The 97,287-nt window shown below is 57.4% G+C and carries 102 protein-coding genes, 4 tRNA genes and 3 pseudogenes; 55 read left to right on the forward strand and 54 right to left on the reverse strand.

What is annotated here, in order from left to right:
• Positions 1–221: 221 nt before the first annotated feature.
• The 10 genes from pheT to HY028_03175 all read left to right on the forward strand — a co-directional run bounded on the left by pheT (position 222) and on the right by HY028_03175 (position 8,580).
• Positions 222–2,600 carry a phenylalanine--tRNA ligase subunit beta gene (gene pheT / locus HY028_03130; protein MBI3343852.1) on the forward strand — a complete coding sequence of 793 codons (2,379 nt, stop codon included), beginning with the start codon at positions 222–224 and terminating at the stop codon, positions 2,598–2,600.
• A gap of 2 nt (positions 2,601–2,602) precedes the next feature.
• Complete coding sequence (locus tag HY028_03135; GenBank protein MBI3343853.1) at positions 2,603–2,908, forward strand: integration host factor subunit alpha; 306 nt, start codon at positions 2,603–2,605, stop codon at positions 2,906–2,908.
• Positions 2,883–3,248, forward strand: coding sequence for a MerR family transcriptional regulator (locus HY028_03140; GenBank protein MBI3343854.1), 366 nt, complete (start codon positions 2,883–2,885; stop codon positions 3,246–3,248). Before HY028_03135 ends, HY028_03140 begins: the two co-directional genes overlap by 26 nt.
• 308 nt (positions 3,249–3,556) lie before the next feature.
• Entirely contained in the window at positions 3,557–4,045 is a 489-nt protein-coding gene (msrB, locus tag HY028_03145) for a peptide-methionine (R)-S-oxide reductase MsrB (GenBank protein ID MBI3343855.1), read from the forward strand.
• Between the two features lie 24 nt (positions 4,046–4,069).
• The gene (gene msrA, locus HY028_03150; protein MBI3343856.1) at positions 4,070–4,708 is read left to right on the forward strand and encodes a peptide-methionine (S)-S-oxide reductase MsrA; all 639 of its coding nucleotides are present in this window, start codon (positions 4,070–4,072) and stop codon (positions 4,706–4,708) included.
• 172 nt (positions 4,709–4,880) lie between these two features.
• Positions 4,881–4,957, forward strand: a tRNA-Pro gene (locus HY028_03155).
• 597 nt (positions 4,958–5,554) lie between these two features.
• On the forward strand, positions 5,555–6,544 hold the full coding sequence (locus HY028_03160) for a class I SAM-dependent methyltransferase (protein ID MBI3343857.1): 990 nt from the start codon (positions 5,555–5,557) through the stop codon (positions 6,542–6,544).
• Positions 6,531–7,862, forward strand: coding sequence for an FAD-binding oxidoreductase (locus HY028_03165; protein ID MBI3343858.1), 1,332 nt, complete (start codon positions 6,531–6,533; stop codon positions 7,860–7,862). Before HY028_03160 ends, HY028_03165 begins: the two co-directional genes overlap by 14 nt.
• Before the next feature lie 103 nt (positions 7,863–7,965).
• Positions 7,966–8,202, forward strand: coding sequence for a hypothetical protein (locus tag HY028_03170; protein ID MBI3343859.1), 237 nt, complete (start codon positions 7,966–7,968; stop codon positions 8,200–8,202).
• 165 nt (positions 8,203–8,367) lie between these two features.
• Positions 8,368–8,580, forward strand: a complete 213-nt coding sequence (locus HY028_03175) for a type II toxin-antitoxin system HicB family antitoxin (GenBank protein ID MBI3343860.1) — start codon at positions 8,368–8,370, stop codon at positions 8,578–8,580.
• A gap of 299 nt (positions 8,581–8,879) precedes the next feature.
• Here the strand turns inward: HY028_03175 and tadA are convergent, their stop codons facing one another.
• From tadA to HY028_03230, 11 genes are all read right to left on the reverse strand, one after another.
• Complete coding sequence (gene tadA / locus HY028_03180; GenBank protein MBI3343861.1) at positions 8,880–9,344, reverse strand: tRNA adenosine(34) deaminase TadA; 465 nt, start codon at positions 9,342–9,344, stop codon at positions 8,880–8,882.
• Positions 9,345–9,458: 114 nt separating this feature from the next.
• Positions 9,459–12,137, reverse strand: a complete 2,679-nt coding sequence (locus tag HY028_03185) for a DEAD/DEAH box helicase family protein (GenBank protein ID MBI3343862.1) — start codon at positions 12,135–12,137, stop codon at positions 9,459–9,461.
• Positions 12,134–13,861, reverse strand: coding sequence for a site-specific DNA-methyltransferase (locus HY028_03190; protein ID MBI3343863.1), 1,728 nt, complete (start codon positions 13,859–13,861; stop codon positions 12,134–12,136). The genes HY028_03185 and HY028_03190 overlap by 4 nt, the downstream gene beginning before the upstream one ends.
• The gene (locus tag HY028_03195; GenBank protein MBI3343864.1) at positions 13,858–14,811 is read right to left on the reverse strand and encodes a DUF4868 domain-containing protein; all 954 of its coding nucleotides are present in this window, start codon (positions 14,809–14,811) and stop codon (positions 13,858–13,860) included. The genes HY028_03190 and HY028_03195 overlap by 4 nt, the downstream gene beginning before the upstream one ends.
• A 13-nt stretch (positions 14,812–14,824) precedes the next feature.
• On the reverse strand, positions 14,825–15,400 hold the full coding sequence (locus HY028_03200; protein MBI3343865.1) for a hypothetical protein: 576 nt from the start codon (positions 15,398–15,400) through the stop codon (positions 14,825–14,827).
• A gap of 67 nt (positions 15,401–15,467) precedes the next feature.
• A complete protein-coding gene (locus tag HY028_03205; protein ID MBI3343866.1) occupies positions 15,468–17,783 on the reverse strand; it encodes a S8 family peptidase in 2,316 nt (771 codons plus the stop codon).
• A 6-nt stretch (positions 17,784–17,789) separates the two neighbouring features.
• Positions 17,790–18,788, reverse strand: coding sequence for an ATP-binding protein (locus tag HY028_03210; GenBank protein MBI3343867.1), 999 nt, complete (start codon positions 18,786–18,788; stop codon positions 17,790–17,792).
• Positions 18,789–19,246: 458 nt separating this feature from the next.
• Positions 19,247–19,681 carry a putative toxin-antitoxin system toxin component, PIN family gene (locus HY028_03215; GenBank protein MBI3343868.1) on the reverse strand — a complete coding sequence of 145 codons (435 nt, stop codon included), beginning with the start codon at positions 19,679–19,681 and terminating at the stop codon, positions 19,247–19,249.
• Complete coding sequence (locus HY028_03220; GenBank protein ID MBI3343869.1) at positions 19,678–19,935, reverse strand: AbrB/MazE/SpoVT family DNA-binding domain-containing protein; 258 nt, start codon at positions 19,933–19,935, stop codon at positions 19,678–19,680. Before HY028_03220 ends, HY028_03215 begins: the two co-directional genes overlap by 4 nt.
• Positions 19,936–20,041: 106 nt before the next feature.
• Positions 20,042–20,962, reverse strand: a complete 921-nt coding sequence (locus HY028_03225; GenBank protein MBI3343870.1) for an OmpA family protein — start codon at positions 20,960–20,962, stop codon at positions 20,042–20,044.
• A gap of 73 nt (positions 20,963–21,035) precedes the next feature.
• Positions 21,036–21,836 (reverse strand): MotA/TolQ/ExbB proton channel family protein, encoded by an 801-nt coding sequence (locus HY028_03230; protein MBI3343871.1) that lies wholly within the window; start codon positions 21,834–21,836, stop codon positions 21,036–21,038.
• A gap of 851 nt (positions 21,837–22,687) precedes the next feature.
• On the opposite strand from HY028_03230, the gene HY028_03235 reads away from it, so the two are divergent.
• Both HY028_03235 and HY028_03240 read left to right on the forward strand, forming a co-directional pair.
• Positions 22,688–22,897: a hypothetical protein gene (locus HY028_03235; GenBank protein MBI3343872.1), complete on the forward strand. Its 210-nt coding sequence runs from the start codon at positions 22,688–22,690 to the stop codon at positions 22,895–22,897.
• Positions 22,898–22,910: 13 nt separating this feature from the next.
• The gene (locus tag HY028_03240) at positions 22,911–23,225 is read left to right on the forward strand and encodes an XRE family transcriptional regulator (GenBank protein ID MBI3343873.1); all 315 of its coding nucleotides are present in this window, start codon (positions 22,911–22,913) and stop codon (positions 23,223–23,225) included.
• 25 nt (positions 23,226–23,250) lie between these two features.
• Here HY028_03240 and HY028_03245 read toward each other — a convergent pair.
• Both HY028_03245 and HY028_03250 read right to left on the reverse strand, forming a co-directional pair.
• A pseudogene (locus HY028_03245) lies at positions 23,251–23,588 on the reverse strand (hypothetical protein).
• 121 nt (positions 23,589–23,709) lie between these two features.
• The gene (locus tag HY028_03250) at positions 23,710–24,342 is read right to left on the reverse strand and encodes a CGNR zinc finger domain-containing protein (protein MBI3343874.1); all 633 of its coding nucleotides are present in this window, start codon (positions 24,340–24,342) and stop codon (positions 23,710–23,712) included.
• 147 nt (positions 24,343–24,489) lie between these two features.
• Here HY028_03250 and HY028_03255 point away from each other — a divergent pair, with 147 nt between their 5' ends.
• The 6 genes from HY028_03255 to HY028_03280 all read left to right on the forward strand — a co-directional run bounded on the left by HY028_03255 (position 24,490) and on the right by HY028_03280 (position 29,027).
• Positions 24,490–25,392: an alpha/beta hydrolase gene (locus HY028_03255; GenBank protein ID MBI3343875.1), complete on the forward strand. Its 903-nt coding sequence runs from the start codon at positions 24,490–24,492 to the stop codon at positions 25,390–25,392.
• Positions 25,393–25,407: 15 nt separating this feature from the next.
• Positions 25,408–26,382, forward strand: coding sequence for a zinc-binding dehydrogenase (locus tag HY028_03260; GenBank protein ID MBI3343876.1), 975 nt, complete (start codon positions 25,408–25,410; stop codon positions 26,380–26,382).
• A 63-nt stretch (positions 26,383–26,445) separates the two neighbouring features.
• The gene (locus HY028_03265; protein ID MBI3343877.1) at positions 26,446–26,919 is read left to right on the forward strand and encodes a DUF4437 domain-containing protein; all 474 of its coding nucleotides are present in this window, start codon (positions 26,446–26,448) and stop codon (positions 26,917–26,919) included.
• A gap of 40 nt (positions 26,920–26,959) precedes the next feature.
• Complete coding sequence (locus tag HY028_03270) at positions 26,960–27,508, forward strand: AhpC/TSA family protein (protein ID MBI3343878.1); 549 nt, start codon at positions 26,960–26,962, stop codon at positions 27,506–27,508.
• A gap of 170 nt (positions 27,509–27,678) precedes the next feature.
• Positions 27,679–28,299, forward strand: coding sequence for an NAD(P)H-dependent oxidoreductase (locus tag HY028_03275; GenBank protein MBI3343879.1), 621 nt, complete (start codon positions 27,679–27,681; stop codon positions 28,297–28,299).
• A gap of 65 nt (positions 28,300–28,364) precedes the next feature.
• Positions 28,365–29,027: a hypothetical protein gene (locus HY028_03280; protein MBI3343880.1), complete on the forward strand. Its 663-nt coding sequence runs from the start codon at positions 28,365–28,367 to the stop codon at positions 29,025–29,027.
• A 19-nt stretch (positions 29,028–29,046) separates the two neighbouring features.
• Here the strand turns inward: HY028_03280 and HY028_03285 are convergent.
• The 3 genes and pseudogenes from HY028_03285 to guaB form a co-directional block, all read right to left on the reverse strand.
• Positions 29,047–29,578: pseudogene (locus HY028_03285) on the reverse strand (hypothetical protein).
• A gap of 669 nt (positions 29,579–30,247) precedes the next feature.
• The gene (gene guaA, locus HY028_03290) at positions 30,248–31,819 is read right to left on the reverse strand and encodes a glutamine-hydrolyzing GMP synthase (GenBank protein ID MBI3343881.1); all 1,572 of its coding nucleotides are present in this window, start codon (positions 31,817–31,819) and stop codon (positions 30,248–30,250) included.
• A gap of 105 nt (positions 31,820–31,924) precedes the next feature.
• Positions 31,925–33,388 (reverse strand): IMP dehydrogenase, encoded by a 1,464-nt coding sequence (gene guaB / locus HY028_03295; protein ID MBI3343882.1) that lies wholly within the window; start codon positions 33,386–33,388, stop codon positions 31,925–31,927.
• A 266-nt stretch (positions 33,389–33,654) separates the two neighbouring features.
• On the opposite strand from guaB, the gene HY028_03300 reads away from it, so the two are divergent.
• The 23 genes from HY028_03300 (at position 33,655) to HY028_03410 (ending at position 54,095) form a co-directional block, all read left to right on the forward strand.
• Positions 33,655–35,109: a sigma-54-dependent Fis family transcriptional regulator gene (locus HY028_03300; protein ID MBI3343883.1), complete on the forward strand. Its 1,455-nt coding sequence runs from the start codon at positions 33,655–33,657 to the stop codon at positions 35,107–35,109.
• 248 nt (positions 35,110–35,357) lie between these two features.
• A complete protein-coding gene (locus HY028_03305; GenBank protein MBI3343884.1) occupies positions 35,358–36,320 on the forward strand; it encodes a hydrogenase in 963 nt (320 codons plus the stop codon).
• 39 nt (positions 36,321–36,359) lie between these two features.
• On the forward strand, positions 36,360–37,955 hold the full coding sequence (locus tag HY028_03310; protein MBI3343885.1) for a nickel-dependent hydrogenase large subunit: 1,596 nt from the start codon (positions 36,360–36,362) through the stop codon (positions 37,953–37,955).
• 82 nt (positions 37,956–38,037) lie between these two features.
• Positions 38,038–38,352, forward strand: coding sequence for a hypothetical protein (locus HY028_03315; protein MBI3343886.1), 315 nt, complete (start codon positions 38,038–38,040; stop codon positions 38,350–38,352).
• A gap of 27 nt (positions 38,353–38,379) precedes the next feature.
• Positions 38,380–38,691, forward strand: a complete 312-nt coding sequence (locus tag HY028_03320) for a hypothetical protein (protein MBI3343887.1) — start codon at positions 38,380–38,382, stop codon at positions 38,689–38,691.
• Positions 38,692–38,695: 4 nt separating this feature from the next.
• A complete protein-coding gene (locus HY028_03325; GenBank protein MBI3343888.1) occupies positions 38,696–39,175 on the forward strand; it encodes a hydrogenase maturation protease in 480 nt (159 codons plus the stop codon).
• A gap of 6 nt (positions 39,176–39,181) precedes the next feature.
• Positions 39,182–39,514, forward strand: coding sequence for a hypothetical protein (locus HY028_03330; protein ID MBI3343889.1), 333 nt, complete (start codon positions 39,182–39,184; stop codon positions 39,512–39,514).
• A gap of 183 nt (positions 39,515–39,697) precedes the next feature.
• Entirely contained in the window at positions 39,698–40,705 is a 1,008-nt protein-coding gene (locus HY028_03335; GenBank protein MBI3343890.1) for a hypothetical protein, read from the forward strand.
• A 42-nt stretch (positions 40,706–40,747) separates the two neighbouring features.
• The gene (locus HY028_03340; GenBank protein ID MBI3343891.1) at positions 40,748–40,981 is read left to right on the forward strand and encodes a hypothetical protein; all 234 of its coding nucleotides are present in this window, start codon (positions 40,748–40,750) and stop codon (positions 40,979–40,981) included.
• Positions 40,982–40,994: 13 nt separating this feature from the next.
• Positions 40,995–41,219: a hypothetical protein gene (locus tag HY028_03345; GenBank protein ID MBI3343892.1), complete on the forward strand. Its 225-nt coding sequence runs from the start codon at positions 40,995–40,997 to the stop codon at positions 41,217–41,219.
• Positions 41,220–41,351: 132 nt separating this feature from the next.
• Positions 41,352–42,134 (forward strand): NifU family protein, encoded by a 783-nt coding sequence (locus HY028_03350; protein MBI3343893.1) that lies wholly within the window; start codon positions 41,352–41,354, stop codon positions 42,132–42,134.
• Positions 42,135–42,147: 13 nt separating this feature from the next.
• On the forward strand, positions 42,148–43,347 hold the full coding sequence (locus tag HY028_03355) for a hypothetical protein (GenBank protein MBI3343894.1): 1,200 nt from the start codon (positions 42,148–42,150) through the stop codon (positions 43,345–43,347).
• Positions 43,266–45,743 carry a carbamoyltransferase HypF gene (gene hypF / locus HY028_03360; GenBank protein MBI3343895.1) on the forward strand — a complete coding sequence of 826 codons (2,478 nt, stop codon included), beginning with the start codon at positions 43,266–43,268 and terminating at the stop codon, positions 45,741–45,743. The genes HY028_03355 and hypF overlap by 82 nt, the downstream gene beginning before the upstream one ends.
• Before the next feature lie 10 nt (positions 45,744–45,753).
• On the forward strand, positions 45,754–46,035 hold the full coding sequence (locus tag HY028_03365) for a HypC/HybG/HupF family hydrogenase formation chaperone (protein MBI3343896.1): 282 nt from the start codon (positions 45,754–45,756) through the stop codon (positions 46,033–46,035).
• 12 nt (positions 46,036–46,047) lie between these two features.
• The gene (locus tag HY028_03370) at positions 46,048–46,740 is read left to right on the forward strand and encodes an SIS domain-containing protein (protein MBI3343897.1); all 693 of its coding nucleotides are present in this window, start codon (positions 46,048–46,050) and stop codon (positions 46,738–46,740) included.
• Positions 46,737–47,888: a hydrogenase formation protein HypD gene (gene hypD / locus HY028_03375; GenBank protein ID MBI3343898.1), complete on the forward strand. Its 1,152-nt coding sequence runs from the start codon at positions 46,737–46,739 to the stop codon at positions 47,886–47,888. The genes HY028_03370 and hypD overlap by 4 nt, the downstream gene beginning before the upstream one ends.
• A 10-nt stretch (positions 47,889–47,898) precedes the next feature.
• Entirely contained in the window at positions 47,899–48,960 is a 1,062-nt protein-coding gene (hypE, locus tag HY028_03380) for a hydrogenase expression/formation protein HypE (GenBank protein ID MBI3343899.1), read from the forward strand.
• Positions 48,961–48,970: 10 nt separating this feature from the next.
• A complete protein-coding gene (hypA, locus tag HY028_03385; protein MBI3343900.1) occupies positions 48,971–49,300 on the forward strand; it encodes a hydrogenase maturation nickel metallochaperone HypA in 330 nt (109 codons plus the stop codon).
• A complete protein-coding gene (hypB, locus tag HY028_03390; protein ID MBI3343901.1) occupies positions 49,300–50,199 on the forward strand; it encodes a hydrogenase nickel incorporation protein HypB in 900 nt (299 codons plus the stop codon). The genes hypA and hypB overlap by 1 nt, the downstream gene beginning before the upstream one ends.
• Positions 50,196–50,912 carry an urease accessory protein gene (locus tag HY028_03395; protein MBI3343902.1) on the forward strand — a complete coding sequence of 239 codons (717 nt, stop codon included), beginning with the start codon at positions 50,196–50,198 and terminating at the stop codon, positions 50,910–50,912. The genes hypB and HY028_03395 overlap by 4 nt, the downstream gene beginning before the upstream one ends.
• Before the next feature lie 135 nt (positions 50,913–51,047).
• Positions 51,048–52,406, forward strand: a complete 1,359-nt coding sequence (locus tag HY028_03400; protein MBI3343903.1) for an exodeoxyribonuclease VII large subunit — start codon at positions 51,048–51,050, stop codon at positions 52,404–52,406.
• Positions 52,396–53,241, forward strand: coding sequence for a M23 family metallopeptidase (locus HY028_03405; GenBank protein ID MBI3343904.1), 846 nt, complete (start codon positions 52,396–52,398; stop codon positions 53,239–53,241). The genes HY028_03400 and HY028_03405 overlap by 11 nt, the downstream gene beginning before the upstream one ends.
• Positions 53,242–53,330: 89 nt before the next feature.
• Complete coding sequence (locus HY028_03410; GenBank protein MBI3343905.1) at positions 53,331–54,095, forward strand: VacJ family lipoprotein; 765 nt, start codon at positions 53,331–53,333, stop codon at positions 54,093–54,095.
• Between the two features lie 140 nt (positions 54,096–54,235).
• Here the strand turns inward: HY028_03410 and der are convergent, their stop codons facing one another.
• The gene (gene der, locus HY028_03415) at positions 54,236–55,627 is read right to left on the reverse strand and encodes a ribosome biogenesis GTPase Der (GenBank protein MBI3343906.1); all 1,392 of its coding nucleotides are present in this window, start codon (positions 55,625–55,627) and stop codon (positions 54,236–54,238) included.
• 105 nt (positions 55,628–55,732) lie between these two features.
• Here der and HY028_03420 point away from each other — a divergent pair, with 105 nt between their 5' ends.
• The gene (locus tag HY028_03420) at positions 55,733–56,065 is read left to right on the forward strand and encodes a hypothetical protein (protein MBI3343907.1); all 333 of its coding nucleotides are present in this window, start codon (positions 55,733–55,735) and stop codon (positions 56,063–56,065) included.
• A gap of 24 nt (positions 56,066–56,089) precedes the next feature.
• On the opposite strand, the gene HY028_03425 is transcribed toward HY028_03420, so the two are convergent.
• The 11 genes from HY028_03425 to HY028_03475 all read right to left on the reverse strand — a co-directional run bounded on the left by HY028_03425 (position 56,090) and on the right by HY028_03475 (position 64,826).
• A complete protein-coding gene (locus tag HY028_03425; GenBank protein MBI3343908.1) occupies positions 56,090–56,794 on the reverse strand; it encodes a DsbC family protein in 705 nt (234 codons plus the stop codon).
• A gap of 34 nt (positions 56,795–56,828) precedes the next feature.
• Positions 56,829–57,311, reverse strand: a complete 483-nt coding sequence (locus HY028_03430) for a YajQ family cyclic di-GMP-binding protein (GenBank protein ID MBI3343909.1) — start codon at positions 57,309–57,311, stop codon at positions 56,829–56,831.
• 117 nt (positions 57,312–57,428) lie between these two features.
• The gene (gene xerD, locus HY028_03435; protein ID MBI3343910.1) at positions 57,429–58,364 is read right to left on the reverse strand and encodes a site-specific tyrosine recombinase XerD; all 936 of its coding nucleotides are present in this window, start codon (positions 58,362–58,364) and stop codon (positions 57,429–57,431) included.
• Positions 58,348–58,794, reverse strand: a complete 447-nt coding sequence (locus tag HY028_03440) for a methylated-DNA--[protein]-cysteine S-methyltransferase (GenBank protein MBI3343911.1) — start codon at positions 58,792–58,794, stop codon at positions 58,348–58,350. Before HY028_03440 ends, xerD begins: the two co-directional genes overlap by 17 nt.
• Before the next feature lie 77 nt (positions 58,795–58,871).
• Positions 58,872–59,216, reverse strand: coding sequence for a 50S ribosomal protein L19 (gene rplS / locus HY028_03445; GenBank protein ID MBI3343912.1), 345 nt, complete (start codon positions 59,214–59,216; stop codon positions 58,872–58,874).
• The gene (gene trmD, locus HY028_03450) at positions 59,213–59,959 is read right to left on the reverse strand and encodes a tRNA (guanosine(37)-N1)-methyltransferase TrmD (protein ID MBI3343913.1); all 747 of its coding nucleotides are present in this window, start codon (positions 59,957–59,959) and stop codon (positions 59,213–59,215) included. The genes rplS and trmD overlap by 4 nt, the downstream gene beginning before the upstream one ends.
• 141 nt (positions 59,960–60,100) lie before the next feature.
• A complete protein-coding gene (gene rimM / locus HY028_03455) occupies positions 60,101–60,595 on the reverse strand; it encodes a ribosome maturation factor RimM (protein MBI3343914.1) in 495 nt (164 codons plus the stop codon).
• A 20-nt stretch (positions 60,596–60,615) separates the two neighbouring features.
• Complete coding sequence (gene rpsP / locus HY028_03460) at positions 60,616–60,858, reverse strand: 30S ribosomal protein S16 (GenBank protein ID MBI3343915.1); 243 nt, start codon at positions 60,856–60,858, stop codon at positions 60,616–60,618.
• A gap of 261 nt (positions 60,859–61,119) precedes the next feature.
• On the reverse strand, positions 61,120–62,472 hold the full coding sequence (gene ffh / locus HY028_03465; protein ID MBI3343916.1) for a signal recognition particle protein: 1,353 nt from the start codon (positions 62,470–62,472) through the stop codon (positions 61,120–61,122).
• A gap of 148 nt (positions 62,473–62,620) precedes the next feature.
• Positions 62,621–64,018: a HAMP domain-containing histidine kinase gene (locus HY028_03470; protein ID MBI3343917.1), complete on the reverse strand. Its 1,398-nt coding sequence runs from the start codon at positions 64,016–64,018 to the stop codon at positions 62,621–62,623.
• A 127-nt stretch (positions 64,019–64,145) separates the two neighbouring features.
• The gene (locus HY028_03475; GenBank protein ID MBI3343918.1) at positions 64,146–64,826 is read right to left on the reverse strand and encodes a response regulator transcription factor; all 681 of its coding nucleotides are present in this window, start codon (positions 64,824–64,826) and stop codon (positions 64,146–64,148) included.
• Between the two features lie 138 nt (positions 64,827–64,964).
• On the opposite strand from HY028_03475, the gene HY028_03480 reads away from it, so the two are divergent.
• The gene (locus HY028_03480) at positions 64,965–65,237 is read left to right on the forward strand and encodes a hypothetical protein (protein MBI3343919.1); all 273 of its coding nucleotides are present in this window, start codon (positions 64,965–64,967) and stop codon (positions 65,235–65,237) included.
• A gap of 70 nt (positions 65,238–65,307) precedes the next feature.
• The gene (locus HY028_03485; GenBank protein ID MBI3343920.1) at positions 65,308–65,919 is read left to right on the forward strand and encodes a cytochrome b/b6 domain-containing protein; all 612 of its coding nucleotides are present in this window, start codon (positions 65,308–65,310) and stop codon (positions 65,917–65,919) included.
• Positions 65,920–65,953: 34 nt separating this feature from the next.
• Here HY028_03485 and HY028_03490 read toward each other — a convergent pair whose 3' ends face one another.
• From HY028_03490 to HY028_03505, 4 genes are read right to left on the reverse strand one after another with little or no spacing between them, the layout of a single operon-like run.
• On the reverse strand, positions 65,954–66,316 hold the full coding sequence (locus HY028_03490) for a hypothetical protein (GenBank protein MBI3343921.1): 363 nt from the start codon (positions 66,314–66,316) through the stop codon (positions 65,954–65,956).
• Between the two features lie 52 nt (positions 66,317–66,368).
• Positions 66,369–67,655 (reverse strand): glutamate-1-semialdehyde 2,1-aminomutase, encoded by a 1,287-nt coding sequence (gene hemL, locus HY028_03495; GenBank protein ID MBI3343922.1) that lies wholly within the window; start codon positions 67,653–67,655, stop codon positions 66,369–66,371.
• A gap of 7 nt (positions 67,656–67,662) precedes the next feature.
• Positions 67,663–68,316 (reverse strand): thiamine phosphate synthase, encoded by a 654-nt coding sequence (locus tag HY028_03500; GenBank protein MBI3343923.1) that lies wholly within the window; start codon positions 68,314–68,316, stop codon positions 67,663–67,665.
• 7 nt (positions 68,317–68,323) lie between these two features.
• Entirely contained in the window at positions 68,324–69,139 is an 816-nt protein-coding gene (locus tag HY028_03505) for a hydroxymethylpyrimidine/phosphomethylpyrimidine kinase (GenBank protein MBI3343924.1), read from the reverse strand.
• A 104-nt stretch (positions 69,140–69,243) separates the two neighbouring features.
• On the opposite strand from HY028_03505, the gene HY028_03510 reads away from it, so the two are divergent.
• Positions 69,244–69,408 (forward strand): rubredoxin, encoded by a 165-nt coding sequence (locus HY028_03510; GenBank protein ID MBI3343925.1) that lies wholly within the window; start codon positions 69,244–69,246, stop codon positions 69,406–69,408.
• Here HY028_03510 and HY028_03515 read toward each other — a convergent pair.
• Positions 69,405–70,010: a DUF938 domain-containing protein gene (locus tag HY028_03515; GenBank protein ID MBI3343926.1), complete on the reverse strand. Its 606-nt coding sequence runs from the start codon at positions 70,008–70,010 to the stop codon at positions 69,405–69,407. The two genes, HY028_03510 and HY028_03515, sit on opposite strands and share 4 nt — an antisense overlap.
• A gap of 223 nt (positions 70,011–70,233) precedes the next feature.
• Between HY028_03515 and HY028_03520 the strand changes: the two genes are divergently transcribed.
• Together HY028_03520 and HY028_03525 are read left to right on the forward strand one after the other, a co-directional pair.
• Positions 70,234–71,523, forward strand: a complete 1,290-nt coding sequence (locus HY028_03520; protein MBI3343927.1) for an AAA family ATPase — start codon at positions 70,234–70,236, stop codon at positions 71,521–71,523.
• A gap of 30 nt (positions 71,524–71,553) precedes the next feature.
• A complete protein-coding gene (locus HY028_03525) occupies positions 71,554–71,820 on the forward strand; it encodes a HigA family addiction module antidote protein (protein MBI3343928.1) in 267 nt (88 codons plus the stop codon).
• A gap of 270 nt (positions 71,821–72,090) precedes the next feature.
• Here HY028_03525 and HY028_03530 read toward each other — a convergent pair.
• Positions 72,091–72,165: transfer RNA gene (locus HY028_03530), tRNA-Val, on the reverse strand.
• A gap of 103 nt (positions 72,166–72,268) precedes the next feature.
• Here HY028_03530 and gltX point away from each other — a divergent pair.
• The 3 genes from gltX to HY028_03545 all read left to right on the forward strand — a co-directional run bounded on the left by gltX (position 72,269) and on the right by HY028_03545 (position 74,072).
• On the forward strand, positions 72,269–73,675 hold the full coding sequence (gltX, locus tag HY028_03535) for a glutamate--tRNA ligase (protein MBI3343929.1): 1,407 nt from the start codon (positions 72,269–72,271) through the stop codon (positions 73,673–73,675).
• A 157-nt stretch (positions 73,676–73,832) separates the two neighbouring features.
• Positions 73,833–73,908 (forward strand) — tRNA-Ala (locus HY028_03540).
• A gap of 88 nt (positions 73,909–73,996) precedes the next feature.
• Positions 73,997–74,072 (forward strand) — tRNA-Glu (locus tag HY028_03545).
• A gap of 116 nt (positions 74,073–74,188) precedes the next feature.
• On the opposite strand, the gene HY028_03550 is transcribed toward HY028_03545, so the two are convergent.
• Positions 74,189–74,620, reverse strand: coding sequence for a C40 family peptidase (locus tag HY028_03550; GenBank protein ID MBI3343930.1), 432 nt, complete (start codon positions 74,618–74,620; stop codon positions 74,189–74,191).
• A gap of 392 nt (positions 74,621–75,012) precedes the next feature.
• On the opposite strand from HY028_03550, the gene mrcB reads away from it, so the two are divergent.
• The gene (gene mrcB / locus HY028_03555; GenBank protein MBI3343931.1) at positions 75,013–77,376 is read left to right on the forward strand and encodes a penicillin-binding protein 1B; all 2,364 of its coding nucleotides are present in this window, start codon (positions 75,013–75,015) and stop codon (positions 77,374–77,376) included.
• 2 nt (positions 77,377–77,378) lie between these two features.
• Positions 77,379–77,948 carry a tetratricopeptide repeat protein gene (locus tag HY028_03560; GenBank protein ID MBI3343932.1) on the forward strand — a complete coding sequence of 190 codons (570 nt, stop codon included), beginning with the start codon at positions 77,379–77,381 and terminating at the stop codon, positions 77,946–77,948.
• 78 nt (positions 77,949–78,026) lie between these two features.
• Here the strand turns inward: HY028_03560 and HY028_03565 are convergent, their stop codons facing one another.
• The 6 genes from HY028_03565 to HY028_03590 form a co-directional block, all read right to left on the reverse strand.
• Complete coding sequence (locus HY028_03565) at positions 78,027–78,452, reverse strand: Hsp20/alpha crystallin family protein (GenBank protein ID MBI3343933.1); 426 nt, start codon at positions 78,450–78,452, stop codon at positions 78,027–78,029.
• Positions 78,453–78,585: 133 nt separating this feature from the next.
• Positions 78,586–79,053 carry a DUF3106 domain-containing protein gene (locus HY028_03570; protein ID MBI3343934.1) on the reverse strand — a complete coding sequence of 156 codons (468 nt, stop codon included), beginning with the start codon at positions 79,051–79,053 and terminating at the stop codon, positions 78,586–78,588.
• Positions 79,040–79,393, reverse strand: coding sequence for a hypothetical protein (locus HY028_03575; GenBank protein ID MBI3343935.1), 354 nt, complete (start codon positions 79,391–79,393; stop codon positions 79,040–79,042). The genes HY028_03570 and HY028_03575 overlap by 14 nt, the downstream gene beginning before the upstream one ends.
• A complete protein-coding gene (locus tag HY028_03580; protein MBI3343936.1) occupies positions 79,390–79,938 on the reverse strand; it encodes an RNA polymerase sigma factor in 549 nt (182 codons plus the stop codon). Before HY028_03580 ends, HY028_03575 begins: the two co-directional genes overlap by 4 nt.
• Before the next feature lie 51 nt (positions 79,939–79,989).
• Positions 79,990–80,331, reverse strand: a complete 342-nt coding sequence (locus HY028_03585) for a hypothetical protein (GenBank protein ID MBI3343937.1) — start codon at positions 80,329–80,331, stop codon at positions 79,990–79,992.
• Positions 80,332–80,402: 71 nt separating this feature from the next.
• Positions 80,403–81,095, reverse strand: coding sequence for a 1-acyl-sn-glycerol-3-phosphate acyltransferase (locus tag HY028_03590; GenBank protein MBI3343938.1), 693 nt, complete (start codon positions 81,093–81,095; stop codon positions 80,403–80,405).
• A gap of 282 nt (positions 81,096–81,377) precedes the next feature.
• Between HY028_03590 and HY028_03595 the strand changes: the two genes are divergently transcribed.
• Positions 81,378–81,746 (forward strand): PilZ domain-containing protein, encoded by a 369-nt coding sequence (locus HY028_03595; protein ID MBI3343939.1) that lies wholly within the window; start codon positions 81,378–81,380, stop codon positions 81,744–81,746.
• A 132-nt stretch (positions 81,747–81,878) separates the two neighbouring features.
• Here HY028_03595 and radA read toward each other — a convergent pair whose 3' ends face one another.
• The 13 genes from radA to glgP form a co-directional block, all read right to left on the reverse strand.
• Positions 81,879–83,210, reverse strand: a complete 1,332-nt coding sequence (gene radA, locus HY028_03600) for a DNA repair protein RadA (protein ID MBI3343940.1) — start codon at positions 83,208–83,210, stop codon at positions 81,879–81,881.
• Positions 83,203–84,282: an alanine racemase gene (gene alr, locus HY028_03605; GenBank protein MBI3343941.1), complete on the reverse strand. Its 1,080-nt coding sequence runs from the start codon at positions 84,280–84,282 to the stop codon at positions 83,203–83,205. The genes radA and alr overlap by 8 nt, the downstream gene beginning before the upstream one ends.
• A 48-nt stretch (positions 84,283–84,330) precedes the next feature.
• Complete coding sequence (dnaB, locus tag HY028_03610) at positions 84,331–85,746, reverse strand: replicative DNA helicase (GenBank protein MBI3343942.1); 1,416 nt, start codon at positions 85,744–85,746, stop codon at positions 84,331–84,333.
• A 222-nt stretch (positions 85,747–85,968) separates the two neighbouring features.
• A complete protein-coding gene (rplI, locus tag HY028_03615; protein ID MBI3343943.1) occupies positions 85,969–86,421 on the reverse strand; it encodes a 50S ribosomal protein L9 in 453 nt (150 codons plus the stop codon).
• A gap of 19 nt (positions 86,422–86,440) precedes the next feature.
• Positions 86,441–86,671 carry a 30S ribosomal protein S18 gene (rpsR, locus tag HY028_03620; GenBank protein MBI3343944.1) on the reverse strand — a complete coding sequence of 77 codons (231 nt, stop codon included), beginning with the start codon at positions 86,669–86,671 and terminating at the stop codon, positions 86,441–86,443.
• 62 nt (positions 86,672–86,733) lie between these two features.
• A complete protein-coding gene (gene rpsF, locus HY028_03625; protein ID MBI3343945.1) occupies positions 86,734–87,171 on the reverse strand; it encodes a 30S ribosomal protein S6 in 438 nt (145 codons plus the stop codon).
• 175 nt (positions 87,172–87,346) lie between these two features.
• Positions 87,347–88,177, reverse strand: a complete 831-nt coding sequence (gene rlmB, locus HY028_03630) for a 23S rRNA (guanosine(2251)-2'-O)-methyltransferase RlmB (GenBank protein ID MBI3343946.1) — start codon at positions 88,175–88,177, stop codon at positions 87,347–87,349.
• Positions 88,161–88,616: a hypothetical protein gene (locus tag HY028_03635; protein ID MBI3343947.1), complete on the reverse strand. Its 456-nt coding sequence runs from the start codon at positions 88,614–88,616 to the stop codon at positions 88,161–88,163. Before HY028_03635 ends, rlmB begins: the two co-directional genes overlap by 17 nt.
• 87 nt (positions 88,617–88,703) lie before the next feature.
• A complete protein-coding gene (locus HY028_03640; GenBank protein MBI3343948.1) occupies positions 88,704–89,669 on the reverse strand; it encodes a GGDEF domain-containing protein in 966 nt (321 codons plus the stop codon).
• A 57-nt stretch (positions 89,670–89,726) separates the two neighbouring features.
• Positions 89,727–91,085, reverse strand: coding sequence for an MBL fold metallo-hydrolase (locus HY028_03645; protein ID MBI3343949.1), 1,359 nt, complete (start codon positions 91,083–91,085; stop codon positions 89,727–89,729).
• 44 nt (positions 91,086–91,129) lie between these two features.
• Positions 91,130–92,725 carry an AarF/ABC1/UbiB kinase family protein gene (locus tag HY028_03650; protein ID MBI3343950.1) on the reverse strand — a complete coding sequence of 532 codons (1,596 nt, stop codon included), beginning with the start codon at positions 92,723–92,725 and terminating at the stop codon, positions 91,130–91,132.
• Complete coding sequence (locus tag HY028_03655; protein MBI3343951.1) at positions 92,713–93,828, reverse strand: acetate/propionate family kinase; 1,116 nt, start codon at positions 93,826–93,828, stop codon at positions 92,713–92,715. Before HY028_03655 ends, HY028_03650 begins: the two co-directional genes overlap by 13 nt.
• A 3-nt stretch (positions 93,829–93,831) precedes the next feature.
• A complete protein-coding gene (gene glgP / locus HY028_03660) occupies positions 93,832–95,523 on the reverse strand; it encodes an alpha-glucan family phosphorylase (GenBank protein ID MBI3343952.1) in 1,692 nt (563 codons plus the stop codon).
• A gap of 183 nt (positions 95,524–95,706) precedes the next feature.
• Between glgP and HY028_03665 the strand changes: the two are divergent.
• Both HY028_03665 and HY028_03670 read left to right on the forward strand, forming a co-directional pair.
• Positions 95,707–96,813: pseudogene (locus HY028_03665) on the forward strand (efflux RND transporter periplasmic adaptor subunit).
• On the forward strand, positions 96,792–97,287 hold a 496-nt coding region (locus HY028_03670; protein ID MBI3343953.1), incomplete at its 3' end, for an ATP-binding cassette domain-containing protein. The pseudogene HY028_03665 and the gene HY028_03670, both read left to right, overlap by 22 nt.

Raw genomic sequence — 97,287 nt, forward strand, 5'->3', positions numbered from 1 at the left:
ACAACTAAGGGATCTCTGATTTATTCATACTGAACCGCCAAGACGCCAAGAACGCCAAGATTTTTCCTTACAATTCAAGCTCTTTTCTTGGCGGCCTTGGCACCTTGGCGGTTGGCGATATATTTTTCAGAGCTTCCCTAAATAAAAGGTTTACCACCCATGCCACCAGTATTTTTATCTTTTCCCTTGTATCTTTTCCCTTGTGTCTTGTATCTGTATTTATGAAAATAAGCGAACAATGGCTGCGTGAGCGGGTAAACCCTCCCCTCTCTACCACGGCACTGGCCGACATGCTGACCATGGCCGGGCTGGAGGTCGAGTCCGCCCAGCCTGTGGCGCAGTCCTTTGCGGGTGTAGTGGTCGGCGAAATCACAGGCATTAAACCGCATCCCGACGCAGACTCTCTGCACCTCTGCCAGGTTCAAATCGGCGATGTCACAGCGCTGAACATCGTATGCGGTGCGTCCAATGCGCGTGCCGGTATGCGCGTCCCTGCTGCGATGATCGGCGCAGAGCTGCCGGGCGGCAAGATTATAAAAGACACGACGATCCGAGGGGTAAAGTCCGAAGGCATGCTTTGTTCAGCGAGCGAGCTGGGTCTGGCGGAGAGTTCGGAGGGATTATTAGAACTTCCCGCGGATACCCGGCTGGGCGAGGACGTCTATCTTTACCTGAAACTCGATGACAGCGCGCTGGAGTTGGGCATCACCCCGAATCGGGGCGATTGTCTCAGCATCGCGGGGGTCGCACGCGAAGCAGCGGCCTTAAGCCGCTGCACGCTGCAAGAGCCCGTCATCAAACCCGTGATAGCCACACTCGACGAGCAGCGGGAGATCAAACTCGATGCGCCCGAAGATTGCCCCCGTTACGCCGGCCGTGTCATCCGCCGGATCAAGCCGAACACGCCGAGTCCGCTGTGGCTGCAAGAGCGCCTGCGCCGCAGCGGGGTGCGCAGCATCAGCCCGGTCGTGGATGTGACCAACTATGTCATGCTGGAACTCGGCCAGCCCATGCACGCCTTCGACCTCGCCAAGCTGGACGGCGGCATCTGTGTCCGGCGCGCGCGTACCGGTGAGACCCTTACCCTGCTCGACGGCCAGCAAGTCACTCTGGACGGACAAACCCTGGTCATCGCCGATCAGCGTCGGGTGCTGGCGATGGCGGGCATTATGGGCGGGCTGGACAGCGCCATCGGTGATCAAACCCAGGATCTGTTCCTGGAAAGCGCCTGGTTCGCACCTCACACCATCTCCAGCCGTGCCCGCGCTATGGGTCTCCACACCGAATCCTCGCACCGGTTCGAGCGGGGAGTGGACCCGCAGCTTCAGACTCGAGCCGTGGAGCGCGCCACCCAACTGCTGCTGGAGATCGTGGGCGGCGAGCCAGGTCCCGTTATTGAAGTGTGTCGGGAGAGCTATCTCCCCAAGCGTGGTCATATTCACCTGCGCGCTGAGCGTATCCGGCGCGTGCTCGGCCTCACGCCCGGCCCTGATGAAGTAGCCGACATACTCAACCGGCTGGCGATGACTGTCACTGCGCTTCCCGACGGCTGGCAGGTAACACCGCCCAGCTACCGTTTCGATATCGTCATTGAGGCCGATCTGATTGAGGAGGTTGCAAGGTTGTATGGCTACAGCCGGTTACCTTTCAGCATGCCGCAAGCGAGACTGGCGCTGGTCCCGCAGCCTGAAGCGGAGGTCGCCCCCAACCGGATGCGCCAACTTCTGGTGGACCGGGGTTACCAGGAAGTTGTAACGTACAGCTTTGTAGACCCCACCCTGCAACAGCTCATAAATCCAGGCCAATCGCCCATTACCCTGGCCAACCCTCTTTCGAGTGAGATGTCCGTGATGCGCACGACCCTCTGGACGGGACTGGTGCAGACCCTGCTTTACAATCAAAACCGCCAGCAACGGCGGCTGCGTATCTTCGAGTTAGGTCTTAACTTTTTAATAAAAGATGTTAATATTAAACAAGATATTTCCATTGGCGGGCTGGTCGCCGGAGAGCCCTACCCGGAACAATGGGGTCTCCCTACGCGGCCTTCAGACTTCTACGACATCAAGGCCGATGTGGAGGCGCTGTTGCACTTGGGTGGCGCAGAAGACGATTTTCGCTTCATCCCGGCGAAACACCCTGCCCTGCATCCCGGGCAGGCCGCCTGCATAAAGTGGGGTGATAAGATTATAGGCTGGGTTGGGGCGCTCCACCCAAGCTTAATGCGTAAGCTGGGCATAGACGGCAAAGTCTATGTATTCGAGCTTGCCTTGGAACAGATAAAGCATGGAAATATTGCTAAATTCAGTGAATTGTCGAGATTTCCTGCGATTAGACGTGATCTTGCAGTTGTTGTTGACGAGACCGTGTCCGCCGAACAAGTATGCACCTGTGTGAAAAATGCCGCCCCGGACTATACCCGGCAGGTGCAGTTGTTTGACGTGTATCGTGGGAAAGGCATTGATTCAGGAAGAAAAAGTCTTGCTTTGGGCTTGACCTTACAAGCGCCTTCGCGCACTCTTACGGATCAGGAAGTGGATGAAATCATGCAAGATATTGTAAAAAGACTTAATCATGAACTTAGCGGCACCTTGAGAAGCTAAAAATGGCCCTGACTAAAGCCGACATGGTGGAAAAACTGTTTGAAGAACTTGGTCTTAATAAAAGAGAGGCCAAGGACATCGTCGAGATGTTCTTTGAAGAGATACGAATTGCTTTAGAAAAAGGAGAGCACGTCAAGCTCTCCGGTTTTGGCAATTTCGCTCTGCGCAACAAGAGCACACGGCCAGGCCGCAACCCCAAGACGGGCGAGGAGATTCCCATTACTGTCCGCCGCGTTGTGACCTTTCGTTCCGGACAAAAACTAAAAGCGAGGATAGAAGCCTATGCTGGAAGCCAGCCAGAACAATGAATTACCCCCCATTCCCGCCAAGCGTTACTTCACCATCGGTGAGGTAAGCGATCTCTGCGTCGTAAAACCCCACGTTTTGCGTTACTGGGAACAGGAATTCCCGCAACTCAAGCCCGTCAAACGGCGCGGCAACCGGCGTTACTACCAGCGCCACGATGTCATCATGATCCGGCAGATCCGCACCCTGCTCTATAACGAAGGCTTTACCATCGGCGGCGCCCGCCAGCGGCTGACCGGCAACGAGCTCAGGGAAAAAGAGGAGCCTGACACGGGTGCTCACGAGCTGGTCCGTCAGCTACGCCGCGAACTCGAAGACCTGCTCACCCAGTTAAAGCGTTGAAAAAACGGTAAATAGATTTATCTGCACGTCAGCAGTTGCCCAGCTTATCAGTAACGATCTTGCGAGGGCAGTGACATAACCCCTTCAGCAGTTTGCGGAAAAACACGGGCGGCCCAAGCACCGTGTTTCCGTCCTGACTCGCTAGCACCGTGATGACAAAATCATGCGCTGCCCTCTCTCCGCCCCACCGAACACCGGTTTCTGAGACAACCGCATGTTAATGATATTTGATAATTTCGTGATAACCCGGTGAACTATCCACTCCATAATGGCATTCAAGGGGTAGGAAGACTGCGGAGGAATCATCAATGAACAAACGGAAATTTCTTACAGCGATCATTGCTCTCGCGAGCGTACCATTGGTCAGCAAGAAACTCTTAGGAGCCAGCATGGAGACACCAACCACGATTGAAAAGATTCACAAAACCGAGGCGGAGTGGAAGCAGTTACTGACACCGGCTCAGTTCAACATATTGCGCGAAGAAGGCACCGAGCGCCCCACTACGAGCCCCTTAAACGGCGAAAAAAGGCAAGGCGCCTATGTATGCGCCGGTTGCGACCTCCCCTTGTTCACCTCCGACATGAAATACGACAGCGGCACAGGTTGGCCGAGTTTTACCACAACCATCCAGGGGCATGTCGAGACCAGGACAGACTTCAAACTGATCTATCCTCGGACAGAATATCACTGTGCCCGCTGCGGTGGACACCAGGGACACGTATTCAACGACGGCCCGCCGCCTACCGGAAAACGCTACTGTAACAATGGCCTGGCATTGAAGTTTATCCCGGTATAGCCGGTTATCACACAAGGTGACGTTATGAAACTATATCCATTGTTGTTTTCCGTATTGACCGGCTTGCTATTCATAAGCCCGGTCCATGCCGAGCAGCCTATCTCAAACCAGACCGAGAGCCCTGATCAATATGGGAGGGCTACGTTTGCCGGAGGTTGTTTTTGGTGCATGGAACCCCCGTTCGACAAACTTGATGGTGTTATCTCTACCACTTCTGGTTATACCGGTGGGCACCAGAAAAATCCCACATACCAGGAAGTCTCCGCCGGAGGAACCGGTCATACGGAGTCGGTCCAAGTTGTTTATGACCCTAAACGTGTCAGCTATGAAGAATTGCTCAAGGTATTCTGGCGCAATATTGATCCAACAGTCCGCGACGCCCAGTTCTGTGACCACGGTCAGCAATACCGTACCGCCATTTTTTATCATGATGACAAGCAGCGAGAACTCGCAGAACGGTCCAAAGAAGCTCTGGATAAAACCAAGCCCTTCAAAGAACCTATTGTGACTGAAATCACGCCGGCGAATATTTTCTATCCGGCGGAGGACTACCACCAGGATTTTTACAAAAAGAACCCAGTACGCTACAAATTTTACCGATACAACTGCGGACGCGATCAACGCCTGGAGCAACTATGGGGAGACGCGCACCAACAAAAATAAGGGAAGGCCAGCAACCTGCTATTTTTTGCGATGGATGTCGCGCTTTCGGATATAATGGTCGGCGCAATAACCGTACCTGCGAGTGATCTCTGCCAGCGGTGCAGACGATCACGCTAGACAAAGCCGGTAATGTAGCCCAGCAGTCAGACATAAGTCATTGATTTTTGAGTATCGGGGCGTAGCGCAGCCTGGTAGCGCACCTGAATGGGGTTCAGGTGGTCGGAGGTTCAAATCCTCTCGCCCCGACCAACATCCCTGTTGGGGCAAGAGGATTCCCAGCCTAGCGCTCCAAGCGCTAGGCGTTCTCTGCTTCGCAGCTCACCCTCTCGCCCCGACCAACATCCTGTTAAGGAGAGGGGATTTCCAATCTAGCGCTCCAAGCTCCAGGCATTCGCTGCTTCGCATCTCACTCTCTCGCCTCGACCAGTACGGTTATAGTAACTTCATCTTTGCCGTCCCCAGCACAACTTCGGTTCCTTAAACTGGTTCCAGCAAGCACGTCTTGTGCTGTCGTTCGGCCCACCTTGTTATCCCCCTTCGTTTAATCTAAGCTGAAAGTGGTCGGTAGACCTTGCCAATCTCAAAGCACGACAGCTATCACAATTGAACTACTCCAAAAACATTCTGCTGTCGAGGGAACACCTCACCCGTGTGTGCTTCCGGGCCGTATTCGCCGACGGATCGAGTTACCAGAACTGCGCCGGCGCGCCGGAGACCACGATCATCTTCAAGAACAGGCGGGCGGAATGGATCGCCCTGCTCTTTGGTCATGTAGGCCTGCTGGAATCCTATTCCGCCCAAGGCATAGACGTCGAAGGCAGCCTGCAACTGGCGCTGCGCGCCGGAATGGATATGACGTTGGATCAGAAACCTAACCCGCTGGTCGCCATCCGCAATCGCTGGCATGAGTTTCGTTTCAGCAATAAGTCGCACGCACAGGCCAAGGCCAATGCCCGCTTTCACTATGGCCTGGGCACTGATTTTTACCGCGCCTGGCTCGATCTGCCGGCCATGATGTATACCTGCGCCTACTGGAAAGAAGGCACGCGCGATCTGGAAGAAGCGCAACGCAACAAGATGGATCACGTGTGCAGGAAGATCCGGCTCAAGCAGGGCGAAACCGTGGTGGACATCGGCTGCGGCTGGGGCGGCTTCATGTTTCATGCGTGGGAAAACCACGGCGCGCCCGTCACCGGCATCAACACCAGCACGGAGCAGGTCACCGCGCTGCGGGAGGAAATCGACCGGCGCGGCCTGCACGGGCCACTTGCCGTGCGCGAACAGGACTTCCGCGAGATACAAGGCCAGTTCGACAAGTGTGTTTCCATCGGGGTGCTGGAGCACGCGGGACGGGACCAGTTGCGCGAGGTGATCCGCGCCCATGCCGACTGCCTCAAACCCGGCGGGCTGGGCATGCTGCATTTCATCGGCCACGTAGGCCGCAGCGAGACCGAGTTCTACATCCGCAAGCACATCTTCCCCGGCGGCTGGATACCCAGCCTGGCCGACGCGATCTGCGCCATGGAAGACTGCGGCCTGGAAGTCCTGGACGTGGAAAATCTGCGCCGCCACTACGCGCTCACGCTCGATTGCTGGGCGGAGCGCTTCGACCGGAATTGGGAACACATCCATCAACTGAACCCGCAAAAATTCAACGAATATTTCCGCCGCAAGTGGCGCACCTACCTCTATGCCTGCGCGGAGATGTTCCGCTCCCCCAACACCCGCACGCATTTGTTCCAGATCACCTTCAGCAAGGGCAACGTCACGGACAATTACCCGATGAGCCGGGCCTTCTTATACGACGCCGGCGAGGACACTCATGCCGACCCATGAAGAAAAGAAGCAACGGCTCCTTGCCGAGCTGCGGGCCAGCGCAGGCATGGCTGTCGGCCTCGCCAAGAATACCTCCAACCTGTTCCGCGACCGCAATCACGCGCCCGGACGCAAACTCGATGTCAGGAATTTCAACAACGTGCTGCGGGTAGATACCGCCAACGGCTGGGTAGAGGCCGAGGGGATGACCCCCTACGAAAAGCTGGTGGACGCCATGCTGGCGCACGGCGTCATGCCTGCGGTGGTGCCCCAACTCAAATCCATTACCCTCGGCGGCGCGGCGGCGGGCGTCGGCATCGAGGCCTCCTCCTTCAAATACGGCCTGGTGCACGAAACGCTGCTGGAAATGGAAATCCTGCTGCCGGACGGCCGGATCGTACTGTGCACACCGGACAACGAACACAACGACCTGTTTTACGGTTTCCCGAATTCCTATGGCACACTGGGCTATGTGCTGAAGCTGAAGGCCAAGGCCATACCTGTGAAGAAGTTTGTCCAGCTTCAGCACATCCGCCACACCGATCCCGCAGAGTATTTCCGTGATCTGGAACAACACTGCAATCAAGACGCGGATTTTGTCGATGGCGTGGTCTTCGGGCGCAACGAGATGTATATCACGCTCGGACGATTTACCGATGACGCGCCCTTTGTGAGCGACTACACCTACAAAAATATCTACTACCGCTCGCTCCGGGAAAGAACGACGGACTTCCTCACCACGCACGATTACATCTGGCGCTGGGACACCGACTGGTTCTGGTGCTCCAGAAATTTTCTCGTCCAGAATCCCGTTGTCCGCCGCATCGTCGGCAAATCCTTCCTGAACTCCGTCACCTACAGCAAGATCATGCGCTGGAACAGCAAGTGGAAACTCACCAAGCGGCTGGATCAATTGATGGGAATGCACAGCGAATCCGTCATTCAGGACGTCGACATCCCCATCGCCAACGCGCCGCAATTCCTCGACTTCTTTCACCGCGAGATCGGTATCCTGCCGATCTGGATCTGCCCCATACATCCCTATCAGCCCAACGTACAGTTCGACCTGTTCCGCATGCCCAACACACTCTACGTGAATTTCGGCTTCTGGGATGTCGTCAAGGGCCGGGAGCAGCATCCCAAGGGCTACTACAACCGCAAGATCGAGCGCAAAGTCGCCGAACTGGACGGCATCAAATCGCTCTACTCAGACTCCTACTACGAGCCCGAGGAATTCTGGGAAATTTACAACAAGCCGGCATACACTCAGCTAAAACGCAAATATGACCCCCAAGGTGCCTTCAAGGATTTGTATGAAAAATGCGTATTGCGGCAGTGAGACAATGACCGCCAGCATTTGCTGTAATTTTGTGAAATGATTATGCTAGTAACAGCTAATTTTTGTTAGGCGTCTTCAACAAAACCTGTGGAGTAAATCGCTGATGACCGAGATTGCACATACCGGCACGCCGCTTCTCTATCTGGGCTTCAGCCTGCTCGTCATAGTTCTGCTGTTGGTCGATTTCTTTGCGTTGAAGATACAAGGAAACCACAAGGTCTCGGTCAGGGAAGCAGCCCGATGGTCGGTTGTCTTGTTCCTTGCGGCTATGGCCTTCGGGGGATGGCTATGGTGGCATCTGAACGGTCTCTACGGTACTGAAGCACGTAGGGCGCAATAACCAAAGGGCATTGCGCCGCATGTGTCTCGGCCAACCATCCGGTGCAATGCGCTACGCTTCGCACCCTACGGGCTGCCAGAGCTCCGTGTAGGTTTGGCCGGTGGCGGGTATCGCTCAACGCGCACCCCGTTCGGTGCTATAATATTTCAAGTTTTGGAGGTGTATATGAAATCTGAATATACTGCGGTAATCAAGGAAATGGACGATTGGTGGATTGGCTGGATTGAAGAGGTTCCCGGTGTAAATTGCCAGGAGCAAACTTACGAAGAATTGGTTGGTAGCCTGAAGGAAACATTACAAGAAGCGCTAGAATTCAACCGGCAAGAAGCGCTTGCTGCCGCAGGAGCGGATTTTAGAGAAGAAAAAATTGCCATTTAGCTCCGCATGAAAAGAAATGAGCTACTGAAGCATCTTAGAACACACGGATGTGAATTATTGCGAGAGGGCTCCACACACTCATGGCGGTTTAACCCAGCTTTGAATAAAAGATCAGCCATTCCAAGACACACAGAAATTAAAGACCTACTCGCCATAAAAATCTGCAAGGACCTTGGTGTTCTTCCTGTCAAATAGCACATTGTGTGTCAGCACATAGGGCGCAATACCCAAAGGACATTGCGCCGCATGTGTCTCGGTCAGCCATTCGGTGCAATGCGCTACGCTTCGCACCCTGCGGCTTACGGTGATGAATTCTTGCGACGCGCTTCAAAGAATCGGGACAACATTCCGCCGCACTCCTCCGCCAATATCCCGCCCGCATACTCAACGCGATGATTGAGTCGGGCGGAATCCAGAATGTTGAAGACACTTTTAATGGCCCCGGCCTTGGGGTCGTTTGCGCCGAACACCAGGCGCTTGATGCGTGCGTGCACCATCGCGCCCGAGCACATGACGCATGGCTCCAGCGTGACGTAGAGCGTGGTGTCGTTCAGGCGGTAATTACCTAGCTTGGCTGCACCGGCGCGCAGCGCCATGATCTCGGCGTGGGCGGTGGGGTCGTGCGCGGCGATGGGACGGTTCCAGCCTGCGCCGATGATTTCGTCGTTCAACACCAGCACCGCGCCCACCGGCACTTCGCCCTCCTCTTGTGCGCGTTCGGCGAGTGTTATGGCGTGGCGCATCCAGTGTTCGTCATTTAACATTTTGATTGGCTGTGTCTTAATTGTGGGACAGTGACAAAACTCGAGTTTAATTTTACGGTTATAATATTGCCTTCGGCTTGTGATCTCGCCGAAGCTACGTCTTGAATTCTAAACTCATCCGCCAAACCGCGCTGCAAGGCCGGTGAGGGTAATATTCTCCGCAATTTCGTCATGCGGAATCAGCACGTAGCGCCACGGCTTGCCGCCATTGATCGCCGCATGATCCGAGGCATTTACGCACCACTTCACAGCGGCATCTTTCTTCGCCAGCACGATTGGGTCGTTTAGCTGGTTGCTCGCTTTGGGTTCGAGCATGTATTTCGTATCTTCGGTTTCCGCGACGAAGTCCGGTTGGTACTCTAGGTGGTCCGCGCCGTAGAAAATCGGGAACTGGCCTTTGGCGGGCTTAAACCACTTGATGGCGTCGCGCTCCAATATTACCGCCAGCTTCCGTTCCGCGTCAGAGTCAAATTTCTGCACCTCGTAGAGGCAACGCTGGAACCCACCGAACAGGTATTTTGCCATGTTGCTCTTGTCCGCTGGTGCTACGCGGTAGTCCGCCGGCGGCTCTTTGACGAAGGAGGTATAGGCGGGTTCTTTCAGGTCGGTGAATCCCTTGCTTACTATCACTTCAGAATCCTTGTCCTCCTTCCAGTAGTGTTCCTGCATCTGCGCGTGGATGAACTTGGCAATCGGTCTCTGGTAGCAGCGCAAAACATCCATGACTTCCTCTTCCGCAAGATAGCTCTTGAAGTGCGCTACTGCCTGCCGGGCAAGCTCGTAAAGCAAGTCGGCGTGGTCATCATAGGAAATGTCATCGAAGTCAGTAAGTCCGCTGACGATGTAATCTTCAGGCCGCTTTTCCTGAGCGTTGCCCCGCCCCATGACGACAGTCTCAGTTTCCCGTGTCCGCAGATACTGCACCCATAGTTCGTCAGTGCCCGGCTGGTAATGCAACGTATCCAACTTCAGCGTGAACGGCTTGAAGCCCGACTTCACATCGCCCTTGGGCATCACGAGAATACGAGGGATGCCGATGGTCAGTTGCGCAACCAGGTCCGATGTCTTCGCCACCACGGCCGCGATATCCGGCTTCTCGCCAACGCCTTCGATATCCAGTTGTGACGGACGATACTGTTCCTCGACCGCCTTGACGATGGCGGCCTGGATTTCAGGTTTCTTCAGGTGCTCGATGGTGGGTAGCGTCTGCGGCTGGTTCTCCAATTTGCGGATCACGTCACGTGTGATCTGCGCCACTTTCTCCTCTTCGAGGTTCTGAAAGGCACGTGGTTCATCGCTTCCCGCAACCCACGTGCTTGCCGTTTTATGCTGGGGCTGAAGCCCCAGCATGCTGTTCAGTCGCGATTGCGACACCACCGTGACCGTCTTCTGCCCGAGCTGATCCATATCCAGCTCAAGCGCCTGCAAGCGGATGGCGGAGTCCGGCTTGTTGGCCTCGTCGATGATCTCCTGGAACTTGTCGTGGGCGACGATGTTCAGCCGGTCCACGGCGGTCACACCCGTGCGTTTGCCATAGGGCAGTCGCAGACCGCGACCGATAGACTGCTCGATCAGGATGCGTGCATTGGCCGCGCGCAACGGAACGATGGTGTAGAGATTGGTCACGTCCCAGCCTTCCTTGAGCATATTGACGTGGATGACGATCTCCGTCGGCTCTTCGGTGTGTTCCACCTTGAGCAGGCGCGTGATCACTTCCTCTTCTTCGGCGCCGGTCTTGCTGGAATCCACCTGAATCACTTTGTCCTTGTAGCGCCCCTCAAAGAAACCGTTGGACTGGATCAGGGTCAATAGCTGGCTTGCATGGGTTGTATCACGGGCAATCACCAACAGGAACGGTTTCACGATCGGGTTGTCACTCTCGCGGGCGTAGGTCTCCAGTTCCACCTTCACGCTCTCATGCAGGCGCACGCCATCTTCCAGCTTCATCCGCTCGACCTCTTCCGCCGACATGCTGGCTGGGTTGAAGTTCTTGCGCGTAACCACCGCTGGCTCCTTGACGAAGCCGTCGGCCATCGCTTTTCCAAGCGGGTAGTCGTAGATCACGTTCTTGAACGCCACTACACCGCGCGGGGACTCTACGAACGGTGTAGCGGTTAGCTCCAGCCCCAAGATCGGCTTCAGCTCGTTAATAGCCCGCACCCCGGCGCTCGCGCGGTAACGGTGTGATTCGTCCATCAGCAGCACCAAGTCCGGCAACCCGGCCAGATAGTCGAAGTAGCTCTCGCCGATGTATTCAGACAGGCGTTTGATGCGGGGCGATTTGCCGCCGCGTACTTCGGAGTTGATCTTCGAGATATTGAAAATGTTGACCCGAACACCGCCAAAGAGCGAGCCACTTGCCGGGTCGCGTTGGTCGTAGTTGTCACCTGTAATAATGGCAGACGCATCTGTCGCGAACTCCGCGATCCCCTTGAATACATACTTCGGCGTGTTAGGCGTGAAGTCGGCGATCAGCTTGTTGTAAATGGTCAGGTTCGGCGCCAGCACGAAAAAATTGTTGATGCCGTGCGCCAGATGCAGATAGCTGATGAACGCGCCCATCAGCCGCGTCTTGCCCACGCCAGTGGCGAGCGCGAAGCACAACGACGGGAACTCGCGCTCGAAGTCCGTGACCGTCGGAAACTCGCTGCGGATGGTCTCCAGTACGGCGGCAATGTCAGCATCCTTGCGGGGTGGGACGATTTCGGTAATGCGGTCGAGAATCTCCAGCGAGCGACGCTGGGGAGGGCGCAAGCTCAGGCGGCCGGCAATGGCGTTCACATGGCGGTTCATGGCCTCACCTCCACATCAAAAAGGCCCTGTTGTCCGGGCTCGGGTGGCGCCTTCGGCAGATTCTCCACCCGCAGCGAGTAATCATCATGCCCCCACTCGCAGCGCGACAGCACCTGCTTGGGAATCTTCTTCACCGTCAGGTTGGGATAGGCATCGGCCTTGGCGCGGAACGCGGTGCAGAGAACCAACAGCGTACGATCCGGCCCCACTTCGTCGCTCAACTGCTGCAACTGCTCATGGGTCAGGCTGGCGGTGGTCACATACACGAAATCCCGCTCGGTGGAGTAGCCGTGCTGCCAGTACACCGAATCCGAAGGCGCGTAGGTGAAACCCTCCAGCTTGCACAGCGCCTCGGCCAGCATGGCGGCGTTGTAGTCAGCGTTAATGACCCAATTGCCCCACTTGTCCTTTCCCAGCAGCGAGGGCGCGAGTCGGTAGTAGCGGAAGCCGCCGCCGCCGCGCCACGAGACGGCCTGAGTGATCCCGCCGGGATCTTCGCCGTCGACGACCTTCTTCAGGCGGGGAATTATGTGGGTGTGGCAGTGCTCGCCCAGCTCTACCATGATCCAGCGCCGGCCCATTTTGTGGGCGACAGCGCCGGTGGTGCCGGAGCCAGCGAAGGAGTCGAGAACAATATCTCCGGGGGCGGTTGTGAGATCAAAGCACCGTTTTATCAGAGCCTCCGGCTTCTTTCCTTTGGGGAACTCGACGCCCCCTTCGTTGTGCAAGTTATTGGACAGAATGTCATCCCACATGCTCGTTAGCGGCTCACCTGCAACGTGCTGCCCATCTATAAATTTTAGTTTGTCGGAGTAGAAGAGAATTCGCTGACCGCCCACAAAGTACATGTCTGAATAACCTTCCCGCCCAAGCTTCATCACAACACTTGCGTTGGCCTTGGAGGCGTCAATCATCTCCCGAGCAGCACTGCTAACCGCAGAGTAATCCGGTCGAGCAAGCTGAATCACACGCCTAGCATTCTTCAGAACGAAGTCAGATATTCTTTTCTCATATTCTTCGCCGAGTTCTTTTTTGAGGCCTCTTTCGGGCAGACTCAGGCTCCGCGCGAATGCACTTGTAAGAGTTGTAAATTTCCAGTGCAAAAATGGCTCGTCGAAATTTTCGATATATTGGCCATATCTCTTATCTCGCTCGGCACGTGCGGTGAAAACGCGGTTCGGGCTCCATGCCGATTTGTTCTTCGCGTAGATGAGTACAAAGTTTGTTGTGCTAACCACACCGGGGTTGATCGACTTATGCCCAGTCGCAGATCCCTGCTTGAAAGTGACGACGGAAACCCTGTTCGGCCTCCCAAATACTTCATCGAGCATAACAATCAGATACCCGAGTTCGTTGTCGTCGATATGCACGAACAACGTACCATCTTCTGAAAGTAGTCTCCGAAGAACCTCAAGCCGATCGCGAATCAAGCCAAGCCAGATTGAGTGTTCATATCCATCGTCGTAGTGCTCAAACGCTTGCTGGGTGTTGAATGGCGGATCAATATAGATGCACTTCACCTTGCCCGCGAACTCCGCCTCCAGCGCCTTCAGCGCCAGCAGGTTGTCCCCGAAGATCAGCCGGTTGTCGAAGATGTCGTTCTCCGTCACACGATGCTTGGCGTGATAAGACTGCACCGGGTCTTCCAGCAAAATGCGAGGCTCCAGCTTCGGCCGGTTCTCCTTCCCGATCCAGGTGAGTTCGAGTTTTTTCTTACCACTCATGAGCGGGAGCCTTTTGGCCCCACCTTCTTCTTTGCCGCCGAATCGAAGACCTCCTGATTGATTGGCGAGCGAAGTCGGTCGTTGTTGAGGAGCTTCAGCAGTAGCTCGATGGTCTCGGGCTCGACAACGATCTTGCCGTTTTCGACTTTCAACTCCCAGCCTTCCTCGACGCTCACTTCGGTGAGTCGTTTCAGATAGTCTGGTTGTTGGTAATAACCAGCTTTCCGTATCGAGGCCAGTTTTCTCAGATGATGAAGATTGTCCCCGACATACTCGCGAATTGGAGCAACGTCGCTCAAGAAGGCGAGTGACTCGAACTGCGCAAGCAACTCGCTCCGGTGGTTTTTCATGCCCTCACGGAAGTTCATTGAGCTTTCAAACTCCCGCTTGTGTGCGATAAAGGTTATGCCTTCATAGGCAAAGAAATCGAAATGCGGGTCAATAAGGAAAACTTCGTCCTCGGCAATATCGGTTAGTCTGTGGTTCTGGAAGAAGAGCGCTTTCCTTGACTCCACCTTCCTGGGCTGGGTCATGGCATTGATCTTTCGCCATGCGTAGACATGCTCGCCGCCGTGTTCGAGGTGGATAACGTATGCCCAGGAATTTAGGAGGTCGCTGTACTCCTTCGCGCGTTGGTTGTCGAAACCCTGCTCGATGGCCTGCTCCACCTTCGGAAAATCAGTAGTGTCGGAGTCCAGCGTCAGTAGCACGTCGTCGGCATCCGCATTACTGAAGTCGTATTCGTCCAGATGAAAGTCGCGGCTTTGCAATTGTTGCTTGACATAGTTCCTGAAGCGTTTCTGGAGTTTCGTATCGATGTCAACGCGAAGCACCGAGTAGCTTGCCTCGCGCTGTGCCGCCTTTCGCTTAATCAGCCAGAACGTGATGGTCCACGAGCCAAAATCCATCGACTTCAGTTTCTTGAATGCTCTTGCAGGCTTGGTTGTCATTTGCTCTCCGAACTCAAGAACAGCTTCTAGGGTGTGCAACGATGTACAGGTAGTGCGACATCCGTTCAATCACATAAGACTCGCCGATCTTGAGTGGTGCCTTTGTGATAACAAGTGCTTGGGTCTCTGTTGCACCGCGCTTAAAGGTGCAATCGATCAACATGTACCCGGCCAGAGCCAGCACCGGATTGACGAACACCGTTTGCGTTCGATATGCGACCACGAAGAGCATCGCGAGGAAAATGAAGAGGCTGAGTAACGTCTGCCAGTCTCCGAGATCGATGCGTAAGAACGAGACCATGTACGGAATCGTGTATCCAAACATCTCCCCCGACTTGTTCGATGCCTTGGTAACCTCAACCGAAAGACCACTCTGTACGTCGCGGACCGCATGCAGAATGCCGATGCAACTGCCAATTGCAATCAACAAGAGTGCAGCAGAGAACAATGGATGCTGTGGCAGCCAGTGTAACTGCTGGGAATCGTAGTCCTTGATCACAAGGATCAATAACAACGGGGAATAAGCACTCAGAAATAGCAGCAACGACGCCCAAGGGTGGAGCCGTAATGCTGGATCAGGTGAGGTCATACCAGGGTCTCCTTGCTGATCCTGGTGAGTTCGAGTTTTTGTTTCTTAGTCATCAATTTCTCGCTGCTTAGATACGGACGCGCGCGCGTTCGCGCGCCTGCAACTGCGCACGGATCTCTGTATAGAGCCGCGCCTCTTCGTTTTCGCGATCGCTCATGCGGATCACCAAGGCATAGGGTTCTTCTTCCAGCGTAAACGGCGGGATGCCCCATGCATGATCGTTGCGTGTCACGGCAACAAACAATTTTTCCGTGCGGGACTGCTTGATTGCCCATGTAGATGCCTGCACTGTCCCGTAGGCGCGCTTCTGGGCGCCGTAGGTTGTCTTGTTGCAGTTGATTTCCTTGATGCTTTCAACCTCATCGACTGTTGCCTTGTCGAAAGCGGACACGGCATCTTCAAGAGTCCCCGCTTCCACCAGCCGGAACTGGAAACGGCTGGCCTTGTAGTCGAAGCGCGTTGTCCGGACCGGGGGGCAGTGGGCGAACGCGACGGTGATTTCACGCCTGCGACTTTTCTTGCCGCTGTTGTAGAAACTCTCCGGGATCGGTACTTCATAGAAGTGATGATGCTTGTCGATGAGGGCCGATTCAGAAATTAAAATTACCTGCTCCTCGGTGGAGCGGTACAGATTGGAAACATCGACCATTCCGTAACCGACTACTTGCGCGAGTTGGTCTTCCTCACCACGGAAAAGATCATGGCTGGCGGCAGGGATCCTTCCGTTCGCAATCAGCAACGCGCGGAGCAGATTCATACTGGCATTGGGTACTTCCGTCAACAATCGAGCGGCGGCATGGGCGACATGAGGGGCCGCGAAGCTTGTGCCCGCTCTTTCAGAAAGTAAACGACCCTCAGCAAAATCTTTGTCGGTGGACAATTCTCCCAGCCACCGATCCGATATGTGTCCTCCACGGGGATCAATGGCCTGGTTTCCGCCATACGCCACCAACTCCGGTTTGATTGCCCCTTTTATGGAACAACCGCAGCGGGTAAACGATGACGGCTGGTCTCTTTGCGCAATCGGGTTTTCCGGCAAATCGTGTGGCCAGCGCCATGCCTTGGCGCTCCGATCCCAGCGGGCAAGACTCCCAATGGTAAGCACGTTTAATGCCGGAGCTGGATCTACCAGCTTGGCTTCATCTCTGAAAAGGTAATGCGGATATTCGTTTTTCAACCACTCGATTGGTATATCCAGGAAGTTTCCGGTTGGCACGACGAATAGTACATCTAATTCGCGCGCAAGTCGGTCGAGCGTGTACGCAAGACCACCAACTCGGCCCCCAAGGTAGGGCTTATTCAAGTTGCCGTAGGAAAGGTTGAAGACACGGCAGCCATAGTTCTCGTGGAAATATCTAACCGCTTCTTCCACGATGTTCTCGATGAAGCGCGCGTCGGATTCGGCTTTGTGATCGAGCACGCGCCCACTCAACAAGCGCAGTTGTGGAATGAACTCCTTGGCCTGGGCACAGGCTTCGACCTCCCCATAGAGTGCGATACCTGCCACGATGGTTCCGTGACCGTTATCGTCATGGGAGGCTTTGTCGGGGAGCAGGAACCCCTGAGCGTCACCCAGCGCCGGAGCAAGGAGTGGGTGTCCTTCGGCAATACCGCTATCGAGTACCGCCACCAACGGGGCATTATCTGGAGGCGTGGATTGCCTGACTTCCTGAATATCGAGCTGCATGACGCCCAACTCCAGCCCCAAGCGTGGCGGCAGGTCGGCCGTTCGGACGTCGCGATGTCTCAACAGCAATTCAGCTTGCTTCCGGAGGAGTCTCAGCCGATAGGCAACAAAGTCTTCCGCGTTGATGCGATCCCGTATTACGGCTCCCTCTTTCGCCAGCCAGGCATTGAAAGCCGACGTCATTGCCTCACGCTCATCGCGTCGCCCAAGCGGCCATAACTCCACATCAAGGATGAAAGGTTCCTGAGCCGGTAGCCCATCACGCCTCAAGGCCCAGCCCTTACGATCTTCCGGCGTCCAGTGATCGAACGCTTCCAGTGCATAGAGGATGTTGGCGTACTTGGGTGTTTTACCATCGGCGAGTTGGCTAAGCCTGGCCTCGAATTCATCCAGTGCGGTCTTATCGGCGAAGGCAAGCGCGTAGCCGCCATCTTCTTGGCTGACCACCTCAACGCCGGGGAATGCTCGCTCAATTTGTTCCGGCGGCAGCGCGCCGACCTTCAGCTTGAAAAGCGGGTGGTCGTCAAAACCACCGATGTCTTTACCGGCCTCCTCAATTGAGACCGTAAGGCTCTTTTGGAGTTTGCGCGCATGTCCAGGCAAGTCTGCTGGCCTCGAAAAGCGGGGAGGTTGTCCGGGCCGCTTCTGTTTGATGGGTTGCTCGCGCTCAAACCTTAGATGGGGGTAGGCTTCCATTGCGCATTACACCCCCGACAGTTGTCGCTTTCTGTTCAACTCACGCTGCTGAGCTTTTTCAATATGGCGAAGCTGAAGGAACTCCTGTCCCTTGAGGATCATGTCCTTGATGGCATGCCGTAACACGCGCTCCACGTCGGCATGGGACATCTCCGAGAAATATGAAAGAACCCGCTCGTCATCCAATTCAAAATCGCGACGTACGCCGCGTAACTTGATCTTCAGAAGCTGCGCAAGCTGTTCCCGCGTGGGTAGGCCGAATACCAGCACTTCCTCAAAGCGTCGCCAGATGGCGGAATCGAGCATGCCCTCGTGGTTAGTCGCCGCAATGATGAGGCTCTTGCCCTGATAGGCGTCGAGCATTTGCAGCACAGCGTTGACCACGCGCTTGAGTTCGCCGTGTTCGCTGGCATCCGCCCTCTCTTTACCTAAAGCATCGAATTCGTCGAAAAGAGCCACCATAGGGGTGGAATCGATGAAGTCAAAGACCTTGCGCAGATTGGCGGCGGTTTCGCCGAGATAGGAGGATACCACGCTGTCGAGGCGAATGAGTGCAAGCGGAAGGCCCAGTTCCGTGGCAATAACCTCTGCCGTCAGAGTCTTTCCGCAACCCGGCGGGCCGCAAAAAAGTATTTTGTCAGCTGGACGTAGACCATGGCTTCTGAGTACATCGGCTCGATGGTGCTGTTCAAGGATGTCCTCGATGACCTGCTGGTTTTCATCGGCGAGAACGACTTCTTCTAAACCGCGTGCTGGCTCGCGGAAACCAAGGAGCGGCAGGCCGCGCTCCTGATCTACAGGGATGCGCTCCGAGAGTCCTCGGGTTGCCATGGATATGGGGCGATGGCCTCCACCATAAAGGATTTGCTCTAGGTCGTTGGCGAGCAGATGATGCTGTTTCTGCCGCTCTTCCCGGATGATGGCCTCGGATGCCTGCCGGAAGGCGTTCGCATCTCCGGCCGATCCAGCCTTAATGATCTGTCTCAGTATCTTCCCGCTCGCCATGATGTTCTCCCCAATTTTCGTGATTTTACCCTATTGACTAGCTCATTAGATGAGCCTTATGGCTTGGTTCCTCAAGTCTATAAGGTTTTGCTATCTTCAAGCGTCCTCAATTCAAATCCCTCAATCTCCTGCAACGACTTGCCCGCAATCCCCTGCAAGTCCCCATACATTCGGAACAAATTCTGGGGCAAGTCTTGCATTGCAACATTACTGGACTCAGCCTGCACTCCACCCAGGCGATCCCACGACATCGCCGGTCGATCATTGCGTTTGTTTCTGTTTCTTGTTGTGTAACCACCGCCCCCCTATCCCCGCTGGCTTTCAAATTTACCGAGAGCCGACTTCGCTCGGCCTACTCCGTGGCCGTGCCCGGCGCCGCACTACTTCCGCCATCCCGCGCAGCGGCGATGATATATCGTAACTGCGGATGGGTCATAAAGACAGGCCGACCTGAGTATTTATATGTTTAGCGTTTTGAGGAATTGATCGGCGGTTATGATGGGGCAGATAAACTGACCAGCGAGGCTCAGCAGATCCCGATCCCCAGTAACAAGATAGGCAGCCTTGCCTGCGCTGGCAAGCTGCAGAAAGGGCACGTCGAACGGATCGCGGCAATGTGGCATTGCGGCCATTTTGGCAGGCATGCGTACCGTGGTGCAGTAGGGCAAATAGTCGGCAAGCAGTTCTTGCTGTTCTGCCCCGGAGAGTTTGAATTTCGAGTATGCAAGCGCACGTAGCAGTTCCGCCGCAGTGGCGTTTGATACCAGCGGCTGACAGCGGGCGCCTTGCCAGGCATAGCGCAATGGTGTCAGCCGCCCTTGGGCAAACACCAGTGCAGATAGCACCAGATTGGTGTCGATCACCACGCGCGGCGCGCGCGGGGAACCGCTCATTTCTTGCGCCGGCTCTTTACAGGGGCCTGACCGGGCGCTTGCCGCGCCCATGCAACCGCGGCGTTAATGTCCTGCTCCTGCAGGTCCAGTTCAGCCAGTTTGGCGCGCACGGCATCGCCACGCTGGATGCGCACCGGGGTCAGCACGATCTGGCCGTTACGGGTTTCCACGTCAAAATATTCTGCGGGGCCGACGTCTGCGGTCACGCTCTTGGGCAGGGTAAGCTGATTTTTTGCGGTCAATTTGGCAAGCATGGCAGCGCTCCAATTCGAAAAGTAAGGATTCCTTACTATATGCTATTGACGATAATTTGGCAACAAACGAGGGATTGTTGCCTGCACCCGCGGACCTCAGTGCGCATTATCCCTGAGGCAGTTGCAAGACCAGCGACACGCGGCGATTATGCGCGCGACCTTCCGCTGTGGCGTTATCGGTGCGTGGGTGCGTGTCCGCATAACCGATGGCGCGCAACCGGCCGGCGGTGATGCCACGCACGATCAGATAGCGCGTGACGTTGGTTGCCCGCGTGCTGGACAATTCCCAGTTCGATGCAAAGCGCAGATTTTCGATGGGGATATTATCGGTATGCCCTTCGACAGAGACCGAATAATTCTGGTTCACGAGCAGCGCAGCCAGTTCATCCAGCAGTTGCCGGCCAAGCGGCTTAAGCGTAGCGCTGCCGGGCTCGAACAGGATATTGTCGCTGATTTCGAGATTAACGCTGTCCGGATGGGCGGTCACTTCAATGCGTGTCCCGAGCGCGCTGGCCTGAATAGTTTCGAGAAAATTATTCCGTGCGGGTGCCGTCGCCGAGGCATCAGGCGGTGGTTCCTCTGTACTAGCGTTTGTCAGGTTCGATGGACGACCCTCTTCTTGCAGAACGGGTGGCGTCTCAGGTTCTGCCTGTAGCGGTGGTATCACCGGCCGCTGTGCGGTTTCCTTAGGCAGCGTGATATAACCCCGCTGCGTCGCACTGATGCCTACCATGGGCAACGAAACCTGCTCGATGATGGAAGAGACAAGCGGTTGCGCAGCAGGCGTCGCAGATGGGCGCAGACTGTGCGTCGTACTACGAGCTTGTTGGCTCACCGGGCTCGACACCGATGTGACCTTTGCATAGGCAAGCAGCAGGACGAACAGGGCAAGCAGCAAGGTCATGATGTCCATGTAGCTGATCATCCATACTTCATCCTCGCCTGCTTGGGCCAGACTGCTTTCTGTAAGGGCAATGGCATCGTGTGTGGCTTGCGTGTCGGTGTGACGTGCCGGTACGCGTGACAATGGAGTAGCAGACCTATGCGCCATAGGGGCGAGCGGGTGCATTCTGGACAATTGACTCATTACTGCGTCACCATCAGGCGGCATTCATCCAGGCAAGCTTGGTAACCTGATAGGAAGCGTCCTCCTGATGAGAAAGGTAGGCATCCAACGTCTCACGAATGAGGATCGGATGTTGCCTGTCGTACAACAGCAGGATGCCTTCCTGCAGCATGTTCATGGATACCAAGCGCTGCTGAGTGCGTCGTTCCATTTTGATGGACAGTGGCTTCAGTACCAGGTTGGCAGCGAGCAGGCCGTACAATGTGGCGGCCATGGCAAAGGCCATAGTTGCACCGATCTCCTGGAGGCCACTGTGGCCAAGCCCGGACAGCATATGTACCAGACCGAACAAGGTGCCGAGCATGCCGAAGGCCGGGGCCAGCGTAGCCATCGTGCGCAGTATTTGGGCGTCGGCCTGCTCGCGCGCGCGTAACCCCGCTATGCGCCACTGCAATACCTTGGTCAGGTCCTGCAGTGGGCCCCGGTCGATCACCAGTTGTATACCACTACGCAAAAACGGATTGCTGACATTGGCCAGCTCTCTCTCGGCGGCCCGGATATTGCCGTGCCGATACCATTCGGCGACCCGCAGCAATTGTTCAATCTCGTCCCCGGCGCTCGGCTGTTCATCCGTAGCCAATTCCGGCAGGCTACGCAGCACCCGGATTACATCCGTAATCGGCCGGCTCACCACCGTCGCCGCCAGTGTGCCGCCGATGACCACGATCAGCCCCGGGATATTGAAGAACGCGCTGATATGCTCCGGTGACAGCAGTATCATGCCAAGCACCAGTACACCACCACCGAGAAGCCCGATGACGGTGGATTTTTTCATGTCTTGCAGTTTGATTCGCATTACACCACCCGATATTTGCCTATTGTGAGTCCGTTGCTTCGAGACTCAAGCAATTATCGTTCCCGATATCACGACGGGAGGGCGATACTCTTTAACTTATTGTTTTACTAGGCAAGTAAAGGGACAACTGGACGGAAAGCCAAGACGCAGAGAAGTGGCTGGGTACAGTAGGGCAAGATGTTGCCGCCCCTTTTCCTGTGCGCGCCGCAAAGCGGCAATTTATTACTAGGCCTAACAGGTTGTTAAAAAAGTCCATCCATGGTCTTTTTCGACTCATAAAGCAAAAAGTGCGATTTTTGCTTTACTCCATTTTTCAAGCACCTACCCCATGCTTGAAAAATAGCGGCGCGTCCGTGCGCCGCACGCAGGCTGTTTTTCAACAGCCTGCTAATCATTCCCATTCAATTGTTTCCGAAGTCCGGAAACCCTCATGGAACCTGGCTTTCATTGTTATGATCATCGCACTTTACCGTCACTTTTACCGTCTAAAAACGAGCGCTTTTGCTGGCGCGGGAGATGGACTCGGTTTGACGGGCGGCTACTCCAGCGCATCAATCGTCAACTATCCGAGCAGCCGGGGCACTTCTTTTGAAAAGTATAGACATACGTAGCGCAACTACGACTTCAGCCCCCAAATAAACTTACCTGTCGTTTGAAATAGTGATAAATATCGTAGCATGGCTACGACTGAAAGAACCAAGCTATTGCGCCGGACTGTTACCGCATAGGATGGGCGATGCGATCGCCGGAGCACCGGCCCAGCACGCACCCCGCGTGAAGCATTTGACTTGCGTTCTCGATGTGTATAAAATTTTATACAAAGTGAAATGATGAGTGACGAAAAAGAGATTCGCTGGATGGGTTCCGCCTACGACGACTTGTTGGCATTCCCGGACGACCCACGTCGCTCCGCTGGTTTCCAGTTAGGTAAGTCCAAGCACTGCTTCCAGAAGAAGACTCAGGCGACCAGCAAGCAGGACAAGGGCATTGCCGAGGCGCGCTATCGCGCCGTGGTCAACGCGAGAAAGGTACGGAAATGAAGATCGGCACCGAATCCGCCATGTGACAAAGCCGGGAGCGAACCTCTTCCTGGAGCTTGGCTTCGCGCCCGCTGAGGCCAAGCGCTTGCAGGCAGCCTCTCGCAAGCAGATCAAAGACACCCAATTGCTGAAGCAGCAGTTGATGGACGAGCTGTCCGCCTGGATTGCCGAGCATCACCTGAAGCAAGCCGAAGCGGCCGAGATCCTGATGGTTTCGCGTCCGCGCGTATCCGACGTGGTGAACAAGAAGACGGCCAAGTTCACCATTGACACGCTGGTGGAAATGCTCAGCCGCGTCGGCAAGCCAGTCAAGCTGGCCATCGGTTGACGCGCTGAACGACTGACCGCTTCCATCAATTCCCGCACCAGCGGCGGTAAGCGTCAATTCTTTCCGCCCCCTCTGGCGGCGGGTCCGGTATCGGCGGATCGAGGATCGGAATTGCTTGAGTTGCTTTTCCGCGCACGCAATAGCGACAATTTGGTCGCGCCAGGTGAGATCGATCTTGGCCACCGTCACTGCCTGCCCAAGCACCTGGGTCGTGAATGGAAGGGAGAGATTCTCTTCGATCATGGCGAAGAACCCGCCAGCCTGCTCCGATTCGTCGTAGGCATCCGTGGTCGCCTCCTCGATAAGTTTATCCAGGTATTCCGCGGTGAACTTCGTCGTCTTTTTCGTTTTCGCTTTTGTCATCGCGAAGACTTCTTCCAGAGCCCCGTATTTGAAAAACCTTCTTCTTCGAAAAAGCGATGGAAGAGGCTGGTAATATCCAAAATATTCTTATCATCAGCTTCAACAATTTTTATATCGGCAGTCATTTGCCTGTTCCTTTGCCACGTATACGCGCACGATGCGCCGCGGCTTTTGCGCGGTTGCCGCACACCGCCATGCTGCACCAACGGCGGGCATGGCTTTTGGTGCGGTCATAGAACATCAATGTGCACGCATCATTCTCACAGCTACGGATAAGGTTGAAATCCGCATGGCACACCAGATCACCGATGGCTTCCGCGATCGGCAATAATAATTCTTCAGGTTTTTCCCATCGGCGCATTTGCTGCATGCTTGGCGCATTCCCATCACTTGCTACTATTTGGAAATAAATTCCATCCCGCGCCAATAACTGGTTAAGCGGTTCGAGTTCCTTAAGGATGTTTTGCCGGAATGGTTTACCTGCATGCTGCTTGGCAAAATCGCGCAGCCATTCACGCAACACCCGCGCTTCGGCAGCGACGTCATCGAGTGCGCGCGTATTTTCTGAACGGAAACACTTTGCAATTTTGGCATCGATAACGCCCGCCTGCAGCAGCCAGTTGACCAGATCAGCACCATTCGCCAGCCATTCGATCTGCTCCCCCGAAGGCATGGCCACACTGTTCAGGAAATCCATCGCCAGATGGTCACCCACAAAAAATGCATCTGGTCTGGGGTCTGTGGAGGATGTCATTATGTTTTGCCCTTTTCCTGATACATCAAGCGCTAAAGTAACCTTAAAAATATCTTTTGACAAGTTATCTTATCTATAGTAACCTCTAAAAATATATTATAATGGTTACTATAAACTAACCTCCAACCAACAAAAAGGATGCCCTCCATGCCAAACACAACAGCCACAATCCATTATCGCACCACCAACGTTGATGGCGTGGAGGTCTTCTACCGCGAGGCGGGTTCTACTAAGGCTCCTACCCTTTTGCTGCTACATGGGTTTCCAACCTCCTCGCATATGTTCCGCAACCTTATTCCTTTGCTGGCTGACCAATATCATATCGTGGCGCCTGACTTGCCTGGGTTTGGTTTGACCGTGGCGCCTGACCGCAGCCAATATAAATATAATTTTGAGAAAATTGCGAAGACCATCGGCCGCTTCACCGATATGATCGGCTTAAACCGCTTCGCGATTTATGTTTTTGATTACGGCGCACCGATCGGCTTTAGACTTGCCCTGGCACATCCTGAAAAAATCACTGCCATCATTTCGCAAAATGGAAATGCTTATGAAGAAGGGCTCAGCCAAGGCTGGAACCCGATCCAAAAATATTGGCAAGAACCTAGCGAAGCCAACCGCACCGCCTTACGTGATTTCCTAAAGCCCGAAACAACCAAGTGGCAATACACCCATGGCGTTGCCGATGAGACGCTGATTGCGCCGGAATCCTATCAACTCGATTCCGCCCTGCTTTCGCGGCCGGGTAATGATGAAATCCAGCTCGATCTATTTTTGGATTACGCGAGCAACGTCAAGCTCTATCCGAAGTTCCAGGAATATATACGTGCGCATCAACCTCCCTTGCTGGCCGTATGGGGAAAGAATGACCCCTTCTTCCTGCCTCCTGGGGCTGAAGCCTTTAAGCGCGACAATAAGAATGCCGAGGTTCATTTCTATGAAACCGGGCATTTCGCGCTTGAAACGCATGCCAATGAAATCGGGGCGGCCATGCGTGATTTCCTTGCGCGGCATTTAACGATCAAAACGGTTAAATCCACTACGCGATAACGAGGAGAAATAACAATGCGCGCAATTATCATCAAGGAATTTGGTGGACCGGAACAGCTGGTTATCCAGGAACTGCCTGATCCCAAGCCAAAGGCAGATCACGTAATCATCGAGGTCAAGGCTTTTGGTATCAATCGGGCTGAGACTTATATGCGGAAAGGCGCCTGGAGCGAAGCCGCTAAAGTCAGCGGGGTCGAATGTGTTGGATTAGTACGGTCGGATGCCAGCGGTAAATTTGCCGCGGGTCAAAAAGTCGCCGCCATCCTGGGTGGAATGGGACTTACGATCAACGGCAGCTATGCGGAATTGACGCAGGTGCCGGTAACCAACGTCATGCCGTTTGAGTCTGACCTCTCTTGGGAGGAGTTAGCGGCGATTCCAGAATCCTACTCTACTGTCTGGGCTTGCCTGCATGACAATCTGGCTTTGAAAAAAGGACAAACGTTACTGATCCGCGGCGCCACATCGCCTATGGGGCAAGCTGCCCTTAACGTCGCCGCGAATATCGGCGCCCATGTCATAGCCACCACACGCAAAACCGAACGCTTTGCTTTATTGAAATCCCTGGGGGCAAAGGAAACATTGCTTGAAACGCCGGAGCTCGCCAAACAGGTGCGTGAGCTGCACCCCAAAGGGGTGGATGCCGTGCTCGAGCTTGTCGGCAATAGCGTACTTTTGGATTCACTCAGTGCCGTGAAGCGCGGGGGACACCTTTGCTTAGCCGGGTTTGTTGGCGGCCTGGCCCCCCTTGTCGATTTCAACCCTTTAAGGCAAATGCCGAGCGGTGTGCATTTCAGTTTCTTCGGCAGTTTTTTATTTGGCACGCCGGACTTTCCGTTGGATGTCCCGCTACAAACAATCATCGACCGGGTTGAGGACGGCACCTATAAAGCCAAACCCGCAAAGGTTTTTGGCTTTCATGAAATCCAGGATGCCCATCGCCTGATGGAAAGCTACCAAGCCGCCGGCAAAATTGTGGTCAAGATATAAAATGAAGGGCACGGGAAGAACTGTCTGTTTACATTTAACTTTAAACTTTAAGGAGATTACAACATGAAAATCAATAAAATTAAATTGCTGGTAACAACGATCGTACTGTGCGCCTCGGTCACTGCAGTCGCAGCTACACAAGATAAGATTTCGGGTGGCCCATCTGTCAACATACCCGTGACGCAACTCAAGTACTTCGACACAGGCATTGGTAAAAATAGTGGAGTGGGAACGTTACAAGCTGCTGCTGCTTATGGCGACCTGCAACATGGCGCACATGGAACATTTATCAAAATGCCGGCCGGGTTTGTCAGTGCTGTCCATAGTCACACTGGCGAATATTGGGGAGTGGTTATCTCAGGCGTGGTTGTAAATGGCGCACCAGGAAGCGCAGATGTGCCGCTGCCGGTAGGTTCCTATTGGTCGCAAAAAGGCGGCGAACTCCATGTGACAAAATGTATTTCTCCCAACGAATGCATTGTCTTCATCAATCAAACCGTGAAGTTTGACGAAATAGAAGAAAGCAAGAAGCATTGATGAGTTATGCGAAAAGAGGTGCACCGTGAAGAAAATTACAATGGGAAAGGTGATTGGAAAACGCAGCCTTGTGACCACCGAGTCCAAACCGGTGGAAATTCCAGACGCCAAGGATATCGTTCATCTTCAGTTTCGCCGGTTCGCGGGCTGTCCTTTTTGTAGTGTGCACCTGCGCTCCATTGCGAAGCGCCACGACGAGATCGCCGCAGCGGGCATCCGGGAAGTGGTCGTGTTCCGCTCGACCGAAGCGGCGTTACGGCGTCATCATGCCGACACACCTTTCGCGGTTGTTCCGGATCCCAAGGATGAACTGTATGCCGAGTTCGGGGTCGGGTCCGGGCTGCGGGCACTGCTCGACCCGCGCGCTTTATTGGGGGCGATGTCCAAGGTCATCCGCGTGCTTCCCAAGCTTCCGGGTATACCGCCGTGGGGCAAGGGCGTGTTGGGGCTTCCCGCCGATTTTCTGATTGCGACCGATGGGCGCGTGCTTGCGTGCCAGTACGGAACGCACGCCGACGACCAGTGGTCGGTGGACGAGCTCCTCGCTCTGGTTCGTCAGCACGTATCGTCGAGGAGCGCCTGCGTTTAAGTGCAATGTTTTAAACATGAATGACTTTCAAAGAAAATACGGCCCTTGGGCCTTGGTAACGGGAGCCAACGCGGGAAATAGCTTCATTCGGGACGTGTTAATCGGACCTTGACATCTCAAAACACACTGTACGCCGTTTCTCCACTTTTAAACCCAACGAGGAAACCACCATGAAACTGTTATACGTAAAAGGATCACCCCGTGGCGATAAATCCACCTCGGCGCGTGTCGCCGAATCATTTCTAACCGCTTATCGCACAAAAAATCCAAATGCGCAGATCGACGAAATCGATTTGTGGCAGGAAGCCCTGCCTGAGTTCAATGGCGACAGTGCCGCCGCAAAGATGTCCTTCTTCGGTGAAGGCACACTTGATGGCGTGCGCAAGACTGCATGGGATCGGATTGTCTCGATCACCCAGCGCTTTACCAGTGCCGACGACTACCTATTCACCGTGCCCATGTGGAATGGTGGAATCCCTTACCGGCTCAAGCTCTACATCGATATCATGACCCAGCCTGGTTTATTGTTCGGTTTCGATCCGGTGGCGGGCTATTCGGGGCTATTGCATGGCAAGCGCGCCACGGCCATCTATACAAGCGGCGTCTACGCACCCGGTGTGCCTCCTGCTTTTGGAGTCGATTTTCATTCGACTTACTTCAATGACTGGCTGTGCTTCATCGGTATCTCGGAGATCGCCACGATTCGATACCAACCTACCCTGCTCACCAACGACCCAGCTGCGGGTCTGGCTGCCGCGCAAGCAGACGCAGTCAGGGCGGGACAGCGTTGAACAGATGAAGCGATTCGGAGGTGGTGGTAGTCAATGTTCCTTCCCTACTGGAGTAGATCAGTCACATGAAACGCCAATATCTCGGTGATTCGAAGGACAGCTTCAAGTGGGACTATCATGACTATCTTGTGGAGGCGCTTGCCTACGATCACCTGAAGATCGCATGGATGATGACGCCCGATGACGGCGGGACACACGGAGCTAGCGCGCCGGAGCTGTTTCCGGCGAGGCCGGGAATACTGCGCTTTTGCAACCGGTTACGATCAACCCGGGACCCGGCCTTGGTGCTGGGATTGCCGGCTATTATGGGTGCGAAGTATCGGGTCAGCTTTCATGATCCGGACGAAAACAAGAATGACGCGAATCACCGATCGTGGTTTTCAGGAATTCTACCGGGTTCCGGCCAGGTCATTTTCCTCGATCCGGATAACGGCTTCGAGCCCGAGCGCTGTGGCACGGACAAACACGTCCGTTATGCCGATCTCGATGGCCTGATCAAGCTGGCGCCATCGGACACGGTGTTTAGCGTGTTTCAGCATCATCGCCGGAAGAAATTTCCCGACGACTTCGCCCGTATTCGGAAAAGACTCTTAAGCGGATACGCAACGGCAATCTATTGGCGCTCATTGATGTTTGTCAATGTCGCATCGTCTCGCAAGACGATTCGTCAAGTTGAAAAAATCAACCGGGAATATGCCAAACATCGTCCGGTAAAAGTTCTTGCCTGACGATATTAATCCTTCAGCATCAACCCATGCGCTGCTTCAGAAAGTCGATCATGACACGCACTTTGTTCGGCAGGTGCGCCCGGCTCGGGTACAGAAGCCAGATGGCGGTATCGAAGTCGGTCGCGGTGACGCGATAATCCGGGAACAGATCGACCAGCCGTCCCTCCTTGATATCCTCATCGATCAGCCAGTTCGCGAGCAGCACCGGTCCCATTCCCGCCAAGGCGCGGGCGCGCAACGCGAGGGCGTTCAGGATCGTCACGTCGCCGCGCATCGGCACTTCCTGTACCTTTCCCCGGCGGTCGCGAAATAACCAGCGCGAACGGAACTCCGGCAAAGCGAACAGGAGACAGCTGTGCTGCCGTAACTCGTCCGGAACAGCGGGCGCCTTCCTGACTCCAAGGTAGCCAGGACTGGCACAGACCCGGTACTGCGTATCGACTAGTTTTGTGGCGACAAAATCCGCGTCGAAACGACGCCCGAGACGAATGGCGAAGGTCCACGCGTTCGGCCACCAGGTCGAGCACGGTGTCGGTCAACAGCCGCTCCAGTTTTACGCCGGGATACCGTTCGCGAAAAGTCTTTGTTCCGAGATTGTTGTAGTTTCAATTACAGCAGCAAGGGGTAGCGAAAACCTGGACCAGGTCACTTTGAGTGAATAAGGTGCGTCCGACTTCGCTCGCAATTGCGGCTGTTCGGCCCTGATCGTTGGCGAGGTGCCGGAACACATACTCGGCAATCATTGTCCCGGACGATAGATTTCGGATACCGTAAGGATACAAGTTTTTCGCCTGACATCATATTTATCACGCAGTTCGTTTCTCCTTGAGGGACGAATTGAGCGAAAAACATCGATATTCAAAGAAACAGCGATATTTACCGCGCAGTAAATATGAACCGGAACGCCACTACGAGATACACAAGCTCGCCGAAGCGTTTTTAGTTTATGTCGCTCTTGTTTGGTTTTACCGTCTGGAAGCCACGCGGATACGACGGTAAATGCAGACACCAAGATTTCAAGAACAAATCTACCGTCAGGTTTACCGTCAAATCCTCGCGCTGCACGCGCGAACCGCCGACAGATGAGAGGCGCGAAGCCTTTCGACATCAATCGCTTACCGCCGAAAATCCGCGCAATTGACGATGTAGCCGAAGTGATCGTCTAAAACCAACAAGCCCCCTGATAATGCTGAATAAATTTTTTCCGCTTCGGATGCCCGTCACTCCCACTCGATGGTGGCGGGCGGCTTGCCTGAGATGTCATACACCACGCGGCTCACGCCGGGCACTTCGTTGATAATGCGCGTGGAGATTTTATCCAGCACGTCGTAGGGCAGATGCGCCCAGTGCGCGGTCATGAAGTCCACGGTTTCCACTGCGCGCAGGGAGATGACATGATCGTAACGGCGCGCGTCGCCCATCACGCCCACGGACTTCACCGGCAGGAACACGGCGAATGCCTGGCTCACCTTGTCGTAGAGGTCGTGTTTGCGTAGTTCCTCGATAAAAATGGCGTCCGCCTTGCGCAGCGTGTCGGCGTAGTCTTTTTTCACCTCGCCCAGGATGCGCACGCCGAGGCCGGGACCGGGGAACGGGTGGCGATAGACCATTTCGTAGGGCAGGCCCAGCTCCACGCCGAGACGGCGTACTTCGTCCTTGAACAATTCGCGCAGCGGCTCGACCAGCTTGAGCTTCATCTTTTCAGGCAGGCCGCCGACGTTGTGATGTGATTTGATGACGTGCGCCTTGCCCGACTTGGCGGCGGCGGATTCGATCACGTCGGGGTAAATGGTGCCCTGCGCGAGCCATTTGATATTGCGCAGTTTGACGGCCTCTTCCTCAAACACCTCGATAAACAACCGGCCGATATGTTTGCGCTTTTCTTCGGGGTCAGCGACGCCTTTCAGCGCATGGAGAAAGCGCTGCTCCGCATCCACGCGCAGCACCTTGATGCCCATGTGCTTGGCGAAGGTCGCCATGACCTGATCGCCTTCATGCAGGCGCAGCAGGCCGTTGTCCACGAACACGCAGGTCAACTGATCGCCGATGGCCTTGTGCAACAGCGCGGCGACCACCGAGGAATCCACGCCGCCGGACAGGCCCAGCAGCACTTCATCCGTACCGACCTGCTTGCGCACCTGCGCGAGGCTGTCGGCGACGATGTTGTGCGGCGTCCACAGCGCGGCGCAGCCGCAAATCTCCAGCACGAAACGCTGCAGGATGCGCGCGCCCTGGCGCGTGTGCGTGACCTCGGGATGGAATTGCAGGCCGTAAAAATGGCGCGCCTCGTCGGCCATGCCGGCGAGCGGCGCCGACGGGGTGCTCGCGATCGCCTTGAAGCCGGTTGGCAACCGCGCCACACGGTCGCCGTGGCTCATCCACACGTCGAGCAGGCCGTGGCCTTCTTCGTTGGTGCGGTCTTCGATATCGCGCAGCAGTTCGGAGTGGCCGCGCGCGCGCGCCTCGGCGTAACCGAATTCGCGGTGAGCGGAACTCTCCACCTCACCGCCCAACTGCGCCGCCATGGTCTGCATGCCGTAGCAGATGCCGAGCACCGGCACGCCGAGCGTAAAGACCGACTGCGGCGCGCGCGGCGTGCCCTGCAACGTCACCGACTCCGGCCCGCCGGAGAGAATCACGCCCTTGGGGGCGAAGGCGTGCAGTGCGGCGTCATCCATGTCCCAGGGATGAATTTCGCAATATACGCCGAACTCGCGCACGCGCCGCGCGATGAGCTGGGTGTATTGCGATCCGAAATCGAGGATGAGGATGCGGTGGGCGTGGATGTTCATAAAGGCAGATAAAAGGGCAAAGATACAAGAGGAAAGTTAAAACCTTCCACGCAACATCTCTTCTGTTTTTCCCTTTCCTCTTTTCCCTTGTATCTTGTATCTGTTTTAGTCAATCTGATAATTCGGCGCTTCTTTGGTGATGGTCACATCGTGCACGTGGCTCTCGCGCATGCCGGCCAGGGTGACGCGGACGAACTTCGGTTTGGTGCGCATCTCCTCGATGTTTTCGCAGCCGGTATAGCCCATGCTGGCGCGCAGGCCGCCCATCAATTGATGGACAATGGCCTGCAGGCTGCCTTTGTAGGGGACACGGCCCTCGATGCCTTCCGGCACCAGCTTCTCGGCCTCGGCGCCCTCCTGGAAATAACGGTCGCTGGAACCGGCCTGCCGGGTCATTGCGCCCAGCGAGCCCATGCCTCGATAGGATTTATAGGAGCGGCCCTGGTAAAGCTCGATCTCGCCCGGCGCCTCCTCGGTGCCCGCAAACATGCTGCCGATCATCACAGAGTAGGCGCCGGCGGCAATCGCCTTGGCGACGTCGCCGGAGTAGCGGATACCGCCGTCGGCGATGACGGGTACGCCGCTGCCCGCCAAGGCCTCGGCCACATTCGAAATTGCCGTCACCTGCGGCACGCCCACGCCGGAGATGATGCGCGTGGTGCAGATCGAGCCCGGGCCTATGCCCACCTTGACCGCGTCGGCGCCCGCCTTGACCAAGCCATGGGCGGCCTCGGCGGTGGCGATGTTACCGCCGATGACTTGCACGTCAGGAAAGTTCTTCTTGACCCAGCGCACTCGATCGAGCACGCCCTGGGAATGACCGTGGGCCGTATCCACCACGATGACATCCACGTCCGCCGCAACCAGTGCCGCGACCCGCTCGTCTGTGCCCTGCCCCGTCCCCACCGCTGCCCCGATCCGCAGGCGTTCCAGATCGTCCTTACAGGCCTGCGGATTCTCCTTCGCCTTCTGGATATCCTTGACGGTAATCAGCCCGCGCAATTGAAATTTGCTGTTGACCACCAGCACCTTTTCGATGCGGTGTTTGTGCAATAACTCCACTACGCGCTCGCGCTCGGTCCCTTCCTTCACGGTGATGAGCCGATCCTTGGGCGTCATGATGGTGGAAACCGGGGCGTCGAAATGCGTTTCGAAGCGCAAATCGCGATTGGTGACGATGCCGACCAGGTCTTCCCTGTCCACCACCGGCACGCCCGAGATATTATTGGCCCGCATCAACCCCAGCACCTCGCCGATGCTCATCGCGGGTGGCACGGTGATGGGTTCCTTGATGACGCCGCTTTCGAACTTTTTGACCATGCGCACCTGGCGCACCTGCTCCTCGATGGTCATGTTCTTGTGCACGATGCCCACCCCGCCCTCCTGGGCGATGCTGATGGCCAGGCGGCCCTCGGTGACGGTGTCCATCGCGGCGGACAACAACGGGATATTAAGCCGGATATTTCGTGTAAGCTGAGTCGTTAGCTGGACCTGGGCGGGGAGCACCGTGGAGTGGGCCGGGACCAGCATGACATCATCAAAGGTGAGGGCGTCTTGAGCGACACGCATCGAACTATTCCGTATTAGGGATGATGCGTCCCTATTATATAGATTTTTAGCCGCGATAGCGAAACTAGGTGATGCACCCACCTAGATCTCCTTCGTAATGCCTAAAGACCCTATGCGGGCTGTTTTTTAGGGGTCGCGGGATAGCCTGCGCAAGGTGAAGTGGCTGTCGCTGTCGCACTCAGCCTTGATCGGTGATAGGGATTTGACATGAGTTTATTGGAAGTTTAGAGTGAAAACTTACTATACATTTTGATAAGATAATACCCATGAGTGTTAAAGGTCGTTCGGTCATCCTCGTTGTCAACAACGAAGAAAAAATCCGCGCGTCCCTCCACCGCTGTCTCATAGAAGACTACACCGTAGTGACGGCCGCAACGGCGGAAGAGGCATTACGACTGCTCGAGGGCCGAGAGGTTGATCTGGTACTGTGCGACCAATGGATGCCGGAGATGAGCGGCGTGGAATTCCTCCACCAGCTGCGCGTCTCTCACCCGGAAGTCGTGCGCATTCTCATCACCGACTATACTGATCCGCACGACATTATCAAGGCGATCAACGAGGCGGCGGTGTATCAGTTCGTGCCCAAGCCGTGGCAACCGGAGCAATTGCAACTCATCATCAAGCGCGCCTTGGAGAGCTGCGAACTCGCGAGACGCCATCGCTACTTGAGCCGCGAACTCAAGTTCGCGGAAGACGTGTTGTGGCGGCAAAACGACCGTATGGTGCGCCTGCTGCAGGATATCTACGAGTTCGACAAGCTGGTATTCGCCAGCGATGCGATGGTTGAGGTCTGCAATCTCGCGCGCAAGGCGGCAGCCACCGATTTGCCGGTCCTCATTCAAGGCGAGACGGGGACGGGGAAGGAGTTGATGGCGCGGGCGGTGCATTTTTTCAGCACCCGCAAATCGTTCCCTTTCCTGGCGCAAAACTGCGGTGCTTTTCCCGATGAACTCTTGCACTCGGAACTGTTCGGGCACAAGCGAGGCGCCTACACCGGCGCAATCAGCGACCGGCTGGGCCTATTTCCGGCAGCGGATGGCGGCACAGTGTTCCTCGACGAAATATCGGAGGTCTCGCCCTCGTTCCAGGTCAGCCTGTTGCGCTTCTTGCAGGAGGGAGAAGTAAAGCCCCTGGGTACCCATCAAACCCGGCAATGCAATGTGCGCATCGTTGCCGCCACCAACCGGCCGCTGGCGGAACTGGTGGAACAAGGCCAGTTTCGCCGCGATCTTTACTACCGGTTACGCGGTTTTGAGATCAATATTCCGGCGCTGCGCGAGCGGCCCGAGGATATCCCGGTGCTTGCGGAACATGCCGTCCACAAGTATGCAGCATCTATCAACCGCAAGATCGCCGGTATCGCCTCCGAAGTCATCCAGCGACTCAAGCATTATGCCTTCCCGGGCAACGTGCGCGAGCTTGAAAATGAGATGCGCCGTATGGTGGCCATGGCCGAGGATGGAGAAATACTCACGGTCAAGCACATGTCGCCTGAGCTTATGCGCCTGACGGCGCCGCCGGACAAGACCCTGCCAACGGATTTCCTGGCCGGCGCAGGCGCGCTCAAGGAACGTGTCGAGGCCTTGGAGACGCATCTGGTCGCACAGATGTTGCTTAAGCACAAATGGAATTACAGCCGCGCGGCCCGTGAACTGGGTCTTTCGCGCGTCGGGCTTGCCAACAAGATCAAGCGCTACAAACTCGATCAGAAACCCATTTAGTCCGTAAGCGGAGCTCACTTCGCTGTATAGCCGCTTAACAACGCCCTTGATTCTGCAAACAAGGTTTGCAGCATCACCCCCTCTAATGTTTACAGCATTGATTACATAACAACAATAACTATTTGTTATAGAAATAAATTTTATCTAAAACATAATGACGGCATAGTCATTGCACTCTCGATTCAGTGGTTTTCACCGCAAAGGCATTGCGGTCGAAAACGAAACTCACAACAACATGGAGGAGCGCAATGGCCAATCTACTTTGGTTGCAGGGCGGTGCCTGTTCGGGCAACACAATGTCCTTCCTGAACGCAGAAGAACCGAGTGCCTGCGACTTGGTAACCGACTTCGGCATCAACATTCTGTGGCATCCCTCGCTCGGTGTGGAACTGGGCGATAACATGAAAAAGATTCTGCGCGATTGCGTCTCCGGCGCCACTCCGCTCGACATCTTTGTATTCGAGGGAACGGTGGTGAACGCCCCAAACGGCACGGGCGAATGGAATCGCTTCGCCGGCCGGCCGATGAAGGAGTGGGTGCGTGAACTGAGCAAGGCCGCACAATTCGTGGTCGCCATCGGCGACTGCGCGACCTGGGGCGGCATTCCCGCGACCGCGCCGAACCCGTCGGAATCGCAAGGGCTGCAATTTCTGAAGCGCGATTACGGTGGCTTCCTCGGCAAGGGCTGGAAGGCCAAGTCTGGCCTACCCGTGATCAACATCCCAGGTTGCCCGGCGCACCCGGACTGGATTACGCAGATTGTCGTCGCCGTAGCCACTGGCCGCGCGGGCGACATAGCTCTGGACGATTTGCAGCGTCCGAAGACTTTCTTCTCCAGCTTCACGCAGACCGGCTGCACGCGCAACATGCACTTTGCCTACAAGGTATCGGCCACCGAGTTCGGCCAACGTAAAGGCTGTTTGTTCTATGACCTGGGTTGCCGCGGACCGATGACCCATTCGCCTTGCAACCGCATCCTCTGGAACCGTCAGTCCTCCAAGACACGCTCGGGCATGCCATGCCTGGGCTGCACGGAACCGGAGTTCCCGTTCTTCGATCTCGCGCCCGGCACTGTGTTCAAGACGCAGACCGTCATGGGCGTGCCGAAGGACATGCCGTTGGGGGTGGACAAAAAGGGCTATATGGCGCTCACCTCCGCAGCCAAGAATGCCGCGCCCGCGTGGGCCGAACAGGACATCTTCGTAGTCTGAACGGCACGCCTCACAAATACCTTTAGGAGGACACACATCATGGCAGTGCAAACACTTGACATCTCTCCCGTCGGGCGCGTTGAGGGCGATCTCGATGTGCGCGTGGATATCGAAAACGGCGTCGTCACCAACGCCTGGACCCAGGCGGAGTTGTTCCGTGGTTTTGAAATCATTCTGCGCGACAAGGACCCGCAGGCCGGGCTGGTGGTGACGCCACGCGCCTGCGGCATCTGCGGCGCCTCGCATCTCACCTGCGCCGCATGGGCGCTGGATACGGCCTGGCAGACTGAGGTGCCGCGCAACGCAATTCTGGCCCGTAATCTGGGCCAGATCGTCGAAAGTCTGCAAAGCCAGCCGCGCTATTTCTACGGGTTGTATGCGATTGATATGACCAACAAAAAATATCGCCGCAGCAAGTACTACGAGGAGGCGTGCAGGCGCTTCGCGCCGTTTACCGGCACGTCCTACGAGGCAGGTGTGACCATCTCTGGAAAACCCGTGGAAATTTATGCGCTGCTGGGCGGCCAATGGCCGCATTCCAGCTACATGGTGCCCGGCGGTGTGATGTGCGCGCCGACGCTCACCGACATCACCCGCGCTTGGTCATTGCTCGAGTATTTCAAGAAGAACTGGCTCGAATCCATCTGGCTCGGCTGCTCACTGGAACGCTACGAGCAAATCAAGACCCACAACGATTTCATGGTTTGGCTCGACGAAAGTCCGGCACACGCCAACTCCGACCTTGGGTTCTATTGGCGCATGGGTCTGGATGTGGGGCTCGACAAGTTCGGCGGCGGCGTCGGCAAGTATATCTCGTGGGGGTACCTGCCTCACGAGGACAAGTACCAGAAGCCGACCATCGAGGGCCGCAATACCGCAGTTATCATGAAGAGCGGGGTGTATGACAGCATGACCGACAAGCATACCCTGATGAGCCAGGATAAGGCGCGAGAGAACACGACGCATTCCTGGTATGATGAAGGCGGCGCCGATGTGCATCCATTCGATCGCACCACCAGGCCTATCCAGAAAAACAACATTGATTTCAGCGGCAAATACACCTGGGATACGGCAGTGCTACATTCGGATTTCGGGCGTTTGGAGGCCGGACCGTTCGCACGGCAAATGGTCGCGGGCGGCAAGCACGGCGAACCGTGGCAGCACTACGACGGGTTCATCCTCGACATGTTTAAAAAGATGGGCGGCCCGAGCCTGCACCTGCGCCAGATCGCGCGCATGCACGAGACCATCAAGCTCTATCGCCAGGCCGAGCGCTGCCTGCGCGAGTTTCGTCTGAACGAGCCTTGGTACATCAAACCGAAGGAGAAAGACGGCCGCGGCTGGGGTGCGACGGAAGCGATCCGCGGCGCGCTCTGCCACTGGATCGAGGTCAAGGACGGCAAGATCAAAAATTATCAGATCATCGCGCCGACCACTTGGAACGTCGGCCCCCGCGACGCCCAGGGCCATCGCGGTCCGATCGAGGAAGCCCTCATCGGCGCACCGATTGCGGATGCGACCGATCCGGTGGAGGTCGGCCACGTGGCCAGGTCCTTCGATTCGTGCCTGGTGTGCACGGTGCATGCCCACGACGCGAAGACCGGCAAGGAGCTGTCACGATTCCGTATTGGTTGATCGATCCCATATCGAGGCTAACTTAAGCAAGCGATCAGGGGTGCAACCCCTATTTGCACCCCTGTTTTGCTGCGGAGGATCAATGCAACGGGAACAAGAAGACGCGCTTCGCGAGCGGATCGCCTCGTTATTGCGCGCGGGCCTGAAGACCAAGACAGAGCCCTTCCCGGAGAACGACCGGGAATTCGCCAGTCTGCTGGCTGAACTGCAGCACCTGCCGTCGGATGATCTTGAGGGAAAGCTCGTGATCTCCGGTTTCGTTGACCACCCTTACGGCGAAGATCAGATGCGCTGCCAGGAGTGCATGTATTACCTGGTGCACCGCAAGTGGTGCGACCTTCCCGAACTCGCACTGCCGGTGGAGGCGCACTGGTGGTGTCGGCTTTGGCGCATCTAATGCGCTCCCCTTGTTGCCGCCGAGTCCATGGACGACGCTCAGCTCAGATCGCGCCTCGCTGAACTGCTCGAAAACGGTCTGGATAACTCGCCGGAAGTTCGCGCCTACACGAGCGAAGACGTAAATCGCGTCGTCGCCGAATTGCAAAAGCTCGTCCCCGGCGACTACGTCGGCAAGCTCACAGTAGCCGGGTTTACCAGTACGCCTTACGACGATGACGAGCTGGAGCAATCGTGCGCGACGTGTATGTATTATGTCGTGCACCGCCAGTTTTGCGAGTTGCCTGAACTCATGCTCCCCGTACGCTCAAACTGGTTGTGCCGCTTGTGGAGAATCTGATCTGATGCTCACGATCATCGGGTGCGGCAACGCGACGCGCAGCGACGATGCCGTCGGCGTGCTCATCGCGCAACGGCTGCGCGCGGATTTTGATGGCGCCTTGCCGGAGAATGTGCGTATTTTCGACGCAGGCACCTCCGGTATCGAGGTTATGTTCCATGCGCGGGGCACGACCGCACTCATCGTTGTGGATGCCATGAACAGTGATGCTGAACCCGGCGCTATTTTCGAGGTGCCGGGACGGGAATTGGAAACGATTTATGAACCCTCCTTCAGCCTGCACGACTTTCGCTGGGACCACGCGCTCGCTGCGGGCAGAAAAATTTTTTGCGGCGCCTTTCCCGAGGACATAACGGTCTATCTCATTCAGGCCGGTAAGCTGGATTTCGGCCTCGAACTTACCGCTCCCGTGAGAACGGCGGCGGAAAAAGTCATCGCTCGCATCGGGGAGCGGATTCGCGCGTATGGCGCCGCTAAAGCCTAACTAGCCTTGGAGGAAACAACGTTATCTTGCAGCGTAACGGTGGCGCGAGGCAATATCTATTTCAGCCGCGAGATCTACGACGCCTACTTCTCCGGAGCGAGCGCCGTGGCGCTGGTCGAGCGGGAGCACCGCTTGTTTGTGGTCCCCCTGATTATCCCATCGAGCGGCGGACTGCTGCTCAAGGTGCGCAATACGCGCGGCGACCGCGTGCTGCACGCTCAAGAGTTTTTTCGTGGTCATGGTTACGGCGAAGACTTCGAGAAACGTGTTTACCCGGTCGAATTGAACGTCGAGCTGGCGGCGCTGGAAATTATCGGTATCCCACGGCTGACTGTATAGTGAAGCACTCAGTATTACCGCCGCTTCTAGGTATTTAATCAGAAACAATCTCTCCATTCGCCTAAAAGTGTAAACATAGTTTTCAATATGAAATAGCAATTGACATGTTTTAGAGGGCTACCTACACTTATCGTTAATGTCCCAGCAGTAACGAGACCTATAAAAAACTGGAAGGAGGAAGCGGTGGCGCAAGATATCTCATCAGCAGAGTTCGCCGCGGCCATCGCCGCGGTCGAATCGGATGCCGCCTCAGCCGGTGAAAAGGCCGAGATGCTCATGGAAATCGCCGTGGGCATGCAATCTCGCCCGAAGAGCACGGGACAACTGCACCGCGCGGTTGTGCTCTACGAGCGCGCTCTCGAACTGTGTCCGCGCGAATCACCACTGCTGCGCGCGCGCATTACGGCACGCATGGGGACAGCGTTGCAGAGGTTGCCGGATGGAAGCAGCGACAGTTTGTATCGCGCGCAATCCTGTTTCGAGACCGCACTCTCGGTGCTGCGCGATGGCGGCAGGCCGGAAGAGGTCGCGGAAGTCGAAATGAACCTCGGCTTGGTGCTGCAATCGCTCGCCGGTGCAGGGCAGGCGAAAATTCAGGACGCCATCCAGTATTACCACCGGGCGTTGCGGGTATTCACGCGCGAGGCCTATCCGCAGGAATTTGCAATCCTGCACAACAACATCGCCATTGCCTATCTATCCCTTCCGGTCACCGACGAGCGCGCCAGGATGCGCGAGGCGCTCGCCGTGCAATCGTTCGAGGAAGTTCTCAAAGTAATCAATATCGTAGACCACCCCAGCGAATATGCGATGGTGCAGAACAACCTCGGTAACGCCTTACAATACGTATCCAGCAGCCATGTCGTGGAGAACAACCTGCGTGCGTTACAGGCCTATGATGAGGCGCTCAAGGTGAGAAACGCGCGCGACACGCCGCTCGAATACGCGAATACCCTCGCCAACAAGGCGAACGTGTTACGCAACCTGCCAGATGACCCCGAATGTCCGGAGTCGGGCCAGCGGGTAAATCTGCTCGAGGCGACGCGCATGTACGAAGAGGCGAAGAAAATCTTTGCGCGCTTCCATCAGACCGACAGTGCCGCTGCCCTCGGGGAGGCGCTCGATGAGCTTGCCGAGGCGTTTCGTCCCTATGCTTCCGCTAATACCAATGACGCCGCCGGGCTGGTTTAAGACAATTCCATCACACTCAGCCAATGCACAGGAGTTTATAGAATGCAGGAGTCTTTCATCGCGCAGCTCGCCGCCGGACACATCACCTGGAGCACGGGGCTCGTTTGGATAATGGCTTCGTTTCTAATCGCGCTTTTAGGTGGGGCCGCCGCCGGGGTAAAACTTGCCGGCAAGAGTCTGGGCGATGAACTTGCGGCGCTGATGGGCGCTATGTTCGGACCCACGGGCGCCGTGCCGGCGATCCTGCTGGGACTCATTCTGCTGAAGTTCATCTGAAGGAGACGCCGCCATGTGGGATATGTTTCTCAACTCGCTGAAACTTTTCTTGCGCGGCAAGCTGTTCCGCGAGCCGAAGGCCGTCGCAAGGCAATGGCTCATCGGGTTCGGCATCGCGCTCGTTATTTTCCTCGTCCTTGCCAAGATTGGCTTGCCGGTTTGGTTCGCTGTTGTCGTAACCGCCTTCGGCGCGGGATTTCTACAGCCGTATCTCTTCAAGGATCTCAAGTACAACTAAGTGACAGGGGCCGCCGTGAATGCGCAGGGTGTGACGGAGAGGATAGCGAATCAGAATGGTGAACTGGACCACCTAGTTCAGACTATTGTCAGCCTAGAGGCCATCGTCGGCGATTGGGACGACCGTCAACGGATGACCGTGCAGGCGCTCAAATCCGCCATCGAAGATCTGCATAAGGAAGCCCTCAAGCGGCTCATCCGCGCGCTCAAAGATGATCCCGCAGCTGGCGTCAGGTTACGGGAGGCGCTGGGCGATCAGGTCGTCTACGGCGTGCTGCTATTTCATGGGCTGGTGCGTGAGCCGCTTGAGGTTCGCGTGCAAAAAGCTCTCGACGAGGTGCGCCCATTCATGCACCAGCATGGCGGCGACGTGGAACTGGTTGCGGTGAGGCCGCTCGACACCGTGGAAGTGCGGCTCGTTGGCGCCTGTCACGGCTGCCCCGCCTCCAGCCAGACGCTTACCGAAGGCGTGGAGAGAGCGATCCGGCAACATTGCCCAGAGATTCTTCACATCCATCAAGTGAGCAAAGGCCGGACTGAGACTAAGCCTGCAGGGAATGGCGTCGCGACGCTGCACTTCGTCAGCCCCTTCGCACTCAGGACACGCGACGGTTGGATCGATGCGGCACGGCTCGACGAAATTCCCGACGGTAGCATTCTCGAGCGCGAACTGAAGGGGCGCTCGTTGCTGCTCTACCGGCAAGGTACACAAGTGAGTTGCATGGACAACCGTTGCGCCCACCTCGGCATGGCGCTCGAGATGGGCGAGATCGTGGACGGCGTCATTACCTGTCCCTATCACGGCTTCAAGTACCTGCTGGAGACCGGCGAGTGCCTGACGGCGCCCGAAGTGCAGCTCACGGTGCACGCCGTCAAGGTGATGGGCGAGCGCGTGCAAGTGCGTCTGGAGGAATGAAGTGACGACGGCGCTGCGCGTAAGCCTCACCCCCGCGCTGAAGCGCGAGGCAGCGCGCAGCGATGCGTTTCCCTTGCTCGATCCAGTGGGCCCGCAGGTTTCTCTCGGCGGTACGTGCGGTGACGACAGACTTGCGATTCCCGTTGTGCCTTCCGCAGCCACGCTCTTCGGGCCGCGCGGCGCTTGTCTCGGGTCGCCTGGAGGCCCCTTGTGGGTATGCGACACCGGCCATCACCGCCTCTTGGGATGGACACGCATCCCTCTGTCCGACGGCGCGCCGGCCGACTGGATCATCGGCCAGCCGGACTTTCACTACGAAGGACGCAACGCCAAGAACACGCCGGGTCCGGCCACGCTCAACGTGCCTACCGGGATCTGCCTCTGCGGAGCAGGATTGGCCGTTGCCGACGCATGGAACCATCGCGTGCTGATCTGGCGCGAGCTGCCTACGCAGAGTCATACACCTGCGGATATCGTGCTCGGGCATAGCGGCTTTGAGAGTGTTGAAGCCAATCGCGGCGGGCAGACGCCAGACGCCGATACCCTGTTCTGGCCCTACGGCGTCCATTGGGACGGAGAGCGGCTGTGGGTTGCAGACAGCGGCAACCGCCGTGTACTCATGTGGCATGGCCTTCCGGATCACACTGGACAGGCGGCGGACTTGGTGTTTGGGCAATCCGGCATGTGCTGGCGTGACGAGAACGGCGGTGGCGATCCGTCGGCCATGTCCATGCGTTGGCCGCACGGCATAGTGCTGTGGGATGGTCGGTTGTGCGTGGCCGATGCGGGCAACAACCGGATTATGGTTTGGGACACGGTTCCGGACCAGAACAATAAATCCTGCGACTACGTGCTGGGACAACAAGATTTCGTGCAGGTTGACCACAACCAGTCGCTCTACTGGCCTGGCGCGGCGACACTTAATATGCCGTATGGCATTAGCGCCGCGGGCGAGTGGCTGCTGGTCGCCGATACCGCCAATTCGCGCCTGCTGGGCTGGCGCGCGGACGACTGCGCGTCCGGTGCGGCGGCACGCGCCCTCACCGGCCAGGCCGATTTCATGGCGAAGGGCGACAACCGCTGGCAGTTGCCGGCGCGCGACAGCCTATGCTGGCCTTACGCCGTCAGTGCATGTGGCGAGACTGTTGTGGTGAGCGATTCGGGCAACAACCGCGTCATGCTGTGGCGCCTGAACGAAGGAATGCGAGCGTGAATGCACCGGAGCGCGTGATTGAAACTTCTGAACGCGCAGAGCGCATTGTGGTACGCGGGCTGGTGCAGGGCGTCGGCTTCCGGCCTACAGTCTGGCGCTCCGCGCAGCACCATGGACTGCGAGGCACCGTGGCCAATGACGGCGATGGCGTGGTGATCCACGTGTCCGGCGAAGCCTGCGCGCTGGAGGATTTTGTCACCGCGTTGCGGACTGATCCCCCGCCGCTTGCGCGCATTGACGAGATCGTTCGCGGCCCGTGCGAGATCACTATCTATGCCGATGATTTCCGCATTGTGGAAAGCCGCGCCACGCACGTGACGACGGGTGTTCTGCCTGACGCGGCGACCTGTAGCGAGTGCTTGCACGAAATCTTCGATCCATTCTCGCGCCGCTACCGTTATCCGTTCACTAACTGCACGCACTGCGGTCCGCGCCTTAGCATCATCGAGGCGATCCCTTACGACCGGGCGCGAACCACCATGGCGCATTTTCGCATGTGCCCGTCTTGCACCTCCGAATACGGAGACCCGCAGGACCGCCGCTTTCACGCGGAACCCACCGCCTGCCATGCCTGCGGGCCGAGAGTTTGGATCGAACGAGCTGACGGCAAAGCCGTGGCCGTTCACGCCTACACGATGATGGACGACGTGGACGCCGCTTGCACGCTCTTACAGCGCGGACATATCGCCGCCATCAAAGGGCTGGGCGGTTTTCAACTGGCCTGTGATGCGACCCATGGTGCGGCCGTTGCACGGCTGCGGGAGTTGAAGCGGCGCGGGGGCAAGCCCTTCGCGCTCATGGCGCGCGACGCGGGCGTGATCCGCCGCTATGCCGAAGCCTCCGATGAAGAACTGGCGCTGCTTGCGAGTGCTGCTGCACCCATCGTGTTGCTGCGCGCCGCCGCTGAACGCTTGCCCGAGAGCGTCGCACCCGGCGTAGCGACGCTGGGGTTTATGCTGCCCAACACGCCGCTGCATCACCTCTTATTAAAGCGCATGACCCGGCCCATCGTGCTTACCAGCGGTAATCTCTCCGATGAACCGCAGTGCATCGCTAACGGCGACGCGCGGCAAAGACTCGGCGGCATCGCCGAGTTTTTCCTGATGCATGACCGCGACATCGCCTGCCGTGTGGATGATTCGGTCGTCGCCGTGAGCGCGGGCGAGGCGCGTATCCTCCGCCGCGCCCGTGGTTACGCGCCTGCGCCGCTCCGCTTGCCCGCAGGCTTCGAGACAGCGCCACCCGTGCTCGGCATGGGCGGCGAGCTCAAGAATACATTCTGCCTGTTGCGCGAGGGCAAGGCCATCCTAAGCCATCACATGGGCGACCTCGAAGACGCATATACGTTTGCCGATTACGAGTCGTCGTTGCGGCGCTATCAGGCGCTGTTCGAGTTCTCGCCCGCGGTGATCGCCATCGACGCCCATCCGGAATACCTCTCGTCAAAACACGGCCGCGATCTGGCCGAAACGCAAGGCCGCACGCTTATACAAGTGCAGCACCACCATGCGCACATCGCCGCCTGTATGGCGGAAAATGGACTCCCACTGGACTCCGCGCCGATACTCGGCGTCGCGCTCGACGGTCTGGGCTACGGCGCGGATGGAACCTTTTGGGGCGGCGAATTCCTGCGCGCCAATTATCGCGATTTCACCAGACTCGCCACCTTCAAGCCGGTGGCCATGCCGGGCGGCGAGCTCGCCGTTTACGAACCCTGGCGCAACACCTATGCACACCTCATGGCGGAGATGGGTTGGGCGCACTTCACCATGAACTATGCCGAGCTTGATCTACACGACTTCTTAGTAAAGCAGCCACGCGCGTTACTGGATGATATGATCAAGAAGGGCGTGAACAGTCCGCCGGCCAGTTCCTGCGGCAGACTTTTCGATGCCGTCGCCGCGGCATGCGGTATCCTGCGTGAATCCGTGAGCTACGAAGGCGAGGCCGCCATCAGGCTGGAGGCCTTGGTGGATGAAAAGACACTCGAAGAAGAAGATGAGATACTCGCCTATCCATTCTCAATTCCTCGTCTCAATGTAAATAATCTGCCCTACATCGAGCCGTTCGCTATGTGGCAGGCGCTGCTCGGCGACTTGATCCTCAAGACGCCCGTGCCAGTGATCGCAGCGCGGTTTCATAAGGGGCTCGCCATCGTGATTGTGCGCATGGTGGACAAGCTCTCGCGGTATGAGAGCGTCGAGGAGCCCGTTCGCACCGTCGCGCTCTCGGGTGGCGTGTTTCAGAACGCAGTGCTCATGGAGCAGGTGGTAAAACGGCTGCGCGCGCTGGACTTCACCGTACTCACCCACCGCCAGGCGCCGACTAACGACGGCGGGCTCGCGCTCGGTCAAGCCGCTGTCGCCGCGGCGCGTGCCGCACATTCTTCCTTATAGGAGCCATGACATGTGTTTGGGCATTCCAGGACAAATCGTAGAAGTAACCGATCCGCACAAGAAACTGGCGGTCGTTGACGTAGGCGGCGTCAGGCGCACGATCAACATCGCGTGCGTGGTAAACGAGGAACATCCGGCCGCATCGTGCGTCGGAGACTGGGTGCTCGTACACGTGGGTTTTGCCATGAGCCGCATTGACGAGGCAGAGGCGGAAAAGACGCTGAAGCTCCTGGCGGAACTGGGTGAGGTTCAGGCTGAGATTGACGCCATGCGGCAATCCGCGGCGATCTAAGTCGAGACAGTTATGGCCAACACGCGCGACGCGCTCAATGCACTGTACCCCTTCCTGCGCGGCGACCGGCAGGATACGGGCACGCTCGATCGTGCATTGGCTGAATCCGTAGCACAGAAAGCGGCGGACAGCATTGCTGTGAAGCAGACGTTCTTCGCGGCAAATCGCGAAGCGATGGTAAAAGTAGCCCGCGCAGTGGCGCGCGTCTACGAAAATAACGGGCGTCTTTTCACCATGGGCAACGGCGGGTCGAGTTGCGACGCCGCACATGTAGCCGTGGAGTTTCAGCATCCGGTCACCGCCGGCCGGCCCGCGCTGACAGCGGTGAACCTGGTCGCCGATACCGCGATGCTGACCGCAGTGGGCAACGACGTGGGGTTTAGTCACGTGTACCTGCGTCAGCTCGTCGCGCTGGCGCGGCGGGGGGATGGACTGATCGGCATTTCCACCAGCGGTAATTCGGAAAATCTCATCGCGGCGTTCGCCAAGGCGCGCGAACTGGGGGTCGTCACCATCGGGCTCAGCGGAGGAGATGGAGGAAAGATGGCGCGTTCCGGGCTGCTCGATCATTGCCTGGTGGTGCCGAGCCAGAGCATTCATCGAATTCAGGAAACGCACGTGGCCATCTACCACATTCTGTGGGACCTCGTGCACACACTGCTCGCCGACCGACGCGGCGGCCTCGTGAATAAGGAAAGCCTGTGAAGTATGTAGACGAGTTTCGTGATCCCGAAAAGGCGCGCACGCTGCTCGCTGAAATCGCCGTGCTGGTGAAATCCACCAGCCGCGTCCGCAATCGTCCGTTGCAGATTATGGAAGTGTGCGGTGGTCACACTCACTCCATCTTCCGTTACGGCATCCAGCAGATGCTCCCGCCGGAAGTGGAGTTCGTGCATGGCCCCGGCTGCCCGGTGTGCGTGTTGCCGATGGGACGTGTGGACGACTGCGTCGCGCTCGCCGAGCGGCCGGAGGTGATCTTCACTACCTTCGGCGATGCGATGCGCGTACCAGGCTCGAAAAAGAGCCTGCTCAAGGCCAAGGCGGACGGCGCGGACGTGCACATGGTGTATTCGCCGCTCGATGCGCTGAAGCTCGCGCGCGAAAACCCGGATCGTGAAGTGATATTCTTCGGCCTCGGCTTCGAGACCACCATGCCCAGCACGGCGTTTACCCTGCTCCAAGCAAAGGCCGAAGGGACTAAAAATTTTTCGCTGTTCTGCAATCACATCACCATCATTCCGACCATCAAGGCTATACTGGATTCACCTGACCTGCAGATCGATGGCTTTCTTGGACCGGGGCACGTGAGTATGGTCATTGGCACGCGCCCTTATGATTTCATCGCAGCGCATTATGGCAAACCGATCACCGTCGCAGGATTCGAGCCACTAGACGTGCTGCACGCCCTATGGATGGTGATAAAGCAAATCGCGGAAGGTCGCGCCGAAGTGGAAAACCAGTACAGCCGCATCGTGCCCCGCGATGGCAACGCCGCCGCGCTCGAGGCGGTGCAGGAAGTCTACGAACCGCGCGAATTCTTCGAGTGGCGCGGCCTGGGCTCGATCGATCATTCCGGCGTCAAGATCCGCGAGGCTTACGCCGCCTTCGACGCGGAGCGGAAATTCCTGGTGAAGACGGTGAGCATCGCCGATGCTACCTCCTGCCAGTGCGGCGAGGTGTTAAAGGGCGTCATCAAGCCGCAGGCGTGCAAAGTCTTCGGCACGGCTTGCACGCCCGAGACGCCGCTCGGCGCACTGATGGTCTCATCGGAAGGCGCATGCGCGGCTTACTACAACTATGGCCGCATTGACATTTCCGGGTTGAAACGTCAAACCGATGCCGTCGTTGCCTAGACTCGCCGACATGAATCCCGTCCGCGTCCTCAAGCCTCTCAGACTACTACGCGACACGCAGATCAACATGTCGCATGGCAGCGGCGGGAAGGCGATGCGCGACCTCATTCAAGACGTTTTCGTCGGCGCCTTCGACAATCCCTTGCTCGCACGCCTTGAAGATCAGGCGGTGATCCCCCTCGCCGAATTGGCGTGTTACGGCGACCGGCTCGCCTTCACAACCGATACCTACGTCGTCGATCCGTTGTTCTTTCCCGGCGGCGATATCGGCACGCTCGCGGTGGCAGGCACGGTCAACGACCTCGCAGTAAGCGGCGCGCGTCCGCTGTTTCTTTCCTGCAGCATGGTGATCGAGGAGGGCTTGCCGGTCGAACTGTTGCGCCGGGTGGTGGCCAGCATGCAGGCCACGGCCGCAGCGGCGGGTGTTATGATCGTCACCGGCGACACCAAAGTGGTGGAGCGCGGCGCGGCGGACAAACTGTTTATCAACACGGCGGGCATCGGCGTCGTGCGCGCCGGAGTAAATATCGCCGCGGCGAACGCCAGGATAGGCGATGTAATCATCGTGAGCGGTCATCTCGGCGACCACGGCGCGGCGATTCTCGTCGCGCGCAACGAGCTTGCACTGGAGACCTCGGTGGAAAGCGACTGCTGTCCTCTCAACGGGTTGATTGATGCGATTCTGGATGTCTGTCCGGCGGTACGCAGCCTGCGCGATGCGACGCGCGGGGGGGCTGCGACGGTGCTTAACGAATTCGCGCAAAGCTCGGGACTGGCCATGCGCATCCGTGAAGCGGCGCTGCCGGTACGCGAGGAAGTCAAGGGCGCCTGCGAGATCCTTGGGCTCGACCCGCTCTATCTTGCGAACGAAGGCAAGCTCGTCGCCATCGTCCCGCGAGAAGCGGCCGACAGCGTGCTGGCCGCCATGCGCGCACATCCGGTGGGCGGACGGGCAGCGCTCATCGGTGAAGTATGCGCCTCGCCCGCGGGGATGGTTGTGATGGAAACCTCCTTCGGCGGTAGCCGCATCGTGGATATGCTGGTGGGCGAGCAATTGCCGCGCATTTGCTGAAGAGGGTGGTATGCACGAGCTTTCCATCACCCGCAATGTGGTCGCCATCGTGAGTGAGCATGCGCAACAGCGCAAAGTGCTGCGGGTCACACTGGAAGTCGGCGAGCTTTCGGCCATCATGCCGGAGGCGATCCGCTTCTGTTTCGATATATGCACCCAAGGTACGCCGCTCGAAGGGGCGCGCCTGGACATCATGCAAACGCCCGGCAGTGCGACATGCCGTGATTGCGGCGCGGAGTTTGCGCTCCATGACATCCTCGCCCGTTGCGTTTGCGGCGGTACCCATCTCGTGCGGCGCGGTGGCGACGAATTGAATATCAAGGAAATGGAGGTAGCCTGATGTGTACGACATGCGGTTGTTCAAATATGGAGGGAGTCATCATCACTGACCCGGCAAGCGGTGCAATGCGGATACTCACAAAAGCTGAGCGCGATCACATGCATGCCGAAGGCCACCCTGGACACCCCCACGCTCATACTGCGATCTACGCACCCGCCCATACGCACCCGCATACGCATGAGGCGGTGGTGGAAGCGATTCCCGCGGCGCTGCACGGAACCACCATCGCGCTGGAACAGGAGATTCTGTCCAAGAACCGGCGTATCGCCGAGCGTAATCGTGGCTGGCTTTCCAGCCGGGGCGTACTCGCGCTGAACCTCGTGAGCTCGCCGGGATCGGGCAAGACCTCGCTGCTCGAGCGCACCCTCCGCGATCTGAGAGGCCGCGTTACAATGTCGGTCATCGAGGGCGACCAGGAAACCATGAACGACGCCGAACGCATCCGCGCCACGGGTTGCAAGGCGATCCAGATCAACACCGGTAAGGGCTGCCACCTGGAGGCGGAAATAGTGGGCGAGGCGCTGGCCGCGCTCGACGCACCTGCGGATTCGGTGGTGATGATCGAGAACGTCGGCAATCTCGTATGTCCGGCGCTATTCGATCTGGGTGAGCGGGCGAAGATCGTAATCCTCTCAGTGACGGAGGGCGACGACAAGCCGCTCAAGTATCCGCACATGTTCCACGCCTCCGAACTTATGCTCATCAACAAGATGGACCTCCTGCCGTATGTGGATTTCGATGTCGAGAGGTGCATCGCCAATGCACGACAGGTGAATCCGAACATCCAGGCGCTGCGCGTGTCGGCAACGACCGGCGCAGGCATGGAAGACTGGTACCATTGGCTGCAAGACCTGCTGCATTCGTCGCAAATGGGACGACTCGTGCACTCCGCGGTATGACGCTCGCGAGCATCCTGCTCATAGGCGTGCTGCTCGGCATGAAGCACGCCCTCGAAGCCGACCACATCGCCGCAGTGGCCAGCCTCGCCACCCGGCACACGAGGGTAGCCGACGTCGTGCGTCAGGGCGTGGTATGGGGGATGGGGCACACCATAACCCTGATGACCGTTTGCGGTGGCGTGCTGCTGATAGGCGCCGCGATACCCGTACATTTCGCGCAGGGATTGGAAATCGCTGTCGGAATCATGCTCATCGGTTTGGGGAGCGAAGTTCTGTGGCGGTTGCGGCGCGCACGCATTCATTTTCACGCCCATCGGCACTTCGGCCGAGTCCACCTACACGCCCATTCGCACAAGGGCGAGAGCGAGCACAAGTATTCACTGCACCAGCATGAGCACGCCAAGCGGCTGCCGATGCGGCCGTTGGCCGTGGGCATGATGCATGGGCTCGCAGGTTCCGCCGTGCTCGTACTCCTCAGCCTCGAGGCGATTCATTCGCCGGCGTGGGGCGTGGTCTACATCGCGCTCTTCGGCGTCGGCTCGATCGTTGGCATGGCCGTGCTATCGGTGGTGATCGGCATTTCGCTGCGGCTTTCCGCCGCGTATCTCAGCCGCGCGCATAGCCTCCTGAACGCGGGCGTCGGTGTAGCCACGGTTCTTATCGGCGCGCATCTTATCTACCATATCGCGGTGATCGAACGGCTCTTGATTTAGCTGCGTCGTTGACTCCGTCTAAACGTAGGGCATAGTCCGCTATACGGGCGCCCCACTCCTAAAAGAGCGCAATAAATCTCCGGCCTTATACAAACTGCTCTGTATGCCTGCCTTGGTCTAGATTATCATCACATTATGTCTGAACCCCTGTTAATACTTGCTCCGGAACGAGAGGTCTATACCATCTCGCGCCTCAACCAGGAGGTGCGCGCACTGCTGGAGGGCCATTTCCCGCTGCTTTGGGTTGAGGGGGAGATTTCCAACCTTGCCCGGCCCTCCTCCGGGCACCTGTATTTTGCCCTCAAGGACGAGCAGGCTCAGGTGCGCTGCGCCTTATTCCGCATGCGTAATCGGAATCTGGGTTTTATCCCGGACAATGGCATGCAGGTGCTGGTGCGGGCGCGCGTAAGCCTGTATGAGGGCCGGGGCGAGTTTCAACTTATCGTTGAAGAGATTGAGCAGGCGGGTGATGGCGCGCTGCGCCGCGCCTTCGAGTTGCTCAAACAGCGTCTGGCCGCGCAAGGCTTGTTCGATGCCGCGCATAAACGTCCCCTGCCCCGTTTGCCGCGGCGTATCGGTGTCATTACCTCACCCACCGGGGCGGCGATCCGCGACATCTTGACGACGCTGCGCCGCCGCTTTCCCTCCATCCCGGTTTTGATCTATCCGGTTCCCGTACAAGGTGCGGGCGCGGCGGACAAGATCGCACGGGCGATCCGCCTTGCCTCTGAAAGGGCGGACTGTGATGTGCTCATTGTGGCGCGTGGCGGCGGTTCTCTGGAAGACTTGTGGGCCTTCAATGAAGAGGTGGTGGCCCACGCGGTCTACGACTGCCGAATCCCGCTGGTGGCGGGGATAGGGCATGAGACCGACATCACCATAGCAGACTTTATCGCCGATCAGCGCGCCGCCACGCCGACCGCCGCTGCCGAGCTGGCCAGCCCGGACGCAACGGAATGGATACAACAGTTTGTCCGTTACCAACGGCGGCTGGCCACACTGATGCAGACCCAAATCAAGTATCACCACCAAGCCCTGCATGGACTGGCGCAGCGGGTGCAACACCCTCGACAACTGCTGTTCAGACAGGCGCAGCGTTTGGACGAGCTGGAGCAGCGTCTGCAACACGCCCGGCGGGTGTTCTATCGGCATGCCGCTTCGCGTTTGGCGGAGCTTAAGGCACACCTGCAACGCCACAGTCCCATGCAGCGTCTCATCCAGGCTCATCTTGCCTGTGATCACCTGAGCCAACGTCTGCGTGCCTCGCTCAGCCTCCTTGTGGAACGGCGGCGCGGGCAACTGACCTCCGTCAGCCGCGCCCTGGATGCCGTAAGCCCCCTGGCCACCCTCGGCCGCGGCTATGCCATTATTAAACGCCAGCCCGATGGCCGCTTGGTGCGTACGGCCAGGGATGTCGCTGTCGGTGATCGCATTGAAGCAAGATTGGCGCAGGGGAGTCTTCTGTGCAGTGTTGATAAAATACATGAGAAATAGATTATTACTTATTGTTTTTATTTTATTTTTTATAAGAATAAGCCACGCGGATACGCTGCCGCAAACCAGCCCCGTGCCGGGTGGCGTGGCCGTCATACCCCTTGCAACCAAGAGTCAGGCCCCTCCCCTCGTCCGCTACGATCAGAAACGGGTCATGGTGCTGCGCACCGAAGGGCGCTGGCAGGCGGTCGTCGGCATCCCTTTGGGTGCACAGCCTGGCATCCATCACCTGGAGGTCGCAGCGGCCAAAAAGACCCGCAGGATTCCTTTCACTGTTAAGGATAAACAGTACGCAACCCAGCGTCTCACCATAACGGACCGGCGCAAGGTGGAGCCCACCCCGGAAGACCTGGCGCGCATCGAGCAGGAGAATAAAAAGATTAGTGCTGCGCTGGCCACCTGGAACGACGCCGGCGTAATCCCGGCCGGCTTCTCGCTGCCGGTGGTTGACGGAAAACCCGGCAACAGCTTCGGCATGCGCCGCATTTTCAATGGCCAGGCGCGCAAACCTCATAGCGGGATGGACATCTCCGCCGACAGCGGCGCCCCCGTGCTATCCCCGGCGCCGGGAACGGTCATCATGACCGGCGATTATTTTTTTACCGGCAACAGCGTTTTCGTGGACCACGGTCAGGGCCTGATCACGCTATACTGCCATCTCGAACAGATTCAGGTCCAGCCTGGCCAGGCTCTTGAACGTGGCGACCGCATCGGCAAGGTAGGCATGACCGGCCGCGCCACCGGACCGCATCTGCACTGGGGGGTGTCCCTGAATCAGGTATCGGTGAATCCTGCATTATTCTTGCAAGGCTACGGCGAAGTGTCTGGCCACTAGCCCGGTTACACGAACCGTTCTGGCATGTTGTTTGCCTCTAGTTTATGCAATAATAATCACGTTATTGATAATTAAAGAACAAGAAATTCATGACCGGCGATTACTCATCTTGGCGCAGCCTGAACTGGGCTTTGGCCGTTATGCTTGGGCTGCTATCGGGCTGCGCGACGCTGCAAAGCACCGAGGAAGACCGCGATCCCTTGGAGGGCGTCAATCGGGGGATATACACTTTCAATGAAAATGTAGACAAGGCGGTCGTCAAACCTCTTGCCACCGTATACCGCGACGCCGTTCCGGAATTCGTCAGGACGGGCGTGGCGAATTTCTTCGGTAATCTCGCTTATCCCATCGTGATAGTGAATGACATGCTGCAAGGAAAAATCACCCAGGGATTGGATGATACGAGCCGCTTCATCACGAACTCCACTTTCGGCCTGCTGGGCCTCCTGGATGTCGCCACGCCCGCGGGCATGCCGACACATAACGAGGACTTCGGACAGACCTTAGGGGTATGGGGTTTCGGTGAGGGCGTTTATATCGTGCTGCCGTTGCTTGGGCCGAGCAACTTGCGTGACTCGGTGGGGCTGGCGGCCGATTATCAGATGGACATACTGAATTACCACAGCGACATGAGTCAACGCAACGTCGCCCGTGGGGGCAGAGCTATAGATACGCGCTCGCGTCTGCTCGGCGCGAGTCGGGTCTTCGAAGAAGCCGCAGCGTTCGATCCCTACGGCTTCGCCCGCGAGGCCTATCGTCAGCGGCGCGCGAATCTGATTAGAGATAACGGCGGCGCGCCAGCGGATGAATTTTTTGAAGAAGAACCCCCCGCTGACATGGCGCCCAAGAAATAGCATCTTAGGCTCTCCACAACGCCGTTTATAACAAACGATTCACCACGGAGGACGCAGAGAAAAATCAAACAGGGTGAACGTATACCTCTGCGTCCTCTGCGGTAAATGTAGTTTTATTGAAAGCTATTTATAACGAATCGTTAGCTCTTCGCGTGCCTCATCAGCCGTTTGCGTTTTGTGCGCTGGCGTTCCGTAAGAACACTCTTACGTCCTTTATACGGATTCTCGCTTGACTTGAATTCCACCCTCACCGGCGTGCCTTCCAATCCAAGCGCATCACGCAAGCTGTTGGCGAGATAGCGCCGGTAGGATTCCGGCACATCTTCCGTTTGGTTGCCGTGGATGACCACCAACGGCGGATTGTGACCCCCTTGGTGCGCATAACGCAGCTTGATGCGCCGTCCGCGCACCAGCGGCGGCGGATGGGCAACCACCACCTTTTCCAAGATACGGGAGAGTTGCGGAGTAGAAAGTTTTTTACTGGCCGAGACATAGGCCCTGTCCACCGAACCGAACAAATTGGCCACGCCCGTGCCGCGCAACGCAGAAATAAAATGGATCTTGGCAAAATCCAGGAACGACAACTTGCGGTCGAGTTCCTGCTTTACACGGCTGCGTTGTTCAAGGTCCAGCCCATCCCATTTATTGACGGCGAGCACCAGCGCCCTGCCCTCTTCCCACACAAAGCCCAGCAAACTTGCGTCTTGATCGGTAATGCCTTGCTGGGCATCCAGCACCAGAATCACCACGTGCGCATCCGCAATCGCCTGCAGCGTTTTAATCACGCTGAATTTTTCCACTGCTTCGATGACCTTGCCGCGCCGCCGCACGCCTGCGGTATCAATCAGCGTGTAGTGCTCCCCCTTACGCTCAAAGGGAACATAAATGCTGTCGCGCGTGGTGCCCGGCTGATCGAAGGCCAATACGCGCTCTTCGCCCAGCATCCGATTTATCAGTGTGGACTTACCCACGTTGGGACGGCCGACGACAGCGACCTTGATTCCCGGAGGCGCTTCTTCTTCGGCTTCATCAGGCTGCGGCAGGCCGGGTGTAGCCAGCACCGCATTCATGAGTTCCGTCACACCTTCGCCATGCGCAGCGGATATGGCATGAGGATCACCCAAACCCAGGCGGTGGAATTCCGCTCCGGCCAGAGCCGTGTTGAGCCCTTCGGTTTTATTCACCACCAGAAAAATCGGCCGGCCCAAACGGCGCAACTTCGCGGCCAATGACTCATCTTCCGCAGTCATGCCTGTGCGGCCGTCCACCAGAAACAGCGTAGCATCCGCCTCGCGCACCGCAAGCAACGATTGCTGAACAACCAATGCCTCCAGCCCCTCTTTTGTCTCACCCAAGCCGCCCGTGTCTATCACCAGACATGAGCGGCCTTCGAGTTCGGCGCCGCCGTACTGACGATCGCGGGTGAGACCGGGAAAATCAGCCACCAACGCCTCGCGCGAACGCGTGAGGCGATTAAACAACGTAGACTTACCGACGTTAGGCCGGCCGACCAAAGCGATGACGGGTTTCATAGTATGTTACTTTATCGGTAGGATTTCGAAATTGGGCTGAGATATTGATATACTGAATACTGCTTCTAAGCAAATGGAGACTGAAGTCATACCAGGAGGTCAATCATGCCTATAGAGCAAGCGCCTATTATTTCACAGTGGTACAAACATCTCGATAAAGGTTACAAGTTTCAAGTGACGGCCGTGGATGATGATGGAGGAACCGTCGAGCTGCAGCACTTTGACGGTGATTTAGAAGAAATAGATATAGATAGTTGGCATGCGATGGACATCGAGCCCATTGAGCCGCCTGAGGACTGGACAGGGCCGATGGACGACATTGAACGCGACGACCTCGGTTATTCTGAAACCGACATGACGGGTGAAGATTGGGGAGAACCGCTCCGCGATGTGGGTAAAGACCCCAAAGAGGAGGAGGGCGAAGGCACTGAACGTTGATGGATCGGCGGCATGCTGGCTTACTTATATTTTGCTACTATGTTCGTCAAGGAGTTTCAGCAATCGGTCAGGCGGGACATAACCCGGCAATAAACTGCCGTCTTCGAGCACCAGTGTCGGTGTTCCGGTCACTCCAATCTTTTTACCCATCTCAAATTCCTGCTTGACGGGGTTCGGGCAGGTCTTGGCCTCGACAGGCTTGTCAACCTTGGCGTCAGTAATCGCCTGATTACGATCCTTGGCGCACCACACCGAGACGGCCTTGTCGTAAGAAGGCGAATCTATCCCGGTGCGCGGAAAGGCCAGGTAACGCACCTGTATGCCCAGTTGGTTGTATTGGGCGATCTCGCTGTGCATCTTCCTGCAAAAGCCGCAGTCAATATCCGTAAAAACGGTAATGGTGTGTTTGACCTGTTTCGGCTCAAATACGATCATGTTGCCCACCGGCACCGTGCTTAACAACTTGAGCCGCGCCTGACCGCGCTTGTCCTCAGTGAGATTTTTTTCCACACTCAGGTCCACCACGTCTCCTTGCAGCATGTAGCGGCCGTCTTTCGAGATGTAAAAGATCATCGTGCCGTAGGTGACTTCAAAATAGCCTGGGATGGGAGATAAACCGATGCTGTCCGGTTTTTGGTCGGGCAGCAGTTCGGCGAGCCGCTTGTTGATGTCAACATTGTCTTCGGCAACCGCTAGAACAGGTAAGCTTAACAACGCGGCCAGCACCATGAAACGTAATGTACTCATAAGCTTCTCCACGTTGTTAATCACGAAAGTTAATATATTGTAGCGGAAGTCCAACCTTGGCATTACGCAACAAGACGATGACGTCTTGCAGATCATCCCGTTTTTTGCCGGTGACGCGCACCTGTTCCCCTTGAATTGCGGTCTGTACCTTGAGCTTGCTGTCCTTGATTAACCGGCTGACCTTTTTGGCCGTCTCGGCATCAATCCCTTGCCGGAGGGTATTTTTTTGCAGTGCCTTGGAACCACTTGTCTCGATCTTGCCTTCCTCAAGGCATTCCAAATCTATACTAGATTTGACCAGTTTGCCACGCAAAATATCCATAATCTGTTTTATTTGAAACTCGTTGTCGGCATGCAGGGTGAGCACATTTTTGGCCTGCTCGACCTCGGCGCCGGTGCCTTTAAAATCAAAGCGTGTCGAGATCTCACGGTTGGTCTGATCCACCGCGTTGGTGAGTTCGTGCATGTTGATTTCAGAGACGATGTCGAAGGAAGGCATGGTTTTCAGCCAAGTACGTTGCAGGCCAAGATAACTGATTCCTTTGCGCCCTCAGCGGTAAAAGATATAAACCTTTCTACCGCAGAGGACGCGGAGGAAAATCGAAAACGCATCGTGTCAGCCTCGTGGATGATGATGGGCATGGAGGTCTTTCAGGCGCTCTCGTGCAATATGAGTATAAATTTGTGTGGTGGATAAGTCACTGTGTCCGAGCAGCAGTTGTACCACACGCAGGTCGGCGCCGTGGTTGAGCAGGTGGGTCGCGAAGGCGTGCCGCAGGGTGTGTGGCGAGAGGTGTTTGGTGATTCCCGCTCGCTGCGCATGATAACGGATACGATACCAGAAGGCCTGGCGCGATAGCACCCCACCCTGCCGGCCCGGAAAGAGCATCGAACTGGTATGCCCGCGCGCGAGTTCCGGGCGCGCCGTCTGCATGTAGCGCTCCAGCCACGCCGCGGCCTCTTCGCCGAACGGCACCAGGCGCTCTTTGTTCCCTTTGCCTGTAATGCGCACCACACCCTGGCGTAGATTGACCTGATTGAATGTGAGCGAGACCAGTTCCGTGACCCGCAGGCCACAGGCATAAAGCAGCTCCAGCATGGCCCGGTCGCGCAGGCCTAGCGGATCTTCTATAACCGGCGCCGCCAGCAAGGTCTCGACCTCTTCCTCGGTAAGTAATTTCGGCAGCGGGCGGCCCAGCTTGGGCGCGGCGATACGCGCACTGGGGTCTTCCGTTATCTTGCCCTCGCGCGTGAGGTATTGGTAAAAGCGGCGCAGTGCGGAGAGCAGGCGCGCGGTGGAGCGCGGACTGAAGTCGCTGCGTGTGCGTGCGGCGAGATAATCCAGCAAATCCGCACGCTGCGCGTTGACTAGATCCCTGTTACGACTGTTTAACCAGCCCGCCAGGATTTGCAGATCGGTGCGGTAGGCGCTGCGGGTATGTTCACTGAGTCCGCGTTCCAGCCACAGCGCGTCTACCACCGTGTCTATAAGCCGCGCATCCGGTCCGCTGATGCCGCCACCGTGCGCAGCGGCGTCAGGCACGCGACTCATGCTCCAGCAGCCGACGCTTGATGCCGAGTGAGGAACCCTTCGTCGCCCCTGAATAGCCGCCCAATCCGTGCGCGGCCAGTACGCGGTGACACGGAATGACTATAGGTATGGGATTGGCACGGCAAGCATTGCCGATAGCGCGCGCGCCGGTGCCGAGTTGTCTGGCGAGCTCACCATACTGAGCGGTGCGGCCCGCGGGCAGTTTGCGCAGCGCCCGCCAAACGCGGCGCTGGAAGGTAGTACCGGAAAGATGCAGTGGAATGGAAAAGCGTGTATGCGGGTCGGAGAAATAGGCCTGAAGCTCGGCAACGATGCGTCGCGCCAAGGGCGAGGCAGGTTTCAGTTCAGATCCTTTGGGCGGCAGAAAGTCTATGCTGGACAAGGCGTCCTGCCGGGTATGCACCCCCAGCCTCACATTCAGGCTGGGGATATAGACTACAGCTTCGTAGTCAGTGCGGGGACGCTTCGTCACGGCGGCTACGATACACCCCTGGCTGGAAGCCGGCCTTACAGCTTTTCCTTGATGCGCGCGGCCTTGCCCTGCAGATCGCGCAGATAATAGAGCTTGGCGCGCCGGACATGTCCGCGCATTTTCACGGAGACGTCTTGGATGCCGGGGCTGTAGGTCTGGAACACGCGCTCCACGCCCTCGCCATGTGACATCTTGCGCACGGTAAAGCTCGAGTTCAGGCCGCGGTTGCGTTTGGCGATGACGATACCTTCAAAGGCCTGCAGGCGTTCGCGCGCGCCTTCCTTGACTTTGACCTGAACCACGACCGTGTCGCCGGGGTTAAAGTCTGGGAGTTTGCGGGACATCTGTTCGGCGTCGAGTTGTGCAATGATCTTATTCATGGTCTATCATCCTGTTCTTCAATAAATTCGTTCAACAGTTTCTGCTGTTCCTGGTCCAACTGCAAATACTTTAACAAATCGGGCCGTCTTACCCAGGTTCGGCCCAGGGCCTGTTTCCGGCGCCAGCGCAGGATGGCCTGGTGATCGCCGCTTAGCAGCACCTCCGGCACCTTTAAGCCTGCGACGTCCTCGGGCCGGGTATAGTGCGGATACTCCAGCAGACCTCCCGCAAAGGAATCGTCCTGCGCCGAATCTTCATGACCCAGCGCGCCCGGCAGGCGGCGCGTCAGCGCATCTACAATAACCATCGCGGCCAGTTCGCCGCCGCTCAACACGTAATCGCCGATGGACCACTCTTGGTCCACTTGTGTGACAATAACGCGCTCATCAATGCCTTCGTAACGCCCGGCCACCAACACCAGTCCAGACAGCGCAGCGAGTTCATTCACGCCCGATTGATCGAGTCGTCTGCCTTGCGGCGAGAGATAAATGACCCGGCTGCCCTCGCCCGCCGCCCCTCGCGCCGCGACGATGGCCGCGGACAGAGGCTCCACCCGCATCACCATGCCCGGTCCGCCGCCGTAAGGGCGGTCATCCACCGTGCGGTGACGGTCTTCGGTGTAATCCCGAGGATTCCAGCAGCTTAGCCGCACGACGCCTCGGTGCACCGCCCGCCCGGTGACGCCGTAATCGGTCAGGGCCTTAAACATGTCGGGAAACAGCGTGACGACCGCTATTTCCACACTAAGAACTTATCCATAAATAAATTTACCGCAGAGGACGCAGAGGAATGCCCTCAAGTAGGGTTTGTTTCTCCTCCGCGCCCTCCATGGTGAAGCCTTTCCATCGCAAGGGACACAGGGGCACTATGTTATGGATATGCTCTAAAACTCCGGGTCCCAATCTACCCGTAAGATTCTGGCTACGGGGTCCGTCTCGCGTATCACGCTGCCCATGATATAAGGGATCAGCCTCTCGCGCTCGCCTTTAACGACCACTACATCGTTGGCCCCGGTTTCCAGGAGATGATCCACCGTACCCAGCTCTACGCCCGTCACGGTAATCACCTTCCAGCCTATAAGATCCGTCCAATAATATTCGCCGGGTTCGAGACGCGGCAGGCTGGAGCGTTCGACCGAAATCTCGGCGCCGACCCAGCGGCTCACCTGTTCACGCGAGGTGCAACCCTCGATCTGGGCGACGATGTTTTTGCCGTGGACTCGGCCGTCTAATACCCGCCGCATCTCCAAAGGCCCCTGCCCCACCTGTATAAACCACGGGGCATAGTCCAAAATATTTTTCTTGGGCTGGGTGTATGAGTACACCTTCAACCAGCCGTGTACACCGTAGGGCCCGATGATGCGCCCTACCGGCACCATTGGGGAATCCGGCGGTGTAGTCAGGCGCTGTGTTGCTTGATGAGGCCAGCCACCCGTTCGGAGGTCTTCGCTCCCTTGGATAGCCAATAATCCACCCGTTCCTTCTGCACCAAAAAACCCACCTCTTGCCCCGCCGCAATCGGGTTATAAAAACCTACCCGCTCGATATAACGGCCGTCACGCTTGTTACGGCTGTCGGTGACGACAATGTTGTAAAAGGGACGTTTCTTGGCGCCGCCGCGGGATAAACGAATTGTTACCATACTGAATCCTCTTGCCTATCATGTTGAGGCGGTTCAAAACCATGAACTGCCTCTGGTTAGCTGATTATTTTAATCAAATTCCGGCCGATAAGGAAGGCTATAAACGGGATTTGTGCCTGTTTTAGAAAGAAGGGCACTTCTAAAAATAGCGGATTTTGGCTTTAGGCAAGGCGGAATTCTGCGAGAAAGCGGAGTGTACACGGCAGTACATGAGCATTTCGAGCAGAATTCCAACGCCGCATAAAGACAAAGGACGCATTTTTAGAAGCGCCCAGGAATACGGCCTTTTAGGCCGCGTATAAGCTTGGCCATACCGCCTTTGGAGACTTGTTTCATCATCCGTTGCATCTGTTCAAATTGTTTCAGCATGCGGTTTACGTCCTGTATCTGGGTGCCGGAGCCTGCGGCAATGCGGCGCTTGCGGGAACCCTTGATGAGATCCGGCTTGTGCCGTTCCTGGGGTGTCATCGAATTGATCATCGCCTCCAGGCGTTGGGTTTCGCGGTCATTGATCTGGCTCTTCACCGCCTCCGGGACATTGGACATGCCGGGCAGCTTGTCCATCAGACCCGCCATGCCACCCATCTTGCGCATCTGGCGCAGTTGATCGCGGAAGTCCTCCAGATCGAAGCCTTTGCCCTTCTTGAGCTTGGTGGCGAATTTCTCGATGTGCTGATGATCCACAGTGTGCTGAGCCTCCTCGATGAGGCTCAGCACATCACCCATCCCCATGATGCGCGAGGCGATGCGGTCGGGATAAAAGGGCTCCAGGGCCGTGGTCTTCTCACCCGTGCCCAGAAACTTGATGGGTCTGCCGGTGATGTGCCGGATCGAAAGCGCGGCGCCGCCGCGCGCGTCGCCATCGGTCTTGGTGAGAATCACACCGGTCAGGGGCAAGGCGGCGTGGAAGGCGGCGGCGGTATTGGCGGCGTCCTGACCGGTCATGCTGTCCACCACGAACAAGGTCTCCACCGGCAGCAGTGCCGCATGCAGACGGCGGATTTCATCCATCATATCGGCGTCTATGTGCAAACGCCCCGCGGTGTCTACAAGCAATACGTCCAGCAATTGTTTGCGCGCGTGTTCCAACGCCGCTAGCGCTATCACCACCGGATCTTGGGAAGCATCGCTGGAAAAGAAATGGACGCCGACATCCCCGGCCAGGACTCGAAGCTGCTCGATGGCGGCCGGGCGGTAGACATCGGCGCTCACCACCAACACCGACTTTTTCTTGCGCTCCTTGAGCCAGCGCGCCAGTTTGGCGACGGTGGTCGTCTTGCCGGACCCTTGCAGACCGGCCATAAGAATCACCGCAGGGGGCGGGACATGGAGATCCAGTTCTTCGTTCGACTCGCCCATCACCCTGACAAGCTCGTCGTGCACGATCTTGATGAGCGCCTGACCGGGCGTCAGGCTCTGCATGACCTCCTGGCCCACGGCGCGCGCGCGCACATGCTCCACAAACTCACGTACCACGGGCAGGGCGACATCCGCCTCCAGCAAGGCCATGCGCACCTCGCGCAGGCTGTCCTTGATGTTGTCTTCGGTGAGGCGCCCCTGTCCGCGCAGATTTTTCAGCGTGCGGGCAAGGCGATCGGTCAGGGTGTCAAACATGAGTAATAAAGGAAACTCTGAAAAATATATCGCCAACCGCCAAGGCGCCAAGGTCACCAAGAAAAAAGGCTTGAATTTGTAAAGAAAAGTCTTGGCGTTCTTGGCGTCTTGGCGGTTCAACATGCATAAATCAGAGCTTCCTAAAGTATTATGGAGAAACGAGATCTTCTGAAAAACGCATTATAACCTTGAGGCCGGGGTGATTATCGGTAAGTTCCAGTTCGGCGTGATGCAACTGCGCGACGGCGCGCACCAGGCTCAAACCCAACCCGCTGCCGGGTGTGCTGCGGCTTGTGTCCAGGCGCACGAAGCGCTCCAGCGCTTGTTGCCGCAACGCCTCCGGGATGCCCGGGCCGTTATCGGCCACGCTGATTTCAAATTTATTATTATAGCGTGCGGCTGTGATCTCGATAAGTCCGCCCGGCGGCGTGTATTTGATGGCGTTGTCGAGCAGATTGGAAAGCGCCTGCGCAAGCAACTGGCGGCTGCCGTAAAGGCTGAGGCCTTCCTGAATACGGCTGCTGAATGTATGGTTGCGATCCTCGGCGAGAGGTTGATAGAGCTCGGCGATGTCGCGCACGATAGCGCTGAGATCCACTTTCTCCCAATCATTGCGGCGTCCGCCGGCTTCCGCATGGGCGATGCCGAGCAGGGCGTTAAACGTGTCGAGCAGCCTGTCCACCTCGGCAAGCGACTGCTCCATCACGCTGCGGTATTCCTCGACGGGGCGTTCGCTGAGTTGCGCAAGTTCCAGCCGGCTGCGCAGACGGTTGAGCGGGCTGCGCAAGTCATGGGCGATGCTGTCGGTGACCAGGCGCGTTGCGTCCATGAGCTGTTCGATCTGATCCAGCATCCGGTTGAGACTCTCCGCCAGCTCGTCGAACTCGTCGCCGCTGCCCGTCAGAGATATGCGCCGGGCGAGATGCCCGGCCATGATCGCCCGGCTGGTGCGGTTGATGCCGTCTATGCGATGCAGCACATTGCGGCTCATCACCAAGCCGCCCAGCAAACCCAGGGTAAGCGTGATGCCGAGCGCCCATAGCAGTGTGAGCAACGTGTAGCGGCGCAACTCTTCTCGCTCGTGCAGCTCACGCCCCACCACGAGGTAGTAACCGCCGGGTAAGGCAGTCGTCAATATCCGCGCCCGATGAGCTTCCTCTTCCTCATCATGATGATTGCCGTTGGCGGACAGTGCGATGCGGGACCAGCCGGCGCCAGGAGGCGACACGCCGGTCCAGACCTTTATGTTGCCGGCCAGTTGCGTTTGACCCGGGCTTGCTAAAAGATAAACACGCTCCGTTTCATCTCCCGCCGCGCCGCGGCGATCTATACTGCGGCGCAGCTCATCAAGCCCGCCCTGACGATACATATCGCGCAAGGCATCGGCCTCCGCCGCAATTCCCATATCCGTCTGCTGGTCCATATAGCGGGTGGTGGTCCAATAAATAAACCCCAGCAGTACGGTGTTGGAGATTCCGAACAGGCCGACATACAAGAGGGTCAGGCGGAACGCTGTAGTGCGTAACAGATTTACTGAGAAGTTCATAATTAAAGGGACACTTTCCTGCACGCCCCCGCCCCTTGTTTAGGGGGCGGGACAGGGTGGGGGTAAGTAAAACAGTTTTCTACTAAGGGATCACAAAGTAAGTCCAGATTGCTTACTTTGTGATCCCTTAGTAGGCGGGCGCACGCAGGCAATATCCCGCCCCGCGCACAGTGTGCAAGAGAGGCGTAGCAAAACTTTTGTCTATCTTCTGGCGTAAGCGGCTGATGTGGACATCAATGACGTTGGTCTGCGGATCGAAATGGTAATCCCAGACCTTTTCGAGCAACATGGTGCGTGTCACCACCTGGTTGCTGTGGCGCATCAGGTATTCCAGCAAACGGAATTCCCTCGGTTGTAAATCTATGCGCTGCCCGTTGCGCGTCACGGTACGGGCGAGCAGGTCCATTTCCAGGTCTGCTACACGCAAGCGGCTGTCAACGCGGGCCTCGCTGCCGCGGCGCAGCAACGCCTCGATGCGCGCCACCAGCTCGGAAAAGGCATAGGGTTTGGTGAGATAGTCATCGCCTCCCGCTTGCAGACCCTTGACTCTGTCATCCACCTCGCCAAGCGCGCTTAGTATCAGCACCGGCGTATGTTTGCCGTTGTCACGTAAGGACTGAATCAGCGAGAGTCCATCAAGACCGGGCAGCATGCGATCAACCACCAGCACATCGTAACTTTCGGTCATGGCAAGGTGCAATCCTTCCTTGCCGTCGGCGGCAAGGTCTACGACATAACCCTGCTCCTTCAGTCCCTTGGCAAGATAGTCCGCCGCCTGCCGGTCATCCTCTATAATCAATATACGCATGCTCTAAATAATAGAGCATAGAACATTTCGATGGAATTACCAATTGTTAATGTTGCGGCAAGGGTTAAGTAATAGGATGTCAGGCATTCTACTCCCCAGCGCTGAATGGTTCAGCGTTTACAACACTTGGAGGTAGGTATGAAATTGAACAACTTGATATTGAGCGCTGCGATTGCTGCCGCATTGGGTATAATATCCGCGCCCGCGGTATTTGCAAGTGACCACGGCAAGGGTAAGGAGACGGAAAAGGCCGAATCCAGCAACGCTGCCAATCATAGTGAGAGGCACGACACCGACAACAAAGGCAAACTGGAGTCCGAAAAGCACGATCAAGATTCTACGGATAGCGACTCCGAGAAAAACGATGACTCCGAAACGGAATCAGAAAACTCGGCTTTAGATTCCCTGTAATCCCATCAGCAGCATGTTTGGAACATGCCGGGCAGTGCAAACTGCCCGGCATATTTAACAGGAGATGTTCATGACCAGCCGGCACAAGCCGATGCCCCAACAGTGGGACTGGGTCACCCGTTTTCTGCATTTCGGGTTGGCCATCACGGTAACTCTGCAACTGCTCAACAGCTTGGTTATTGAAAAACCCAAACCTGGACACCCTTTATCTGGATTCGAGGCGCTTATGTTTGATATACACGAGTGGCTCGGCATAACAGCTTTTGCCATCGTACTGCTGCATTGGGCGTGGAGCCTGTGGGGGTTGGGGGGCTATGGAGTACGCCATCTGCTCCCTTGGAACAGGGAGGGGCGCGCCGAAGTAGTCACGGGTCTGCGCGAGGTCTTCAAGGGAAGACTGTCATCCGGAGGCCCCAAGGACAAACTTTCCGGCCTTATTCATGGACTGGGTTTATTGGCCGTGCTAGGCGCTGCCACCACGGGCGCCGTATTGTTCTTTTTTATGCCTGAGGACGGCAAGCTTACTATGCTCACCGGTGCAGCGAGCGAGCTGCACAAATTCATTTCCACCTTTGTGTGGATCTATTGGGGCGGCCATGTCGGCATGGGGCTACTGCATTATTTCGTCTCACGTGACGAGGCGCTACCGCGCATGTTTTCTCTTTCTCCAAGCAAGAAGTAATCTTTATTCTAATGTTGGAAACGGTGTTGGAGGTTTATGAATCTTCGCGCCCCGTAGAGCCGGACTCAATATGAAAACGGTGAAGAAAGCGATGAATGATGGGCGCAAAAAGAATCGCCGCAATCATGATAAGCGCAAGGCCGCTGTATAGCGCGTAAACACCCGCGAACACCTTGCCCGCAAAGGTCTGCATGGGAGCAAGCGGGCCCATGCCGGACAATATCATCGCCGCATTGGCAAAGGCATCCACCCAAGGCATCTGCTCGAAATGATGATAACCGAGTACCCCCACCAGTAGTGATATGAAAACGAGCAGCAGGCCTGAAGCCGTGCTGAGGATAAGCCGGCGGACGAACGCCGGCCAGGGTAAGAGCGGGTGGGTGTGGTGTTCGAACATGGTCAATCTCGGCTAACCACTCAAATGAACAGATGCTATGCCGCGTGGTTTGCTATAGTTTCGTTAATACCCGATCTACCGCAGAAAGCGTTGCGTTGATTTCGTTGTCGCCATGAGCGGCTGAGACGAAACCGGCTTCGAAGGCGGAAGGCGCGAGATAGACGCCCTCTTCCAGCATGCCGTGGAAAAATTTTTTGAAGCGCTCAACGTCACAGGCTATGACTTGCGCGAAATTGTGAACAGTGGTTTCTGCCGTGAAAAATAATCCGAACATCCCGCCTACTTGATTCGAGGTTAAAGGAACACCCGCTTTTTTTGCACGTTCTTTGATGCCGTCGGTTAAGCGCTTTGTTGTTGCGCCGAGTTTGGAGAAGAAATCGGGTTGAGAGATCAGATCGAGCGTGGCAAAGCCCGCCGCCAGCGCCACCGGATTCCCCGACAGCGTGCCGGCCTGATAAACGGGCCCCAGCGGGGCGATGTGCCGCATGATGTCTTTGCGGCCGCCGAAGGCGGCGACCGGCAGCCCGCCGCCGATGACCTTGCCGAGCGTGGTGAGATCCGGCCTGATGCTATAGAGTTGCTGCGCGCCACCCAGGGCAACGCGAAAACCGGTCATGACTTCATCGAAGATCAGTACGCTGCCGTATTCATTACACAGACTACGCAGGCCCTCTAAGAATCCCGGCAGCGGCGGCACGCAATTCATATTGCCCGCCACAGGCTCGACGATGACGCAGGCGATGTCTTTGCCGTAACGATAAAAGGCTGCGAGCGCCGGCTCAATTTCATTATAGGTGAGCGTGATCGTATGCTCGGCGAGCGCCGCAGGAACACCGGCGGAACTCGGCACCCCGAGCGTGAGCGCACCGGAGCCTGCCTTGATGAGCAGCGAGTCGGAGTGCCCGTGATAGCAGCCCTCGAATTTCACGATCTTGTCGCGCTTGGTAAAACCGCGCGCCAGACGCAGCGCGCTCATAGTCGCCTCGGTGCCGGAGCTGACCAGCCGCACCATCTCGATGGAGGGCATCAGCGCGCAAATCTTTTCCGCCATCTCGACTTCAATCGCGGTGGGCGCACCGAAGCCCAGACTGCGCGCGGCGGCCTCCTGCACCGCCTTGACGACTGCGGGGTGGGCGTGACCGGCTATCATCGGGCCCCAGGAGCCGACGTAATCAATATAACGGTTATCGTCTTCATCAATCAGATACGCGCCTTCGCCCCGCTTGAAGAATAACGGTTCGCCGCCTACGCCACGAAAGGCGCGCACCGGTGAATTGACGCCGCCCGGGATGTGTTGCTGGGCCTGCAAAAAAAGCGCGTGCGATCGGGACGTGTTCATTTTCTTCTCACAGTTGAAAAAGTTTTGTGTAACGGTTTGCGGCAGAGGTCACGTCCGGATGGCCGAACAGGCCATGTATCACCGCCAGCATGTCGGCGCCCGCCTCGATGAGCGCCCTGCCGTTTTCAGGCGTGATGCCGCCGATGGCTACGATGGGGATGGATATTTTTTTTCTGACCTCGCGTAACAAAGAGAGGTCCGCCGACACGGCATTGGGTTTGGTGAGCGAGGCGAAGAAGCGTCCGAAGGCGACGTAATCGGCGCCGGCGGCCTGCGCCTCCAGGGCACTCTCCAGCGAGTTGTAACACGACACGCCGATCAAGGCGCGCGGCCCCAGCACTGCCCGCGCCTCGCCGAGGCTCGCGTCATCGCGCCCGATATGGACACCGTCGGCGCCGACGATCCCGGCCAGAGCAACGTCGTCGTTGATAATCAAAGGCACACCGTGACGCCTGCAAAGTGCGAGCAAAGCGCGCGCCTCTTCGCTACAGCACAGCGGGTCGGGTTCCTTGGAGCGGTATTGAACAACCGATGCGCCGCCCTGGATGGCTTGTGCGACGCGATCCATCAGATCACTGCCTATCAGGCCGGTATCGGCAATCGCATAGAGTCCACGCCATTGCGTTTTAGCATTGCCACAGCTATGCACGGTCTGATTCATGGACATCTCATGTGTCCTGACCTTCTTCGTTGCGCGCCCAGTACAAACGGTTCGGCAGATAGCCTCCCTTACCGATGCGATAACCGTATTTGAGTGTCTCCCAGGTATAATGTTGCGCTTCGTACACGGCGGTGAACGGTTCCAGTCCGTGCGCCAGCATGCCGGCGATGGCGGACGACAGTGTACAACCTGAACCGTGGTAGTTATAAGGCAAACGTTCCCACGTAAATGACTCGAGCCGGCGGCGATTGCCATACAGGTTATTGACGACCTCGGGGGTATCCTCGTGCGTGCCGGTGACGAGCACGAATTCGCTGCCTTGATCCATGAGTTGTTGCGCGCAGGCCTCCAGGGTATCCGCCCCGGACGCCAGCATCCGCGCCTCAAGGCTGTTCGGCGTCAACACCGTCGTCAAAGGCAGCAGCAACGAAATCATGGCGTCTTGCAGTGAACTGTCGGCCAGGGGGTGGCCGCCGCCCGCGGACAACACCGGGTCAAGAACAACAGGGATATTGGGATAATCTCTCAACAAGGTGTGTATCGCCTCGGCGTTCTCGCGCGTGCCGATCATTCCGATTTTGAAGGCGGCCGGAGGCATTTCCTCCAGCACCGCCCGCGCCTGCTCGATCACCAGGGTTGCGCTCATGGCCGAATACTCTATGACATCATGCGTGTTCTGCACGGTGACGGCGGTGATCACCGGCGCTGCCTGGCAACCCATGCTGGCCAGCGTTTCGATGTCGGCTTGGATTCCGGCTCCGCCGGTGGGGTCGTTACCCGCGAAGACCATCACCAGCGGCACTGCCTGTTGCTTGCTATTCATGTACGCGATTTTACAGCATGTTGGGGCGCTAGCAATTAAAGATGATGTCGTCCATCCATTTAGATCGAGATATAATAGGGTAACAATAATCCTTATTGGAAACTATGAAGACTTACATGTGTGTCATTTGCGGCTTTATCTACGATGAGGCCGCCGGATTGCCCAGCGAAGGCATTCCTCCGGGTACAAAATGGGAAGACCTCCCGCTCAATTGGGTCTGCCCGGAATGCGGGGCCCGCAAGGAAGATTTTGAAATGGTGGAGATTTAGCCGCCCGTCTGACGCAACTTCCGCCACACCAGCGTGCGGTTATTGACGGGCATCTCATAGTCCTTCAGCAATATCATATCTTGCGCGTGAGCCAGGCTATCCAGCGCTTCGAAGTCCCGGATGCCGCTTGACGGCTCGCGCGCCTTGAGCCATTGATCGAAGCGGACGTTGCTGTCGCTCGTATAGCAGCCGCGATAATTGAAGGGCCCGTAAAGGGCGAACACCCCGTTGTCCTGCAAGGCCGAGCCCACACCCGCGAACATCCGTTCCACCTGCGGCCAGGACAGGATGTGCGCGGTATTGGCGCTGAACACGGCGTCGAAGCGTTGCTCAGGCCAATGCTCATCGTCCACATCCAGTCTGATCGGCGGATGCACATTGGGCAGCCGGTACTCGTCCAGCCACATCATGATACCCGCGTGATGACCGGCGAGATCACTGGGCTGCCAAATGAGATGAGAAAGCTGCGATCCAAAATACACGGCATGCTGGCCCGTCCCGCTGCCGATCTCAAGCACGGTGCGGCGATCCTTGAATACTTCCCGCAACACCTTCAGGATCGGAACCTTGTTCTGGTCGCAAGCCTCGGAGTAGGGTTTCATGGCGGTGTATAACGTATTGAGCAGCGCGGGCCGCAGACCCCACAGGTAAGGCTGCTGCTCGTTGAAAGAGAAAACGGTGATCCCAGCATAGCATAGTGCGATGGCAGCACCATCACCGTCGCGGCTCACTATAATTCCCCACCAGCCGGTACAGGCGCACATAGCGAATTTCTCGTGGCTAATCATGGTTGAATATTCACCACATAATGGTGAATATTCAACCATGTACTCGCGAAATATTGAATCGGATTTACGTGCGGCATTGGCCGACACCCGGGTGGTGCTGCTAAACGGTGCGCGCCAGACTGGTAAAAGTACCCTGGTCACAGCCTTGTCCGGGGAGTTGGGCGCTGACTACGTCACCTTGGACGATGCCACGGTGCTGTCTGCCGCGTCCACCGATCCGGCAGGCTTCCTCAAGGGTCTGAGCAGCAGGGCGGTGATCGATGAGGTGCAGAAAGCCCCAGCGTTGTTTCCGGCCATCAAGACCCTAGTGGATACCGATCGGCGTCCGGGCCGGTTTCTGCTGACGGGTTCGGCCAATGTGCTGATGTTGCCGAAGATATCGGAATCGCTGGCGGGCCGGATGGAGATCATTACTCTCAACTCCTTGTCGCAGGGCGAATTGCTGGGGCGGCGGGAGCGTTTTATTGATGGCGTATTTGCGGCAAAGATCTCGGCCTTGGCGCGGGAGGATGCGCGGGACTTGGCGACCCTCGTCCTGGCCGGGGGCTATCCGGAGGCGGTGCAACGCACCGCGGGCAAGCGCCGCGCAGCGTGGTTCGCCTCCTGCATGACCGCCATCTTGCAACGTGACGTACGCGACCTGGCGCATATCGAAGGACTCACCGAAATGCCGCGCCTGCTGACTCTTTTGATACGGCTGGTAGAACAGTTCGTGGCAGGCGACTGGTTGGTGATTCCGTCACTCTTTCATCAGGAGCCGCTGCGCAAGCGCATATTGCTTGCGCTCAATGTTGACATCATTGTGCATCACCTTCTGCGCTTTTTACGCGAGCAGAACCAGGAGCGCATCGAACCGGTGTTCGACGAAGAATCGCCGATAGGGTCAACGCGCCATATGCGCACTTGGTACACAACAAAGGTTTGTTACCCGACGCAGAAATCACAGATCAGTCACATGATAGCCGACAGTGCTTGGGAACAGTACGCCGCCAACGTGCTGGAAAAAAGTGATCGGGTTACCGCCTACGCAAAAAACGACCATCTGGGCTTCCAAGTCTACTACTTGTGGAATGGCGCACGGCGGCGCTTCGTTCCGGACTTCCTGATTCGGCTCGCCAACGGCAAGACGCTGGTGCTGGAAATCAAGGGCGAGGATTCCGAACAGAACCGCGCCAAGCGCGAGGCGCTGGATGCTTGGGTGAAAGGTATGAACGCGAAAGGTGGGTTTGGAACGTGGTGTTGGGATGTTGCATTTCAGCCAGCGCAAATCCATGACATCATTTTAAAACACACGGATGAGGGGTTAAAGAGAGCCACCCCTCGATAGGAAAATGCCGAAAGAGGATACGGTGCTGCTATGAGACTGCCGAAGAATCCGTTCCATCCGGGGGAAGTCTTGCGGGAAGAGTTCCTGGAACCGTTGGACGTAACCCAAAGCGCCTTGGCCGAGAAGCTGGGTTGGCGCCGTACGCGGTTGAATGATCTCCTCCAGGGCAAGCGCGGCATCACGGCCGATGCGGCGCTGGATCTCGCCAAGGCGCTCAATACCTCGCCGAAACTCTGGATGAACCTTCAGGCCACCTGGGATTTGGCACACGCTGTCAAGCGCCGGCACGCGGCCTGATTTTTTCCATTTTAGCCCGAAGGGGATAGCCCTTTTCCCGGATCTAGGCCTGCCATTGATAGGAGCCGCGCTTTCTGAAGGTCGCCACTGCTCCACTCATTGTCGTGCGTCAGGGGATGTAATCAGCGAGCTTATCAAGCACGGCATCTTACGTTTGTCGGCTGTACTCCAATTTGTACTCCACGCTCTCCGTTCCATGGCGTTTTGATATTGCCTGTGGCTGCTTTTGGAGCACAGGCTAAAAATGAAGGCTTCGTAATTTCTTGAATTTGGTGGGCGATGCAAGGCTCGAACTTGCGACCCCTGCCGTGTGAAGGCAGTGCTCTACCACTGAGCTAATCGCCCTGCAGACCGTGGAATTTTACGTGTCTGGGCGTGCAGCGTCAAATTATGCTGCCTTTGCTTGATAGCTGTTAAAATAGCGCAGTTCCCAATTGTGACGTTAACCATGAGCATCCGCACCCGTTTCGCCCCCAGTCCCACCGGCTACCTGCATGTCGGCGGCGCGCGCACCGCGCTGTATTCCTGGCTGTACGCGCGCAAACACGGCGGCACGTTTATCCTGCGCATCGAAGACACCGACCTCGAACGCTCCACCGCGGAGTCGGTGAATGCGATTCTGGAAGGCATGACCTGGCTCGGACTGGAATACGACGAAGGCCCGTTTTACCAAACGGAACGTTTTGAACGCTACCGTGCCGTGATTCAACAATTGCTCGACGAAGGAAAGGCCTACCACTGCTATTGCAGCAAAGAAGAGCTGGATGCGATGCGCGCCGAACAACTGTCCCGCAAGGAAAAGCCGCGTTACGACCGGCGCTGGCGTGACTCCAAGGCCACACCGCCGCAGGGCGTTCCACCGGTGGTGCGCTTCAAGAATCCTTTGTCCGGCGACGTGGTGGTCAACGATCTTATCAAGGGCGCCGTTGTGTTCCAAAATGACGAGCTCGACGATCTCATCATCGCGCGCGCCGACGGCACGCCGACCTACAATTTCACCGTGGCGGTGGACGACTGGGACATGGGCGTCACCCATATCATCCGCGGTGACGATCATCTCAATAATACGCCGCGCCAGATCAATATCCTCAAGGCGCTCGGCGCCAAACCGCCCGCCTACGCCCACGTGCCGATGATCCTGGGTTCCGACGGACAGCGGCTGTCCAAGCGTCACGGCGCCGTGAGTGTGATGCAATACCGCGAGGACGGCTTTTTGCCCGAGGCGCTGCTCAATTATCTGGTGCGGCTCGGCTGGGCGCATGGCGATCAGGAGATCTTCTCAATTGACGAGATGATCGAGCTGTTCGATATCAAGGACGTCCATCGCGCCGCGAGCGCCTTTAATACGGAAAAACTGCTGTGGCTGAATCAGCACTACATCAAGATCTCCGACCCCGCGCATATCGCCCATCACTTGAGCTGGCACATGGGCAGGCTGGGTGTGGACCCCGCGCAGGGACCGGACTTGGTGGAAGTGGTCAAGGCACTGCGCGAACGCGCCAAGACCCTGGTCGAAATGGCGCAGGCGGCCACGTTTTTTTACCAGGACTTCGAGAGTTATGACGAAAAGGCGGCGGCCAAGCATCTTACCGGCGAAGTGGCGGAAGCCCTGTCGGAGCTACACGACAGCCTCGCACATGTGAGTGACTGGACACAGGAGGCCATCCACCAGACGATAACCGATGTCGCCGCTCGGCAAGGACTTAACATGGGCAAGCTTGCCCAACCCCTGCGCGTTGCGGTCACCGGTAAGGCCGCCTCGCCGCCTATTGATGTCACTGTACATCTGCTCGGACGCGAAGTGACTCTGCAACGTCTAAGGGACGCGCTTGTCCACATCCGTGCGGCTGGTTGAACAGCAGATTTATTGACGCTAGGGGCAACTACATCGTAAAATGCAAAGTTATTGTCGGCTTGGGGCCATAGCTCAGATGAGGCGCCCTCATCCCCATCCCTTCTCCCCTAGGGGAGAAGGGGGCGAGCCGAGGCGCTATGCGCGTTTTGTATGATTTGGGGCCATAGCTCAGCTGGGAGAGCGCTTGCATGGCATGCAAGAGGTCGGCGGTTCGATCCCGCCTGGCTCCACCAACCTCAACCTGTGACGTACACGGATGCTCTAATGTCGCGTGAGGCAGGATGCCGGGAGCGATCATACCTATACAATTCAAATTTCATAGTCCCCATCGTCTAGAGGCCCAGGACACTGCCCTTTCACGGCGGCGACAGGGGTTCGAATCCCCTTGGGGACGCCAGATTAAAAAGGGGCCTTGGGTTTTATCCAAGGTCCCTTTTTTAATCTGCTATTCATATGGCAATTCGAATCCCTCCCGGCATCCTGCCTCACGCGACATTAGTACATCCGTGTACGTCACAACAAGCGCCCGGCGCGCACCAAACGCTTGCTCCAGTAGCCGTTATCGAGTGTCTCCACGGAAACCTGTTTGCCAGAAACAGGGGCGTGGATAAACTCATTACCTCCCTGATAGATGCCCACATGCGAAACACCACGACCGTTGATCTCGAAAAAGAGCAGATCGCCGGGCAGCAAGTCATCAAGTGTCACTGGCTGAGCTTGCCGGAACAGCCCGGCTGTGGTGCGCGGGAGATTTTGAATTCCCACCTGCTGATAGGTGTACAGCACCAGTCCGCTGCAATCAAAACCGCGCGGGGTAGCGCCCCCCAGCCGGTAGGGTGCGCCAATCATTTGTTGGGCAACCAATACGATATCGGCGCGTTGCTGCGCTTCGGGCGAAGGATAACTCTGTGATAGGCGCGGAGGCGTACTGCAGCCTGCCAACATGAGTAACGTCACGCAAAATAGAGCGCCATAGTGGGAGCGAAGAGAGACCGCCCAACCCTTATTGTCACGAATTGTATCCATGAACCAGGCGGTCTCTCCCTCATCCGGCCTTTCGGCCACCTTTGACGTACAGGGAGGGACTAATGTCGCGGGAGGCAGGACGCCGGGAGCGACCTCCCGCAGGCGGGAGAAGGAGAGTCGGTGCAGCCTTCGGCCGCAGGTTTCTGGGTGGGTAACAGGCGGGATGCGTACCGATTGCATTCTTGAATACCCCTTCAGAGAAGCTGGTCTAAGCTAACCCAGGGTACCCTAAAAATCAAGCCGGACAAGGCTTCGAACCTGTTTAAGACCATCGTGTCAAACCTATAACAAGCACGTATACTGAGCAACCCATGGTTACAAAATCCCCGGTTCATCGCTTGCCGCCTCTGCGCTGGTATAGCCTGCTGTTTATAAGTCTGCCTATCTTGCTGATAGCGTTCGGGGTATACGTCGTCTATCTCGATCATACCGTCCAGGTTCAGTTTGAAGGCAAACGCTGGGCCTTGCCCGCGCGCGTGTATGCGCGACCCCTGGAATTGTTTCAAGGCATGAAGCTCAACCCTGAGATCCTGGCCGCAGAGTTGAATGATTTGGGTTATGTGCAAGTGACTCAACCTGAAGGACCCGGGGCCTATTCGCGCTCATCCGGTGGCGTACAGGGAGGAACTAATGTCGCGGGAGGCAGGACGCCGGGAGCGCCCGCATTTCGTTTGGTGACACGCAGCTTTCGATTCTGGGACACCAGCGAAGCTTCACAACCGGTCACGATAGCCTTTGACGGCGACACGCTGAGCGCACTGCAAAATACCCGGACCGGCGCACGGCTCGACCTGGTCCGTCTCGATCCGCTGCTGGTCGGCGGCATCTACCCGGCGCATCACGAAGACCGTGTCCTGGTGCAGGTCAAGGAGGTGCCGCCGCTGCTCATCAAGGCGCTGATTGACGTAGAGGATCGCCGTTTTTATAAACACCACGGCATCAATATCGTCTCTATATTACGCGCCATGTGGGCCAACTTGCGCGCCGGTTCCACGGTGCAGGGGGGCAGTACGTTGACTCAGCAGTTGGTGAAAAATTTCTACCTTACCTCCGACCGCACCCTCAGCCGCAAACTCAACGAAGTCATCATGGCGGTGCTGCTGGAGATGCACTATTCCAAGGACGAAATCCTGGAGGCCTATCTCAATGAAATATTTTTGGGCCAGGACGGTCAGCGCGCCATTCATGGTTTCGGGCTGGCCAGCCAATTTTATTTTGGCCGGCCCTTGAATGAACTGGATGTCTCCCAACTCGCCCTGCTGGTGGGGATGGTCCCCGCCCCCTCGATTTACGAGCCGCGGCAACACCCGCAGCGCGCGATCGCAATACGGAATCGCGTCCTGGACGCCATGCTCACGCAACAGGATATCACCGCCGCACAGGCGGCCAAGGCCAAACAGGCGCCGCTCGGCGTGACCGCTAAACCCCCTGCGGGGATCTCGCCCTACCCCGCCTTCATGGATCTGCTGCGGCGCCAAGTGCAGCATGACTATAAGGAGGAGGACCTTACTTCGGAAGGCCTGCAAATCTTTACCGCGTTTGACCCGCAGATACAGCGCGTGGCGGAATGGGCCTTGGCGAATCGTATCGCAGCCCTGGAAAAGGCCTACAAAATTCCCGAGGGAAAGTTAGAAGGCGCAGTGATCGTGACCGACACCCAGAATGGCGAAGTGCTTGCGATGGTGGGCGGGCGCGATGCGCGCTACACCGGTTTCAATCGGGCTCTCAATGCGCAACGCCCGATAGGTTCATTGATGAAGCCGGTTATTTATCTCACCGCCCTCGCCCAGCCGCAAAAATATACGCTCGTCACCCCCTTGGATGACGGCGCCTTTACCCTGAAAAACACCGGTGGCAAGCCGTGGTCACCGCAAAATTACGATCATCAGTCACACGGGGAGGTCCCTTTATACCTGGCACTGGCGCATTCTTATAATATATCTTCGGCGCGCCTGGGGTTAAAAGTGGGCGTCCCCCGTGTATTGAAGACCCTTTACGCCCTCGGTGTCACGCGCGAATTTCCGGCCTATCCATCTACCTTGTTGGGCGCCATCGAGCTGAGTCCGTTAGAGGTTACCCAGTTTTACCAAACCCTGGCGAGCGGCGGGTTCCGCACACCGCTGCGCGTCATTCGCGACGTGCTCACCACGCGCGGAGAGCCGCTGCAACGCTACCCGCTCTCGGTAGAGCAGGCCGCAGATCCGGCCCCGGCATTTCTGGTCACGCGCGCCATGCAGGAGGTGGTGCGTAGCGGCACCGCGCGGGCGCTTGAGCAAACCCTTCCCGATCTGGAGCTGGCGGGGAAAACCGGAACTACCGATGACTTGCGTGATAGCTGGTTTGCAGGCTTCAGCGGGAAACACCTGATTGTGGTGTGGCTGGGGCGCGATGATAATGAGCCCACGGGCTTAAGCGGCGCGAGTGGAGCGCTCAAGGTGTGGGGTGATATCATGAAGGCAATTAACAGCGAGCCTTTACGGCTTAGCCTGCCCGCCGACGTGGAGCTGGCGAGCGTGGACCCGCAAACTCAAATGCGCCTGGAACCCGGCTGTCCGGCGGCGGTCGAATTGCCGTTTATCAAGGGCAGCGTACCGCAGGATTACGCACCTTGCAGCGGGGATTTCCCCGGAGTGATCGAGGATACTTTTGACGCTATAAGGAATATTTTTCAGTGATGATGAGATTGCGTATTTTTTATTACAGGTTGTGGAAGCTGGCCACGGCGAGTCTGTTGCTAGGTTTGGTATCGTTGCCGGGGTGCTCACTGGTTCCGACCACGCAGTCTGCCGGTGCGCCGATAGAGGATCGCACGACCGGCGCGACTGCCGAACCCGCTCTACCGGAAGATCAGCAACCCTCTGACGCCGAGTCCGGTGTACAGGTCACGCCTCTGGGCTCTCCTCAGGCCGTCCGTCCGCAGTCCGGCGGTGGAGCGCGCGCAGCCGCCGAGAGTTCCACTCCGCGTTCGGGTTCCGCCGTGGTGGCGCTGCTCGACAACGCCGGACAACAGACACGCTCCGGCGATCTCGACGCAGCAGCGGCTGCGCTGGAGCGCGCGTTGCGTCTGGAGCCGCGCAATCCGGAGGTCTGGAGCCGACTGGCCGGGATACGCCTGCAGCAGAGTCAATTCGATCAGGCCGTTAACCTGGCGTCCAAATCAAACACACTGGCCGGGAACAATCCTACCCTCGTGGCGCGCAACAACAGAATCATTGCGCAGGCCAAGCAGCAATTGGGCAGGCGATAACGGTTTACCGCAGAGGACGCAGAGGAGAAGCCATTTTTAGGGGATGGACTCCTCCACGCCCTGCTGGGACATCCGCAGCTATTGAATCGTCAGTTTCCTTGCCTTGGTCGCGGACTTTTTAGGCAACGTCAATTCCAGTATGCCTTCACTGTAACGCGCCTGTGCTGCGGCCTCGTCTACATCCTGTGCAAGGCTGAAACTGCGGTACAAGCTGCCGTAGTAACGCTCGCTGCCGATCACCTTCTCGTCCGATTTCAGTTCGCGCTGTTTATTCACCTCGGCGCCGATGGAAACCTGGTTGCCGGCGATGTTGACTTGAATGTCGTCCTTCTTCACGCCAGGCAGTTCAGCCTGGACGGTATAGGCATCCTTCGTTTCAGTGACATCTATTCTGATCTGGGCGCCGGCCTGCCTGGGTCTTTCTATCAGCAACGGCTGCCACAGGGCTTCAAACAAATTATCAAACGGGTCACTAAAAGTTCTCAGTCGTGTAATGTTTGTCATCTCTATACTCTCCTTAACAAATGGATAGGTCCAATACTGCCAGGACAGAGATGGAGGGTTATTACGAAATTTCAAGATCCGTGGGCCGGACAATATTTTTCTTCGTCAGCCCTTGAAAAACCATTCGGGAACTTTATATTCGCGCCGCGCGGCTATTCCGGTCTTTATACGCGGAGTGTTTTTCCTTCTTTTGCTTGCGTAGGCCTTTCAGTTCTTTCCGAAGCTGCTTGCGTTCCTGCGGCGTCATGCCCTTCCATTTTTCGCGAAGCTCCCGGCGCTCGCCCGGCGGCAGGCTTTTGAACCACTCGTGGCGCTCTCTGATGCGCGCCCGCTGATCCGCCGGCAGTTCCTGGAAACGGCGATAGCGCTCGCGGATACGATCCCGCTGTTCCGGCGTGAGGTCTTTCCAGCGTTGGCCTCCGCGTAGCGCATCGTCATCCACGGGAAGATGATCAAAAAGCGCGGGAGCGAACTTGTCGAACAGATCATACTCCAACCGTGTAAGTGCGGCATAAGGATCAGACTCCGCTTGCGCGGTCTGACACATGGCTGCCCCCAGCAATAGCGCCGCGCCCATCCATACTCGATTAGACCGAATCATTTTCGTCCGCCAGCCAGCGGTAAAATTCAAAGTCGCTGTAGATATCGAGATTTTCATCGGAGGCGATCAGGTCGCTGTCCTCCCCTGCGACGGTGAGTTCGTCAGTCGGGGAAGACAACCATAAAAGACCGGCTACGGCCATCACCAAGGCCGTACTGACAGCCGCGCCGGGAACAAACCACGGAGAGACAAACCACGCCCGGCGCCGTTCCGCGGCATCGAGCGCGCGGCCGCGTGCTGCGTGCAGCCGCGCCAGGATGTGCGCATCGAGATTGCGGGCGCCGGCGTCCAGTGTGGACTTCGCTGCTTCAAGAAATTCATTGTCCTGCTCGCTATTCATGCACGATACTCCTCCATCAGTGTGCGCAGGGTGTGCACCGCACGCGAATAATGCGTTTTGACGCTGCCTTGCGTACAGCCCATCGCGCGCGCCGTTTGAGCGATATCCAACCCTTCCCATACGCGCAGCAGAAAGACCTGTTGTTGACGCAGCGGTAACCGTTGCAGCGCGGACTCCAAGGCATCCATGGCCTGGCCATTGACCACCCGCCGGTCCGGCCCTGGGCTCCCGGTATCCGGCAGGTTCCGCAGGGGATCACCCTCCTCCTCGTCCTGGGTAAACCATACCCGCCAGCGGTTGCGCACCCGGCTGCGGCGGTATCCATCGCGTATGCCACTCTGCAGGATTTGATAAAACAGCGGCCCCCACTCCTGGGCATCACGTGTGGCATAACGCTGGGCTAGTTTGAGCATGGCGTCCTGCACCAGATCCAGGGCGTCATCCTTGTTGCCGGCGGCAAGTTGCGCCATGCGGAAGGCGCGCCGCTCGACCCCCGCCAAGAACTGTTCCAGCTCCCGTGTCGTGTCCAGAATAGTTTCCCCCAGTAGGATGGCTTTATTATTCTACTTGCAGCGAACAAGGCCATCTTTCGGAAATTAGCCGTGATGCCTGTGATGCCTACGGTGTTCTATGCGCTCCGCCTTGCGATGAAAACGCCTTTCTATGCGGTCGCCCTTCATGTCCAGATGCCGTTCTATGCGATTCCCTTGGGCGTCCAAGTGGTCGGCCAACCTGTACTTGCCACTGGCGCGCGCCCTGGCGGCCTTGGTGTCGAGATGCATATTGATCGCCGCGCCGCGAGCATCGAGGCGCTGGTTGATACGCTCACCGTGATGCTCCAGCCGTTCCGCCCGTTGTGAATGATTACTCTCCCCTGCCCACACGGGGGTCACCGCGAGCAGGATCAACAAACCGCCTAATACTATTTGTGTCTTCATGCTTGGCTCCTTTGTGATCACTATCATCTATAACGCACCCTCGGCACAAAGGTTGACACAGCCCGCAAATTTTATAGCCTTGACCTGCCCTCCAGGATGCCCGCAAGTTCGGTGAGACAAGCTTCGTAATCGGTGCAGAACAACGCGGGATAGGCAGTCAGCCGGGCGTGGCTGCGTTGCACCACTGCCTTGAACACGTGACCCTGACCGCGTATTCCTTCCAGGCGCACAGGGTATACCGGGCTGGCCGTCAGTTGGGCGAGACTGGCCACCCCACCCTTTAATTTGCGCGGGGGATCGCTGTCCAGATGGATCCTTCCGTGCGGGAATATGGCCACCACTTCGCCCTTCTGCAAGGCACGCAAGGCCTGCCGCAATGCCGCTTCGGGTTGCCGGTCACGCTCTACCGGAATACAGCCGATGGCTTGATACAGCCAGTTGAGTCCGAAACGCTGATATTCTTCCTGGGCGATAATAAAACGAAGCGGCCGCCGCGCCGCGGCGATGAGCAGCAGGGGATCAAGGCCGGAGACATGGTTCGACGCGACCAAGGCGCCACCCTGCGAAGGCAAGGGGACAGGTGTATAGTGCAGGCGGTGAAAATGACGGCAGAACAGGCGGTTCAAACCGTCCAGACGATTCAGCCAGCGGCCTCCCCAGTCCGCCTGATGAGCGGCCTCGCAGGCCCGCAAGAAGCGTAGCCACAGCCAGCAGAGCAGCACGGCCAGCACGATGGCCCAAACCAGTTGGTAAGTTATTTGCATATAATTACTCATAAGTCAATAAGTAAGGCTACACTTCCTGCTACGTCCCCGCCCCCTATGTAGGGGGCGGGACAGGGTGGGGGTAGGTATAACAGGGTATTTACTCAGGAGTCACGTCATAAGCATTGTTACCCTACTTTGTGACTCCTGAGTAACAGCACAGGAATAAGGGCCCAAAGCCGATTCAGCCGCCCCATTAATACGTAAGTGTTTGAATAATATATATTTTTTGTTCTTGTAACAGCGATTTTACTAATGCCTTAATCGGCCAGGACCAAGACCATGAAACACAGCACGAAACTTGAAGAGCAGCGGCATTATACTCGAGTGCCGTTCGACGGCCCGGCAAGGCTCTCGAATGCCAACACGAGCTGGAACGGTAGACTCATTGATATCTCGCTGCGGGGCGTGCTGCTGGAGCGTCCGCCCGGCTGGGAGGGCAAGATGGGCGACCCTTTTTTGCTGGAGCTGCTGCTCCATAATGAGGCCGTCATCAAGATGCAACTCAGTGCGGTCCATTTCGACAAACGGCGCATCGGTTTTCATTGCGACCATATTGATCTGGAGAGCATGGGCCATCTCAAGCGGCTGATGGAGTTGAATCTGGGTGACGAAGACCGGCTCAATCGTGAGCTGTCTTCAATGGGCTGATAGCTGGCCTTTCAGAAATCCTCTAAGGAAACTCTGAAAAATATATCGCCAACCGCCAAGGCGCCAAGGTCACCAAGAAAAAAGGCTTGAATTTGTAAAGAAAAGTCTTGGCGTTCTTGGCGTCTTGGCGGTTCAACATGCATAAATCAGAGCTTCCCTAACCTTTACCGGCGCCTTGGGGGCGTTCGCACCAGGAATGATGGCCCGCTTGAAGCCATGTTTGGCGGCCTCCTTCAGGCGTTCCTGACCACTCTGCACCGGGCGGATCTCTCCGGCGAGACCCATCTCGCCAAACACCACCAGGTCTTGCGGTAGCGGCTTGTTGCGCAGGCTGGAAACCGCCGCGAGCACCACGGCGAGGTCGGCCCCGGTTTCGGTAATACGCACCCCGCCCACCACGTTTACAAAGACATCCTGGTCGTACATCGCCACTCCGCCGTGGCGGTGCAATACGGCAAGCAGCATCGCCAAACGGTTTTGCTCCAACCCCAGAGTAACACGCCTCGGATTAGCGGCGTGGCTGTCGTCCACCAGGGCCTGCACTTCGACCAGCAACGGCCGGCTGCCCTCGCGCGTCACCATGATGACGCTGCCGGGCACGGGTTGTTCATGGCGCGAGAGAAAAATGGCCGAAGGATTGCTGATTTCCTTAAGGCCCTTCTCGGTCATGGCGAAGACACCCAGTTCATTCACCGCGCCGTAGCGGTTTTTGATGGCACGGATCACGCGAAAGGCGCTGCCGCTGTCGCCCTCAAAATACAGCACCGTGTCCACCATGTGCTCGAGCACGCGCGGCCCGGCGAGCGCGCCCTCTTTGGTGACATGCCCGACCAGAAACAGCGCCGTGCCGGTTTGCTTGGCGTAGCGCACCAGTTGCGCGGCGCTCTCACGCACCTGAGCAACCGAACCCGGCGCGGATTGCAGCAACTCGGTGTAAATGGTCTGGATGGAATCTATCACGATCACCCGCGGCAGCATCTGTTGGGCGAGCGCAATGATCCGCTCCACGCGGGTTTCGGTGAGCAAACGCAACCCCGCCGTTGCCAGCGACAGGCGCTGGCCGCGCATACTGACCTGTTGCAGCGATTCTTCACCTGTTACATAGAGGGCCGCCATGCGGCTGTGGAGCGAGGCGAGGGTTTGCAATAACAGGGTAGACTTGCCGATGCCCGGATCACCGCCTATCAGCACCACGCCGCCCGCCACCAGTCCGCCGCCCAGCACCCGGTCGAGTTCGCTCAGCCCGGTGGGCGTGCGCGTTTCGGGCTGGCCGTCCGCCTCGGCCAGGGTCTGCACCTGCGACTCTCCCGCATAACCCGTAAAGCGTGCGCTGCGCGGGCTCGCCGCCGCGGCTACGGTCTCGATCAAGCTGTTCCACGCCCCGCACTCCGGGCACTGGCCGGACCACTTGGGCGCCTGCGCGCCGCATTCGGTGCAGCTATAGAGCAGCTTGTCTTTAGCCATCGGCATTCATTTCGATAAACTCCACTCTGCGCGCCACCCCGCACAGCAGTTCATAGGGGATGGTCGAGGCATACCGGGCGATCTCCTCCACCGGCAGCCCCTTGCCCCATAGCACCACAGAATCGCCCGCTTGGGCCTGCGGCTGGCTGCGCAAATCCACCGTAATCATGTCCATGGAGACCCGGCCGATGAGCAGAACTCGCCGGCCGTTCACCAGCACCGGCGTGCCGGATTCGGCATGGCGCGGGTAGCCGTCGCCGTAGCCGGCGGCGATGACGCCCACCGGCATGTCTTCCGGACACACCCAACTTCCGCCATAACCGACGGCATCACCTTCATGAAGGCGATTTACGGCTATCAACCGGGAGCAGAGCGTCATCACCGGTTGCAGTCCTTCCTCTTCGCCGTGGCCTACGGCGAAGGGCGAGACACCGTACAGCATGACGCCGGGGCGCACCCAATCGGCATGGCTCGCCGGCCAGCCCAGTATCCCCGCCGAGTTGGCGATGGAGCGCGATGCGTTTATTCCGGCCGTCATTTCGGTAAAGCATTCCAGTTGCCGCAGGGTGACGTTGTCGCCGCGGTCATCGGCATTGGCGAGATGGGTCATGACGCCCAACGCTTCTACCCCCTTGCACGACTGTAAGCGCTGCCAAGCGGACTTGACCTCGGCGGGGGCGATGCCCAGGCGGTGCATGCCGGTGTCCACTTTCAGCCAGACGCCCAGCGGCTGTGTGAGAGTCGCCTGTTCGAGAATGGTGATTTGTTCGGGGCGATGAACCACCACGTGGAGCCGCTGCTGGTCAATCACGGCAAGCTCGGCGGCTTCGAGAAAACCTTCCAGCAGGGTGATGGGCTGAGCGATGCCCGCGTCACGCAGGCGCACGGCCTCTTCCAGCCGCGCCACACCCAGACTGTCTACACCGGAGGCCAAGGCGCGGGCGATACGTATCAGGCCGTGGCCGTAGGCATCGGCCTTGATGATGGCCATGATGCGCCTGCCGGGAGCGGCTACCCGTACCCGTTGCAGGTTATGCCGCAAGGCAGCGAGATCTATCAGCGCCCGCGTGATCGCGCAGCCAGTCCGCACGTTCTTGCCGCTTTCTACCGCGAGGACAGACTAACCGCGCCCGCCGCCATAACCATCATGGCTATAGACGTTCGGGACAAAATTTTCAAAGCGGGTGTATTGGGCGAGGAAGGTCAGGCGGGTGGTGCCGATGGGACCGTTACGTTGCTTGCCGATGATGATCTCGGCGCTGCCCTTATCGGGACTGTCTTCGTTGTAGACCTCGTCACGGTAGATGAAGACGATGATGTCGGCATCCTGTTCGATACCGCCGGATTCACGCAGGTCGGACATCACCGGACGCTTGTTGGGGCGCTGTTCGAGGTTGCGGTTGAGCTGCGACAAGGCCATCACAGGAACATTAAGTTCCTTCGCCAAGGCCTTGAGTGAACGGGATATTTCAGAAATTTCGTTGGTGCGGTTTTCCTTGTTACCGGAGCCCTGCATGAGCTGCAGGTAATCAATCACGATCAGGCCCAGGCCGTGTTCGCGCTTCAGGCGGCGGGCGCGGGCGCGCAGTTCCGTGGGGGTGAGCGCGGGGCTGTCGTCTATGAACATCTTCGCCTCGGCCAGAATGCCGACCGCCGAAGTGAGACGCGGCCAGTCTTCATCCTCCAGCTTGCCGGTGCGCACCTTGTGCTGGTCTATGCGGCCAAGCGAGGACAGCATGCGCAAGGCGAGCTGTTCGGCGGGCATCTCCATGCTGAAGATGGCGACCGGCAACTGGCCCTTGATAGCGGCATGCTCGGCGATATTCATGGCGAAACTGGTCTTTCCCATCGAGGGGCGCCCCGCGACGATGACGAGATCGGCGTTTTGCAGGCCCGATGTCATGTCATCCAGGTCGGTAAAGCCGGTGGCGATGCCGGTCAGCGGGCTATCGGATTGGAACAGGGTGTCAATGCGCTCCATGGCGCGCGCCACCAGGTGCTTGATGTTGGCGAAGCTGCGCTTGCCGTGAGCCCCTTGTTCGGCGATGGCGAACACCCTTTTTTCAGCCTCGTCGAGCAACTCGATGCTGTCCCGCCCTTCCGGCTTGAAGGCGCTGTTGCTGATTTCCGTCCCCACCTGCGCCAACTGACGCAGAACCGAACGCTCCCGCACGATATGGGCGTAAGACTTGATATTCGCGGCGCTGGGTGTGTTGTTGGCGAGCGTGCCCAGGTAGGCGAGCCCTCCCGCCTGGTCAAGCTCGCCGAGGTTCTTCAGCCAGTCGGACAGCGTCACGACATCATAGGGGTTGCTGTGATTGGCGAGCTCGCGGATGGCGCGGAAGATCAGACGGTGATCGCGCCGGTAGAAATCTTCTTCATCCACAATGTCCGCGATCTGATCCCACGCGCTGTTGTCGAGCATCAGGCCGCCCAGCAGGGACTGCTCGGCCTCTATGGAGTGGGGGGGGACTTTGAGCGCAGCGGTTGGCGCGTCAAACGGGGTAACGTTCGCGGAGTAGGTAAGCTCTTGCATAGTCGTTACGAAGAGTCACCTCATGTTAGGGACTAAGAGCATATCCACACATAGCTCCCCTGTGTCCATTGCGATGAAAAGGCTTCACCACGGAGGGCATAGAGGAGAAACAAACCCTTATTGAGGGTATTCCTCTGCGTCCTCTGCGGTAAATTATTTATGGATGCGTTCTAAGGCGCCTCGAAGTGCCGAGGCGCCCCTTCAACCGTCTATCGTTTGAATCTAAATTTCAGGCGTGATGATGATCTTTACCGCAACGTTGATGTCGGTGTGCAGATGAATAGCGACCTCGTGCTCACCCAGGGTACGCAACGGTCCGTAAGGCATACGGATCTCTTGTTTCTCAACCTTTACTCCCGCCTTAGCCAGGGCTTCGGCGATATCGGCGGCGCCGACCGAGCCAAACAGCTTGCCCTCGTCACCGGCCTTGCTCATGACGGCGACGCTGCCCAGGGCACGCAACGCCTGCTCACGCGCCTGCGCGGCCGCGAGATTTTCCGCGGCGGCCTTTTCCAGTTCAGCGCGGCGGGCTTCGAACTTGGCAAGATTAACAGGAGTGGCCGACGCCGCCTTGCCTTGCGGGATCAAATAATTCCTGCCATAGCCGGATCTCACCGAGACCTTGTCGCCTAGATTACCGAGATTCTGCACCTTTTCAAGCAGGATAACGTCCATCACTACACCTCAACTTCAATTATTTTAAATGGGAGTCGCAATAGGGCAGCAACGCCAGGAACCGGGCGCGCTTGATGGCCGTGCCCAACTGGCGCTGGTAGCGCGCCTTGGTGCCGGTGATGCGGCTGGGTACGATCTTGCCGTTTTCGCTGACATAATTCTTCAATACCGAGAGATCCTTGTAATCAATCTCCTTGGTCCCCTCGGCGGTAAACCGGCAAAACTTTCTGCGGCGGAAAAAACGGGGAATATCTGTCTTGGGTCTCATCTTGGGCCTCATAATATATCTCGAAAGTTGGCAGTGTTAAGAAACTACGGCTGTGCTGCGCTTTCTTCAGCGGCTTCAGGGATAATCTCCAGGGCAGCCTCTTCTTCATCCTCGGCTACGTCGTCAAATCGGGTCGCGCCGATGTCGGACTCTTCGCGATCATCCTTGGATTTCACCAACGGCGAGGGATCGGTGACGGCCTCGTCACGCGCAATGACCAGATTACGGATGACGGCGTCGTTAAACCTAAAGGCGCTGGTGAGTTCGTCTAAGGTCTCTTGCCCGCACTCGATATTCATGAGCACATAGTGGGCCTTGTGTATCTTGTTGATGGGATAGGCCAACGGACGCCGGCCCCAGTCTTCCAGGCGGTGAACCCCCCCGCCCTTGCCTTCAATCAGGGTACGGTAACGGTCCAGCATGGCGGGGACTTGTTCGCTCTGGTCAGGGTGGACCAGAAACACGATTTCATAATGTCGCATAACGCTCCTCATGGGTTAAGCCTTCCGACGGGGCGGTAAGGCAAGGAGTTATTGGATTGGGTCTATCTAATAACAGAGGTAATTATAAACGTGTTGGGCGCCGGTGACAATCTGATTGTTATCTGTAGATGCGACAACTTCGCACAGAGGCCGAATAAATTCGGCCCTACATTCGTCAGATTCGTGCGCCCCCGCGCTGGCGCACGGCTTCAAACAGGCAAATGCCCGCCGCCACCGAGACATTTAAGCTCTCCACCGTCCCGGCCATGGGGATATGGATCAGATGATCGCACAGGTCGCGGGTGAGCCGCCGCAACCCGCCACCCTCCCCGCCCATCACCACGGCCAGGGGGCCGCGCAGATCAGCTTGGTAGAGACTGGCCTCGGCATCTCCCGCCGCCCCGATCAGCCATACCCCCTGTTCTTTGATGGATCGCAACGTGCGCGCCAGGTTGGTCACCTGAAACACCGGCAGAACCTCAGCGGCGCCGCTGGCCACCTTGCGCACCGTAGGCGTCAACGATGCGGCGCGGTCGCGTGGCACGATCACTCCATGCACGCCGGCCGCTTCCGCACTGCGCAGGCAGGCCCCCAGATTGTGGGGGTCTTGCACGCCGTCCAGCACCAGCAGAAAGGCGGGCTCGTCGAGCGCTGCCAGCAGGGGAAGCAAATCCGATTCAGTGCAAGAAGGAGGACTCTTACAGTGAGCCACGACCCCCTGGTGTCTGGCGCCAGACGCCAGGGCATCCAGTTCGTGCCGAGCGACCTTATGCAGAGCGGCCCCTGCCTGCTCCGCTGTGGCGATTAACCTTTTAATCCGCTCGTCGCGGCGTGAGCCATCCAGCCATAGCTCGGAGACGTTATTATCGGGTTGTGAGAGCGCAGCCAACACGGCGTGCAGGCCATATACGATGTTGGTGGATTCGGCCGGCGGTTGCCGATCGGTCTCGCGCCTCACCTCTCGCTCTTCACGCTTCACATGTCCCGCTTTAACGACCTGTGACATCCACCAGCCATACCTTGCAGGTTTGGTCGGGCCGCAGGAAGACCTGGGGCTGATAGACATGACCTGCTTCGACACGTACATCGAACGAGGCCGGGTACTGACGTAGCTGGGACTGGCGCACATTGGTGGTCGTGGGCTCAAATGGACCGCCCAGCATCGTGGGGTCCACACGGAAACTGCACTGCACGCCCAGGGTATGGGGGCCGGGCAAGACCTCTACGGCGTAGGTGCTTAAACTGACTTTCGCCCCGTCTACGCTGCTTATCACTACGCCTCTATCCACTATGTCCCTGATCATGGGGTTGTTTTTGATTACCGCAATCTTGCCGCTGGGCCGTTCAGGGCCCGAGTAGAACCTTCCGACCGTCGAGGCGCATCCGGCGCTGACCAGACTTACGAACACCAGGCTGAGCGGGAGAAGATATTTGCTGTATTTCATAGGCGACTCCTTTTAGCACTGCTTCCTTAGGTAAATCCGTTACCGCAAAGTTCACAGGAGGAGATTACAGTACTTAACCTGTATCCTCTATTTAGAAGGTGTGTATAACTGATAATTATTTTTACCAAGCTGTTTGGCACGATACATGGCGGTGTCGGCATTCTTAATAAGAGTATTGGTGTCCTGACCGTCCTGGGGATAAAGGCTCACTCCGATGCTGGCCGTGATAAAAAGTTCGTGGCCCTCCACGACAAAGACCTTGGCCACTGCGGAGATGATTTTTCTGGCGACTCGCTCGGCATCCAGTGGATTTTTTATGTTGACGAGCAGCGCAATAAATTCATCGCCGCCCAGACGCGCGACAGTGTCGGCGTTGCGCACACATTGCGTGAGACATTCCGCGGCCGTTTTTATCAGTTGATCGCCCACGGCGTGTCCCAGCGTGTCATTGATCGTCTTGAAGTTGTCGATATCAATAAACAGCACCGCCAGCGCCTGTTGTTGGCGCTTCGCCTGCGCCAGGGCCAGCTGGAAACGATCCTGAAACAGCAAACGGTTCGGAAGACCGGTGAGCGGATCGTGATGGGCAAGGTGATGAAAGCGGCGTTCCATGCTTTTCAGCACGGTGATGTCGCTGAAGATCGCCACGTAGTTGATCACCTTGCCCTCGCCATCCTTAATAACAGCGATGTTTTCCCACTCCGGATAGATTTCTCCGTTTTTACGCCGGTTCCAGATTTCACCCTGCCACTGTCCGCGGGTATTGAGGGTTGTCCACATGTATTGATAAAACTCCGCATCCTGGTGGCCGGATTTCAGGATCCGAGGGTTTTTGCCCATGACCTCATCCGCGCTATAGCCTGTAATAGCAACGAATGCCGGGTTGACATATTGAATATGGCCATTGGCATCGGTAATGAGAACACCATCCATGATATTTTCTAGAACCTTCGCCGCCAATAATGGATTTTCGTTGAGCATCCGCTGCCAAGGTCCGGTTGCCCGCGCGGGCGCTTTCAAGATATCCGGGCGATTTGTCATGAGTTTTTTCATAAGATCTATACTAACATTCCGGCAGGCGCTTGATAAGCATAGTGGGATTGCAACTATTCATATCAGCGTCACCTTTTCGAGATAGTCCGGCACGCGAACGTTCCAGCGCAAGCGCTCCTCGATGCGGTGACGCAGCGCATCCGCCGCAGCGGGCTCGCCGTGGGTGATGAAGGTTTGCCTGGGTGGGGCGTGAAAATGTTTGAGCCAATCGATAATTTCTTCGTAGTCCGCATGTGCGGAAAGATTATCCAGCGCCGCCACCTCGGCGCGCAGCGGCACGTACTCGCCGTGTATCTTGATCGCCTCGGCGCCGTTCAGCATGGCGGCGCCGCGCGTGCCGCCCGCCTGAAATCCGGCGAATAGTATCGTGTTGCGCGCATCCGGCGCGAGCACCTTCAGGTGGTGCAATACGCGCCCTCCCGTGGCCATGCCGCTTGCGGAGATGATGATCATAGGATCCTTGCGTTCGTTAAGCGCCTTGGATTCCTCGACGCTGTTGATGATGTGTGCGGCGCGGCACATGGCGTCGCATTGCGCATCGGTCAAACGGTGTTCGCCGCGATGCTTGTGGAAGATGCGAGTGGCGTCCGCCGCCATCGGGCTGTTGAGAAACACGGGGATGTCGGGTATCGCGCGCGTGGCCTTCAAGAGATGGATATAGTAGAGCAAGGTCTGGGCGCGGCCCACCGCAAACGACGGGATCAGTATCGTCCCGCCGCGCTCGACGGTGCGATGTATGATCTCGGCGAACGCGATCTGGGGATCCACCGGATCGTGGCGGCGGTTGCCGTAGGTGGATTCCATCACCAGATAATCCGCCTGGCGTACCCGCTCAGGCGCACGCATGATGAGGTCGTTCGGCCGCCCCATATCGCCGGAGAATAACAGTGACGTCTTTGTATCCTTTATCAGCACACAGCCCGAACCCAGGATGTGGCCGTTTGGAATGAGCCGTGCGGACAGACTCCCCCCCAGCGCAATATCTTTTTCAAAGGGGATGGGGCTGAACGCCCGCATTGCACGTTCGGCGTCTTCCAGCGTATACAGCGGCAGTGCAGGAGTGTGTTTGGAATAACCGCGCTTGTTGGCGTACCTCGCCTCTTCCTCCTGCAGATGTCCGCTATCCGGCAACAGGATGGCGCACAGATCGCGTGTCGCCTCACTGCAATATACCTTGCCGGAAAATCCGTTTTTAATAAGCAATGGCAGATAGCCGCTGTGATCCAAGTGCGCGTGGGTCAGCACGACCGCATCAATCTCGGCGGGATTCACAGGTAGGGGCGCGCGATTTCTCAAGCGCAAGTGCTTGTAGCCCTGGAACAGACCGCAATCCACCAATATTTTTTTTGCACCGGTACGCACCAGATACTTGGATCCCGTAACGGTGCCCGTCGCCCCCAGAAATGTGAGTTCCATCATGACCTCATTATAAGAATAAGAACACCCTGTCCAGCCATAGTCTATAGCCGTCCGGAACGTGAAATGCCCCTCACCAGACGAAAGGTAAACCATAACGCCAAACCATAACCCATGATGGCAAACACCGGCATACCGGCTATGCGCGGCCCTGTGCTGTTCTGCATGAGTAAGGAAGCGGCGATATAAAGTCCCAGCGTGACCAGCGCCAGCGCCATCCGGTTACTGCTGCGATCCAGGTGCCTTTCCAGATCCTCCAGGCCGTGATGACGCACGCGCAGTTGCAATCCGTCCCTGCGCAGCCGGCGCAGCAATGCGCTCAAGACCGCCGGCATCTCCTGCACCGCCACACCTGATTCATATCTCAGCCGCGCCGTTGCGTCACTAAAGTTTGTTTCTCGCAGCGATGTTTGTACTACCTGCTCCGCCTTCCCCAACAATCCATCCATAAGGTTGAAATCCGGATCCAGGCTGCGCACGGTGTTTTCCATCAAGAACATCGCGCGCATCAAGACCAGCAGGCTGTGAGGAACACGGATATTCTGCCCTCTGCCGAGGCGGGTGATCCGCATGAAGGCTTCGGCAAAAGACCAGTCTTTGAGAGGCAGGTGGGCATAGTCTTCAAGCATTTCTTCCAGTCCGCGGCGGAATTCGCTGCGATCCAGCTCTCCTCCCAGGATACCTAAATCCAGATAGCTGTCCAACATCCAATCGCTGTCTTGTCTTACAAAGGCCTGCATGAGCGCGGCAAGATTCTTGCGCGTGGACCGGTCCAGGAAGCCAACCATCCCGAAGTCATGAAAACAGATGCGGTTATTTGCCGTAATGAACAGATTGCCGGGATGCGGGTCGCCGTGGAACACGCCCATCACAAAAAACTGGTGCACATAGGCCTCCACAAAGGCCTGCGCAAGTTGCGGGCCCCTTTCTTTAATGCCCGGATCATCCACTCGCAGCCCGCTGCTCAATTCCTGCACCAGCACGGATTCGGTGTAGAGTTGATCCACCACGGCGGGAATATGGATAGTCTGCGAATCCTTGAACGCTTCCACAAAGCGCCGGACGTTGCGCGCCTCTTGCCTGAAATCCGTTTCCTTGCGCAGATTGGTCCAAATCTCGCGGACTATCTCCAAGGGTTGATACTGTTGCAGAGCGGGTATCAAGACAGTCAAGATGCGTAGCAGGAGTTTTAGTATCCGCATGTCTTGATCTATCTGGGCCTTGATTCCGGGGCGCCGGATTTTTACGACCGCGAGACGTCCGTCATGCAGGCGCACCTTGTGCACCTGGGCAATGGAAGCGGCCGCAAGCGGCGTCGCATCAAACTCCGCGAAAAGATTTTCTATGCTGTTTTCCAGGACATTTTCTATTTCTTTAATGGCTATATCGCCGGGGAAGGGAGGCACATCATCCTGCAACGCCTGTAGCGCGACAATATAATCGTTGGGCAGCAAGTCATGGCGAAGGCTGAGGCCCTGGCCCAATTTAACAAATGAGCCTCCCAACCTTTCCAAGGCGCGGCAGAATTTTTGCGCGGGAGTGACCTCGGCGGGCCGATGCAGCCACCGCCCCAGCACCCACCCTATCAGGTAGCCGCCTAATACTGCGGCGATTTGCATGAGTCTTGCTAAAGACGACATATATCCTTTGCAATCAGCAATTCTTCATTCACGGGGATTACGTAAACTTTTTGCACTGAACGGGGCTCGGAGATACAACTCTCCACACCCATCGCCGCCGCGTTGGCCGGCTCATCGAGCATCAGGCCGCACCACTCCATATTTAACAGGATGCGCGCGCGAATCTGCGGCGCATTTTCGCCTATGCCACCGCCGAAAACAATCGCGTCCGCTCCACCCAACACCGCGAGATAAGCGCCGAGATATTTCCGCGCACGCTGGCAGAAGGCGTTGACGGCAAGCATCGCCCCTTCATGGCCCTGCACCTCCAACCGTAACAGCTCACGCATGTCGCCGCTGGTCCCGGAGAGCCCCAACAGGCCGGAGCGCGCGTTCAATCCCTGGCTTAGTTCATCCATGCTTACACCTCTGCGCAACAAGTGCAACAGCACGCCCGCGTCTACATCGCCGGGGCGGGTGGCCATGATGAGGCCTTCCAGCGGCGTGTAGCCCATGCTGGTGTCCACCGGCCGTCCGTTGCGTAGCGCGGTGATCGAACAGCCTTGACCCAACTGCAAGGTGATGACGCGCTGTGCCGCCTTCCCGTTTAACTCTGTATGGCGTTCATATAAGTAACGGTGTGCGATGCCGTGAAAGCCATAGCGGCGCACGCCGTACTTCCGTGTCCATTCCGCGGGCAGCGCATAGTGTTTTACTGCGTCCGGCAAGTCGTGATAGAAGGCAGTGTCAAACACCGCATACAGAGGCGCACTGTCACCCAATTCTCCTCGCGCGGCGCGTATCACTTCCAGCGCCGGGGGATTGTGCAGCGGCGCGAGCGCGCTCAATGCTTCGATCTCGCTCAGCACCTGCGGCGTGATGAGCGTTGGTGTAACGAAGCGTTCGCCGCCGTGCACTATGCGGTGACCCACCGCCGTTAGTTGCTGCGCCCATGGCTCACCTAAAGTAGCGCGCAGTTGGGCAAACGCGCCGAGCGCGGCCTGCGTGTAATCGCCGCGAGCCTGGATAGAGCCGCGCATTAAAGATTGGAATCCCGCATGATTTGTTTCAAACAATTGAAACTTGAGCGTCGCGCTGCCACTGTTGAACACCAGGATGCGCATGCGCTAGCGGATGTAGGCTTCGGTCGCGTAGCGGCGCATCATACGGTGGCTGTTGAAGTAGCAGGCGTTCTTGCTGATCGCACCCTTCATCACACCGATCCAGCCGGCAGGGTCGCCGTAATACATAGGCAGCACGACTTGTTCGAGCTTTTGATATAGCGTCTCCGCATCATCAGCATTTTTCGATTCGCTGGAATCGCCGATCGCCCAACCGGTCACGCCTTCGATACAGCCTTCAACCCACCAGCCATCCAGCACGCTCAACTGAGGTACGCCGTTGAAGGCGGCCTTCATGCCGCTGGTGCCGGAGGCCTCTAACGGGCGCAGCGGCGTGTTGAGCCACACGTCCACGCCCGCAGTCAGGGCCTGCGCTATATCCAAATCGTAGTTGGGCAGATAGGCGATGGTAATGCCGCCCGCGAGTTCACGCATGTGCGCATGCAGCATTTCGATGAGCCGTTTACCGCCATCGTCGCGCGGGTGCGCCTTGCCGGCGAGCACCAGTTGAAAGGGGTGTTCATCGGCGATCGCCTTGAGGTGCGCCAGATCGGTGAACAATAGATCAGGGCGCTTATAGTCCGTCATGCGCCGCGCGAAACCGAGCGTCAGCACACTCAAGTTTAGATTCACGCCGGTCAGGGTTTTAACCTGTTCAATCAATGCGCGCTTGGTCTCCATATGCGCCGCCCAAATCGCCTCCTCGGGGATACGGTCGGCGCGCGACAGGAGTTCCGGTTCGTGGCACCAGCCGGGCAGATAATGATCGTAGAGTTTGGCAAAACTGCGCGCAGACCATGAATAAGGATGCACGCCATTGGTCACGGCATGCACATGGTAGCCTGGGAACATTTTTTGTGACACCTCGGCGTGGCGCTTCGCAACACCATTCACATATTGACTGAGATTGAGCGCCAGGCGCGTCATGTTGAGCTTGTCGTTGCCGGCAAGCAATATGAGTGTCGGAAGATCAATCAAATCACCCAGCACACGCTGTACTAAATCGTAGGGAAATTGATCGTGCCCCGCCTCAACCGGAGTATGCGTGGTGAAGTTGCACTGCTCGCGCACGCGCGGCATGTTGTACGGTGATTCGCCTGGGCGTAAATCCTCGGGCGCATAGGCATAACGGCGCAGCAGTTCCAACGAAAGCAGCGCGGAGTGACCTTCGTTCATATGGTATTGGCGCACCTCGAATCCGAGCGCCTGCAACATGCGAGCGCCGCCTATCCCCAGCACCACCTCCTGTTTCAACCGGTAGGACGCATCGCCGCCGTACAGATAACGCGTGATATCGCGATCCTCGGCTTGATTAATTTCAAGATTGGTATCGAGCAGGATGACCGGCACTTGTCCGCCCATGTGCCCCTCCAGGATGTAGAGCCAGCCAAATACCCATACGTTGCGAGTTTCAATTTGCACCGCCACCGCCGCCGTAAGCGGCGTCGCCCAGCGGCTCGGGTCCCAATCATCGGGATGTTCGATCTGCTTGCCTGCACCGTCAATCTCCTGGCGAAAATAACCGGAACGGCTCACCAGGCTGACGGCGACCAGCGGTAACTCCAAATCAGCAGCGGAACGCACCGTGTCACCGGCAAGCACGCCGAGACCGCCGCTATACGTCGGAATCTCGTTACGCAGCGCGATCTCCATGGAAAAATAGGCGATGCGCGGCTCGTGTAGAAATTGCATGAGCATAGGTTTATCTCTCGAATCAACGAACCTGAAGTTAGATCTACGTACCTCAGCTAACATCATAGGGATTTTTTGTTAAATATTTATTGATATAGATCAAGTCTTGCTGTGCCATTTGGAATTAGTTTGTCAGTTGACGCAGTGATGTAACGGGAAGCGCCGCCAACACCTCATCCTGGAGTTGACATGGGTAAAGTACAGCGCGGGTTAGTGGCCATTCTCATCTTGTCGGTGTTAATGCTGGGTTATCTTGCCTATCGCCAGTGGGCAGGCGGCTCGACCCTTCCCGACGGGCTGATTCAGGCCAACGGCCGCATCGAAGGCGACCAGATCACCATCGCCAGCAAGGTCGCCGGTCGAGTCGTGAGGATGACGGCGCGCGAAGGTGATGCGGTAAGCGAAGGACAGCCGCTGGCGCAATTGGATGACGCGCAAATCAGCGCAAAGGTGAATCAGGCCCGCGCCGCGGTGAATGTATTGGAGGCCCAAGTGCGGGCGGCTCAAACCGCACTCGAGGTGTTGAAAATGGAAGTCCCGCTCGGCGTGGACGCCGTTGCCGCCACGGTGACCCAAGCCCGGGTCGAACAGGACAAGGCCGAGGCGGCGGAGCAACAGGCGCGGCGTGATGCTCGGCGCTTTCGAGAGTTGCTCGAACGCGGCACGGTGAACAGGCAACGCAGTGAACAAGCCGATCTTGTATTGACTACGGCCAAGAATGATCTTATCGCCAGCCGTCAAGCGCTCACGCGCGCCGAGAAGCAGCACGCCGAGGCGCGTCTTGGCTGGGACAGGATCAAGGCAAAAGAAGACGAATTGCGCGCGCTCCAGGCGCAGCAGCAACAGGCTGAGGCCGTGCTTGCGGAGGCGGAAAGTGTGCGGGCTGACCTTGGCATCGCCGCACCCGGCAATGGCGTCATCATGACCCGCGTGCGCGAGCCGGGTGAAGTCATCACGGCGGGCGCACCGCTCTACGACATGGTGGATCTCGATGAACTGTACCTGAAGGTATACGTGCCGGAGGCGTAGATTGGAAAATTGCGCTTAGGGCTGCCCGCGCGCGTTTATACCGACGCCTTTCCTGACCTGCCTTATGCGGCGACCGTACGCTACATTGCCTCCCGCGCGGAATTTACACCCAAAGAAGTGCAAACACCCGATGAACGTATGAAGCTGGTTTATGCGGTGAAGCTGTATTTGAACGCCAACCCGGAGCATCGCCTCACACCCGGCCTGCCCGCCGACGCGGTGATCCGCTGGAAGGAAGGCATGGAATGGACCAAGCCACGCTGGTAAAGGCCGACCCCCGTGAACAGGTTGTCAGTGTTACGGGTTTCAGCAAGCGTTACCGTAAGCAGACCGCCGCGCAAGACGTGAGTCTCGCTATACGGCGCGGCGAGATTTACGGACTGATCGGGCCCGACGGTGCGGGCAAGAGCAGCTTGATGAAATCCATCGCGGGAGTGCTGACCTTTGATGGCGGCGAGCGATTGCGTCGCCATTTTTCGCGAAACCCGAAATGGATCCATCCGATTTCGGGAGCGAAAAATGGGCGGCGTGTATTGCCTTCGGCGGCCCGCGCTCGTCCTGCGTCCGCCACGGCGCTACACTTCGTTGCGCGACATGGCGCCCACAATGACTTGACGCCGTGCCGGGTGCCTCCTATTTTGTCTCCACCCGCGCTACCGCGCGGACTCCGACAAAACATCCGGCCCTACGGCTACGCGGGGGGCGTCGCACACCGCTCGTCCGCTATCGCTCCCTCGCTTC

The sequence above is a fragment of the Gammaproteobacteria bacterium genome, from assembly GCA_016195665.1.
Taxonomy (GTDB): domain Bacteria; phylum Pseudomonadota; class Gammaproteobacteria; order SURF-13; family SURF-13; genus JACPZD01.

Coding starts and splice junctions, on each gene's coding strand:
- HY028_03305 (MBI3343884.1), top strand. CDS start 35,358: ATGGCCAATCTACTTTGGTTGCAGGGCGGTGCCTGTTCGGGCAACACA.
- HY028_03430 (MBI3343909.1), bottom strand. CDS start 57,311: ATGCCTTCCTTCGACATCGTCTCTGAAATCAACATGCACGAACTCACC.
- hypB (MBI3343901.1), top strand. CDS start 49,300: ATGTGTACGACATGCGGTTGTTCAAATATGGAGGGAGTCATCATCACT.
- HY028_03505 (MBI3343924.1), bottom strand. CDS start 69,139: ATGAATAGCAAGCAACAGGCAGTGCCGCTGGTGATGGTCTTCGCGGGT.
- HY028_03490 (MBI3343921.1), bottom strand. CDS start 66,316: ATGTTCGAACACCACACCCACCCGCTCTTACCCTGGCCGGCGTTCGTC.
- HY028_03310 (MBI3343885.1), top strand. CDS start 36,360: ATGGCAGTGCAAACACTTGACATCTCTCCCGTCGGGCGCGTTGAGGGC.
- HY028_03365 (MBI3343896.1), top strand. CDS start 45,754: ATGTGTTTGGGCATTCCAGGACAAATCGTAGAAGTAACCGATCCGCAC.
- HY028_03370 (MBI3343897.1), top strand. CDS start 46,048: ATGGCCAACACGCGCGACGCGCTCAATGCACTGTACCCCTTCCTGCGC.
- HY028_03525 (MBI3343928.1), top strand. CDS start 71,554: ATGAGACTGCCGAAGAATCCGTTCCATCCGGGGGAAGTCTTGCGGGAA.
- HY028_03515 (MBI3343926.1), bottom strand. CDS start 70,010: ATGAAACCCTACTCCGAGGCTTGCGACCAGAACAAGGTTCCGATCCTG.
- HY028_03650 (MBI3343950.1), bottom strand. CDS start 92,725: ATGTCGTCTTTAGCAAGACTCATGCAAATCGCCGCAGTATTAGGCGGC.
- hypF (MBI3343895.1), top strand. CDS start 43,266: ATGTGGCGAGACTGTTGTGGTGAGCGATTCGGGCAACAACCGCGTCAT.
- HY028_03640 (MBI3343948.1), bottom strand. CDS start 89,669: ATGAAAAAACTCATGACAAATCGCCCGGATATCTTGAAAGCGCCCGCG.
- guaA (MBI3343881.1), bottom strand. CDS start 31,819: ATGAACATCCACGCCCACCGCATCCTCATCCTCGATTTCGGATCGCAA.
- gltX (MBI3343929.1), top strand. CDS start 72,269: ATGAGCATCCGCACCCGTTTCGCCCCCAGTCCCACCGGCTACCTGCAT.
- rlmB (MBI3343946.1), bottom strand. CDS start 88,177: ATGTCACAGGTCGTTAAAGCGGGACATGTGAAGCGTGAAGAGCGAGAG.
- HY028_03470 (MBI3343917.1), bottom strand. CDS start 64,018: ATGAACTTCTCAGTAAATCTGTTACGCACTACAGCGTTCCGCCTGACC.
- rplS (MBI3343912.1), bottom strand. CDS start 59,216: ATGAATAAGATCATTGCACAACTCGACGCCGAACAGATGTCCCGCAAA.
- HY028_03160 (MBI3343857.1), top strand. CDS start 5,555: ATGGATATGACGTTGGATCAGAAACCTAACCCGCTGGTCGCCATCCGC.
- hypE (MBI3343899.1), top strand. CDS start 47,899: ATGAATCCCGTCCGCGTCCTCAAGCCTCTCAGACTACTACGCGACACG.
- rpsP (MBI3343915.1), bottom strand. CDS start 60,858: ATGGTAACAATTCGTTTATCCCGCGGCGGCGCCAAGAAACGTCCCTTT.
- msrB (MBI3343855.1), top strand. CDS start 3,557: ATGAACAAACGGAAATTTCTTACAGCGATCATTGCTCTCGCGAGCGTA.
- rimM (MBI3343914.1), bottom strand. CDS start 60,595: ATGGTGCCGGTAGGGCGCATCATCGGGCCCTACGGTGTACACGGCTGG.
- rpsF (MBI3343945.1), bottom strand. CDS start 87,171: ATGCGACATTATGAAATCGTGTTTCTGGTCCACCCTGACCAGAGCGAA.
- HY028_03265 (MBI3343877.1), top strand. CDS start 26,446: ATGAAAATCAATAAAATTAAATTGCTGGTAACAACGATCGTACTGTGC.
- HY028_03210 (MBI3343867.1), bottom strand. CDS start 18,788: ATGGCGAGCGGGAAGATACTGAGACAGATCATTAAGGCTGGATCGGCC.
- HY028_03410 (MBI3343905.1), top strand. CDS start 53,331: ATGACCGGCGATTACTCATCTTGGCGCAGCCTGAACTGGGCTTTGGCC.
- HY028_03655 (MBI3343951.1), bottom strand. CDS start 93,828: ATGCGCATCCTGGTGTTCAACAGTGGCAGCGCGACGCTCAAGTTTCAA.
- HY028_03585 (MBI3343937.1), bottom strand. CDS start 80,331: ATGAAGACACAAATAGTATTAGGCGGTTTGTTGATCCTGCTCGCGGTG.
- HY028_03195 (MBI3343864.1), bottom strand. CDS start 14,811: ATGACAACCAAGCCTGCAAGAGCATTCAAGAAACTGAAGTCGATGGAT.
- HY028_03420 (MBI3343907.1), top strand. CDS start 55,733: ATGCCTATAGAGCAAGCGCCTATTATTTCACAGTGGTACAAACATCTC.
- HY028_03140 (MBI3343854.1), top strand. CDS start 2,883: ATGCTGGAAGCCAGCCAGAACAATGAATTACCCCCCATTCCCGCCAAG.
- HY028_03550 (MBI3343930.1), bottom strand. CDS start 74,620: ATGTTGGCAGGCTGCAGTACGCCTCCGCGCCTATCACAGAGTTATCCT.
- HY028_03395 (MBI3343902.1), top strand. CDS start 50,196: ATGACGCTCGCGAGCATCCTGCTCATAGGCGTGCTGCTCGGCATGAAG.
- dnaB (MBI3343942.1), bottom strand. CDS start 85,746: ATGCAAGAGCTTACCTACTCCGCGAACGTTACCCCGTTTGACGCGCCA.
- HY028_03475 (MBI3343918.1), bottom strand. CDS start 64,826: ATGCGTATATTGATTATAGAGGATGACCGGCAGGCGGCGGACTATCTT.
- xerD (MBI3343910.1), bottom strand. CDS start 58,364: ATGAGTCGCGTGCCTGACGCCGCTGCGCACGGTGGCGGCATCAGCGGA.
- pheT (MBI3343852.1), top strand. CDS start 222: ATGAAAATAAGCGAACAATGGCTGCGTGAGCGGGTAAACCCTCCCCTC.
- HY028_03520 (MBI3343927.1), top strand. CDS start 70,234: ATGTACTCGCGAAATATTGAATCGGATTTACGTGCGGCATTGGCCGAC.
- HY028_03575 (MBI3343935.1), bottom strand. CDS start 79,393: ATGAATAGCGAGCAGGACAATGAATTTCTTGAAGCAGCGAAGTCCACA.
- HY028_03135 (MBI3343853.1), top strand. CDS start 2,603: ATGGCCCTGACTAAAGCCGACATGGTGGAAAAACTGTTTGAAGAACTT.
- HY028_03500 (MBI3343923.1), bottom strand. CDS start 68,316: ATGAATCAGACCGTGCATAGCTGTGGCAATGCTAAAACGCAATGGCGT.
- HY028_03325 (MBI3343888.1), top strand. CDS start 38,696: ATGCTCACGATCATCGGGTGCGGCAACGCGACGCGCAGCGACGATGCC.
- HY028_03255 (MBI3343875.1), top strand. CDS start 24,490: ATGCCAAACACAACAGCCACAATCCATTATCGCACCACCAACGTTGAT.
- HY028_03560 (MBI3343932.1), top strand. CDS start 77,379: ATGAGATTGCGTATTTTTTATTACAGGTTGTGGAAGCTGGCCACGGCG.
- HY028_03400 (MBI3343903.1), top strand. CDS start 51,048: ATGTCTGAACCCCTGTTAATACTTGCTCCGGAACGAGAGGTCTATACC.
- HY028_03320 (MBI3343887.1), top strand. CDS start 38,380: ATGGACGACGCTCAGCTCAGATCGCGCCTCGCTGAACTGCTCGAAAAC.
- glgP (MBI3343952.1), bottom strand. CDS start 95,523: ATGCTCATGCAATTTCTACACGAGCCGCGCATCGCCTATTTTTCCATG.
- der (MBI3343906.1), bottom strand. CDS start 55,627: ATGAAACCCGTCATCGCTTTGGTCGGCCGGCCTAACGTCGGTAAGTCT.
- tadA (MBI3343861.1), bottom strand. CDS start 9,344: ATGTTAAATGACGAACACTGGATGCGCCACGCCATAACACTCGCCGAA.
- HY028_03570 (MBI3343934.1), bottom strand. CDS start 79,053: ATGATTCGGTCTAATCGAGTATGGATGGGCGCGGCGCTATTGCTGGGG.
- hypA (MBI3343900.1), top strand. CDS start 48,971: ATGCACGAGCTTTCCATCACCCGCAATGTGGTCGCCATCGTGAGTGAG.
- HY028_03235 (MBI3343872.1), top strand. CDS start 22,688: ATGAGTGACGAAAAAGAGATTCGCTGGATGGGTTCCGCCTACGACGAC.
- HY028_03300 (MBI3343883.1), top strand. CDS start 33,655: ATGAGTGTTAAAGGTCGTTCGGTCATCCTCGTTGTCAACAACGAAGAA.
- msrA (MBI3343856.1), top strand. CDS start 4,070: ATGAAACTATATCCATTGTTGTTTTCCGTATTGACCGGCTTGCTATTC.
- HY028_03565 (MBI3343933.1), bottom strand. CDS start 78,452: ATGACAAACATTACACGACTGAGAACTTTTAGTGACCCGTTTGATAAT.
- HY028_03480 (MBI3343919.1), top strand. CDS start 64,965: ATGAAATTGAACAACTTGATATTGAGCGCTGCGATTGCTGCCGCATTG.
- HY028_03250 (MBI3343874.1), bottom strand. CDS start 24,342: ATGACATCCTCCACAGACCCCAGACCAGATGCATTTTTTGTGGGTGAC.
- HY028_03405 (MBI3343904.1), top strand. CDS start 52,396: ATGAGAAATAGATTATTACTTATTGTTTTTATTTTATTTTTTATAAGA.
- HY028_03220 (MBI3343869.1), bottom strand. CDS start 19,935: ATGCTTGCCAAATTGACCGCAAAAAATCAGCTTACCCTGCCCAAGAGC.
- HY028_03200 (MBI3343865.1), bottom strand. CDS start 15,400: ATGACCTCACCTGATCCAGCATTACGGCTCCACCCTTGGGCGTCGTTG.
- HY028_03205 (MBI3343866.1), bottom strand. CDS start 17,783: ATGGAAGCCTACCCCCATCTAAGGTTTGAGCGCGAGCAACCCATCAAA.
- mrcB (MBI3343931.1), top strand. CDS start 75,013: ATGGTTACAAAATCCCCGGTTCATCGCTTGCCGCCTCTGCGCTGGTAT.
- HY028_03170 (MBI3343859.1), top strand. CDS start 7,966: ATGACCGAGATTGCACATACCGGCACGCCGCTTCTCTATCTGGGCTTC.
- HY028_03230 (MBI3343871.1), bottom strand. CDS start 21,836: ATGAAAAAATCCACCGTCATCGGGCTTCTCGGTGGTGGTGTACTGGTG.
- HY028_03275 (MBI3343879.1), top strand. CDS start 27,679: ATGAAACTGTTATACGTAAAAGGATCACCCCGTGGCGATAAATCCACC.
- HY028_03340 (MBI3343891.1), top strand. CDS start 40,748: ATGCAGGAGTCTTTCATCGCGCAGCTCGCCGCCGGACACATCACCTGG.
- HY028_03635 (MBI3343947.1), bottom strand. CDS start 88,616: ATGAAATACAGCAAATATCTTCTCCCGCTCAGCCTGGTGTTCGTAAGT.
- HY028_03345 (MBI3343892.1), top strand. CDS start 40,995: ATGTGGGATATGTTTCTCAACTCGCTGAAACTTTTCTTGCGCGGCAAG.
- HY028_03280 (MBI3343880.1), top strand. CDS start 28,365: ATGAAACGCCAATATCTCGGTGATTCGAAGGACAGCTTCAAGTGGGAC.
- radA (MBI3343940.1), bottom strand. CDS start 83,210: ATGGCTAAAGACAAGCTGCTCTATAGCTGCACCGAATGCGGCGCGCAG.
- rplI (MBI3343943.1), bottom strand. CDS start 86,421: ATGGACGTTATCCTGCTTGAAAAGGTGCAGAATCTCGGTAATCTAGGC.
- HY028_03175 (MBI3343860.1), top strand. CDS start 8,368: ATGAAATCTGAATATACTGCGGTAATCAAGGAAATGGACGATTGGTGG.
- hemL (MBI3343922.1), bottom strand. CDS start 67,655: ATGAACACGTCCCGATCGCACGCGCTTTTTTTGCAGGCCCAGCAACAC.
- HY028_03215 (MBI3343868.1), bottom strand. CDS start 19,681: ATGAGCGGTTCCCCGCGCGCGCCGCGCGTGGTGATCGACACCAATCTG.
- HY028_03590 (MBI3343938.1), bottom strand. CDS start 81,095: ATGCAAATAACTTACCAACTGGTTTGGGCCATCGTGCTGGCCGTGCTG.
- HY028_03260 (MBI3343876.1), top strand. CDS start 25,408: ATGCGCGCAATTATCATCAAGGAATTTGGTGGACCGGAACAGCTGGTT.
- HY028_03350 (MBI3343893.1), top strand. CDS start 41,352: ATGACCGTGCAGGCGCTCAAATCCGCCATCGAAGATCTGCATAAGGAA.
- ffh (MBI3343916.1), bottom strand. CDS start 62,472: ATGTTTGACACCCTGACCGATCGCCTTGCCCGCACGCTGAAAAATCTG.
- guaB (MBI3343882.1), bottom strand. CDS start 33,388: ATGCGTGTCGCTCAAGACGCCCTCACCTTTGATGATGTCATGCTGGTC.
- HY028_03315 (MBI3343886.1), top strand. CDS start 38,038: ATGCAACGGGAACAAGAAGACGCGCTTCGCGAGCGGATCGCCTCGTTA.
- HY028_03185 (MBI3343862.1), bottom strand. CDS start 12,137: ATGAACCGCCATGTGAACGCCATTGCCGGCCGCCTGAGCTTGCGCCCT.
- HY028_03425 (MBI3343908.1), bottom strand. CDS start 56,794: ATGGTGCTGGCCGCGTTGTTAAGCTTACCTGTTCTAGCGGTTGCCGAA.
- HY028_03510 (MBI3343925.1), top strand. CDS start 69,244: ATGAAGACTTACATGTGTGTCATTTGCGGCTTTATCTACGATGAGGCC.
- HY028_03595 (MBI3343939.1), top strand. CDS start 81,378: ATGAAACACAGCACGAAACTTGAAGAGCAGCGGCATTATACTCGAGTG.
- HY028_03485 (MBI3343920.1), top strand. CDS start 65,308: ATGACCAGCCGGCACAAGCCGATGCCCCAACAGTGGGACTGGGTCACC.
- HY028_03645 (MBI3343949.1), bottom strand. CDS start 91,085: ATGGAACTCACATTTCTGGGGGCGACGGGCACCGTTACGGGATCCAAG.
- HY028_03270 (MBI3343878.1), top strand. CDS start 26,960: ATGGGAAAGGTGATTGGAAAACGCAGCCTTGTGACCACCGAGTCCAAA.
- HY028_03190 (MBI3343863.1), bottom strand. CDS start 13,861: ATGAGTGGTAAGAAAAAACTCGAACTCACCTGGATCGGGAAGGAGAAC.
- HY028_03165 (MBI3343858.1), top strand. CDS start 6,531: ATGCCGACCCATGAAGAAAAGAAGCAACGGCTCCTTGCCGAGCTGCGG.